Origin of the sequence: Amycolatopsis methanolica 239 (assembly GCF_000739085.1) — a bacterium.
Classification (GTDB): domain Bacteria; phylum Actinomycetota; class Actinomycetes; order Mycobacteriales; family Pseudonocardiaceae; genus Amycolatopsis_E; species Amycolatopsis_E methanolica.
This window is the reverse complement of the sequence record NZ_CP009110.1, coordinates 3,596,919-3,704,319: the sequence shown is the minus strand read 5'-3', so window position 1 is coordinate 3,704,319 and position 107,401 is coordinate 3,596,919. Positions and strand designations below refer to the sequence as shown.

The 107,401-nt window shown below is 72.7% G+C and carries 121 protein-coding genes and 6 pseudogenes (1 of these 127 running past the window's edge); 85 read left to right on the top strand and 42 right to left on the bottom strand.

The window, feature by feature from the left end; all coding sequences use genetic code 11:
• The 3 genes and pseudogenes from AMETH_RS17985 to AMETH_RS36945 form a co-directional block, all read right to left on the bottom strand.
• Nucleotides 1–627, bottom strand: the 5' portion of a protein-coding gene (locus tag AMETH_RS17985) for a DUF1345 domain-containing protein (RefSeq protein WP_017982515.1). The gene continues 54 nt to the left of window position 1, outside the view; the window shows 627 of its 681 coding nt (coding positions 1–627); it begins with the start codon at nucleotides 625–627; the stop codon falls past the left edge of the window.
• A gap of 42 nt (nucleotides 628–669) precedes the next feature.
• Nucleotides 670–2,124: pseudogene (locus AMETH_RS17980) on the bottom strand (DNA polymerase domain-containing protein).
• Between the two features lie 11 nt (nucleotides 2,125–2,135).
• Entirely contained in the window at nucleotides 2,136–2,342 is a 207-nt protein-coding gene (locus AMETH_RS36945) for a hypothetical protein (protein WP_017982512.1), read from the bottom strand.
• 41 nt (nucleotides 2,343–2,383) lie between these two features.
• On the opposite strand from AMETH_RS36945, the gene AMETH_RS17975 reads away from it, so the two are divergent.
• Nucleotides 2,384–2,986 (top strand): LysR substrate-binding domain-containing protein, encoded by a 603-nt coding sequence (locus tag AMETH_RS17975; protein WP_017982511.1) that lies wholly within the window; start codon nucleotides 2,384–2,386, stop codon nucleotides 2,984–2,986.
• A gap of 72 nt (nucleotides 2,987–3,058) precedes the next feature.
• On the opposite strand, the gene AMETH_RS17970 is transcribed toward AMETH_RS17975, so the two are convergent.
• Both AMETH_RS17970 and AMETH_RS17965 read right to left on the bottom strand, forming a co-directional pair.
• Nucleotides 3,059–3,703: a DNA alkylation repair protein gene (locus AMETH_RS17970; protein ID WP_038533187.1), complete on the bottom strand. Its 645-nt coding sequence runs from the start codon at nucleotides 3,701–3,703 to the stop codon at nucleotides 3,059–3,061.
• 24 nt (nucleotides 3,704–3,727) lie between these two features.
• A complete protein-coding gene (locus tag AMETH_RS17965) occupies nucleotides 3,728–4,081 on the bottom strand; it encodes an amidohydrolase family protein (protein ID WP_017982509.1) in 354 nt (117 codons plus the stop codon).
• 305 nt (nucleotides 4,082–4,386) lie between these two features.
• Here AMETH_RS17965 and AMETH_RS40295 point away from each other — a divergent pair, with 305 nt between their 5' ends.
• From AMETH_RS40295 to AMETH_RS17945, 5 genes are all read left to right on the top strand, one after another.
• Nucleotides 4,387–4,986 carry an acyl-CoA dehydrogenase family protein gene (locus AMETH_RS40295; RefSeq protein ID WP_017982508.1) on the top strand — a complete coding sequence of 200 codons (600 nt, stop codon included), beginning with the start codon at nucleotides 4,387–4,389 and terminating at the stop codon, nucleotides 4,984–4,986.
• A 26-nt stretch (nucleotides 4,987–5,012) separates the two neighbouring features.
• Complete coding sequence (locus AMETH_RS17955) at nucleotides 5,013–5,393, top strand: hypothetical protein (RefSeq protein ID WP_017982507.1); 381 nt, start codon at nucleotides 5,013–5,015, stop codon at nucleotides 5,391–5,393.
• A 138-nt stretch (nucleotides 5,394–5,531) separates the two neighbouring features.
• Nucleotides 5,532–5,978: a Rieske 2Fe-2S domain-containing protein gene (locus AMETH_RS40290; protein WP_223843219.1), complete on the top strand. Its 447-nt coding sequence runs from the start codon at nucleotides 5,532–5,534 to the stop codon at nucleotides 5,976–5,978.
• Nucleotides 5,924–6,277, top strand: a complete 354-nt coding sequence (locus tag AMETH_RS40285) for an SRPBCC family protein (RefSeq protein ID WP_223842845.1) — start codon at nucleotides 5,924–5,926, stop codon at nucleotides 6,275–6,277. Before AMETH_RS40290 ends, AMETH_RS40285 begins: the two co-directional genes overlap by 55 nt.
• Nucleotides 6,270–6,971, top strand: a complete 702-nt coding sequence (locus tag AMETH_RS17945) for a flavin reductase family protein (protein ID WP_017982504.1) — start codon at nucleotides 6,270–6,272, stop codon at nucleotides 6,969–6,971. Before AMETH_RS40285 ends, AMETH_RS17945 begins: the two co-directional genes overlap by 8 nt.
• Before the next feature lie 13 nt (nucleotides 6,972–6,984).
• Here the strand turns inward: AMETH_RS17945 and AMETH_RS17940 are convergent, their stop codons facing one another.
• Together AMETH_RS17940 and AMETH_RS17935 are read right to left on the bottom strand one after the other, a co-directional pair.
• The gene (locus tag AMETH_RS17940) at nucleotides 6,985–7,905 is read right to left on the bottom strand and encodes a hypothetical protein (protein WP_017982503.1); all 921 of its coding nucleotides are present in this window, start codon (nucleotides 7,903–7,905) and stop codon (nucleotides 6,985–6,987) included.
• A 68-nt stretch (nucleotides 7,906–7,973) separates the two neighbouring features.
• Nucleotides 7,974–8,771, bottom strand: a complete 798-nt coding sequence (locus tag AMETH_RS17935; protein ID WP_026153137.1) for a hypothetical protein — start codon at nucleotides 8,769–8,771, stop codon at nucleotides 7,974–7,976.
• Nucleotides 8,772–8,850: 79 nt separating this feature from the next.
• Here AMETH_RS17935 and AMETH_RS17930 point away from each other — a divergent pair, with 79 nt between their 5' ends.
• Both AMETH_RS17930 and AMETH_RS17925 read left to right on the top strand, forming a co-directional pair.
• On the top strand, nucleotides 8,851–10,248 hold the full coding sequence (locus AMETH_RS17930) for an ATP-binding protein (RefSeq protein ID WP_017982501.1): 1,398 nt from the start codon (nucleotides 8,851–8,853) through the stop codon (nucleotides 10,246–10,248).
• Nucleotides 10,245–12,203 carry a VWA domain-containing protein gene (locus AMETH_RS17925; protein WP_017982500.1) on the top strand — a complete coding sequence of 653 codons (1,959 nt, stop codon included), beginning with the start codon at nucleotides 10,245–10,247 and terminating at the stop codon, nucleotides 12,201–12,203. The genes AMETH_RS17930 and AMETH_RS17925 overlap by 4 nt, the downstream gene beginning before the upstream one ends.
• A gap of 153 nt (nucleotides 12,204–12,356) precedes the next feature.
• Here AMETH_RS17925 and AMETH_RS17920 read toward each other — a convergent pair whose 3' ends face one another.
• The gene (locus AMETH_RS17920; protein ID WP_017982499.1) at nucleotides 12,357–12,734 is read right to left on the bottom strand and encodes a cupin domain-containing protein; all 378 of its coding nucleotides are present in this window, start codon (nucleotides 12,732–12,734) and stop codon (nucleotides 12,357–12,359) included.
• A 78-nt stretch (nucleotides 12,735–12,812) separates the two neighbouring features.
• On the opposite strand from AMETH_RS17920, the gene AMETH_RS17915 reads away from it, so the two are divergent.
• Together AMETH_RS17915 and AMETH_RS17910 are read left to right on the top strand one after the other, a co-directional pair.
• Entirely contained in the window at nucleotides 12,813–13,403 is a 591-nt protein-coding gene (locus tag AMETH_RS17915) for a helix-turn-helix transcriptional regulator (RefSeq protein ID WP_017982498.1), read from the top strand.
• Nucleotides 13,404–13,827: 424 nt separating this feature from the next.
• The gene (locus AMETH_RS17910) at nucleotides 13,828–14,247 is read left to right on the top strand and encodes a hypothetical protein (protein ID WP_017982497.1); all 420 of its coding nucleotides are present in this window, start codon (nucleotides 13,828–13,830) and stop codon (nucleotides 14,245–14,247) included.
• On the opposite strand, the gene AMETH_RS17905 is transcribed toward AMETH_RS17910, so the two are convergent.
• Entirely contained in the window at nucleotides 14,234–15,553 is a 1,320-nt protein-coding gene (locus AMETH_RS17905; protein WP_017982496.1) for a cytochrome P450, read from the bottom strand. The genes AMETH_RS17910 and AMETH_RS17905 overlap by 14 nt on opposite strands.
• 73 nt (nucleotides 15,554–15,626) lie before the next feature.
• Between AMETH_RS17905 and AMETH_RS17900 the strand changes: the two genes are divergently transcribed.
• Genes AMETH_RS17900 through mshC form a run of 3 tightly spaced genes read left to right on the top strand, consistent with a single transcriptional unit; the run spans nucleotide 15,627 to nucleotide 18,283 of the window.
• Entirely contained in the window at nucleotides 15,627–16,214 is a 588-nt protein-coding gene (locus tag AMETH_RS17900; protein ID WP_017982495.1) for a TetR/AcrR family transcriptional regulator, read from the top strand.
• A gap of 59 nt (nucleotides 16,215–16,273) precedes the next feature.
• On the top strand, nucleotides 16,274–16,987 hold the full coding sequence (locus AMETH_RS17895) for a GH25 family lysozyme (RefSeq protein ID WP_223842844.1): 714 nt from the start codon (nucleotides 16,274–16,276) through the stop codon (nucleotides 16,985–16,987).
• A 57-nt stretch (nucleotides 16,988–17,044) separates the two neighbouring features.
• The gene (gene mshC, locus AMETH_RS17890; RefSeq protein WP_026153135.1) at nucleotides 17,045–18,283 is read left to right on the top strand and encodes a cysteine--1-D-myo-inosityl 2-amino-2-deoxy-alpha-D-glucopyranoside ligase; all 1,239 of its coding nucleotides are present in this window, start codon (nucleotides 17,045–17,047) and stop codon (nucleotides 18,281–18,283) included.
• Between the two features lie 15 nt (nucleotides 18,284–18,298).
• Here mshC and AMETH_RS17885 read toward each other — a convergent pair whose 3' ends face one another.
• The gene (locus tag AMETH_RS17885) at nucleotides 18,299–19,882 is read right to left on the bottom strand and encodes an ABC-F family ATP-binding cassette domain-containing protein (RefSeq protein ID WP_017982492.1); all 1,584 of its coding nucleotides are present in this window, start codon (nucleotides 19,880–19,882) and stop codon (nucleotides 18,299–18,301) included.
• A gap of 170 nt (nucleotides 19,883–20,052) precedes the next feature.
• Between AMETH_RS17885 and AMETH_RS17880 the strand changes: the two genes are divergently transcribed.
• The 3 genes from AMETH_RS17880 (at nucleotide 20,053) to AMETH_RS17870 (ending at nucleotide 22,775) form a co-directional block, all read left to right on the top strand.
• Entirely contained in the window at nucleotides 20,053–20,250 is a 198-nt protein-coding gene (locus tag AMETH_RS17880; RefSeq protein ID WP_017982491.1) for a hypothetical protein, read from the top strand.
• A gap of 513 nt (nucleotides 20,251–20,763) precedes the next feature.
• The gene (locus AMETH_RS17875) at nucleotides 20,764–22,011 is read left to right on the top strand and encodes an MFS transporter (RefSeq protein ID WP_026153134.1); all 1,248 of its coding nucleotides are present in this window, start codon (nucleotides 20,764–20,766) and stop codon (nucleotides 22,009–22,011) included.
• Nucleotides 21,951–22,775, top strand: coding sequence for a metallophosphoesterase family protein (locus AMETH_RS17870; RefSeq protein ID WP_017982489.1), 825 nt, complete (start codon nucleotides 21,951–21,953; stop codon nucleotides 22,773–22,775). The genes AMETH_RS17875 and AMETH_RS17870 overlap by 61 nt, the downstream gene beginning before the upstream one ends.
• Here AMETH_RS17870 and AMETH_RS17865 read toward each other — a convergent pair.
• Both AMETH_RS17865 and AMETH_RS17860 read right to left on the bottom strand, forming a co-directional pair.
• On the bottom strand, nucleotides 22,758–23,885 hold the full coding sequence (locus AMETH_RS17865) for an MFS transporter (RefSeq protein WP_017982488.1): 1,128 nt from the start codon (nucleotides 23,883–23,885) through the stop codon (nucleotides 22,758–22,760). The genes AMETH_RS17870 and AMETH_RS17865 overlap by 18 nt on opposite strands.
• The gene (locus AMETH_RS17860) at nucleotides 23,882–24,721 is read right to left on the bottom strand and encodes a PAC2 family protein (RefSeq protein ID WP_017982487.1); all 840 of its coding nucleotides are present in this window, start codon (nucleotides 24,719–24,721) and stop codon (nucleotides 23,882–23,884) included. The genes AMETH_RS17865 and AMETH_RS17860 overlap by 4 nt, the downstream gene beginning before the upstream one ends.
• A 125-nt stretch (nucleotides 24,722–24,846) precedes the next feature.
• Between AMETH_RS17860 and metH the strand changes: the two genes are divergently transcribed.
• The 5 genes from metH to AMETH_RS17835 all read left to right on the top strand — a co-directional run bounded on the left by metH (nucleotide 24,847) and on the right by AMETH_RS17835 (nucleotide 31,209).
• The gene (gene metH / locus AMETH_RS17855) at nucleotides 24,847–28,389 is read left to right on the top strand and encodes a methionine synthase (RefSeq protein WP_017982486.1); all 3,543 of its coding nucleotides are present in this window, start codon (nucleotides 24,847–24,849) and stop codon (nucleotides 28,387–28,389) included.
• Between the two features lie 16 nt (nucleotides 28,390–28,405).
• A complete protein-coding gene (locus tag AMETH_RS17850; protein ID WP_026153132.1) occupies nucleotides 28,406–29,068 on the top strand; it encodes an HAD family hydrolase in 663 nt (220 codons plus the stop codon).
• 66 nt (nucleotides 29,069–29,134) lie between these two features.
• On the top strand, nucleotides 29,135–29,398 hold the full coding sequence (locus AMETH_RS17845; protein WP_017982484.1) for a phosphoribosyl-ATP diphosphatase: 264 nt from the start codon (nucleotides 29,135–29,137) through the stop codon (nucleotides 29,396–29,398).
• A 30-nt stretch (nucleotides 29,399–29,428) separates the two neighbouring features.
• Nucleotides 29,429–30,274, top strand: a complete 846-nt coding sequence (hisG, locus tag AMETH_RS17840) for an ATP phosphoribosyltransferase (protein WP_017982483.1) — start codon at nucleotides 29,429–29,431, stop codon at nucleotides 30,272–30,274.
• On the top strand, nucleotides 30,271–31,209 hold the full coding sequence (locus AMETH_RS17835) for an AEC family transporter (RefSeq protein WP_017982482.1): 939 nt from the start codon (nucleotides 30,271–30,273) through the stop codon (nucleotides 31,207–31,209). Before hisG ends, AMETH_RS17835 begins: the two co-directional genes overlap by 4 nt.
• Here the strand turns inward: AMETH_RS17835 and AMETH_RS17830 are convergent.
• Complete coding sequence (locus AMETH_RS17830; RefSeq protein ID WP_017982481.1) at nucleotides 31,206–31,640, bottom strand: YybH family protein; 435 nt, start codon at nucleotides 31,638–31,640, stop codon at nucleotides 31,206–31,208. The genes AMETH_RS17835 and AMETH_RS17830 overlap by 4 nt on opposite strands.
• Nucleotides 31,641–31,733: 93 nt before the next feature.
• Here AMETH_RS17830 and AMETH_RS17825 point away from each other — a divergent pair, with 93 nt between their 5' ends.
• Both AMETH_RS17825 and AMETH_RS17820 read left to right on the top strand, forming a co-directional pair.
• Nucleotides 31,734–32,105: a YciI family protein gene (locus AMETH_RS17825; RefSeq protein WP_017982480.1), complete on the top strand. Its 372-nt coding sequence runs from the start codon at nucleotides 31,734–31,736 to the stop codon at nucleotides 32,103–32,105.
• Complete coding sequence (locus tag AMETH_RS17820; RefSeq protein ID WP_017982479.1) at nucleotides 32,102–33,313, top strand: RNA polymerase sigma factor; 1,212 nt, start codon at nucleotides 32,102–32,104, stop codon at nucleotides 33,311–33,313. The genes AMETH_RS17825 and AMETH_RS17820 overlap by 4 nt, the downstream gene beginning before the upstream one ends.
• A gap of 203 nt (nucleotides 33,314–33,516) precedes the next feature.
• Here the strand turns inward: AMETH_RS17820 and AMETH_RS17815 are convergent, their stop codons facing one another.
• The 4 genes from AMETH_RS17815 to AMETH_RS17800 form a co-directional block, all read right to left on the bottom strand.
• Complete coding sequence (locus AMETH_RS17815; protein WP_017982478.1) at nucleotides 33,517–33,996, bottom strand: phosphotransferase family protein; 480 nt, start codon at nucleotides 33,994–33,996, stop codon at nucleotides 33,517–33,519.
• Nucleotides 33,997–34,119: 123 nt separating this feature from the next.
• Entirely contained in the window at nucleotides 34,120–35,049 is a 930-nt protein-coding gene (locus AMETH_RS17810) for a ParA family protein (protein ID WP_017982477.1), read from the bottom strand.
• Between the two features lie 77 nt (nucleotides 35,050–35,126).
• Nucleotides 35,127–35,906: a thioesterase family protein gene (locus AMETH_RS17805; protein WP_017982476.1), complete on the bottom strand. Its 780-nt coding sequence runs from the start codon at nucleotides 35,904–35,906 to the stop codon at nucleotides 35,127–35,129.
• A gap of 1 nt (nucleotide 35,907) precedes the next feature.
• A complete protein-coding gene (locus AMETH_RS17800) occupies nucleotides 35,908–36,774 on the bottom strand; it encodes a RecB family exonuclease (RefSeq protein ID WP_017982475.1) in 867 nt (288 codons plus the stop codon).
• Nucleotides 36,775–36,870: 96 nt separating this feature from the next.
• On the opposite strand from AMETH_RS17800, the gene AMETH_RS17795 reads away from it, so the two are divergent.
• Both AMETH_RS17795 and AMETH_RS17790 read left to right on the top strand, forming a co-directional pair.
• Nucleotides 36,871–38,028, top strand: a complete 1,158-nt coding sequence (locus AMETH_RS17795; RefSeq protein ID WP_085929363.1) for a site-2 protease family protein — start codon at nucleotides 36,871–36,873, stop codon at nucleotides 38,026–38,028.
• Between the two features lie 58 nt (nucleotides 38,029–38,086).
• The gene (locus AMETH_RS17790; RefSeq protein WP_017982473.1) at nucleotides 38,087–38,911 is read left to right on the top strand and encodes a tRNA (adenine-N1)-methyltransferase; all 825 of its coding nucleotides are present in this window, start codon (nucleotides 38,087–38,089) and stop codon (nucleotides 38,909–38,911) included.
• Between the two features lie 9 nt (nucleotides 38,912–38,920).
• On the opposite strand, the gene AMETH_RS17785 is transcribed toward AMETH_RS17790, so the two are convergent.
• Both AMETH_RS17785 and AMETH_RS17780 read right to left on the bottom strand, forming a co-directional pair.
• Nucleotides 38,921–39,703, bottom strand: coding sequence for a flagellar basal body-associated FliL family protein (locus AMETH_RS17785; RefSeq protein WP_017982472.1), 783 nt, complete (start codon nucleotides 39,701–39,703; stop codon nucleotides 38,921–38,923).
• Nucleotides 39,704–39,734: 31 nt separating this feature from the next.
• Nucleotides 39,735–40,526 carry a hypothetical protein gene (locus AMETH_RS17780; RefSeq protein ID WP_017982471.1) on the bottom strand — a complete coding sequence of 264 codons (792 nt, stop codon included), beginning with the start codon at nucleotides 40,524–40,526 and terminating at the stop codon, nucleotides 39,735–39,737.
• A gap of 477 nt (nucleotides 40,527–41,003) precedes the next feature.
• Between AMETH_RS17780 and arc the strand changes: the two genes are divergently transcribed.
• The gene (gene arc / locus AMETH_RS17775; RefSeq protein WP_026153131.1) at nucleotides 41,004–42,812 is read left to right on the top strand and encodes a proteasome ATPase; all 1,809 of its coding nucleotides are present in this window, start codon (nucleotides 41,004–41,006) and stop codon (nucleotides 42,810–42,812) included.
• A gap of 56 nt (nucleotides 42,813–42,868) precedes the next feature.
• Here arc and AMETH_RS17770 read toward each other — a convergent pair whose 3' ends face one another.
• Entirely contained in the window at nucleotides 42,869–43,144 is a 276-nt protein-coding gene (locus AMETH_RS17770) for a hypothetical protein (protein ID WP_017982469.1), read from the bottom strand.
• Nucleotides 43,145–43,225: 81 nt separating this feature from the next.
• On the opposite strand from AMETH_RS17770, the gene AMETH_RS17765 reads away from it, so the two are divergent.
• From AMETH_RS17765 to AMETH_RS17755, 3 genes are all read left to right on the top strand, one after another.
• Nucleotides 43,226–43,567, top strand: coding sequence for a hypothetical protein (locus tag AMETH_RS17765; protein WP_017982468.1), 342 nt, complete (start codon nucleotides 43,226–43,228; stop codon nucleotides 43,565–43,567).
• A gap of 184 nt (nucleotides 43,568–43,751) precedes the next feature.
• Nucleotides 43,752–44,582: an aldo/keto reductase gene (locus AMETH_RS17760; protein ID WP_017982467.1), complete on the top strand. Its 831-nt coding sequence runs from the start codon at nucleotides 43,752–43,754 to the stop codon at nucleotides 44,580–44,582.
• Between the two features lie 66 nt (nucleotides 44,583–44,648).
• Nucleotides 44,649–45,248: a hypothetical protein gene (locus AMETH_RS17755; protein WP_017982466.1), complete on the top strand. Its 600-nt coding sequence runs from the start codon at nucleotides 44,649–44,651 to the stop codon at nucleotides 45,246–45,248.
• An 18-nt stretch (nucleotides 45,249–45,266) separates the two neighbouring features.
• On the opposite strand, the gene AMETH_RS17750 is transcribed toward AMETH_RS17755, so the two are convergent.
• Nucleotides 45,267–45,776 carry an NUDIX hydrolase gene (locus AMETH_RS17750; protein ID WP_026153129.1) on the bottom strand — a complete coding sequence of 170 codons (510 nt, stop codon included), beginning with the start codon at nucleotides 45,774–45,776 and terminating at the stop codon, nucleotides 45,267–45,269.
• A 92-nt stretch (nucleotides 45,777–45,868) separates the two neighbouring features.
• Here AMETH_RS17750 and dop point away from each other — a divergent pair, with 92 nt between their 5' ends.
• From dop to prcA, 4 genes are all read left to right on the top strand, one after another.
• A complete protein-coding gene (dop, locus tag AMETH_RS17745; RefSeq protein WP_017982464.1) occupies nucleotides 45,869–47,371 on the top strand; it encodes a depupylase/deamidase Dop in 1,503 nt (500 codons plus the stop codon).
• A gap of 70 nt (nucleotides 47,372–47,441) precedes the next feature.
• Nucleotides 47,442–47,636 (top strand): ubiquitin-like protein Pup, encoded by a 195-nt coding sequence (locus AMETH_RS17740; protein ID WP_017982463.1) that lies wholly within the window; start codon nucleotides 47,442–47,444, stop codon nucleotides 47,634–47,636.
• Nucleotides 47,637–47,757: 121 nt separating this feature from the next.
• On the top strand, nucleotides 47,758–48,618 hold the full coding sequence (gene prcB, locus AMETH_RS17735) for a proteasome subunit beta (RefSeq protein WP_017982462.1): 861 nt from the start codon (nucleotides 47,758–47,760) through the stop codon (nucleotides 48,616–48,618).
• 57 nt (nucleotides 48,619–48,675) lie between these two features.
• Nucleotides 48,676–49,428 (top strand): proteasome subunit alpha, encoded by a 753-nt coding sequence (gene prcA / locus AMETH_RS17730; RefSeq protein WP_017982461.1) that lies wholly within the window; start codon nucleotides 48,676–48,678, stop codon nucleotides 49,426–49,428.
• 397 nt (nucleotides 49,429–49,825) lie between these two features.
• Here the strand turns inward: prcA and AMETH_RS17725 are convergent, their stop codons facing one another.
• On the bottom strand, nucleotides 49,826–50,626 hold the full coding sequence (locus AMETH_RS17725) for a pentapeptide repeat-containing protein (RefSeq protein ID WP_017982460.1): 801 nt from the start codon (nucleotides 50,624–50,626) through the stop codon (nucleotides 49,826–49,828).
• A 181-nt stretch (nucleotides 50,627–50,807) separates the two neighbouring features.
• Here AMETH_RS17725 and pafA point away from each other — a divergent pair, with 181 nt between their 5' ends.
• Both pafA and AMETH_RS17715 read left to right on the top strand, forming a co-directional pair.
• Entirely contained in the window at nucleotides 50,808–52,166 is a 1,359-nt protein-coding gene (gene pafA / locus AMETH_RS17720) for a Pup--protein ligase (protein ID WP_017982459.1), read from the top strand.
• A complete protein-coding gene (locus tag AMETH_RS17715; protein ID WP_017982458.1) occupies nucleotides 52,163–52,936 on the top strand; it encodes a DUF1684 domain-containing protein in 774 nt (257 codons plus the stop codon). Before pafA ends, AMETH_RS17715 begins: the two co-directional genes overlap by 4 nt.
• Here AMETH_RS17715 and AMETH_RS17710 read toward each other — a convergent pair.
• Complete coding sequence (locus AMETH_RS17710; protein ID WP_017982457.1) at nucleotides 52,933–55,107, bottom strand: MMPL family transporter; 2,175 nt, start codon at nucleotides 55,105–55,107, stop codon at nucleotides 52,933–52,935. The two genes, AMETH_RS17715 and AMETH_RS17710, sit on opposite strands and share 4 nt — an antisense overlap.
• A gap of 81 nt (nucleotides 55,108–55,188) precedes the next feature.
• Between AMETH_RS17710 and AMETH_RS17705 the strand changes: the two genes are divergently transcribed.
• The 14 genes and pseudogenes from AMETH_RS17705 (at nucleotide 55,189) to AMETH_RS42100 (ending at nucleotide 66,770) form a co-directional block, all read left to right on the top strand.
• A complete protein-coding gene (locus AMETH_RS17705; RefSeq protein ID WP_026153128.1) occupies nucleotides 55,189–55,872 on the top strand; it encodes a TetR/AcrR family transcriptional regulator in 684 nt (227 codons plus the stop codon).
• A gap of 144 nt (nucleotides 55,873–56,016) precedes the next feature.
• A complete protein-coding gene (locus AMETH_RS17700) occupies nucleotides 56,017–56,997 on the top strand; it encodes a helix-turn-helix transcriptional regulator (protein ID WP_026153127.1) in 981 nt (326 codons plus the stop codon).
• Complete coding sequence (locus AMETH_RS17695) at nucleotides 56,994–57,974, top strand: helix-turn-helix transcriptional regulator (protein WP_017982454.1); 981 nt, start codon at nucleotides 56,994–56,996, stop codon at nucleotides 57,972–57,974. The genes AMETH_RS17700 and AMETH_RS17695 overlap by 4 nt, the downstream gene beginning before the upstream one ends.
• A gap of 9 nt (nucleotides 57,975–57,983) precedes the next feature.
• Nucleotides 57,984–58,229 (top strand): bacteriophage holin, encoded by a 246-nt coding sequence (locus AMETH_RS17690; RefSeq protein WP_017982453.1) that lies wholly within the window; start codon nucleotides 57,984–57,986, stop codon nucleotides 58,227–58,229.
• Nucleotides 58,229–58,537 (top strand): Sec-independent protein translocase subunit TatA, encoded by a 309-nt coding sequence (gene tatA, locus AMETH_RS17685; RefSeq protein WP_017982452.1) that lies wholly within the window; start codon nucleotides 58,229–58,231, stop codon nucleotides 58,535–58,537. The genes AMETH_RS17690 and tatA overlap by 1 nt, the downstream gene beginning before the upstream one ends.
• Nucleotides 58,538–58,556: 19 nt before the next feature.
• The gene (gene tatC, locus AMETH_RS17680; protein WP_017982451.1) at nucleotides 58,557–59,498 is read left to right on the top strand and encodes a twin-arginine translocase subunit TatC; all 942 of its coding nucleotides are present in this window, start codon (nucleotides 58,557–58,559) and stop codon (nucleotides 59,496–59,498) included.
• Nucleotides 59,499–59,709: 211 nt separating this feature from the next.
• Nucleotides 59,710–60,567 (top strand): diacylglycerol/lipid kinase family protein, encoded by an 858-nt coding sequence (locus tag AMETH_RS17675; RefSeq protein ID WP_017982450.1) that lies wholly within the window; start codon nucleotides 59,710–59,712, stop codon nucleotides 60,565–60,567.
• Between the two features lie 46 nt (nucleotides 60,568–60,613).
• Complete coding sequence (locus AMETH_RS17670) at nucleotides 60,614–63,364, top strand: DEAD/DEAH box helicase (RefSeq protein WP_026153126.1); 2,751 nt, start codon at nucleotides 60,614–60,616, stop codon at nucleotides 63,362–63,364.
• A 64-nt stretch (nucleotides 63,365–63,428) separates the two neighbouring features.
• Entirely contained in the window at nucleotides 63,429–64,061 is a 633-nt protein-coding gene (locus AMETH_RS17665; RefSeq protein ID WP_017982448.1) for a DUF4333 domain-containing protein, read from the top strand.
• Between the two features lie 40 nt (nucleotides 64,062–64,101).
• Entirely contained in the window at nucleotides 64,102–65,301 is a 1,200-nt protein-coding gene (locus AMETH_RS17660) for a GNAT family N-acetyltransferase (RefSeq protein WP_017982447.1), read from the top strand.
• Between the two features lie 70 nt (nucleotides 65,302–65,371).
• A complete protein-coding gene (locus AMETH_RS17655; RefSeq protein WP_017982446.1) occupies nucleotides 65,372–65,674 on the top strand; it encodes a DUF4333 domain-containing protein in 303 nt (100 codons plus the stop codon).
• A pseudogene (locus tag AMETH_RS42110) lies at nucleotides 65,671–65,901 on the top strand (GNAT family N-acetyltransferase); the annotation flags it as partial. The gene AMETH_RS17655 and the pseudogene AMETH_RS42110, both read left to right, overlap by 4 nt.
• Before the next feature lie 227 nt (nucleotides 65,902–66,128).
• Nucleotides 66,129–66,374: pseudogene (locus tag AMETH_RS42105) on the top strand (GNAT family N-acetyltransferase); the annotation flags it as partial.
• Between the two features lie 21 nt (nucleotides 66,375–66,395).
• Nucleotides 66,396–66,770, top strand: a complete 375-nt coding sequence (locus AMETH_RS42100) for a sterol carrier protein domain-containing protein (protein WP_323806989.1) — start codon at nucleotides 66,396–66,398, stop codon at nucleotides 66,768–66,770.
• 4 nt (nucleotides 66,771–66,774) lie between these two features.
• On the opposite strand, the gene AMETH_RS17645 is transcribed toward AMETH_RS42100, so the two are convergent.
• Nucleotides 66,775–67,530 (bottom strand): TetR/AcrR family transcriptional regulator, encoded by a 756-nt coding sequence (locus tag AMETH_RS17645; RefSeq protein WP_017982445.1) that lies wholly within the window; start codon nucleotides 67,528–67,530, stop codon nucleotides 66,775–66,777.
• An 85-nt stretch (nucleotides 67,531–67,615) separates the two neighbouring features.
• Between AMETH_RS17645 and AMETH_RS17640 the strand changes: the two genes are divergently transcribed.
• Nucleotides 67,616–68,563 carry a daunorubicin resistance protein DrrA family ABC transporter ATP-binding protein gene (locus tag AMETH_RS17640; protein WP_017982444.1) on the top strand — a complete coding sequence of 316 codons (948 nt, stop codon included), beginning with the start codon at nucleotides 67,616–67,618 and terminating at the stop codon, nucleotides 68,561–68,563.
• Nucleotides 68,560–69,345, top strand: a complete 786-nt coding sequence (locus AMETH_RS17635) for an ABC transporter permease (protein WP_017982443.1) — start codon at nucleotides 68,560–68,562, stop codon at nucleotides 69,343–69,345. Before AMETH_RS17640 ends, AMETH_RS17635 begins: the two co-directional genes overlap by 4 nt.
• On the opposite strand, the gene AMETH_RS17630 is transcribed toward AMETH_RS17635, so the two are convergent.
• On the bottom strand, nucleotides 69,342–70,133 hold the full coding sequence (locus AMETH_RS17630) for a helix-turn-helix transcriptional regulator (protein WP_017982442.1): 792 nt from the start codon (nucleotides 70,131–70,133) through the stop codon (nucleotides 69,342–69,344). The two genes, AMETH_RS17635 and AMETH_RS17630, sit on opposite strands and share 4 nt — an antisense overlap.
• Nucleotides 70,134–70,219: 86 nt before the next feature.
• On the opposite strand from AMETH_RS17630, the gene AMETH_RS42630 reads away from it, so the two are divergent.
• Nucleotides 70,220–70,519, top strand: a complete 300-nt coding sequence (locus AMETH_RS42630; protein WP_410468208.1) for an SDR family NAD(P)-dependent oxidoreductase — start codon at nucleotides 70,220–70,222, stop codon at nucleotides 70,517–70,519.
• Complete coding sequence (locus AMETH_RS17625) at nucleotides 70,423–70,932, top strand: SDR family NAD(P)-dependent oxidoreductase (RefSeq protein WP_410468233.1); 510 nt, start codon at nucleotides 70,423–70,425, stop codon at nucleotides 70,930–70,932. Before AMETH_RS42630 ends, AMETH_RS17625 begins: the two co-directional genes overlap by 97 nt.
• Before the next feature lie 93 nt (nucleotides 70,933–71,025).
• On the opposite strand, the gene AMETH_RS17620 is transcribed toward AMETH_RS17625, so the two are convergent.
• On the bottom strand, nucleotides 71,026–72,222 hold the full coding sequence (locus tag AMETH_RS17620; protein WP_017982441.1) for an ABC transporter permease: 1,197 nt from the start codon (nucleotides 72,220–72,222) through the stop codon (nucleotides 71,026–71,028).
• Nucleotides 72,219–73,133, bottom strand: a complete 915-nt coding sequence (locus AMETH_RS17615) for an ABC transporter ATP-binding protein (RefSeq protein ID WP_017982440.1) — start codon at nucleotides 73,131–73,133, stop codon at nucleotides 72,219–72,221. Before AMETH_RS17615 ends, AMETH_RS17620 begins: the two co-directional genes overlap by 4 nt.
• Nucleotides 73,134–73,219: 86 nt before the next feature.
• Here AMETH_RS17615 and AMETH_RS17610 point away from each other — a divergent pair, with 86 nt between their 5' ends.
• The 3 genes from AMETH_RS17610 to AMETH_RS17600 are packed head-to-tail and all read left to right on the top strand — an operon-like array spanning nucleotide 73,220 to nucleotide 74,954.
• The gene (locus tag AMETH_RS17610) at nucleotides 73,220–74,113 is read left to right on the top strand and encodes an SPFH domain-containing protein (RefSeq protein WP_017982439.1); all 894 of its coding nucleotides are present in this window, start codon (nucleotides 73,220–73,222) and stop codon (nucleotides 74,111–74,113) included.
• Nucleotides 74,114–74,329, top strand: a complete 216-nt coding sequence (locus AMETH_RS17605; protein ID WP_017982438.1) for a type II toxin-antitoxin system antitoxin — start codon at nucleotides 74,114–74,116, stop codon at nucleotides 74,327–74,329.
• Nucleotides 74,316–74,954, top strand: coding sequence for a GOLPH3/VPS74 family protein (locus tag AMETH_RS17600; protein WP_017982437.1), 639 nt, complete (start codon nucleotides 74,316–74,318; stop codon nucleotides 74,952–74,954). The genes AMETH_RS17605 and AMETH_RS17600 overlap by 14 nt, the downstream gene beginning before the upstream one ends.
• 28 nt (nucleotides 74,955–74,982) lie before the next feature.
• Here AMETH_RS17600 and AMETH_RS17595 read toward each other — a convergent pair whose 3' ends face one another.
• Nucleotides 74,983–75,918: a 5'-3' exonuclease gene (locus tag AMETH_RS17595; protein ID WP_017982436.1), complete on the bottom strand. Its 936-nt coding sequence runs from the start codon at nucleotides 75,916–75,918 to the stop codon at nucleotides 74,983–74,985.
• 53 nt (nucleotides 75,919–75,971) lie between these two features.
• Between AMETH_RS17595 and AMETH_RS17590 the strand changes: the two genes are divergently transcribed.
• The 4 genes from AMETH_RS17590 to AMETH_RS17575 are packed head-to-tail and all read left to right on the top strand — an operon-like array spanning nucleotide 75,972 to nucleotide 78,111.
• Nucleotides 75,972–77,114, top strand: a complete 1,143-nt coding sequence (locus AMETH_RS17590) for a M24 family metallopeptidase (RefSeq protein ID WP_017982435.1) — start codon at nucleotides 75,972–75,974, stop codon at nucleotides 77,112–77,114.
• Nucleotides 77,111–77,563, top strand: coding sequence for an Lrp/AsnC family transcriptional regulator (locus AMETH_RS17585; RefSeq protein ID WP_017982434.1), 453 nt, complete (start codon nucleotides 77,111–77,113; stop codon nucleotides 77,561–77,563). The genes AMETH_RS17590 and AMETH_RS17585 overlap by 4 nt, the downstream gene beginning before the upstream one ends.
• Before the next feature lie 31 nt (nucleotides 77,564–77,594).
• Nucleotides 77,595–77,819, top strand: a complete 225-nt coding sequence (locus tag AMETH_RS17580) for a hypothetical protein (protein ID WP_017982433.1) — start codon at nucleotides 77,595–77,597, stop codon at nucleotides 77,817–77,819.
• A complete protein-coding gene (locus AMETH_RS17575; protein ID WP_017982432.1) occupies nucleotides 77,812–78,111 on the top strand; it encodes a hypothetical protein in 300 nt (99 codons plus the stop codon). Before AMETH_RS17580 ends, AMETH_RS17575 begins: the two co-directional genes overlap by 8 nt.
• 6 nt (nucleotides 78,112–78,117) lie before the next feature.
• Here AMETH_RS17575 and AMETH_RS17570 read toward each other — a convergent pair whose 3' ends face one another.
• On the bottom strand, nucleotides 78,118–79,194 hold the full coding sequence (locus AMETH_RS17570; protein ID WP_026153124.1) for a GDSL-type esterase/lipase family protein: 1,077 nt from the start codon (nucleotides 79,192–79,194) through the stop codon (nucleotides 78,118–78,120).
• 97 nt (nucleotides 79,195–79,291) lie between these two features.
• Here AMETH_RS17570 and AMETH_RS40280 point away from each other — a divergent pair, with 97 nt between their 5' ends.
• The 4 genes from AMETH_RS40280 (at nucleotide 79,292) to AMETH_RS17555 (ending at nucleotide 81,797) form a co-directional block, all read left to right on the top strand.
• The gene (locus AMETH_RS40280; protein WP_223842843.1) at nucleotides 79,292–79,552 is read left to right on the top strand and encodes a hypothetical protein; all 261 of its coding nucleotides are present in this window, start codon (nucleotides 79,292–79,294) and stop codon (nucleotides 79,550–79,552) included.
• Entirely contained in the window at nucleotides 79,549–80,619 is a 1,071-nt protein-coding gene (locus AMETH_RS40275; RefSeq protein WP_051079407.1) for a DMT family protein, read from the top strand. The genes AMETH_RS40280 and AMETH_RS40275 overlap by 4 nt, the downstream gene beginning before the upstream one ends.
• 576 nt (nucleotides 80,620–81,195) lie before the next feature.
• Nucleotides 81,196–81,429 carry a DUF2118 domain-containing protein gene (locus AMETH_RS17560; protein ID WP_017982430.1) on the top strand — a complete coding sequence of 78 codons (234 nt, stop codon included), beginning with the start codon at nucleotides 81,196–81,198 and terminating at the stop codon, nucleotides 81,427–81,429.
• A 35-nt stretch (nucleotides 81,430–81,464) separates the two neighbouring features.
• Entirely contained in the window at nucleotides 81,465–81,797 is a 333-nt protein-coding gene (locus tag AMETH_RS17555; RefSeq protein WP_017982429.1) for a hypothetical protein, read from the top strand.
• Here AMETH_RS17555 and AMETH_RS17550 read toward each other — a convergent pair.
• A complete protein-coding gene (locus tag AMETH_RS17550; RefSeq protein WP_017982428.1) occupies nucleotides 81,772–82,551 on the bottom strand; it encodes an AraC family transcriptional regulator in 780 nt (259 codons plus the stop codon). The two genes, AMETH_RS17555 and AMETH_RS17550, sit on opposite strands and share 26 nt — an antisense overlap.
• Before the next feature lie 64 nt (nucleotides 82,552–82,615).
• Between AMETH_RS17550 and AMETH_RS17545 the strand changes: the two genes are divergently transcribed.
• Complete coding sequence (locus AMETH_RS17545) at nucleotides 82,616–83,380, top strand: sulfite exporter TauE/SafE family protein (protein ID WP_017982427.1); 765 nt, start codon at nucleotides 82,616–82,618, stop codon at nucleotides 83,378–83,380.
• Between the two features lie 4 nt (nucleotides 83,381–83,384).
• On the opposite strand, the gene AMETH_RS17540 is transcribed toward AMETH_RS17545, so the two are convergent.
• Entirely contained in the window at nucleotides 83,385–84,752 is a 1,368-nt protein-coding gene (locus AMETH_RS17540; RefSeq protein WP_017982426.1) for a KamA family radical SAM protein, read from the bottom strand.
• 98 nt (nucleotides 84,753–84,850) lie between these two features.
• Between AMETH_RS17540 and AMETH_RS17535 the strand changes: the two genes are divergently transcribed.
• The 4 genes from AMETH_RS17535 (at nucleotide 84,851) to AMETH_RS17520 (ending at nucleotide 89,932) form a co-directional block, all read left to right on the top strand.
• Nucleotides 84,851–86,461 (top strand): amidohydrolase, encoded by a 1,611-nt coding sequence (locus tag AMETH_RS17535; protein ID WP_017982425.1) that lies wholly within the window; start codon nucleotides 84,851–84,853, stop codon nucleotides 86,459–86,461.
• A gap of 10 nt (nucleotides 86,462–86,471) precedes the next feature.
• Complete coding sequence (gene lnt / locus AMETH_RS17530; RefSeq protein ID WP_038532189.1) at nucleotides 86,472–88,058, top strand: apolipoprotein N-acyltransferase; 1,587 nt, start codon at nucleotides 86,472–86,474, stop codon at nucleotides 88,056–88,058.
• Between the two features lie 28 nt (nucleotides 88,059–88,086).
• Nucleotides 88,087–88,854, top strand: coding sequence for a polyprenol monophosphomannose synthase (locus AMETH_RS17525; RefSeq protein WP_017982423.1), 768 nt, complete (start codon nucleotides 88,087–88,089; stop codon nucleotides 88,852–88,854).
• 313 nt (nucleotides 88,855–89,167) lie between these two features.
• Nucleotides 89,168–89,932 carry a DUF2382 domain-containing protein gene (locus tag AMETH_RS17520; RefSeq protein WP_017982422.1) on the top strand — a complete coding sequence of 255 codons (765 nt, stop codon included), beginning with the start codon at nucleotides 89,168–89,170 and terminating at the stop codon, nucleotides 89,930–89,932.
• Between the two features lie 79 nt (nucleotides 89,933–90,011).
• Here the strand turns inward: AMETH_RS17520 and AMETH_RS17515 are convergent, their stop codons facing one another.
• The gene (locus tag AMETH_RS17515) at nucleotides 90,012–90,359 is read right to left on the bottom strand and encodes an RNA polymerase-binding protein RbpA (RefSeq protein WP_017982421.1); all 348 of its coding nucleotides are present in this window, start codon (nucleotides 90,357–90,359) and stop codon (nucleotides 90,012–90,014) included.
• A 228-nt stretch (nucleotides 90,360–90,587) separates the two neighbouring features.
• Nucleotides 90,588–91,343 (bottom strand): thymidine kinase, encoded by a 756-nt coding sequence (locus AMETH_RS17510; protein ID WP_017982420.1) that lies wholly within the window; start codon nucleotides 91,341–91,343, stop codon nucleotides 90,588–90,590.
• 239 nt (nucleotides 91,344–91,582) lie between these two features.
• Between AMETH_RS17510 and AMETH_RS17505 the strand changes: the two genes are divergently transcribed.
• Nucleotides 91,583–92,254, top strand: coding sequence for a transglycosylase family protein (locus AMETH_RS17505; RefSeq protein WP_017982419.1), 672 nt, complete (start codon nucleotides 91,583–91,585; stop codon nucleotides 92,252–92,254).
• A gap of 77 nt (nucleotides 92,255–92,331) precedes the next feature.
• On the opposite strand, the gene AMETH_RS17500 is transcribed toward AMETH_RS17505, so the two are convergent.
• Entirely contained in the window at nucleotides 92,332–93,135 is an 804-nt protein-coding gene (locus AMETH_RS17500; RefSeq protein ID WP_038532187.1) for a glycerophosphodiester phosphodiesterase family protein, read from the bottom strand.
• Between the two features lie 48 nt (nucleotides 93,136–93,183).
• On the opposite strand from AMETH_RS17500, the gene AMETH_RS17495 reads away from it, so the two are divergent.
• The 8 genes and pseudogenes from AMETH_RS17495 to AMETH_RS40265 all read left to right on the top strand — a co-directional run.
• The gene (locus AMETH_RS17495; protein WP_017982417.1) at nucleotides 93,184–93,564 is read left to right on the top strand and encodes a hypothetical protein; all 381 of its coding nucleotides are present in this window, start codon (nucleotides 93,184–93,186) and stop codon (nucleotides 93,562–93,564) included.
• A 148-nt stretch (nucleotides 93,565–93,712) separates the two neighbouring features.
• On the top strand, nucleotides 93,713–94,111 hold the full coding sequence (locus AMETH_RS17490) for a helix-turn-helix transcriptional regulator (RefSeq protein ID WP_017982416.1): 399 nt from the start codon (nucleotides 93,713–93,715) through the stop codon (nucleotides 94,109–94,111).
• Between the two features lie 10 nt (nucleotides 94,112–94,121).
• Nucleotides 94,122–94,529, top strand: a complete 408-nt coding sequence (locus AMETH_RS17485) for a VOC family protein (protein WP_017982415.1) — start codon at nucleotides 94,122–94,124, stop codon at nucleotides 94,527–94,529.
• 62 nt (nucleotides 94,530–94,591) lie between these two features.
• A complete protein-coding gene (locus AMETH_RS17480; protein WP_017982414.1) occupies nucleotides 94,592–96,979 on the top strand; it encodes an ATP-binding cassette domain-containing protein in 2,388 nt (795 codons plus the stop codon).
• A gap of 503 nt (nucleotides 96,980–97,482) precedes the next feature.
• A complete protein-coding gene (locus AMETH_RS41560) occupies nucleotides 97,483–97,611 on the top strand; it encodes a hypothetical protein (RefSeq protein ID WP_017982413.1) in 129 nt (42 codons plus the stop codon).
• Nucleotides 97,612–97,771: 160 nt separating this feature from the next.
• Complete coding sequence (locus tag AMETH_RS17470) at nucleotides 97,772–98,215, top strand: DUF1622 domain-containing protein (RefSeq protein WP_017982412.1); 444 nt, start codon at nucleotides 97,772–97,774, stop codon at nucleotides 98,213–98,215.
• Nucleotides 98,212–98,367 (top strand): hypothetical protein, encoded by a 156-nt coding sequence (locus tag AMETH_RS38015; protein ID WP_017982411.1) that lies wholly within the window; start codon nucleotides 98,212–98,214, stop codon nucleotides 98,365–98,367. Before AMETH_RS17470 ends, AMETH_RS38015 begins: the two co-directional genes overlap by 4 nt.
• Before the next feature lie 119 nt (nucleotides 98,368–98,486).
• Nucleotides 98,487–98,686: pseudogene (locus tag AMETH_RS40265) on the top strand (histidine kinase dimerization/phospho-acceptor domain-containing protein); the annotation flags it as partial.
• 239 nt (nucleotides 98,687–98,925) lie between these two features.
• Here the strand turns inward: AMETH_RS40265 and AMETH_RS17465 are convergent.
• Nucleotides 98,926–99,315 (bottom strand): VOC family protein, encoded by a 390-nt coding sequence (locus AMETH_RS17465; protein WP_017982410.1) that lies wholly within the window; start codon nucleotides 99,313–99,315, stop codon nucleotides 98,926–98,928.
• 192 nt (nucleotides 99,316–99,507) lie between these two features.
• Here AMETH_RS17465 and AMETH_RS17460 point away from each other — a divergent pair, with 192 nt between their 5' ends.
• Complete coding sequence (locus AMETH_RS17460; protein ID WP_017982409.1) at nucleotides 99,508–99,840, top strand: hypothetical protein; 333 nt, start codon at nucleotides 99,508–99,510, stop codon at nucleotides 99,838–99,840.
• On the opposite strand, the gene AMETH_RS35840 is transcribed toward AMETH_RS17460, so the two are convergent.
• The 3 genes and pseudogenes from AMETH_RS35840 to AMETH_RS42625 form a co-directional block, all read right to left on the bottom strand.
• The gene (locus AMETH_RS35840) at nucleotides 99,837–100,232 is read right to left on the bottom strand and encodes a maleylpyruvate isomerase mycothiol-dependent enzyme family protein (protein WP_017982408.1); all 396 of its coding nucleotides are present in this window, start codon (nucleotides 100,230–100,232) and stop codon (nucleotides 99,837–99,839) included. The genes AMETH_RS17460 and AMETH_RS35840 overlap by 4 nt on opposite strands.
• Nucleotides 100,233–100,251: 19 nt before the next feature.
• A complete protein-coding gene (locus AMETH_RS35835) occupies nucleotides 100,252–100,770 on the bottom strand; it encodes a maleylpyruvate isomerase N-terminal domain-containing protein (RefSeq protein ID WP_223843174.1) in 519 nt (172 codons plus the stop codon).
• A 70-nt stretch (nucleotides 100,771–100,840) separates the two neighbouring features.
• Nucleotides 100,841–101,428: pseudogene (locus AMETH_RS42625) on the bottom strand (AfsR/SARP family transcriptional regulator); the annotation flags it as partial.
• Nucleotides 101,429–101,527: 99 nt separating this feature from the next.
• Here AMETH_RS42625 and AMETH_RS17445 point away from each other — a divergent pair.
• The gene (locus AMETH_RS17445) at nucleotides 101,528–102,208 is read left to right on the top strand and encodes a FadR/GntR family transcriptional regulator (protein WP_017982405.1); all 681 of its coding nucleotides are present in this window, start codon (nucleotides 101,528–101,530) and stop codon (nucleotides 102,206–102,208) included.
• On the opposite strand, the gene AMETH_RS17440 is transcribed toward AMETH_RS17445, so the two are convergent.
• The 3 genes from AMETH_RS17440 to AMETH_RS17430 are packed head-to-tail and all read right to left on the bottom strand — an operon-like array spanning nucleotide 102,194 to nucleotide 104,343.
• Nucleotides 102,194–102,793, bottom strand: a complete 600-nt coding sequence (locus AMETH_RS17440; protein ID WP_017982404.1) for a cysteine hydrolase family protein — start codon at nucleotides 102,791–102,793, stop codon at nucleotides 102,194–102,196. The two genes, AMETH_RS17445 and AMETH_RS17440, sit on opposite strands and share 15 nt — an antisense overlap.
• 43 nt (nucleotides 102,794–102,836) lie before the next feature.
• Nucleotides 102,837–103,586, bottom strand: coding sequence for an AraC family ligand binding domain-containing protein (locus AMETH_RS17435; protein WP_051079406.1), 750 nt, complete (start codon nucleotides 103,584–103,586; stop codon nucleotides 102,837–102,839).
• Entirely contained in the window at nucleotides 103,579–104,343 is a 765-nt protein-coding gene (locus AMETH_RS17430; RefSeq protein ID WP_017982403.1) for a putative protein N(5)-glutamine methyltransferase, read from the bottom strand. Before AMETH_RS17430 ends, AMETH_RS17435 begins: the two co-directional genes overlap by 8 nt.
• A 236-nt stretch (nucleotides 104,344–104,579) precedes the next feature.
• On the opposite strand from AMETH_RS17430, the gene AMETH_RS17425 reads away from it, so the two are divergent.
• Entirely contained in the window at nucleotides 104,580–104,906 is a 327-nt protein-coding gene (locus AMETH_RS17425; protein ID WP_017982402.1) for a MarR family winged helix-turn-helix transcriptional regulator, read from the top strand.
• On the opposite strand, the gene AMETH_RS17420 is transcribed toward AMETH_RS17425, so the two are convergent.
• Nucleotides 104,872–105,228, bottom strand: coding sequence for a YybH family protein (locus AMETH_RS17420; RefSeq protein ID WP_017982401.1), 357 nt, complete (start codon nucleotides 105,226–105,228; stop codon nucleotides 104,872–104,874). The genes AMETH_RS17425 and AMETH_RS17420 overlap by 35 nt on opposite strands.
• A gap of 88 nt (nucleotides 105,229–105,316) precedes the next feature.
• Here AMETH_RS17420 and AMETH_RS17415 point away from each other — a divergent pair, with 88 nt between their 5' ends.
• From AMETH_RS17415 to AMETH_RS40250, 4 genes and pseudogenes are all read left to right on the top strand, one after another.
• A complete protein-coding gene (locus AMETH_RS17415; protein ID WP_017982400.1) occupies nucleotides 105,317–106,192 on the top strand; it encodes a LysR family transcriptional regulator in 876 nt (291 codons plus the stop codon).
• A 42-nt stretch (nucleotides 106,193–106,234) separates the two neighbouring features.
• Complete coding sequence (locus AMETH_RS17410; protein ID WP_017982399.1) at nucleotides 106,235–106,942, top strand: class I SAM-dependent methyltransferase; 708 nt, start codon at nucleotides 106,235–106,237, stop codon at nucleotides 106,940–106,942.
• 11 nt (nucleotides 106,943–106,953) lie between these two features.
• Complete coding sequence (locus AMETH_RS40255) at nucleotides 106,954–107,166, top strand: hypothetical protein (protein WP_026153120.1); 213 nt, start codon at nucleotides 106,954–106,956, stop codon at nucleotides 107,164–107,166.
• Nucleotides 107,166–107,369, top strand: a pseudogene (locus AMETH_RS40250) (dihydrodipicolinate synthase family protein); the annotation flags it as partial. The gene AMETH_RS40255 and the pseudogene AMETH_RS40250, both read left to right, overlap by 1 nt.
• Nucleotides 107,370–107,401 lie beyond the last annotated feature (32 nt).

The window sequence follows — 107,401 nt, the reverse complement described above, 5'->3', positions numbered from 1 at the left end:
GACCACCGACTGCGCCAGCATGGTGAGTTTCGCCCACGGCTTCAGCGGCAGCACGTCGGTCGGGCTGAACGCGGTCGCGTTGGTGAAGGCCAGGTACAGGTAGTCCACATAGGCCGGTTCCCAGTCGCGCGGCGCGAGCCCGGGGCTGGTCATCTGGGGGAACAGCAGGTCCGGGTACTCCTGGGTGCCCGCCGCCCGTGCGGCCGGGCCGCCGCGGTCGAACTCCCAATACCACAGCGAGAACACCACGACGTTGGTGAGGTAGACGCCCGCCCCGGCGGCGAGCAGCGGCCCCGCCTGGTCGCCGATCGAGCCGTTGAGGATGTGGCCGACCAGCAGGACCGCCGAGCCGGCGTTGCCCGCGCTCACCACGAGCAGCAGGGACAACGCCACCTTGCGCGCGTGCCGGTGGTCGCCGGCCGCCCGGCCGGGGCCCAGCGCCACCAGCGTCAGCAACAGCAGCGCCGACAACCCCGGCAGCAACCAGCTCGGCTGGATCACCAGGCGGTCGGGGAGGAGCACCTGGACACCGATCACCGCGGCGATCGTGACCGCGGCGGGCCACCGCTGCGCCCCGGCGGTGGCGCGCCGCCACGCCGGCGGTTCGCCGCTGTCGTGCGAAGTCATGCGCGGATCATCCTCCACCGGCCGGGCGTGGCCGGGGCAGGATCAGCTTTCGAGTTCGGGCAGCTGCTGCGGCAGGCCGATAAGCGGCGCGAGCGGGTCGCCCGCCTCGGCGACCCGGTCGAGGACGGTGCGGACGGTCCAGCGGTCCGCGCGCAGGGCCGGGTCGTCGAGCTCGTCCCAGGTGATGGGGACCGACACCGGCGCGCCGGGCGCCGGACGGGGGCTGAACGGGGCGACCAGAGTCTTGTTGATCGCGTTCTGGGTGTAGTCGAGGCGGGCCAGACCGCCGCGCTCGCTCTTGTGCCACCGTCAGCTGACCAGGTCCGGCAGCACGCGGCCGACGACCCGGGACAGGGTCTCGACCCACTTGCGGGTGTCGGTGAAGGTGTGGCCGGGGGCGACCGGCACCCAGATCTGGATGCCGCGCTGCCCGGTGACCTTGGGCATGCCGCGCAGGTCCAGGTGCTCCAGCGCGGTGCGGTAGAGGCGGGCGAGCTCGACGATGTCGTCGAAGCCGGTGGTGGTGCCCGGGTCGATGTCGATCAGCGCCCAGGTGGGCTGGTGGACGTCGGGCAGCCGCGAGGTCCACGGGTGCAGCTCGACGCCGCCGAAACTGGCCATCCACACCAGGGCGGGCACGCTGTCCAGCACCGCGTAGCACTGGGTCTCGCCGGGGTCGGCTTCGGTGTTGTGCCAGCGGTTGAGCCACTCCGGGGCGTGGCTGGGCACCTCCTTGTGCCAGAAGCCGGGCCGGTCCACGCCGTCGGGGTAGCGGTGCGCGTTGACCGGCCGGCCGGCGAGGTGGGGCAACATGTGCGTGGCGATCTGCGCGCTGTAGCGGATGAGTTCCCGTTTGGTCACCGGCGGTTCGCCGCCCGCGCCGGGGAACCGCACCTTGTCCAGGTTGGTGAGTTTGAGGCGGCGCCCCGCGATCGTCCAGGTGCCGGACCTGCCCAGGTCGTCCAGCGCGGCGAGCTCGTCGTCCGACGGAGGAGTCCACTGTGGAACGAGGGGTACCTCGGCCTCGGCGGCGGGCACGCCGCTTCGCCACATCGCCTCCGGCGCGGCGGCGACCTCGTCGTTGGTGCGGCCGGACTTGACCGACCGGGGCAGCTCCTCGGGGTCCCAGCCGGGCCGGGCGTCCTCGTCGTGCTTGTGGATCAGCAGCCACTGCTCCTTGCCCCGGCGGGCGGTGCGGACGAGGGCGAACCGGCCGGCGAGCTTCTCGCCGCGCAGGTCGAAGTGCAGCTCCCCGTCGTCGATCGCCCGGGCCGGGTCGGCGCCGTCGGCGGGCTCCCAGGTGCCCCGGTCCCACACGATGACGTCGCCGCCGCCGTACTGGCCCTCCGGGATGACGCCCTCGAAGTCGGCGTATTCGAGCGGATGGTCCTCGACGTGCACGGCGAGCTGCCGCACCCCGGGGTCCAGCGTCGGCCCCTTCGGCACCGCCCAGCTGGCGAGCACCGGCACCAGGAACGAGGCGGAGGTCCGCACCATGCGCGCCGCGATCAGGACAGCGGCGCGGCGGAGGTGACCACCGGCTCCGCCGGCCGCAGCAGGCCGGGCCGTGCGGCGGCCAGCCCGCACACCAGCTCGGGCGCGCCCAGCAGGAGCAGCAGCCAGATCGAGGCGTGCCAGCCGCCGGTGGCGGTGTGCAGCAGGCCGAACGCCAGCGGGCCGGTGGCGGCGAGGAGGTAGCCGCCGCACTGGGCCATGCCGGACAGCCGCGCTGCGGCTGGCCGGGTTCCCGGGCGCGGTGAGCGCGCTGCTCGCCCCGGCCGCCGCCGCGCTCGCCGCCCGCCACCCGCGGCTGACCCCGCGGATCAGCGAGGCCGAGGCCGCGGACTGCTTCGACCTGCTGTTCAACGGCGACGCGGACCTGGCGGTGGTGGAGGCCCAACCGGACGAGCCGCCCCGCGACCGGGCCCGGTTCGACCAGCGGCCGCTGCTGGACGACCCGTTCGACCTGCTGGTCCCGGCGAGCCACCGGCTCGCGGCCCGGGAGCGGGTGGAGCTCGCCGAGGCCGCGGACGAGCCGTGGATCGTGCCCGGCGCGCCGTGCACGTGCCGCACCCACGTGCTCTCCGCCTGCGGCGCGGCCGGTTTCACCCCACCGGTCGCCCACGACGCGGTCAACTGGGAGGCGACGATCGCGCTGGTGGCGCACGGCCTGGGCGTCGCGCTGGTGCCCCGGCTGGCCCGGGTCCCGGAGACCGCCCCCGTGGTCCGGCTGGCGTGCGCGGACGAGCCCCGGCGGAAGATCCTGACGGTGACCCGGCCCGGCGGGCGCACCCACCCGGCCGTGGCCGCAGCGCTGGCAGAGCTGGAGCGGTTGGTGCCGGCGCCGATCGCCGGGTGAAGGTGGGGTTTCGGGTGACTCACCGAGTGCGCGCGACACCGGGCGGCTGGTGCCGTCGCTATCGCCTTCTGGTCACCCAGTCGCCTGCCGTCGCACCATTTCGGTGATCCACACCGGTGCGTAGGGGGACGTGCAGTTCGGCGGGGTGGGGTAGTCCTTGAGCACCTCCAGGCGCTCGCCGATGCCGATCGCCCGGTCCCGGTGCTCCGCGTGGGAGATCCCGATCTGCGCCAGGCAGTGGTTCATGGCCCACTGCAGGCGGTCCGGGGCGTCCTTCATCTCCGCCTCGATGACGTCCAGCAGCTTCCCCAGGTCGAGCCCCTCGGTCCGCTTCGCGACGCGGTCGGTCGTCAGCGCCCACCCGGCGCTCGCGACGACCGGGTCCGCGTCGGCGAGCCAGGCCACCCGCAGGTCCTCCGCGTGCGGGCTCTTCTTCACCACGTAGTTCACGAGCCAGTCGTGCACCTTCGGCGCCCGCGCCTCGCGCAGCATCGTGTCCAGCTCGGCGCGCTCGAACGCCTTCGGGCGGCAGATCAGCAGCGCCAGCAGCCGCGCGGCGGTGTCGCCCGTCGCCCACAGCTCGCGCGCCAGGCCGTGCTGCGTCTTCAGCCGCTTGGCGATGGCGCGCAGCTTGCCGAGGTTCACCCCGTGGTCGTCACCGTGCTTCTCGTTGACCGCCCGCGCCTTCGGGTCCTCCAGCGCGGCCAGTTCCGCCATCAGCTCTGCCACCACGACGTCAGCCTACCGGCGCTGGTACACCTGACGGCCGGCGAACCACGTCTGCTCGGCGCGCGTGCCGGCCAGCTGGTCGGCGGGCACGGCGAACGGATCGCGGTCGAGCACCACGAAATCGGCCGACTTGCCCGCCGCCAGCGAACCGGTGACGTCGTCGACGCCCATCGCGCGCGCCGCGCCCAGCGTGTAGGCGTGCAGGGCCTCGTCGAGGGTGAGCGCCTGCGCCGGCCACAGCTGGCCGGGATGCGTGCCTGTCGGGTCGGCTCGTGTCACCAGTCCCTGGATGCCCGGCCACGGGTCCGGCGAGGGCACCACCGGCCAGTCCACCATCGAGCGGATCTCGGTGGTCGACGGTTCCACCGGCTGGGTCGCGAGCTTCGGCTCCGCGCAGATCTACCTGGCCGCGCTGCCGCTGGACACCCGGGCCGAGCTGTATCGCGACGGGCCGGACGTGGCCTTCGCCGGCGCGTTGTTCCCGATGCAGCGCGCCGCCGCCACCGAGCGCGGCTCTGGTCGACGGGCACTGGAAGTTCGCCAGCGGCTGCATCGGCGCCGACCTGATCGGCGTCGGCCCGCCCGGCGACGAGGACTCCGGCGGCAAGCCGCGCACCGCGGTCCTGCGGCCGGGCCAGGTCGAGATCGTCCAGGACTGGGACGTCGTGGGCATGCGGGCCACCGGCTCGTTCGACGTCGTCGTGCGCGGGGTCGAGGTGCCCCGCGAGTGGACCTTCATCCGCGGCGGCGCGCCGACGGTGGACGAGCCGCTGTACCACTCCCCGACGATCGCCTACGCCTCCCAGGTCCTCGCCGTGGTCGGCGCGGGCGTGGCACGGGCGGCGCTGGACCACGCCAAGCAGGCCGGCGGCGGCTACACCGGTGTGACCGGCGCGCCGAAGCTCGCCGACCGGGCCTACTACCGCACCGAGGTCGCCCGCGCCGAGGCGGACCTGAGCTCGGCCCGCGCCTGGTTCTACGACCTGAGCGACCAGGTGTGGCAGCACGTGCTGCGCGGCGACCCCGCCACCGACTCGCACAACGCCCAGCTGCGGCTGGCCCCCGCGCACCTGGCCCGCGTGGCCTCCGGCGTGGTGGACCGGCTCGTCGAGATCTCCGGCACCGCCCCGATCTACACCGAACACCCGCTGCGCGACCTGGCCGGCGACGCGCTGGTGCCCAAGCAGCACGCCTTCCTCGGACCGGCGATCTTCGACTCCGCCGGCGCCGTCCTCATGGGACTGCCGCCCACCAGCCCCGGCTTCCGCTGACCCGACCACCACCGAGGAGGACCGAGATGAGCGCGACGCCCCTGCGCGTGCTGTTCTGCATCGGCATCAACCAGAACTTCTTCGACCTGCCTGCCGACGGCATCCCGCCGGGGCACGTGTGGCAGGCCTTCGTGTCCATGATGGACGGCATCAAGGCATTGCCGGGCGCGGACTTCATCGGCGACATCGACGACGACTCGCACATGGTCGGCCCCTCCGACGGCTGGCCGTGGACGGCCTACCTCCTCGCCGACGTGGACACGGCCGAGACCGTCAAGGCCACCTGCAACCTGTTCCGCACCACCCCGGTCGGCGACGGCGGCGCGAAGCTGTGGCGCTTCGCCAAGGTCGAAGCCCGCATCGGCCGTGCGCTGACGGTGCGCGAAGACCTCGAGCTGCCCGGCTGAGGAGAGGACACCATGACCGAGAACAACTTCGCCGACGCGCCCGCGGACCTCGTGCTCGCCGACCGCGTCGCCGGCCGCCTCTACACCGACCCGGAGATCTTCGAGCACGAGATGACGAGGATCTTCGAGCACACCTGGGTGTGGGTCGCGCACGAGAGCGAGCTGCCCGGGCCGGGCACCTTCAAGTCCACCTACGTCGGCCGCCAGCCGGTGATCGTGTCGCGGGACCGCAAGGGCGCCCTGCACACGCTGCTCAACCGCTGCCGCCACGGCGGCGCGAGCCTGTGCGAAAAGCCGCGGGGCAAGGCCAACGGGTTCACTGGCCGTACCACGCGTGGTCCTACGGCCTGGATGGCACACTGCGCGGTAGCCCGTACCCGGACGGGTACGAGGGCGTGGCGGACAAGAAGGACCTTTGTCGCTGCGCAAGCTGCGCACCGAGTCCTTACGGCGGCATTGCGACCGTGCGCAAACTGGTCCGCGCCATGCACGGCACCGGGTTCAACCTCAACCTGTTCCCGAACGTGTCGATGTCGGCGGCGTTCTTCCGCGTCCTGCGGCCGATCTCGGTCGACGAGGCGCTGATCGAGCACATCGCGATCGGCCCGGACGGGCCGCCCGAGCTGGACGTCGTCAACCGCGAGCGGCTGCGCATCCACGAGCACTTCCAGGGGCCGTTCGGGTTCGGCACGCCAGACGACGCCGAGGGCTGGGGCCGCGTGCAGCGCGGCGCCCAGGCCGCGCCGGACATGCCGATCCTGGTCAACCGCGGGCTCGGCAGGGAGAAGGACGACGAGCACGGCTGGCCGACCGCCCACGTGACCGACGAGACCGGGATGCGCGCCGCGTACCGGATGTGGAAGCAGATGATGAGCGATGACTGACACGATCGCCGTCCCGCTGACCGACGTCCGGGTGGCCAAGCTGCGCGTCGCCTACGGCGCCCGCCACGTCCTGGTGGCGGGCGGCGCCGGCGTCACCCCGCTGCTGAGCCTGGCCTACGAGCTCCACCGCCGCGGCGCGGAGTTCGAGCTGCACGACTTCGCCCGCGCCCGGGAGCAGGCCGCGTTCGCCGGCCTGCTGGAGCGCGAGTTCGGCGACCGCGTGCGCCTGCGGTTCGGCGGTCCCCGGGCCGAGCAGCCGACGACCGTCAAGGAGGTCGCGGCCGAGCTGGCCCCGGACGCGCAGGTGTACACGTGCGGGCCGGAGGGGTTCATGGCGCAGGTCTGCGCGGTCTTCGCGCCCGTCGTCGGCGAGGCGCGCGTGCATGTGGAGCATTTCGTGGCGGCGGAGGTCGACACCAGCTTCGACCGGCCGTTCACCGTCGAGCTGGACACCGGCGAGGTGTTCGAGGTGCCCGCGGACAAGTCGATCCTCGCCGTGCTCGGGGAGAACGGCATCGAGGTCTTCAAGTCCTGCGAGGAGGGCATCTGCGGGTCCTGCGTCTCCGGGGTGCTGGAGGGCGTGCCGGAGCACCGGGACAGCTGCCTGTCGGCCGCGGACAAGGCCGCCGGGGACAAGATGGCGCTGTGCGTCTCCCGCGCCAGGACGGCCCGGTTGAAGATCGAGCTGTACTGAACGCAGGCGCGCGTCAGGAAGCGCTTTCGGCGACGAGGTCGAGCGCGGTCGCGGTGACGCGCAGCAGCGAGGGCCGCAGCTCGGGCGCCTGCTGTCCGGCCGCTCGCACCTCGTGGGCGAGCCGGTCGGCGTCGGGGGTGCCGGACCGGGTGATCCACAGGTCGTCCGGGCAGAGGATCGCCACCGTCAGCTCGTCCCAGCCGTGGATGCCGGACATCCGCTCGTGGAAGTCGGGCAGCATGACCGCGCCCGCCGCGCCGAAGCCATCCGGGCGGTGCATCCGGATCAGCCGCCCGGTCTCGGTGACGGCCTCCTCCAGGACCAGGCCGTCCTGGACCGAGTCCAGCGCGGCGGTGACGATCCCGGTGAAGTCGGCCTCGCCGTCGAGGCGGTTGTTGAGGACGTGCCGCATCCCGACCGTGCCGTGCGGGGTCAGCGCGGTGTAGGCGAACGTGGCGAACAGGTCGCGCCCGGCCACCGGCAGCCACGGCATCGTCTGCCGCACCACGTCGCTGCCGCCGAGGGATCCGCTGCGCAGCACCGGGAGCAGCTCGCCGCCCGTCTGCTTCTCCCTGGCGCGGCGGGCTTCCGCCGCCAGCTCCTCGGCCTCCTCTGCGCGCAGGATCTCGTCGAGCACCTGCTGCGCCTTCGCCAGCGCTGCGTCCCAGCCCGCAGCCTCCGGCCGTTCGAAGATGAACTGCAGCCCGGCGTCGGCGAAGGTCTCGTCGAGGAACCTGCGGTCCGCGGCGGAAGGCTCCCAGTAGGCGGCGATGCGGGTGACCCGCGCGGCCTCGGCGCCATGCTCGGCCACGACGCGCTGCCAGGCGCGCCGGTAGCCGTCCTCGTCCCGCGCGCCGACCGGCTCGGTGAAGAACTCGTCGGCCGAACCGAGCGTGAACGAGATGGGGTTGGTGGTGGGGTCACCGAGATCCACGAAAGATGTCTCCTGCCGCTACGACGATATGTGCGGGTCAAGGGAACACCACGCTGTCAAGCCGCCGATCAGGGCTGCCGGTCAGCCTGTTCGGTGAGTAGCCGGACCGCTTCGTTGATCGCCGCGTGCCGGGCCGTGCGGACCGCCGTGCGCAACGGGCGCAGGGCGTCGGCGCGGCGAACGGCGGCGGACGACGACAGCGCGCCGCCGGGCTCGTCGATCTCCGCGATCGCCAGAATCGCGCCCACCTCGTCGGCGCGTTGCAGCACCCGCAGCGCCCGCCCGGGTGTCCCGGCAGGCCAGTTCAGGCGCGGCCGCGCGCGCAGCTTCGCCGCCAGCTCGGCCCGCACGCCCGGGCGGTCCCGCGCGACGTCCAGCGCCTGCAGGGCGCCCGCGGAATCGCGGATCGCGTCGGTCAGGCCGTGCTCCGCCTCGTTCAGCGCCACGTAGTCCGGGCTCAGCGGCACCGCGACCTTGTGGACCGACCAGCGCACCAGCCCCTCGGCGATCGGGACCGGCACCAGGCCGAACCCCAGTCCGGGCAGCAGCACGGCCTCACCGGCCCGCATCGCGGCCTCGGTGAACGGCCCGCCGCCGCCGAGGCCGCGCGGGTCGCCGGACGCGGGCAGCACCAGGCGGGCCGGGCCGGCGCCGTGCGCGCGCAACGCGGCGAGCAGCTGGACGGGCGTGCCGGGGAAGTCGCCGGCGAGCGGGAGGTCGAGGGTCACCGCGGCTTCGGCGTCCGCGGCCACCACCTCGTGGGCGTCGCCCCACGCCAGGAGCGCGTCGAGGACGTCGTCGGACGCGGCGGCGCCGGACAGCCACGCCGAGGCCCACACGGTGAGGGTCGCACTGGGACAGCACACGGCGATCCAGAATACGGCACCCGGACGCTGGAGTTGCTCCACGTCGACGACACCGCGGGACGTGCGTAGCGTCGTAGTCGTGACACCCGCACCCGAGAACCTCCCGCGCACCGCGGGAGCACTGCGCGCGGCTGGGCACCTGCCGCGCAGCATCAAGACCGAGATCCACGACAACCTCCTCGCCGCGCTGCGCGAGGGCCGGAACCCGTGGCCGGGGATCGTCGGGTTCGACCGGACGGTGCTGCCCCAGTTCGAACGCGCCCTGCTGGCCGGGCACGACGTCGTGCTGCTCGGCGAGCGCGGCCAGGGCAAGACGCGCCTGCTGCGCACCCTGGCCGGCCTGCTCGACGAGTGGACCCCCGTGATCGAGGGCTCCGAGCTGGCCGAGCACCCGCTGGAGCCGATCACCCCGGGCTCGCGCCGCCGCGCCGCCGAACTGGGCGACGACCTGCCGGTGACCTGGCTGCACCGCGATCAGCGCTACACCGAGAAGCTGGCCACACCGGACACCTCGGTCGGCGACCTGATCGGCGACGTCGACCCGGTGAAGGTGGCCGAGGGCCGCAGCCTGGGCGACCCGGAGACCATCCACTTCGGACTGGTGCCGCGCGCGCACCGCGGCATCGTCGCGATCAACGAGCTGCCCGACCTCGCCGAGCGGATCCAGGTCGCGCTGCTCAACGTGATGGAGGAGCGCGACATCCAGATCCGCGGCTACACGCTGCGGCTGCCGCTGGACGTGCTGCTGGTCGCCACCGCCAACCCGGAGGACTACACCAACCGCGGCCGGATCATCACACCGCTCAAGGACCGCTTCGGCGCCGAGATCCGCACCCACTACCCGCTGACCGTGGCCGCCGAGGTGGACGTGGTGCGCCAGGAGGCGAACCTGGTCGCTGAGGTCGGTGAGCCGCTGCTGGAGGTGCTGGCCCGGTTCGTGCGCAACCTGCGCGAATCCACCGTGGTCGACCAGCGCTCGGGTGTGTCGGCCCGGTTCGCGGTCGCGGCGGCGGAGACGGTCGCCGCGGCGGCGCTGCGCCGGGCCGCACTGACCGGCGAGCACCCGGCCGTGGCACGCCCGGTCGACCTGGAGGCCGTGCCCGCCGTGCTGCGCGGCAAGATCGAGTTCGAGCCAGGCGAGGAGGGGCGCGAGACCGAGCACCTGGTGCACCTGCTGCGCCGCGCGGTCGCCGAGACCGCCCGCGAGCGCTTCGGCGGGCTCAACCTGCGCCCGCTGGTGGAGGCGGTGTCCAACGGGCACCTGGTCGCCACCGGCGAGCGCGTGCCGGGCGCGGACCTGCTCGCCGCGCTGCCCGAGCTGCCGGTGCTGCACGAGGTCGCCCAGCGTGCCGGGGTGTCGGCCACCGACGAGCCGGGACGCATCGCGGCGGCCGTCGAGCTGGCACTGGAGTCGCTGTACCTGGCCCGGCAGCTGGCCAAGGACTCCGACGACGCGACCACGGTGTACGGGCCGTGAGCACCGCACCCGAGGGCTGGTCCTACGGGCCGTGGCACGAGGGTCCCGACCCGCTCGCCCCGCCGGTCGACCTGCGCGAGGCGCTCGACGAGATCGGCCGTGAGGTCATGGACGGCGCGTCGCCGCGGTCGGCGCTGGTGGAGCTGCTGCGCCGCGGCACCCGCAACACGCGCGGGCTCGACGAGATGACCCGCCGGGTGTGGCAGCGCCGCGCCGAGATCCAGCGGCGCCACCGCCTCGACGGCACGCTGCAGGAGGTGCGGCGCCTGCTCGACGAGGCGCTGGACGCCGAGAAGCGGGCGCTGTTCCCCGACCCGTCCGACGACGCCCGCTTCGCCGAGGCGCAGCTCGAGGCGCTGCCGCCGGGCACGGCCGCCGCCGTGCGCGAGCTGTCGGAGTACCCGTGGCGGTCCGAGGAGGGCCGGGACAAGTACGAGCAGATCCGCGACCTGCTCGGCCGGGAGATGCTCGACGCGCGGTTCGAGGGCATGAAGCAGGCGCTGCAGAGCACCAGCCAGGAGGACGTGGAGCGCGTCCACCAGATGCTGTCCGACCTCAACGCGCTGCTGGACGCCCACGCCCGCGGCGTGGACGACATCGACGAGCGGTTCGACGAGTTCATGCGCCGCCACGGCGAGTTCTTCCCGGAGAACCCGCGCGACGTGGACGAGCTCATCGACGCGCTGGCCGCGCGGGCGGCGGCCGCGCAGCGGATGCTGAACTCGATGTCGGCCGAGCAGCGGGCGGAGCTGGCCGAGCTGGCGCAGCAGGCGTTCGGCGACCCGCGCATCGGGCAGCAGCTGGCCGGCCTGGACGCGCGGCTGCAGGCGATGCGGCCGGGGGAGGACTGGACGTCCTCGGCGCGGTTCCGCGGCCAGGACCCGCTGGGGCTGGGCGAGGGCGCGCAGGCGATGCAGGACCTCGCGGAGCTGGACGCACTGGCCGAGCAGCTGGCCCAGTCCTACCCGGGCGCGCGGCTGGAGGACATCGACCTGGAGGCGCTGGAACGCCAGCTCGGCCCGGACGCCGGGGTCGACGCGCGGCGGCTGTCCGAGCTGGAGCGGGAGCTGCGGTCGCAGGGCCTGTTCGAGCGCGCGCCGGACGGTTCGCTGCGGCTGACCCCGAAGGCGTTGCGGCGTCTGGGGGAGACCGCGCTGTCGGACATCGTGCACTCGCTGCGCGGCAAGACCGGCGAGCGGCAGACGGAGTCGGCGGGCGCGGCGGGCGAGCCGACCGGGGCGAGCCGGCCATGGCAGTTCGGCGACCGGGAACCGTGGGAGGTGTCCCGCACCGTGCGCAATGCGGTGCTCCGGACGGCCTCGACGGGCGGCGGCGCGGTGCGGCTGGACGTGTCCGACGTGGAGGTGGTGGAGACCGAGCTGCGGTCGCGGGCCGCGGTGGCGCTGCTGGTGGACACGTCGTGGTCGATGGTGTCGGAGGGCCGCTGGCTGCCGATGAAGCGCACCGCGCTGGCGCTGCACCAGCTGATCTCCACGCGCTTCCGCAACGACGCGCTGCAGCTGATCACCTTCGGCCGGTACGCGGCGTCGGTGGAGCTGCCGGAGCTGGTCGGGCTGGAGGGGGTGTGGGAGCAGGGCACCAACGCGCACCATGCGCTGCTCCTGGCCGGGCGTCACCTGCGACGGCACCCGGACGCCCAGCCGGTGGTGCTGATGGTGACCGACGGCGAGCCGACCGCCCACCTGGAACCGGACGGCACCGCGGAGTTCGACTACCCGCCCCAGCCGCGGACCCTGGTCAAGACGTTGTCCGAAGTGGACCGCCTGGCGAAGATGGGTGCTTCGGTGTCGGTGTTCCGCCTTGGCGACGACCCGCGGCTGGCGGCGTTCGTGGACCTGATCGCGCGGCGCTCCGGCGGGCGCGTCGTGGCGCCCGAGGTGGACGGTTTGGGCGCCGCGGTGATCAGCGACTACCTCCGCACACGGCGGCGCTAGCCCGGTTCGCGCCTGTGCCGTCGGCCGGCAGGGCAGGCGGCCCGGGCCGGGTGGCGCGCGCACGACCCGCTTGCCGGCTGCCGCCCGCCCCGCGGGCCGGTGCTCACGCGCGGCTGGCGGCGCTGGTCGCGCCTTGGCGGGACGATCGCCCCTCTAGCGGAGTCCGATCCGCATTCCCGGGCGGCGGCGGTGCACGGTCAGGTACGACAGGCCCTCCGGGCCCGCCTCGATCGCCCGTGCCTGCCCGTGCGCGAGCCACACCAGCGAGCCGGGGCCGACGTCGACGGTGTCGTCGCCGGTGGTCAGCTTCCCGGCGCCGGTCACGACCACCAGCAGCAGGTCGAGGTCGGGCTCGGCGTGGGTGCCGATCCGCTCGCCCGCGGGCAGGTGCACGAGGTTCGCGTCGAGCTGGCGGCCCTCCTCGCGCAGCCGCCACAGGATGCCCGGCGCGCCGTCGCCCGCCGCGGCGATCTCCTGGATGTTCGCCGGGAGGGTCTCGCTCGGGCCGTGCCGGTGTGCCGTGGTGCGCAATCCAACCCCGCCCTGTTAGTACGAAAAATCCTTGGATAAATTCAGGACCAGGATAACCCGCGCGCAGGGGAGGTCACGATGACGCACCACGTGCCGGGACGCCGCGCCGGGGTGCTGCGCGCGATCCGGGAGACGGGGCCGGTGGGAGTGGCCGAGCTGGCCGGGCGGCTCGGGCTGCACCCGAACAGCGTGCGCTTCCACCTGGACCAGCTGGTGGCCGACGGGCTGGTCGAGCGGGTGCCAGGCCACGCGCGCGGCCCGGGACGACCGGCGGCCGAGTACCGGGTGCCGCCGGTGGCGGCGCGGGGCCGGGACCGCCGCTACGAAGTGCTGGCCGAGATCCTGCTGACCGGCGGCACCGGCGACCCGGAAACGGCGGGTGCCGCGTGGGGCCGCCGTCTCACCGCCCGTCCGGAGACGTCCGCGCAGGTGGTGCGCCTGCTCGACGAGCTGGGCTTCGAGCCCGAACAGGCCGCCGACCCGCACCGGATCCGCCTGCGGCACTGCCCGTTCCTGGAGCTGGCGTCCCGCCACCGCGACGCGGTCTGCTCGGTGCACCTCGGCATGCTGAACGGGGCCCTCGCGAACGGCCCCCTGCGCGCGACGCGCCTGCTGCCCTTCGCCGACCCGGACGCGTGCGTGGTCGAGCTGGGAGTGGCCGATGGCTGAGCCGCCGCGCGAGCGACCCGCCTGCGCCGAACCAAACCCCCGCGGCGAGCCGGGGCGGTCGATCGCTGGGTGGGCTCCGCGGGCGAACCGCCTACCCTGCGCCGAACCCCCGCGCGGAGCGGGAGGTGGCCGATGGCTGACGCGGCTGCGCGGGCGAATCGCCTGGCCTGGGCCGAACCCCTGCCCCGAACCGGCCCCAGCGCCGAGTCGAACCCCGCGTCGAGGTGGAGGGGCCGATGCTGGACGGCGCCCCGCGCCCACTCCTCGGCCGGCGCCGAGATGGCCCTTTGCGCTGGGTCGATCCCCGCGCCGAACCGGCCGCTTCGCCGCCCGAACCCCGCGCCGAACCGGAGGCGATCGATGCCTGATCCGGCCCCTCGCGCACGCCCGACCCGAACTCCGACCCTGAACTGGAGGTTTGCCGATGGCTGAGCTCGCCGGTGGTGTCACCTGCCTGTGGCTGGGCATGGTGCTCGGGATCTCGTTCCTCGAGGCGCCGCTGAAGTTCCGCGCGCCCGGCGTGACCGTGCCGCTCGGGCTGGGCATCGGGCGCATCGTCTTCCGCGCGCTCAACCGCGCCGAGGTGGTGCTCGCGGTGCTCGTCGCGGCCGGGGTCACCCTCTCGGACGTCCGGTGGCCGGTGTACCTGGCCGGCGCCGTCGCCGCGGTCGTGCTCGTCGTGCAGCTCGCCGTGGTCCGCCCGCCGCTGAACCGCCGCTCCGACCGTGTCCTCGCCGGCGAAGACGTCCCGCGGTCCCGGGCGCACGTCGTCTACGTCGTGCTCGAGGCCGTCAAGGTGCTCGCCCTCGTCGCGCTGGGCGGCCTGCTCCTCACCGGGGGATGACCGCGATCCGGGCGCCCCGCCCGGGCACCATCGTGATGTGCCGCGGCTTCGAGTGCTCGCCGCGGGCGCGGTCCGGCTCCACCGCGAACCGGGTCAGCACCGCCCGCAGCACGATCGTCGCCTCCAGCAACGAGAACCCGGCGCCCAGGCAGCGCCGCACGCCGCCGCCGAACGGGAACCACGTGCCCGACGCCGGGCCGCCGTCGAGGAACCGCTCCGGCCGGAACGCCGCCGGGTCCTCGTGGTGCGCCGGATCGCCCTGGACCAGCGCGATCGAGGGCATCACCGTGTAGCCGGCGGGAATCCGGTAGCCGCCGATCTCGATGTCGCGCGTGAGCCGCCGCGCCACCTCGGAGATCACCGGGTGCTGCCGCATCGCCTCCTTGGCCACGGCCTCCAGGTACTTCTCGTCCCCGGCGTCGGCGGCCTCGATCGCGCGCCGCTGCCGCGCCGGGTCGCGCGCCAGCTCGTGGAACGACCAGGCCAGCGCGGTCGCGGTGGTCTCGTGCCCGGCCAGCAGCAGGGTGATCAGCTGGTCCCGCAGCTCGGCGTCGGAGAGCCGGTCCTCCTCGGCCGGCACCGTCAGCAGGCGGGACAGCACGTCGCCGCGACCGTCGAGGTCGTCGGCCTTGCGGCGGTCGGCGATCTCGGCGTAGAGCAGCTCGTCCACCCGGTCCTGCGCGAGGCTGTAGCGCCGCCACGGGCCGAACCGGCGCAGTTTCGCGTTGTGCCAGCCGAACAGCTCGAGCACCCCGATGTCGACGATCCGGGTGAGCAGGGCGCGCAGCTCGTCCAGCCGCGGCCCCTCGGCGACGCCGAACACCACGCGCAGGATGATCTCCAGCGTCAGCGCCTGCATGCGATCGTGCGAGCGGAACATCCGGCCCGGCGTCCAGCTCGCGACCTCGGCCTCGGCCAGCTCGGTGATCATCTCCCGGTAGCCGCGCAGCGCCGCGCCGTGGAACGCGGGCATCAGCAGCTTGCGGGCGCGCAGGTGCACGTCCTCGTCGGTGAGCAGCACCGAGTGCGGGCCCATCAGCGGCTTGAGGATGACGTTGCCCTCACCGGCGTGGAACACGTCGGCCGGTCCGCTGAACACCGCCTTGATGTGCTCGACGTCCGCCAGCTGCACCACGTGCCGCTCGGGGTAGAGGTTGAGGCGCACGAGGTCGCCGTAGCGGCGCCGCAGCAGGGGCATCAGCACGTGCCGGAAGTTGCCGAAGAGTACCGTCTGCACGCCCGCCGGGAGCCTCGGGCCCGGCGGCAGCGGCAGCGTGCTCGTCCGGGACCGGGTTTCGACGCTCATCGCGACCTCCTCGACGTGACCGGTGCCTCATTTATACGCACGTGTAACTCGGGTGTCCAGCTAGGGTTCCGGTGTGGGACACCGGGAAGAGCTGCTCGCCGCGGCGCGGCGGCTGCTGGAGGAGAAGGGGTACGCGCACATCACGGCGCGGGATCTGGTCGCGGCGTCGGACACCAACCTGCACTCGATCGGGTACCACTTCGGGTCCAAGGCGGGCCTGCTCAACGCCGCGATCGGCGAGGTGTTCGAGGAGTGGACCGACAAGCTGTCCTCGATCGCGATGGCCGAGCCCGCCGTGCCGCCGATCGAGCGCGGGCGGCGCGCGTGGGCGGCGATGCTGGACAGCCTGCCCGCCAGCCGGGCGTTGCTGCTGTCCTACGTCGAGGCGCTGGCGCAGGCCGAGCGGGCGGAGTCGCTGCGGGAGCAGTTCGCCGAGCAGTACCGCCGCTGCCGCGCGAAGGTCGCCGAGCTGGTCGCGCGGTCACTGGCGGACGGCACGACGGCCGACGACCCGCGCTGCCAGGCGGTGGCCAGCTTCGTGATCGCGATCTGCGACGGGCTGGCCGTGCAGTGGCTGCTCGACCCGGACGGGGCGCCGACGTCGGAGCAGCTCACCGCCGGGCTGGAGGCGATGTGGGCCGCCTCGTTCCCGGGCGCCTGACTCACCCGATGCGGTCACGCCCCGCGCGAGGACCCGGAACTGGATCTACGGTCCGGGACGTGGCAGCGAAAAGGATCTTCCGGTTGGTGGCGGTGGTGACGGCCCTCGTGGCCGGGTTCGCGCCCGCGGTCGCCTCGGCGCAGCCCGCGGCGCAGATCGCCGGGTTCGACATCAGCGCCTCGCAGGGGGTGCCCGACTTCGCTGCCGCCAAGGCCGCGGGCGCGGGTTTCGTGTTCGTCAAGGACACCGCGGGCGTCGGGTACGTGAACCCGAACTTCCTGGCGCAGTTCCGCGGCGCGAAGGCCGCCGGCCTGTACCGGTCGGCTTACCACTACGCCCGCCCGGACAAGACCGGCGGCGCCGAGCAGGCCGCGTACCTGCACACCCACGACGGCAAGTGGTTCGCCGACGGCATGACCCTGCCGCCGACGCTGGACCTGGAGGACACGCCGAACACGCCTGCCTGCTACGCGAAATCGCCCGCGGACATGGTCGCCTGGATCCGCGACTTCAGCACCGAGCTGAAGCGGCGCACCGGGCACACGCCGATCATCTACACGACGAACCGGTGGTGGAAGGCGTGCACGGCGGACAGCACCGCGTTCGCCGCCGACCACGTTCTCTGGCTGGCCCGCTACAACACCACGATGGGCGAGGTGCCCGGCGGCTGGACGGCGAAGTTCTGGCAGTCCGCCGTCGCCGGCCCGCTGCCCGGCAACCAGGACACGTTCTTCGGCACGATCGACGAACTGCGGTCGCTGACCGCTTCGTGACGCGAAACGTTCCCACCGGGCGGGACGGTTCACCGGATCGCCACCTAGGGTTGGGGTATGAAGACTTGGTCCTCGGTACCCCTGCCCTACGTGCCGGGCACGCCACGCGCGCTGCGGTTGTACGACACGGCCACCGGGCAGGTGCGCCCCACCACGCCGGGCAAGACCGCGCGCATGTACGTCTGCGGCATCACCCCGTACGACGCCACGCACCTCGGTCACGCGGCGACCTACCTCGCGTTCGACCTGGTCAACCGGGTGTGGCGGGACAGCGGGCACACGGTGCACTACGTGCAGAACGTGACCGACATCGACGACCCGCTGCTGGAGCGCGCCGAGCGGGACCAGGACGACTGGGTGGTCCTCGGCCTGCGCGAGACCGCCCTGTTCCGCGAGGACATGGAGGCGCTGCGGGTGCTGCCGCCGAAGCAGTTCGTCGGTGCGGTGGAGAGCATCCCGGAGATCGTCGAGGTCATCTCGAAGCTGCTCGCGCACGGCGCGGCCTACCGGGCCGACGACCCGGAGTACCCGGACATCTACTTCGACCGCTCGGCCACCGGCCGCTTCGGCTACGAGTCGAACTACGACGGCGAGACCATGGCGAAGTTCTTCGCCGAGCGCGGCGGCGACCCGGACCGCCCCGGCAAGCGCGACCCGTTGGACGCGCTGCTGTGGCGCGCCGCCCGGCGGGGTGAGCCGTCCTGGGAGTCCGAGCTGGGCCCCGGCCGTCCCGGCTGGCACATCGAGTGCAGCGCGATCGCGGTCAACCGGCTCGGCATGGGCTTCGACGTGCAGGGCGGCGGCTCGGACCTGATCTTCCCGCACCACGAGTACAGCGCCGCGCACGCCGAGGCGCTGTCCGGCGAGCACCCGTTCGCCCGCCACTACGTGCACAGCGGCATGATCGGCCTGGACGGCGAGAAGATGTCCAAGTCGCGCGGCAACCTCGTGTTCGTGTCGCGGCTGCGCGCCGACGGCGTGGACCCGAACGCGATCCGGCTCGCCCTGTTCGCCGGCCACTACCGCAGCGACCGCTCGTGGACCGACGACCTGCTCACCACCGCCCAGCAGCGGCTGGCGCGGTGGCGGGAGGCCGCGACGCTGCCTGCCGGGCCCGAGGCCGACGACACCGTCGCCCGCCTGCGCGACCACCTGGCCGACGACCTCGACACGGTCAACGCGATGCGGGCGATCGACGCGTGGGCCGACGAGGCGCTGCGGCAGGGCGGGCGCGACACCGGCGCGCCCGGCCTGATCCGCGTCGCGGTCGACGCGCTGCTGGGCGTCGAGCTCTGACCGGCGTATAACGACCTATACGGTGCGGCCCTGTTCAAGCCGCAGGGTCGCACCGTCCCACTCCCGGCGCAGCCACCGGTCGTGGCTGGCGAGGACGACGGCGCCGGGCGCCGAGCCGAGCGCGTCGAACAGCTCCTCGGCGAGCGTGAGCGAGATGTGGTTCGTCGGCTCGTCGAGCAGCAGCAGGTCCGGTGGCCGGGCGATCAGGATCGCCAGCGCGAGCCGCCGCCGCTGGCCGACCGACAGCAGTCCGGCCGGCCGGTCGAGGTCCCGTGGCGCGATCAGGCCGAGGTCGGTCAGCGCGGGGGAGTCCGGGCCGGCCGCCTCGGCATAGAGCCGCCGCGGTGTGCGCGCCGGGTCGGGCAGGGTCACGTCCTGCGCGAGCATCCCGGTGCGCAGGCCCTTCCGGCGTTGCACCGCTTGCTGGGCCAGCCCGCCGGCCAGCACGGTGAGCAGCGTCGATTTGCCCGCGCCGTTGCCACCGGTGACCAGGAGCCGCGCCGACGCCGTGACGTCCAGTTCGGACAGTTCCAGCCGTCCCGGCACGTGGATCCCGCGGGCGGCGAGGATCAGCTCGTCCTCGCCGGCCGGTGCGGTGAGCGCGCCCGCGAACCGCAGTGGCGGCGGGGGCTTGCGCACCTGGTTGGCGGTGAGCTCGTCGAGCCGCTGCTGCGCGTTGCGGACCCGCCGGGAGATCTGCTTCTGCACCCGGCCGGTCTTGAAGTCGTACAGCATCTTCGCGTTGTCCCTCGGCGGACGGTCGTGGGCGACGGCACGCGCGGTGACCGCGACCGACTCCTTCAACCGCCTCAGCTCGGCGTGCTCCTCGGCGTGGCGCTGCTCCCATCGGGCGCGTTCGGTGCGCTTGTGCCTCAGGTAGTCCCGGTAGGCGCCGCCGTAGCGGGCCGGCCCGCCGAGCGCGGGATCGAGGTCGACGATCGCCGAGCACACCGCGTCCAGGAAGACCCGGTCGTGCGAGGCGAGCACCACCGTCCCGGACAGCCCGGTGAGGTGGCGTTCGAGGAACTCCATCGCCGGGTCGTCGAGGTGGTTGGTCGGCTCGTCGAGCAGCAGCGTGGCCGGCTGCCGGATGAGCAGTGCCGCCAGCCCGAGCCGGGACCGCTGCCCGCCGGACAGCTCGCCGACCGGCCGGTCGATCCCGCCGACCCCGAGGCCGTCCAGGACGACCGCGGCGCGGCGGTCGGCGTCCCAGATGTCGTGTGCCTGGGCCCATTCCAAGGCCTCGCCGTACTCGGCGAGGACCGCCTCCGACGGATCGGCCGAGACGGCCTGGGCGAGCCGGTCCAGGCGCCGCGCCGCGCGGCGGATGCCGGCCAGCGCGTCGTCGACGACCGCGGAGAGCGGGGTCTGGGCGGGGTAGGGGAGTTCCTGGTGCAGGAAGCCCACGTCGGGTCCGGTGTGGACGGTGCCGCCGTGTGGGATCTCGGCGCCCGCCAGGAGTTTCAGCAGCGTGGACTTGCCCGCTCCGTTCTCGCCGACCAGGCCGACCCGCTGGCCGGGGTCGGCGGCGAACTCGAAGCGGTCGAACAGGACGCGGTGGCCGTAGGAGAAGGACAGCTCGTGAACGCGCAATGACATGGGACATCACCGGCCGGAGTGCGATGGCGGAACCCGCCGGGCCACCTGGCCTCGGACGCGGGTCGGTCGGGATGTCAGTTCTTCATGGTGCTTCGAGGCTAGCGCGGGAGGGCAACTTGTTTTCCGGGCGGGTCGCGGACCCTGGACACGATCGGCTCGTTCGACCGCGAGTGGAGGCGTCGGCGATCAACACCTACGCCCTGCGGGTGACGCCGGCCGAACTGGCGGCCCCGACCGAGGCGATCGACGCGCTGGTGCGGCCCTATGTGGCGACCATCCGGACCGAGGCGCCGGAGGAAGCGTGGCCGGTCCACGCGAGCTGGCGGGCATACCCCCGCGTCGAGGCGAACGGGCAGCCGAGTGAGTAGCGCCGGGCCGTGCGCGCGGCGCGGGCCCCGACCGAGCGCCCGGCGCGGCGCCGGAGGTGGGTACGTACGCGGGCGGTTTGCCGTGCCGCGGCGAACCGCTGGCTCGTCGATAACCGGGGCAGTGGGGTTGAAGCGCCGTGTCGGGGTACTGAAGGCGCCTGGATGGGGTGGCAGTGTGCGGCGGCCGGCCCCGCTGCGGCGAGCGGCTGGCTCGGCGATCAGCGCCGGAGCCAAGCCCGGTCCCGCGGCGCCGGCGGCGCGCAAGTGCGCTGCCAATGCGCCCCGACCATCAGCTGGCGAGCCGCCATGCGCGCGCCCACCGGCGTCTCGCAATCCGTGGGCTGTGTCCGCCTGGCGCGCCCCGACGTCCTGCGGCGTGGTGGCAGCATCCCGGGGCGCGCGAGCGGCGTACCTGGACTGCCCACCACCATTCCGCAACCCGCGCCCACCATCGCGCATCCCGAAAGCAGCCGATCCGCCGACCGCCCCAGGGCGCGCGGGGGAGGAGCCGCCATGCCCAGCCCACTGAGAAACCCCGCCTTCGCGCGTCTCTGGGCCGCCGGCGTGTGCGCCGAGACCGCGGAGTGGATGCTGCAGGTCGCGCTGCCGCTGCACATCTTCGCACTCACCGGCTCGCCCGCGGCGACAGCCGCCACCATGGCCGCCGGCGTGCTGCCCGCCGTCCTGCTCAGCCCGGTCGCCAGGGTGCTCGCCGATCGCCGGAACCGGCGCGCCCTGCTCGCCGCGGTGTGCGCGGGCCAGGCGGTCGTCGCGGTGCCGCTCCTCAGCAGCAGCCTGCCGGTGATCTACCTCGTCATGGCGCTGCAGTCCGGTCTCGCCGCGGTGTTCGAGCCCGCCCGCAGCGCGCTCGTCCCTGTGCTGGTGCCCGGACGGACCACCGCCGCCAACGGGGCGCTCGGCGTCGGCACGTGCGTCGCCCGGCTCGCGGGCAGCGCGCTCGGCGGGGTGCTGCTCGGCCTCGCCGGCCTCGGCGCCGTCGTCGTCGCGTACGCCGCTGCCCTCGTGGCCGCGATCGGCTTCCTCGCAACCCGCTTCGCCGAACCCCGGCCTGTGCACCGGGCCCCGGCGGTCCGGGCCTGGCTCGACGGGCTCGCCGACATCCGCCGCGATCACCGGCTCCGGCTGGTGATCTTCATGACCGCCCTGATGTCCGTGGGGCAGGGGATGTTCGTCGTCCTGTTCGTCCTCTTCGTCAGCGGCCCGCTCGGCCAGGGCGAAGCCGAAACCGGGCTGTTGCGCGGTGTCCAGGCCATCGGCGGGCTGGCCGCGGGCCTCGCCCTCGCCACGATCGCCCGCAACGCCGCCCCCGCGCGGCTGCTCGCCTGGGGCGCCGTCGCGTTCGGTCTCACCGCCGCCGTCATCTGGAACGCCACGGCGCTGACCAGCGCGTTCGGCGTCTACATCGGACTGTTCATCGCCGTCGGGGTCCCAGTCGTCGTGCTCAACGCCGGGCTGCTCTCGGTCGTCCAGACCGTCAGCCCGCCCGGCAGCACCGGCCGCGTGCTCAGCACCGGCTTCGCCGTGCAGGCATTGGCCCAGGTCGCTGGCATGCTCGGCGCGGGCGCGCTCGTCGGCCCGCTCGGCCTGACCCCGCTGCTGAACTTCCAGGCCGCGCTGAACCTCGCGGCCGGCGCGCTCGGGGTCGCCGTGCTGGTGCGGCGGATGACTACGGTGGACCCGTGCCCCACCTCTTCGCCACCAGCGACCTCCACGTCACCCACAACGGCAACGCGCCGCTGATTGACGAAGTCCGCCCGGACTCGCCGGAGGACTGGCTGCTGGTCGCGGGTGACGTCGCCGAGAAGATCGACGCGGTCACCACCACGCTGGCCACCCTCAAGCAGCGCTTCGCCGAGGTGGTGTGGGTCCCGGGCAACCACGAACTGTGGACCGTCCCGCGCGACGGCGACGAACTGCGCGGTGAGGCCCGCTACCGGCACCTGGTCGAGCGCTGCCGCGAGATCGGCGTCCGCACCCCGGAGGACCACTACCTGGTCTGGCCCCATGCGGACCGGCCGCTCGCCATCGCCCCGCTGTTCCTGCTTTACGACTACAGCTGGCGCACCCCGCAGGCCGAAGACGCGTCCCTGGCCGAGGCGCTGGACCAGGCCCGCGAGGCCGGAGTGGTGTGCACCGACGAGTTCTACCTGCACCCCGACCCGTTCCCCACCCGCCAGGACTGGTGCGCCGACCGGCTCAAGTTCAGCGAGCAGCGCCTGGACGCCATCCCGGCCGACCACGGCACGGTCCTGATGTCGCACTGGCCGCTGCACCGCCACCCGACCGCGCCCCTGCGCTGGCCGGAGTTCGCGCTGTGGTGCGGCACCACCCGCACCGAGGACTGGCACCTGCGCTACCGCGCGGAGGTCGCCGTGTTCGGGCACCTGCACATCCCGCGCACCACCTGGGCCGACGGCGTCCGCTTCGAAGAGGTGTCGCTCGGCTACCCGCGCGAATGGCGCAAACGCGCCCGCGGCCCGGTCCCGCTACGCCGCATCCTCTGACCTCGGCCGCAACGCCAGCAGCGGCACCGTCGCGGCCAGCACGCCGGCCGCGACGAGGAAGCTCAGCGCGGGGCTGGTGTGGTAGAGCGCGGTGAAGACGGCGGGGGAGGCGGACATGCCGAGGAACCGCAGCGCGGTGACCACCGAGATCGCGCCGCTGCGCCCGTTGCCCTCCCCGCCGAGCACCGTCGCGTTGATCCCGACCAGCACCAGCTGCCCGCACACCCCGCCGACCGCCCACGCGACCGTCACCATGGGCAGCGACGGCAACAGCCCGATCGAGGCCATCGCCGCCGCCCCCAGCAGCAACCCGGCGGCCACCGCCACCCGCGGCCCGAACCGGTCCGACGCGGCGCCGACCAGCCGTGCGGCGACGAACCCGGCGATCCCGTAGGCCGTCAGCACCAGCCCGCGCACGCCCGGCGGCAGCGCGAACAGGTCGTCGACCCGGAACGCCACCAGGAACGGCAGCCCGGCCAGGCACGCCCAGGCCAGGAACACCACGCCGCCGGCCCACAGCACGACCGGACGCCACGCGTCCCGCAACCGCGAGTCCCGCCCGGCCCCCGGCTCGTCCGGCGGCAGCGGGCTCGCCGCCAGCACCAGCGCGACCACGGCGATCCCGGCGAACGCCCACCGCCAGTCGCCCTCCGCGGCCAGCCCGCCGACCAGCGGCGCGGACGTCTGCCCGAGCGCCTGCATCGCCCCGAACGTGCCGAGCGCCCGGCCGAGCCGCTCCGCCGGGGTGATCGCCGCCAGCTTGGTCAGCAGCAGCGGCGTGGTGAACGCGTTGGCCACGCCCTGCAGCCCGCGGGTGACCTGGAACAGCCAGAACCACGGCGCGAGCGCGGACAGCGCCGCCGCCAGGACGTAGCCGGCGTAGGCGATCCGGATCGTGCGCACCGGGCCCCAGCGTGCGCCGTAGGTTCCCGACACGAGCATGACCAGCGCGAACGGCAGCAGGTAGGCCGTCAGTGACGACGCCGCGGTCCCCGGCGACACGCCGAAGCTCGCCGACAGCTCGGGCAGCATCGACGACACCACCCCGGCCCCGAACGGTCCGAGGAGGCCACCGACGTAGAGCGCGGCGCGGGCGGGCCGCCCGCTCACCGGCCTGCCGGTCCAGGTCCCTCCGCGCCCGGTCGGCGCCGCCGCAGGTAACGCTCGAACTCGGCGGCGATCTTCTCGCCGCTGGACTCCTCCAGGGTGATCGCGGTCTCGGCGTCGCCACGCTCCTCCAGGGACCGGACGTACTCGGCGATCTCCTCGTCCTCCTCGGCCATCTCGCTGACCGTCTGCTGCCACTCCTCGGCCTGCTCGGGCAGCGCGCCCAGCGGCACCTCGACGTCCAGGACGTCCTCGAGCTTGTGCAGCAGCGCCAGCGTCGCCTTCGGCGAGGGCGGATGGGACACGTAGTGCGGCACCGCGGCCCAGATGGAGATCGCCGGGATGCCCGCCTGCACGCACGCGTCCTGCAGGATGCCCACGATGCCCGTCGGACCCTGGTAGCGGCTGCGCTCCAGCCCGAACCGGGCCGCGGCCTCCGGGTCGTAGGCGGTGCCGGTGACCGGGACCGGGCGGGTGTGGGCGGTGTCGGCCAGCAGCGCGCCGAGCGTGACGACGGTGGTCACCCCCAGGTCCTCGATGTGGCCGAGCAGCTCGCGGCAGAAGGCACGCCACCGCATGTTCGGCTCGGGGCCGGTCACCAGCACGATGTCCTGGTCGTAGCCGGGCGGGTGGCAGATCGCCAGTCGCGTGGTCGGCCATTCCACCCTGCGGGTGACACCGTCCACCATCCGGACCGTCGGGCGGCTGACCTGGAAGTCGTAGTAGTCGTCCGGCTCGAGCTCGGCGAGCGGCTTGGCGTCCCAGCTCAGCTGGAGGTGCTCCAGGGCCGTGCTGGCCGCGTCACCTGCGTCGTTCCAGCCTTCGAAGGCCAGGATCATCACCCGGTCCCTGGCCGTGGTGTCCTCCGAGTCCGGGGGCTCGGGCTGTGGGATCGCGTCGGCTGGGTCACTCACCCACCCAGCCTACGACCCGGCGGGCGGTGACAAGACCGTAGCCTGGTGTCATGTCCGGTCGATTCTCGTCACCGCTGCTGGACGCCCTCGCCGCGCGTGTGGTCGTGGCGGACGGGGCGATGGGCACGGCGCTGCAGGCGCACGAGCTGTCCCTGGACGACTTCGCGGGCCTGGAAGGCTGCAACGAGATCCTGAACGTGACCCGCCCGGACGTGGTGCGGGGCATCCACCGCACCTACCTGGAGGCCGGCGCGGACGCGGTCGAGACGAACACCTTCGGCGCGAACCTGGCGAACCTGGGGGAGTACGGGATCGCCGACCGCATCGCCGAGCTGGCCGAGGCGGGCGCGCGGCTGGCACGGGAGACCGCCGACGAGCACGCGACGCCGGACCGCCCGCGGTTCGTGCTGGGCTCGGTCGGCCCCGGCACGAAGCTGCCCACGCTCGGCCACGCGCCGTACGCGCGGCTGCGGGACGCCTACGTCGAGCAGGTCACCGGCCTGCTGCACGGCGGGGTGGACGCGGTGCTGGTGGAGACGTCGCAGGACCTGCTGCAGACCAAGGCGGCGATCCTGGGTGCGCGCCGGGCGATGCGCGCCGTCGGCCGCGAGGTGCCGGTGATCGCTTCGATCACGGTCGAGACGACCGGGACGATGCTGCTGGGCACCGAGGTCGCCGCCGCGCTGGCCGCGCTGGAGCCGCTGGGCATCGACGTGATCGGGCTGAACTGCGCGACCGGCCCGGCGGAGATGAGCGAGCACCTGCGGACGCTGTCGAAGTCGGCGCGGGTCCCGCTGTCGGTGATGCCCAACGCCGGCCTGCCCGAGCTGGGCCCGGACGGCGCGGTGTACCCGCTGTCGCCGGAAGGACTGGCCGAGGCGCTGTCCGGTTTCGTGCGCGAGTTCGGCGTCGGCCTGGTCGGCGGCTGCTGCGGCACCACCGGCGAGCACATCCGGCAGCTGGCCGAGGCGGTGCGGGACGCCGACCGCGCGCCCCGCCGGCCGCGGCACGAGCCCGGCGTGTCCTCGCTGTACCAGGCGGTGCCGTTCGAGCAGGACGCCTCGGTGCTGATGGTGGGGGAGCGCACCAACGCCAACGGCTCCAAGAAGTTCCGCGAGGCCATGCTCGAAGGCCGCTACGAGGACTGCGTGGAGATCGCCCGCGAGCAGACCCGCGACGGCGCGCACCTGCTGGACCTGTGCGTGGACTACGTCGGCCGGGACGGCGCGGCGGACATGGCCGAGCTGGCCGGGCGGCTGGCGACGGCGTCCACGCTGCCGATCATGCTCGACTCCACCGAGCCCGCGGTGCTCCAGGCCGGCCTGGAACGGCTGGGCGGCCGGTGCGTGGTCAACAGCGTCAACTACGAGGACGGCGACGGCCCGGGCTCGCGCTTCCAGAAGATCATGCGGCTGGTGTCCGAGCACGGCGCCGCGGTCGTGGTGATGTGCATCGACGAGGAGGGCCAGGCCCGCACAGCCGAGTGGAAGGTCCGCGTCGCCACCCGCACGATCGAGGACCTGGTCACCAACTGGGGCATGCGCGTCTCCGACATCATCGTCGACTGCCTGACCTTCCCGATCACCACCGGGCAGGAGGAGACCCGCCGCGACGCGCTGGAGACGATCGAGGCGATCCGCGAGCTCAAGCGCCGCTACCCGGAGGTGCAGACGACGCTGGGCATCTCCAACGTCTCCTTCGGGCTCAACGCCGCCGCGCGCCAGGTGCTCAACTCGGTGTTCCTGCACGAGTGCGTCGAAGCCGGGCTGACCACGGCGATCGTGCACGCGTCGAAGATCCTGCCGATGGCGCGGATCCCGGACGAGCAGCGGGAGGTCGCGCTCGACCTGGTCTACGACCGCCGCCGGGAGGGCTACGACCCGCTGCAGAAGCTGATGTCGCTGTTCGAGGGCGTCTCGGCCGCGTCGCGCCGGGCTTCGCGCGCCGAGGAGCTGGCCGCGCTGCCGCTGTTCGAGCGGCTGGAGCGGCGGATCGTCGACGGCGAGCGCACCGGGCTGGAGGCCGACCTCGACGCCGCGCTGGCGGAGAAACCGGCGCTGGACATCGTCAACGACATCCTGCTGTCCGGCATGAAGACCGTGGGCGAGCTGTTCGGGTCCGGCCAGATGCAGCTGCCGTTCGTGCTGCAGTCGGCCGAGGTCATGAAGACCGCGGTGGCCTACCTCGAACCGCACATGGATAAGACGGACTCGTCGGGCAAGGGGAAGATCGTCCTGGCCACGGTCAAGGGCGACGTGCACGACATCGGCAAGAACCTGGTCGACATCATCCTGTCGAACAACGGTTACGACGTGATCAACTTGGGTATCAAGCAGCCCGTCAACGCGATCCTGGACGCGGCCGACGATCACGGCGCGGACGCGATCGGCATGTCCGGGCTGCTGGTGAAGTCCACGGTGATCATGAAGGAGAACCTGGAGGAGATGAACTCCCGCGGCGTCGCCCAGCGCTGGCCCGTCCTGCTCGGCGGCGCGGCATTGACCCGCACCTACGTCGAGAACGACCTCGCCGAGCTCTACCAGGGCGACGTCCGCTACGCGCGGGACGCGTTCGAGGGCCTGCGGCTGATGGACACGATCATGGCGGCCAAGCACGGCCGGGCGCCGGAGATCAGCGCGGAGGAGGCGGCCAAGAGAGCGGAGCGCAAGGCCCGCCGCGAGCGGTCCCTGCGCATCGCCGAAGCCCGCAAGTCCGCCCGAGAGCCGGAGGCCCCCATTCCCGCCCGTTCCGATGTCGCGACCGACGTGCCCGTGCCCGTGCCGCCGTTCTGGGGCACCCGGGTGGTGAAGGGCATCCCGGTCGCCGAGTACGCCGCACTGGTCGACGAGCGCGCGACTTTCCTCGGGCAGTGGGGCCTGCGCGGCGCCCGCGGCGGGCAGGGGCCCAGCTACGAGCAGCTGGTGGAGACCGAAGGGCGCCCGCGGCTGCGGTACTGGCTGGACCGGCTGGCCACCGACGGGGTCCTGCAGCACGCCGCGGTGGTGTACGGCTACTTCCCGGCCGTGGCCGAGGGCAACGACCTGGTGGTGCTGACCGAGGCGCACGCCGACGCGCCGGAGCGGACCCGGTTCACGTTCCCGCGGCAGACCCGCGACCGCTACCTGTGCCTGGCCGACTTCTTCCGGCCTCGCGCCACCGGCGAGGTCGACGTGCTGCCGCTGACCCTGGTCACTATGGGGCAGCCGATCGCCGACTATGCCAACGAGCTGTTCGCGAACGACGCCTACCGCGACTACCTGGAGGTCCACGGCCTCGGCGTGCAGCTCACCGAGGCGCTGGCCGAGTACTGGCACCGCCGCGTGCGGCAGGAGCTGCACTTCACCAGCGGCCGCGCGGTCGCCGACGAGGACCCGCGCTCGGTCGAGGACTTCTTCAAACTGGGCTACCGCGGCGCCCGCTTCTCCCTCGGCTACGGCGCCTGCCCGAACCTGGAGGACCGCGCGACCATCGTGGAGCTGCTCGACGCGGAACGGATCGGGGTGAAGCTGTCCGAGGAGTTCCAGCTGCACCCCGAGCAGTCCACCGACGCGATCGTGGCCCACCACCCCGAGGCCAAGTACTTCAACACCTGAGCAGAGGGAGAACCACTTGACGGACGGCCTTGCTGCCGCGCTCTGGGACATGGACGGCACGCTCGTCGACTCGGAGAAGCTGTGGGACGTCGCGCTGTACGAGTGCGCGGAGTGGCTGGGCGGGACGCTCACCACCGAGCAGCGGCTCACGCTCGTCGGGTCCAACATGGACGCCACGGCGGGATTCCTGCTGGCGGTGACCGGTCACGAGCCGACCGCCGCCGCGGTCGCGCAGACCGGCGCGTGGATCCGCGACCGGACGGCGAACCTGTTCGCCGACGAGCTGCCGTGGCGGCCCGGCGCCCGCGAAGCGCTGACCGCGGTGCGCCGCGCCGGGGTGCCCTCGGCGCTGGTCACCTCCACCGAGCGGTCGCTGACCGAGCTGGCGCTGGACACCATCGGGCGGGAGTTCTTCGACGTCACCGTCTGCGGTGACGAGGTGGACGGGCTCAACAAGCCGCACCCCGAGCCCTACCTGCGCGCGGCGCGGCTCCTCGGCGCGGACCCGGCACGCTGCGTGGCCGTCGAGGACTCCCCGCCGGGCGCCGCGTCGGCCGCCGCCGCGGGGTGCGTCGTGCTGGTCGTGCCCAACGACGTGTCCGTCGAAGCGGGCCCGCGCCGGGTGTTCCGCACCTCGCTGACCGGGGTGGACGCGGACACGCTGCGGGGCCTGGTGTGACGTCGCCGTCAGCAGCGGCGGCCCGGATCGCCCTCGTGGCGGGCCGGATGGAAGGATCTACAGACCGTGAAGACCTTCGACGAGCTGTTCGCCGAGCTCACCGACCGGGCCCGCAACCGACCCGAGGGATCGGGCACCGTGGAGGCGCTGGACGCCGGCGTGCACGCCCAGGGCAAGAAGGTGCTCGAGGAGGCCGGTGAGGTCTGGATCGCCGCCGAGCACGAGTCCGACGATCGGCTGGCCGAGGAGATCTCCCAGCTGCTGTACCGGGTTCAGGTGCTGATGCTCGGACGCGGGCTGACCACCGAGGACGTGTACCGCTACCTGTAGCGGGGCCGAGAACGATTGAGGAGTGAGGGCATGCTGCGGGTTGCGGTGCCGAACAAGGGAGCGCTGGCCGGGCCGGCGTCGGAGATGCTCGGCGAGGCCGGTTACCGCCAGCGGCATGAGCAGCGCGACCTGACCGTGCTCGACCCGAACAACGAGGTCGAGTTCTTCTTCCTGCGCCCCAAGGACATCCCGATCTACGTCGGCTCCGGCGAGCTGGACCTCGGCATCACCGGCCGCGACCTGGCGCTGGACTCCGGCGCCCCGGTCGAGGAGGTGCTGGCGCTGGGCTTCGGCGGCTCCACCTTCCGCTACGCCGCCCCGGCCGGGCAGGACTGGAAGCCGGCCGACCTGCAGGGCAAGCGGCTGGCCACCTCCTACCCGAACCTGGTGCGTGACGACCTCGCCCGGCAGGGCGTGGAGGCGGAGGTGATCCGGCTCGACGGCGCGGTGGAGATCTCGATCCAGCTCGGCGTGGCCGACGCGATCGCCGACGTGGTCGGCTCCGGGCGGACCCTGCGGCAGCACAACCTGGTCGCGTTCGGCGACCCGATCTGCGTGTCCGAGGCGGTGCTGGTGCAGCGCGCCGGCAGCGACGCGCAGAAGGCGAAGTCGCAGCTGACCGCCCGGTTGCAGGGCGTGGTGTTCGCGCAGCAGTACATGATGCTCGACTACGACTGCCCGCGGACGCTGCTGGACAAGGCGGTCGCCATCACCCCGGGCCTCGAGTCGCCGACGGTCGCGCGGCTGGCCGACCCGGACTGGGTCGCGGTGCGGGCGATGGTGCCGCGCAAGAAGGTCAACCAGATCATGGACGAGCTGGCCGAGGTGGGTGCGAAGGCGGTGCTCGCCTCCGACATCCGCTCCTGCCGGCTTTGACCGGCGGTGTCCTGCCGGCGTTCGTGCCGATCTGGGCACTGACCGGACTGGGGTACCTGCTCGGCCGGTTCCGCGTGCTCGGCGACGGCGCCGAAGCGGCGCTGACGAAGTACGTCTTCGTCGTCGCGATGCCCGCGGTGCTGTTCACCACCATGCAGGACACCCCGCTGACCGCCCTGCTGAACCCGGGCGTGCTCGCGTTCCTGATCGGCACCGTCGTGGTGGGGGCGATCGGGTTCGCACTGGGCAAGTGGGTGTTCCGGCGCAAGCTGTCGGAGTGGGCGGTCAGCGGGATGGCCTCCTGCTACGCCAACGCCGGCAACCTGGGCATCCCGGTCCTGTTGCAGCTGTTCGGGGACTCCGCGTTCGTCGTGGTGATGATCCTGCTGCAGACCCTGGTGTTGATGCCGTCGCTGCTGGCGCTGCTGGAGGCCGACGCGCGGGAGCCGGGCCGCTCGCGGTGGCGAAAGCTGCTGATGCTGCCGGTGCGCACCCCGGTGATCGCCGCGTCGCTGGCCGGGGTGCTGTTCCGCGCGGGCGGGCTGCACCTGCCGCACCTGGTGGCGCAGCCGCTGCACCTGCTCGCCTCCGCCGGGGTGGGCACCGCGCTGCTGGTGCTGGGCATGTCGCTCACCTCCGGCGGCGCGCGGGACCCGATGGGGACGCGGCGGGCCGAGATGACGGCGGTGGTCGGGCTGAAGCTGTTCGCCCAGCCCGCGATCACCCTCGGCGTCGGCCTGCTGCTCAGCGTGCCGCACCCGGCGCTGATGATCGCGACGGTGTGCGCGGGACTGCCCACCGCGCAGAACATCTTCATCGCGACCAGCCAGTACGCCCTGGACAGCCGGTTCGTGCGGGACTGCGTGCTCATGTCCACCCTGGTGTCGATGGGGTCGCTGTCCCTGGTGTCCTGGCTGGTCGGCGAGTTCCTCTAGGGCTCCAGATCCAGGGCGGCGGCGAAGGTGCCGTCCATGTGGAACGGTGTGGACTGGTGCTGGTGCGCGATCAGCCAGCGACCGCCGTCGCGGCGCAGGCAGACCGTCGACCGGAACCACAGGGTGAACGGCTCGTCGTGGCCTGCGGGGAGCGCGGACATGCGGTTGAGGCTGTGCGCGAACGCGAGATCGCCGCTGACGGTGGCGCGCAGGTCGCGGACCTCGTAGCCGACCGGGCCGTCGAACCCGGCGAACCAGCCGCGCAGGTTGTCCGGGCCGCGCATCTCGGCCGCGCCGTGGGCCAGCGGCGGGGCGAGGGTGAACGCGACGATCTCCGGCGCGTACCGGGCGACGACCGCGTCCGCGTCGCCGGCCCGGATGGCGGCCGCCTGCTCCTCGATCACCGCGTGGATTTCGTTCGTGCTGGTCATCGTCGTCCTCCGGTTAGGGTGTGTGCTTCCAGCGGTGACGTCGAGACCGCGGGCCCGGTCTCGACATCCCGGGTGAGGAGTCCAGGAGGGCAGATGAAGTTCCTGGTGCTGATCTACCGCAACGCGGCGTCGCAGGCGGTGTGGGAAAGCCTGGCCGACGACGACAAACGGCAGGGGCTCAAGGCGTACGAGGCGCTGGATCGCGACCTGGCGGAGTCGGGGGAGCTGGTGACCTCGGCGTCGCTGGCGCCGCCGGAGACCGGCAAGCGGGTTCTGGTCTCCGACGGGCAGGTCGTGGCGGGGGACGGGCCGTTCGCCGAGGTCAAGGAGCAGCTGGCCGGGTTCTACGTGCTGGACTGCGCGAGCCTGGAGCGGGCCGTGGAGTGGGCGGCGCGGATCCCGGAGGCGGGGCTCGGCCTGGTCGAGGTGCGTCCGACGCAGGACCTGAGCGTCTTCCTGCCGTGACCGAGGTGCTGCGCGAGCTGGCGCCGCAGGTGCTCGCTGCGCTGGTGCGCCGCTACGGCGACTTCGACCTGTGCGAGGACGCCGTGCAGGAGGCGCTGCTCGCGGCCGCGACGCAGTGGCCGGCCCAGGGCATGCCGGACAACCCGAAGGGCTGGCTGATCACGACCGCGTCCCGGCGGCGGATCGAGCTGTGGCGGTCGGAGACCGCGCGCCGCCGCCGTGAGGAGAACGTCGCGCTGATGACGCCACCGGACCCGGCGCCGGTGCCCGCGGTGGACGACACGCTCACCCTGCTCATGCTGTGCTGCCACCCGTCGCTCACCCCGGCGTCGCAGGTGGCGCTGGCGCTGCGGGCGGTCGGCGGGCTCACCACCGCCGAGATCGCGCGGGCCTACCTGGTGCCGGAATCCACGATCGCGCAACGCATCAGCCGCGCGAAGCAGCGGATCAAGGCCGCGGGCGCCCGGTTCCGGCCGCCCGCGCCGGAGGACTACGGGCCGCGCCTGGCCGCCGTGCTCAACGTGTTGTACCTGGTCTTCACGGAGGGGCACACGGCGAGTTCGGGGGAGTCGTTGCAGCGCGTGGACCTGACCGCCGAGGCGATCCGCCTGGCCCGGCAGCTGCACGCCCGGCTGCCGGACGAGGGCGAGGTGGCGGGCCTGCTCGCGCTGATGCTCCTGACCGACGCGCGCCGCGCCGCCCGCACCGGTCCCGGTGGTGCGCTGGTCCCGCTCGCCGAACAGGACCGGTCGCGGTGGGACCGGGCGATGATCGACGAGGGCACGGCGCTGGTGACGCGGGCGCTGACGACCGCGCCGGTCGGCCCGTACCAGATGCAGGCCGCGATCGCCGCCGTGCACGGGCAGGCCGCGCGAGCGGAGGACACCGACTGGCGCGAGATCGCCGGGCTGTACGAGCTGCTCGCGGCGGTGGCGCCCGGTCCGATGGTGACGCTGAACCGGGTCGTGGCGGTGGCCGAAGTGGACGGTCCGGAGGCCGGGCTGCGGGAGCTGGCGGTGGCGGCGGAGGACCCGGCGCTGGCCCGGCACCACCGCGTGGACGCGGTGCGCGCGCACCTGCTGGAGCGGGCCGGCGATCTTCCCGCTGCGGCGGAGGCGTACCACCGCGCCGCGCGGGGTACGTTGAGCGCGCCGGAGCGGCGGTATCTGGAGGTGCGAGCTCGGAGCTGCGCCTCGCGCCGGACCTGACCCGGAGCGCCCTTCCACTGATCAGCTTCTCGCCGAGCCGATCCGTCGATCACTCGTTGACCGCTCGAGATGTGTATAACGACCTATACGCAGCCGCTTTGATGCACGCCTGTTCTGTGGCCGGCCCAGCGTCCCGGATGGCTCTTCCCACCGCTATCGAGGTCATCGAGGCGCTGGCGTTTCATGGTCTAGGACGCCGTTGATCACCAGCGCCGCGGCCTGGAAGAGAGGAGCATGTTGGCGGATCCCGGGGCGTCCTGCAGCAGCTTGGGCTCGGTGATCTCGTCCAGCACCGCCTCGCTCCACGTGGCGGACGCCGGGCCGGCGACCGGGCCGAACGCGGGGCCGCGCACCTCGTGCACGGTCCGTGCCAGCGCACCGAGACCGCGGTAGAAGTTGGTCCACTGTGGACGTGGGTACGATCGGAGCCCCTGTGGCGCCGGGATCCCGGGGAGGAAGGTCTGGAACACGTAGTCCCGCCCGGCGATGTCCCGCGTCCAGTCCGCGAACAACGTCTGGGGCATCAGGCTGGCGATCGGCGCGAAGAACGGCAGGCTCACGTGCTCGTTGCGCATCAGCTCCCGCTCGATGCGGAACTGCCGCCGGGGTTCCGGCGCCACCCGCAGGACAACCGCCTTCCGCGAGGGCAACTCCACCCGGTAGGTCGTGTTGTACAGACCCATTGTCGAGCTCCACCGCGGACACCGGCGGCACCCCGAACGCGCGCTGGGCCATCGCCACGACCTCACTGGCGGAAAGCGGTTGCTGGAACGACCCGGCAGGGCGCCCGATCGACCGCAGCTCCACTAGTCGCGGGGACGTTTGGGCATCAGGTCGTACAGCTTCTTCCGCGCGCCGTTGTCGTTCTCGTTGCGGGTTTGCGCTACCTGGGTGATGAAGTCCTCGAACACGAAGTCGTCCTCGGCGGGGATCGGGGCCGAAGGCTGCTGCCGCGCGAGGTGCCCGTCCAGCACCGCCGCGATTTCGCGGAAGGCGAACGCCTGGGTGGTCTCCGGTGCGAACGTCGTGACCGGCATGCCGCGCGCGGCGGCCTCGTTCATCACCACCCCGAGCGGCACGTGCGCCAGCAGCGGGTACCCAAACTGCTTGAGCTCCTCCAGCGCCGCCACCGCGTACCCCGACATCGGCCGCCGGTACAGGCCCGGCACCACCCCGAAATAGGGGATCGGCGGGCGGTTCAGCGCGGTCTGCACGTAGTACAGCTGGTCGTTGAGCAGCCGCAGCGCCCGGATGCTGGTGCGGTCCGGCTGCACCGGCACCAGGATGCCGTGCGTCGCCGCGAGGGCGTTGTTCGTCAGCACGTCCAGGGCGGGCGGGCAGTCGATGATGACGTGGTCGTAGTTGGCGAACTGCACGACCCGCGCCAGCTGCCAGCCTGGCACCCGGAACTGGTCGAGCCTGCGCACCAGGTCGAACATGCCGGGCGAGGTCGGGATCACGTCGAACGCGCCGCCGGGGCCGATGTTGCTGCGCCGGTGCGGCACGATCAGCTCCTCGACCGGCCCCTTCCACATCTTGGTGAGCGCCTTGGCCAGGCTCGGCGCCTGCGGGGGAACCTCCTCCAGGCCCAGCATCTCCGTGGTCGCGTGACCCTGCGGGTCGAGGTCGATCAGCAGCACCCGACGGCCGCGTTCGGCCAGCGCCGCGGCGGCCCCGACGCTCAGCGCCGTCTTGCCGACGCCGCCCTTCTGGTTGACCACCGAGGTGATCTGCACTCGAGCGCTCCCAGGTCAGTCGGTTCTGGCCGCAGAGTAGTGGATCTCGTGCGGCTCGCGGGGGACGGTCACGCCCGTCAGCGTGTCCGCACCATCAGCGCCTGTGCGCCGTGGCCCACCTGGCCCCGTACGTCGGACAGCGTGCTGGTGGCGGTGCCTACCCCGGACGGGCCGACCAGCGTGCGCGCGTCCAGCGCGATCCACTCGCCGACCGGTGCGCGCCGCAGGTGCACGGTCAGCTCGCTGTTGATGAACCACCACTTCGCCGGGTCCAGGAAGTTCGACGCGCCGTTGCCGGTGTCGGCGACCGCGAACAGCCGCTGCAGCGGCGTCGGCTTCTCCCCGGCCACCAGCTCGACCCGCTGCCTGCCCCACACCCACGCCGGGCCCGGCTCCGCGGGCGACCCCGCGATGACGCGCCACTCCATCGCGCCCAGGTAGCCGCCGCGGCCCCACGTGTCGGGCCAGGACGCCGGACGGCAGTCCTCGGGGGACGGTGGCGCCGGCTCCTCGGTGGCCACGTCCGTGGTGTCGGCCTCGGCGATCCGCCACGCCGAGGCCCGCGCGACTGCCCGCGTGCCGTCGTGCAGCTCAGCGCCGAGCAGCTCGACCGACCGGCCGGGACGCTCCACCCAGGACCGCAGCGACAGCTCGGTCAGCGGCGCCGGGCCGAGGATCTCCACGGTGACCCGCGCCAGCAGCCCCGGCCGCTCGGCGGCCAGGTTCTCCAGCGCGCGGGCGAGCAGCGCCGACGGCGGCCCGAAGTGCTGCGCCTCCGGCGTCCACGGCCCGGCCGTGTGCTCGGTCGGCTGGTAGCGGTCGCCGCCCAGCGGCAGGTAGAAAGCGTTCTCCGTCATCTCAGTCCGCTCGATCCAATGCTGTTTCCACACCCGGGTCCGGCTCCGGCCAGCCCGGGTACTCCGGCGGCGTGCCGCCGAACGACGGGCACAGCGACTGGTGCGCGCACCAGTCGCAGAGCCGGCTGGGGCTCGGCCGGAAGTCGCCGGTCTTGCCCGCTTTGAGGATCGCCTGCCAGATCGCCTCCAGCGTGCGCTCGAACCGGCGCAGCTCGGCCTCGTCCGGGGCGTAGGCGAGCGACTGGCCGTCGGTGAGGTACATGAGCTTCAGCTGGCGCGGCACCACGCCACGCAGCCGCCACAGCACCACGGCGTAAAACTTCATCTGGAACATCGCCTTGGCCTCGCCGATCTCGCGGGGCGCGGCGCCGGTCTTGTAGTCCACCACGCGGATCTCGCCGGTGGGCGCGACGTCCAGCCGGTCGACGTACCCGCGCAGCCGGACACCGGACTCCAGCTCCAGCTCCACGTGCAGCTCGCACGCCTCCGGGTCGAACCGGCGCGGGTCCTCCAGCTGGAAGTAGCTGTCCAGCAGCTTGGTCGCCGACTCCAGCCAGCCCTGCACGTCCTCGCCGTCGAACAACTCGGCCCACTCCGGGTTGTCGGCCGACAGTTCGCTCCAGGTGGGCGCGAGCAGCTCGCGGGCGCGATCCGGTTCGCGGTCGGTCTTCGGCAGCGCGAACAGCCGCTCCAAAACCGAGTGCACGAGCGTGCCGCGCAGCTGCGCCTTCGTCGGCACCTCCGGCAGCCGGTCGACCGCCCGGAAGCGGTAGAGCAGCGGGCACTGTTTGAAGTCGCTGGCCCGCGAGGGGGACAGCGCGGGGCGGCGCACGCCGAGCTGGGGATCCGTGGTCGCCGTCTGAGCCATACCCCGCACCCTAAACGAGGGGTCCGACAAGATCGCGACGCCGCGCGCCACGGCGGGTCACGGCCGTCTGACACCGCACGCTCTACCCTGTCCGGCATGGCCGCGACCGGCGAGCACGGAGGAAACCAGCCGAGGCGGGTGCTGACCACCGCCGACGGCGGCCTGCTGCTGTTCCGGGTCCAGGACGTGCCGGTGCTGCTCGCCCCGTCCTGGTGGGTCGGCTCGCTCGTGGTGGTCGTGCTCTACCAGCCGCTGGTCGACCGGCTCCTGCCCGGAGCGAGCGCGGCCACGTCGTGGGTGCTGGCGGCGGCGTTCGCCGTGCTGCTCGGCCTGTCCGTGCTGGCCCACGAGCTGGGGCACTGCGTGGTGGCGCTGCGGATGGGGATCCCGGTGCGGCGGCTGCGGCTGTTCCTGCTCGGCGGTCTGTCCGAAGTGGCCCGCACTCCGCGACGGCCGGGGCAGGAGGGGCTGATTGCTGCCGCGGGACCGGTCGTCTCCGTGCTGCTCGCGGCGTTCTGCGGTCTGCTGATGTTCGCCGTGCCGCCGGACGGCGCGGTGTGGCTGCTGGTCGCCGAGTGCGCCGTGGCCAACCTCGCGGTCGGCGTGTTCAACCTGCTCCCCGGCCTGCCGCTGGACGGCGGGCGCATGCTGCGCGCCGGGGTGTGGGCGGTCACCGGGCGCCGGGCCAGCGGCACGCGCGCGGCGGTGGTGGGCGGCGGGATCGTCGCGGCCGGGCTGCTGGTGTGGGCGACGGTCGGCATGGTCTCCAGCAGCGAGGACCGCTGGCTGCGGCTGGGTGTCTGCGTGGTCACCGCGTGGTTCGTCGCCGCCGGCGCCGCGTCCGAGCTGGCCGCCGACGCCAACCGCGGCTGGCCGGAGGGGCTCGCGGTCACCGAGCTGACCCGGCCGGTGCTGCAGCTGCCCGCGGAGAGCCCGGTGTCGGACGCGCTCGCGGCCGCGGCGGGCAGGGGAGTGGTGCTGGTGCGCGCGGACGGCGTCGCGGCCGGCCTGCTCGACGAGGGCGCCGCCGAGCGGCTCGCCGAGACCTCGCCGCAGGCCCCGGCGGAGCTCGCCGCGGAGCCGATCCGCGCCGAGACCGTGCTGCTCGCCTCCGAACCGGGGGAGGAGATCGCCGAGCGGGTGCGCGAGACCGCCGCGTGGCAGTTCCTCGTGGTCGACGACGAGGGCCGCCCGGCCGGGGTGCTGCGCCGGGAGGACCTGCGCTCGGCGCTGTCGGCCCGCCGCGTCCGCTGACCGGCGGGTCTGCGAAGATCGAGCGCTGCGATCGCGCGAGTTTCGAGGAGTCAATCAAGTGCAGGTGAGCGGGCCGTTCCGCCCGGGCGACAGGGTGCGTCTGACCGATCCGAAGGGGCGGAACTACACGCTGGTGCTCGCCGAGGGGGAGGAGTACCACACCCACCGCGGCGCGCTGAAGCACGACGACCTGATCGGCAAGCCGGAGGGTTCGGTGATCACGTCCGGCGGCGGCACCGCCTACCTGGCGCTGCGGCCGCGGCTGGCGGACTACGTGCTGTCCATGCCGCGCGGCGCGCAGGTGATCTACCCCAAGGACGCGGCGCAGATCGTGATGTGGGGCGACATCTTCCCGGGCGCGCGGGTGCTGGAGGCGGGCGCCGGGTCCGGCGCGCTGACCTGCTCCCTGCTGCGCGCGGTGGGCCCGGAGGGCAGCGTGCTGTCCTACGAGGTGCGCGAGGACCACGCCGAGCACGCGGTCAAGAACGTGGAGCGGTTCTTCCGCGAGCGGCCGCCGAACTGGACGCTCAAGGTCGACGACCTCAAAAATCACGAGGGCGAGGTCGACCGGGTCATCCTGGACATGCTGGCGCCGTGGGAGGTGCTCGACACCGTCCACCGCAGCCTCGTCCCCGGCGGGGTGCTGGTCGTCTACGTGGCGACGGTGACCCAGCTGTCGCGCGTCACCGAGGCGCTGCGGGAGATGCAGGGCTGGACCGAGCCCGAGTCGTGGGAGACCCTCGTGCGGCCCTGGCACGTGGTGGGCCTGGCCGTGCGCCCGGAACACCGGATGGTCGGGCACACCGCCTTCCTGCTCACCACGCGCAGGCTGGCCGACGGGGTGACCCCGCCGCGGCCGCAGCGCAGGCCGAGCCGCGGCTGAGGTCCTCCGTCAGGTCCGGTCGCCCAGGTAGCACCACACGCCGCCCTCGTTGGCGAGGCCGAGCTCGAAGTCGTTGGTGCCGCCGGGGCCGACCGCGTGCACCGGGACGTAGGCGGTGTCGCCGGAGACGTCCGGGCTGCCGGTCACGGTGACGGTGATGCCGGACGGGATGTCCGGCACCGACTGCGGGCGGCTCGCGCACACCATCGACTGGATGGTCGCCTTGTCCCCGGTGCTGTACGCGGTGGCGATCGCCTGCGCGGTCTCCTCCGGCGTGGACTTCCCGCCCGGCGCGGCGGTGCCCTTCGGCGCTGAGGTCGGCGGCGGCGTGCGCGAGCTGCTGGGCGCCTTCTCGCTGGAGCTCGCCGGCGGGGCGGCGCTCGTGCTGGGGGCGGCGGAGTTGTTGTCGTCGCCACCGTTCAGCAGCAGGATCGCGGCGACCGCGCCGCCGATGACGACCACCGCGGCGATCGCGATGCCGACGATCAGGCCGGTCTTCTTCTTTGGCGGCTCACCGCCCGGCCCGCCCGGGAACTGCTGCGTCGCGTGGGAGTCGGCGTAGGGGTTCTGGCCGGACTGCTGCGTGCCGCCGGGGAACCCGGGCGGCGGCGTCCGCGGGTAGCCGGGCTGCCCGCCCTGCGGGTACCCGGGCTGCTGGGGCCCGCCCTGGGGATGCCCGGGCTGCTGGGGGTAGCCGCCGCCAGGCTGCTGCCCGTAGGGGCGCGGCTGGCCCTGCTGCCCGTAGGGGTCTTGCTGCCCGTAGGGCCCAGGCTGTTGCGGCGGGTAGGTCATGATCGGGTTACCCCTTCTCGGATGGGTGGGCTCAGGACTCGTCGACGCACCAGTTCGACCCCTGTCGTTTCAGCGGCATCTTCGCATTCTGCTGGTCGCCGTTGTAACGCAGCGCGACCGGCACCTTGGCGGTGTCGCCGGTGATCTCGGCCGGGCCGGAGATGGTGGCGTGCAGCTCGGTGGCCGCGTCCCACTGGGACTGCAGCGCGGACACCTTGCTGTCGGTGGCGCCGCCGCAGGTCAGCGCGGCGTACCGGCTGGCGCTGCGGGCGTTCATGGCGTCCACGACCTGCTGGGCGACGCTGTCCGCGCCGCCCGTGGCGCCACCGCCGGCGGCGGTGGACGCGGACGAGCGGGACGACCGGGACGACGGCGCGGTGGCGGTCGAGGAGTTCGCGCGCGCCGTGGGGCTCGCGGCGGACGAGGAGCCCGCGGCGGCCGTGGTGGTGCCGCTGTTCTCGTCGTCGCCGCCGAGGGTGAGCACCAGCGTGACGGCCACCCCGGCGACCACGACCACGGCCGCCGCGATGCCGGCGATCAGCCCGGTCTTCTTCTTCGGCGGCTCACTGCCCTGGCCGCCCCCGGCACCGAAACCCGGAGCTCCGAACTGCTGCGTCGCGCCGGGGAACCCGGGCGCCGGGGTCTGCGGGTGCGGCGGCTGTTGCGGCTGCTGGGGAGCGCCCTGCGGCGGGTAGGGCTGCCGCGGTCCGCCCTGCGGGTGCCCGGGCTGCTGCCCGTACGGGCCCGGCTGTCCGTAGGGGCCTCGCGGGCCCTGCGCCCCGTGGGGGCCGGGCTGGCCCGGGCTGTGCGGCGGGTAGGTCATGGACGGCCGTCTCCTCGTTCACGTCGGGTGTCTGCCTGCCTTCGACGCGCCGAAGCGGCATCCGGTTTCTCCCCGGACGCGAACCGGGGCTGTAACGCGAGCGATCGTAGCGCCGATACCGGACAACTCGATCTTGGACACCGGGCGTGGCGGCCCGCGATCCGGTGCGGCGACGTGAAAACCGCCCGGTTTGAAGAAGGAGGAGAAGGGGAAGACGCCCTGTGAACGTCCTGTAAAGCCTTGGTTGGGTGGTCGTGACATGAGTGAATCGCTCACCGCCCGGATGGCCGCTATTGGTGGCCGGGTGGCTACTGTCCGTAGTGTTTCGAGCGGTTCGCCGACCGCCCGCCGGGACGCCTGTGAAACGGTTCCGTCCGGGTTCGTGATGCGACGCGCCGATCCTGTAATGCGGATAGGGCTTTTCATGTCGGTGATCGCCGGTACCGTGGGTTAAAAGCACTCCGAGGAGGTGCCGACATGCAACACGACCTTCCCGGAGGTCGGCACGAGGACGCCGACCCTTCAGAGATCAGTGGAGCTGGAACGACGCCGGACGAGCAGGCGCGGCAGGTCCGCTTCCTGGAAGAGGAAGTGGCTCTGCTGCGGCGGAAACTAACCGAATCACCCCGTCAGAACCGTGTGCTGGAACAGCGCCTCGCCGAGGCGTCGGAACGAGTCGCCCAGCTCACGGAGCGGAACAACAAGCTCGTGGAGACCCTCCGCGAGGCGCGGGGGCAGCTCCTCGCGCTGCGGGAAGAGGTCGACCGGCTCGCCCAGCCCCCCAGCGGGTACGGCGTGTTCGTCGCGGCGTACGAGGACAACACCGTGGACGTGTTCACGGCGGGCCGCAAGATGCGGGTGTCCGTCTCGCCCGCGGTGGAGGTGGACTCCCTCCAGCGCGGTCAGGCGCTCCGGCTGAACGAGGCCCTGACCGTCGTCGAGGCAGGCGACTTCGAGCTCACCGGCGAGGTCTGCTCGCTGCGCGAGGTCCTGACGCCGGCCACGGAGGGCGGCAGCGCCCGCGCTCTCGTCGTCGGTCACGCCGACGAGGAGCGGGTGGTCTGGCTCTCCGACCCGCTGGCCGCGCAGACGCTCAAGCCGGGCGACTCGCTGCTGGTGGACTCGAAGGCGGGCTACGCCTACGAGCGGGTGCCGAAGGCCGAGGTCGAGGACCTCGTGCTGGAGGAGGTCCCGGACGTCCGATACGAGGACATCGGTGGTCTCGGGCGGCAGATCGAGCAGATCCGCGACGCGGTGGAACTCCCGTTCCTGCACGCCGACCTCTACCGGGAGTACGAGCTGCGGCCGCCCAAGGGCGTCCTGCTCTACGGCCCGCCCGGTTGCGGTAAGACGCTGATCGCGAAGGCGGTCGCCAACTCGCTGGCCAAGAAGGTGGCCGAGGCGCGCGGGGACGGCGATTCGAAGGACGCCAAGTCCTACTTCCTCAACATCAAGGGCCCGGAGCTGCTCAACAAGTTCGTCGGCGAGACCGAGCGGAGCATCCGCCTGATCTTCCAGCGGGCTCGGGAGAAGGCCTCCGACGGCACGCCCGTGATCGTGTTCTTCGACGAGATGGAGTCGATCTTCCGCACCCGCGGCAGCGGTGTCTCGTCGGACGTGGAGACCACGATCGTGCCGCAGCTGCTGGCCGAGATCGACGGTGTCGAGGGTCTGGAGAACGTCATCGTCATCGGCGCCTCCAACCGCGAGGACATGATCGACCCGGCGATCCTGCGGCCGGGCCGGCTGGACGTGAAGATCAAGATCGAGCGGCCGGACGCCGAGGGCGCGAAGGACATCTTCTCCAAGTACCTGACGCCGGGGCTGCCGATCCACGCCGACGACCTCGCCGAGTTCGGCGGGGACGCGCAGGCCACGATCGACGCGATGATCCAGAACACCGTCGAGCGGATGTACGAGGAGACGGACGAGAACCGGTTCCTCGAGGTCACCTACGCCAACGGTGACAAGGAGGTCCTGTACTTCCGCGACTTCAACTCGGGCGCGATGATCCAGAACATCGTGGACCGGGCGAAGAAGGCGGCGATCAAGTCGGTGCTGGAGACCAAGCAGCCCGGTCTGCGGGTGCAGCACCTGCTCGACGCGATCGTCGACGAGTTCGCGGAGAACGAGGACCTGCCCAACACCACCAACCCGGACGACTGGGCCCGGATCTCGGGCAAGAAGGGCGAGCGGATCGTCTACATCCGCACCCTGGTCACCGGGAAGAACCAGGAGTCCGGCCGCGTCATCGACACGGCCACGAACACCGGCCAGTACCTGTAACCGCAGGGGAGCCAGGGGAGGCCGCCGATCCGTCCGGGTCGGCGGCCTCCGCCGTGTCAGGGGCGCGCCGCGCGCCGCCCCGCCCAGCAGGCGAGCAGCAGGCCGCCGGCCACGACCAGCGCGGACCCGATCATCAGGGGCACGTTCGGCCCGGCGCAGGACACCGAGTCCGGTGCGCAGCTGCGGAACGGCCCGCCCTGTCCGCTGGAGTCGTACCGCTGCGCGGAGAGCAGGAACACCAACACCGCGATGCCGTGCACGGGGGAGAGGAGGACCGTCACGGCGACCGCGGCCGCGCCGCCGCGGAGCCGCCGGATGATCTTGTCGGGCACGTGGTCAAGACGCTTCGCGACGGCTCCGGTTGCCCGGCGTGTCGTACCCCGACGGCCGTATAACGACCTATACTGCGCGCCATGACCGAGCCTGCGGCCGAAATCCGCGCCCCGATCACCGAGGCCGACGTCCTGGCCTGGCTCGAGGAGACCGCCCAGGCGGTCCGCGCGCACGCCGTCCCGCCGGAGGAGCTGATCCGGTTGCTGGGGGAGTTGCGGCGCGCGTCGGCGGCCTGCGCCGACGCCTCGGACTGGGTGCTGCTGGCCGCGCGGGAGGAGGGGGCCAGCCTGCGCCAGATCGCGCCGGTCTTCGGCAAGGGCTATGTGCGGGCGCCTGCGGCGCGGCTGGAGAAGCTGCACCGGCAGGCGCTGAACTCCGAGCAGTGGCTGGAGATCCTCCGGCAGCGAGCATCAGGCGTATAACGACCTATACGTGGCGGCTTTTGGCCAAAAACCACCGCTGGCCCGCTCCCCGGGCACCCCACAAAACCCGCACGGAAAGGACACTCCCCTGCGAATCGGACTCGGCCTGGCGGCCCTCGGGCGGCCCGCCTACATCAACCTCGGCCGGAGCAGCGAGCTCCCGGTCCGGCGGGACGTGCGGACGATGCGGGAGGCGACGTTTGCGGTGCTCGACGCGGCGTACGCGGCCGGTGTGCGGTGGATCGACGTCGCCCGCTCCTACGGCCGGGCCGAGGAGTTCCTCGCTGGATGGCTCGCCGAACGCGGCCACGCGGACCTCACCGTCTCCAGCAAGTGGGGCTACACCTACGTCGGCGGCTGGCGCATGGACGCCACGATGCACGAGGTGAAGGAGCACTCGGCGGGCGTGTTCTCCCGCCAGTGGACCGAAAGCCGCTCGCTGCTCGGCAACGCCATCAACCTCTACCAGGTGCACTCGCTCACCGTGGACAGCCCGCTGTTCACCGACGAGGCGCTGCAGCGGGCGCTGGCGGCGCTCAGCGACGACGGCGTGCGCGTCGGGTTCTCCACCTCCGGGCCGCGGCAGTCCGAGGTGATCCGGCGGGCGTTCGAGCTGGAAGTGGCCGGGCGGCCGGTGTTCTCGGCCGTGCAGTCCACCTGGAACCTGCTCGAACCGTCGGCGGGTCCCGCGCTCGCGGAGGCGCACGCGGCGGGGAACCTGGTGCTGGTCAAGGAAACCCTTGCCAACGGCAGGCTGGTGGTCAACCCGCCACCCGCGATCACCCGCCTGGCGCGACGCTACGGAGTCGGCGCGGACGCCGTCGCGATCGCCGCGGTGCTGGCCCAGCCGTGGGCGGACACGGTCCTCATCGGCCCGTCCAGTCCGCAGCAGCTGGCCGCCAATCTCGCTGCCAACGGCGTCGACCTGCCACGGGGCGAACTCGCGGCGCTGCGGCCGCTGGCCGAGCCGCCGGAACGGTACTGGGATCGGCGATCCTCGCTGCAGTGGCAGTGAAGGCTTCGACTAATCTCAGCGCCCACAACGCATACTGAAGGGAACGTCACCGTGCGTCATGGAGGGATGGTGGTCCTGGCCGCGGTCGTGCTGACCGGGCTCACCGGGTGCGCGGATCGCCCGAACGACCTGGAGACCTACTACGACAAGCCGGCGGACGCGACGACGCCGGTGACGACGCCGTCGGCCTCGCCGAGCGTCTCGGTCGGCCAGGCGGCGGAGCTCACCCCGGTGAACCACATCGCCGAGGACGTGGCGGCGGCGGTGCTCACCAAGAGCGACCTGTCGGGCGAGGGCGTGCGGGAGGCGGCGGCCCGCGCTGCCAACGGATCCTGTTTCGACGCCGTGCCCGCCGGGGACCCGCGCGGCTCGACCTGGCTCTACAACAGCGGTTCCTCGCTGACGCAGCAGGTCACCGGCTACCTCGACCGCACCGCGGCCGAGGTGCTGGCGCAGGTCGACTGCGACGGCACGGCCCTGACGGTCACCCGCCCGGCCGGCGCGGAGGCCGCGCGCGCCTGGTGCGACGGCACCACCTGCACGTTGCTGCTGGCCGGCGGGCATGTGCTGTCCGGCCTGCAGGTCACCGCGAGCACGCAGAACAGGGCAGCGGAAGCGGTGAAGGGCCTGGCGTCGGTGGCCGCCGGGAAGCTGCCGCGGAGCTGACGCCGGGCCGGAAAAGGGCTATGTGCGGCGGAACCACTCGCGGATCGCGTGCCTGCCGTCGGGCACGAAAGGGCTTTCCGGGTCGTCTGCCCACGTTCGCAGCTCGTCCAGGGGCATCCACCGGCCGGAGACGATTTCCTCCGGCTGGTGCACGACCGGTCCGTCCCAGCGGGCCTGGTAGGCGAAGTAGTGGCAGCGGAGTGGCGGCTGCTCGAACGTGAACGTAAACAGGGGTCGCAGGGGTACGCCGCGCACGCCCAGTTCCTCGGCCAGCTCCCGTTCCGCGCCCTCGGCGGGGGTTTCGCCCGCGGCGACCACGCCGCCCGCCCAGCAGTCGTACAGCCCGGGGAAGACGTCCTTGTCCGGGGAGCGCCGGTGCACGTACACGCGGGAGCCGTCCCCGGAGCGCACCAGGACCAGCGTCGCGGCGTGCCATAGGCCCTGTTCGCGAATGTCGGCGCGGCGCACCCGGCCCACGACCGCGCCCGCGGCGTCGTAGTGGGCGACCATTTCCTCAGCACTGCTCACCATCCCCGACAGCATGGCAGAACCAGGTGCTTTACCTGGTCGCAACCGGTGGCCCACTCACCGTTGCCGCCCGCGACCCGTAGGCTTGGGACATGCGGCGGATCATGGGAACCGAAGTCGAGTACGGCATCGCCGTGCCGGGCGACGCGACGGCCAACCCGGTACTGACATCGACGCAGGTCGTGCTGGCCTACGCGGCGGCCGCGGACATCCCGCGGGCGCGCCGCGCGCGGTGGGACTACGAGGTGGAGTCGCCGCTGCGCGACGCCCGCGGGTTCGACCTGGCAGGGCCCGGCGGGCCGGGGCACGACCCGGACGTGGAGGACCTCGGCGCGGCCAACGTCATCCTGACCAACGGCGCCCGGCTCTACGTCGACCACGCGCACCCGGAGTACTCGGCGCCCGAGGTGACCAACCCGCGGGACGGGGTCATCTGGGACAAGGCGGGCGAGCGGGTGATGGAGGAGGCCGCGATGCGGGCGGCCACCGTGCCCGGGCAGCCGGTGTTGCAGCTGTACAAGAACAACGTGGACGGCAAGGGGGCCAGCTACGGCACCCACGAGAACTACCTGATGGCCCGGTCGACGCCGTTCACCTCGGTGATCGCGGGGCTGACGCCGTTCTTCGTGTCGCGGCAGGTGGTCACCGGCTCGGGCCGGGTGGGCATCGGTCCGCAGGGCGAGGAGGCCGGCTTCCAGCTGTCGCAGCGTTCGGACTACATCGAGGTCGAGGTCGGCCTGGAGACGACGCTGAAGCGGGGGATCATCAACACCCGCGACGAGCCGCACGCGGACGCGGACAAGTACCGGCGGCTGCACGTCATCATCGGCGACGCGAACATGGCCGAGTACTCGACGTACCTGAAGCTGGGCACGACGGCGCTGGTGCTGGACATGATCGAGGCCGGTCAGCGGTTCGACGACCTGAAGCTGGACGAGCCGGTGCGGGCGGTGCACCAGATCAGCCACGACCCGACGCTGAAGACGAAGGTGGCGGTGGCGGGCGGCCGCAAGTACACCGGCCTTGACCTGCAGTTCGCCTACCACGAGCTGGCGGCGGCGCACCTGGAGCGCACAGGCGGGGACGCGATGTCCAAGGAGGTGCTGCGGGTCTGGGGCGAGATTCTGGACGCGCTGGCGCGGGACCCGGCGGAGTGCGCGGACCGGCTGGACTGGCCCGCGAAGCTGCGGCTGCTGGAGGGTTACCGGCAGCGGGACAACCTGGGGTGGGCCGCGCCGCGGCTGCACCTGGTGGACCTGCAGTACTCGGACGTGCGGCTGCAGAAGGGCCTGTACAACCGCCTGGTGGCGCGTGGCTCGATGAAGCGGCTGGTCACCGAGGAGGAGGTGCAGGCGGCGATCACGAACCCGCCGGAGGACACGCGCGCCTACTTCCGCGGGCGGGCGCTGGAGAAGTACGCGACGTCGATCGCGGCCGCGTCGTGGGACTCGGTGATTTTCGACGTGGGCAAGGAGTCGCTGGTCAGGATCCCGACGCTGGAGCCGTTGCGGGGCACGAAGGCGCACGTCGGGCGGCTGCTGGACGAGTCGGAGACGGCCGAGGAACTGGTCGAGGCGCTGACGGGTTCCGACTGACCGCAGCGGGAAAACCACCGATTGTCGTGGTCTCTGGGTAGGCTAGGGACAAGACTCACCGGGAGGCGAGATGGCTCAGGAGAAGATCGAGAAGCACGGTGGCGGCGGCTCTGACGACGAGGTCGAGGGTGGCGCCCCGGCCGGCCAGGAACGCCGCGAGAAGCTGGGTGAGGACGTCGACACGATCCTGGACGAGATCGACGACGTGCTCGAGGAGAACGCCGAGGACTTCGTACGCGCCTACGTGCAAAAGGGCGGCGAGTAACCGCTCAACCGCGGCCACTAGGGTGGTCGCACCGAGTAGCTTGTAGTGCCGGCTGTCGCGCTTCCGCGGGTGTGGTGCCCGCGGGAGCGCCACACTTCGTCGATGGGAACCACGAGCACGTATGGAACACACCTCGGGCCCCACGGGCTCCGCGCTGCCCGCTGCCTTCTTCTCGAGCACGACGTCGTCGTTCGCCGAGTTCCTCCGCATGCAGGCGCCTGACCTGCTGCCGGGGCGCCGGCAGCTGCCCAATTCCGGCGCGGGTGAGCTGGACGCGCCGCACGGCACCACGATCGTGGCCGTGTCGTTCTCCGGTGGCGTGCTGATCGCCGGTGACCGGCGGGCGACGTCGGGGAACCTGATCGCGTCGCGGGACATGGAGAAGGTGCACGTCACCGACGGTTATTCCGCGGTGGGCATCGCGGGCAGCGCCGGGATCGCACTGGAGCTGGTGCGGCTCTACGCGGTCGAGCTGGCGCACTACGAGAAGATCGAGGGCGTTCCGCTGTCCCTGGACGGCAAGACGAACAAGCTCGCCACCATGGTCAAGGGCAACCTGGACGTGGCGATGGCGGGCCTGGCGGCGCTGCCGTTGTTCGTCGGCTACGACATCGAGGCCGACGACCCGAAGCGCGCCGGGCGGATCGTGTCCTACGACGTGACCGGTGGCCGGTACGAGGAGCGCGCGGGCTACCACGCGATCGGGTCGGGGTCGCTGTTCGCGAAGTCGGCGCTGAAGAAGCTGTACGACCCGGAGGCCGACGAGGAGACCGCGGTGCGCACTGCGGTGGAGTCGCTGTACGACGCGGCCGACGACGACAGCGCGACGGGCGGGCCGGACCTGGTTCGCCGGATCTTCCCGACGCTGGTGACGATCACCGCCGAGCGTGGCGCGGTGCGGCTGCCGGACGAGCAGGCCGCCGCGGTGGCGGAGGCGGTCGTCGCGGGCCGGGCCGAGCAGGCCACCCACGGCCGGACCTGATCCGCGCGGTCGCCGTAGCCGAACTTCCCTCCCTTCGAGCATTCTTGGAGCCTCACCGTGACGATGCCGCTGTACGCCTCTCCTGAGCAGTTGATGCGTGAGCGCTCGGAGCTCGCGCGCAAGGGCATCGCGCGCGGCCGAAGCGTGGTCGTGCTGAAGTACCGCAGCGGGGTTCTGTTCGTGGCGGAGAACCCGTCGACGACGCTGCACAAGATCTCCGAGATCTACGACCGGATCGGGTTCGCGGCGGTCGGCCGGTACAGCGAGTACGAGAACCTGCGGGTGGCCGGGATCCGGCACGCGGACCTGAAGGGTTACCAGTACGACCGCCGGGACGTGACGGCGCGTGCGCTGGCGAACGCCTACGCGGCGACGCTGGGCAGCATCTTCACCGAGCAGCTCAAGCCGTACGAGGTGGAGCTGTGCGTGGCGGAGGTGGGGTCGGTTCCGGAGGAGGACCAGCTGTTCCGGCTGACCTACGACGGTTCGATCTTCGACGAGCCGCGGTACGTCGTGACCGGTGGCCAGACGGAGCCGGTGGCGAACAAGCTGAAGGAGATCTACGAGGACGGCCTGGAGCTGCGGGACGCGCTGAAGGTCGCGCTTGACGCGCTGCGCGCGGTCAGCAACAACGGGGACAGCGCGCCGTTGAAGCTGGAGGTCGCGGTGCTGGACCGGGAGCGGCCAGGGCGCAAGTTCCGGCGGATCCAGGGCGCCGCGCTGGACGCGTTGCTGCCGGAGCAGCCGGCCGAGTCCGCCGGGGACGCGGAGGAGAAGCCTGCGGACGGTGAGACGCCGCCGGCGAGCTGAGCTCGGGTGCGGGGCCCTCGGACTTCGGTCCGGGGGCCTTTCGCATTTCCGGGTGGTGTGCGGGGCGATGGCGGCTGCCGCGCAGTGTCGCCCGGGGCCGGCCCGGGAGCGCGTGGGCGTCGTGAATGCGGCCCGCGGCCGGGGGCGGACGACACTGATCATCGCGGCCGCGCGGGCTCGGCTTCCCCGGTGCGGTGGGCGGGTTGGGCCTGGCTTGCCCGGCGCCACCGCGATGCGGCGTGGCGCGTGGGGGCGGCTCCGGCGCGCCGCGCGGTGTTGCCGGGGGCCGCGTGACCATCGTCAGTGGCGGCACGCAGCCTCGGAATGGACCACACTGATCATCGCGGGCGGGCGGCGCAGGTCCGCGCCCTTCGGCGCCCGTGCGCGATGGAGCTCGTCAGGGGCGCCAGTGGGCGGGCCGGTCGAGCCCCTCCGGGAGGCGGGTCGTGCCGTCGCCCTGGGCCGCGTTCACCTGGGCCTGCGTGAGGAAGAGGCTGCCGGTCAGGTCGGCGCCCGCGAGGTTGGCCCCGCGGAAGTCCGCGCCGATGAGGTCGGCCTGGCGCAGGTTGGCGCGGCGGAGGTTCGCGCCGATGAGGTAGGCGCCGCGCAGGTTGGCGGCCCGCAGGTCGGCGCCACGCAGGTTCGCGCCGATCAGGTCGGCTCCGCGGCGGTTCTTGCCGCGCTTGCCGCGGACCAGTTCGCTGGCCCGCAGCAGCAGGGCGCTCACCTGTTCGCGGTGGCCGGCGACGTCGAGCCGGACGAGGTCGGCGGGATCGCTTCCGGCCATGCGGTCGGTCTTCTCGAGGGCGGCGCGCAGGTCGTCGTGGACGGGGCGGGCCGCGGGCAGGGCCAGGGCCTGGGTGAGGTGGAAGAGCAGTTCGTGCAGTTGCCGCATCACCGGGAAGGCGGCGAACATGGCCTCGCGGGTTTCCGGTGCCCGGCGCCAGTCGCGGCCGCCGAAGGTCTCCTGGGAGATGCGCTGCCCGGCGCCGAAGCAGTCGAAGACGGTGCAGCCGGTGAAGCCCTCGTCGCGCAGGCGGGCGTGGATGCCGCAGCGGAAGTCGCCGAGCAGGTTGCGGCACGGGGTGCCCGCGTCCTTGTCCACGGCGAAGTCGGCGGAGGCGGCGAAGGGCAGCGCCACGCAGCACAGGCCGAAGCAGTTCGCGCAGTCGGCTCGCAGCGCCGCGTTGCCGGTCACGGTTTCGGATCACCCCTGTCGCAGTCCGGAACGACTCTATCGGGTGGCCCGGGCCACAACGTGGGAAACCCCTGGTGACAGCGGTGTCCCGGGTGATCCGGTGCGTGGTGCGACGCTCGCTCGGCGTGTCGCCGCCCGAACGGCGCACCGCGCCGGGGCCAAAAGCGCCTAGCATTGAGAGATGCAGCGGCGGATTTTTGGCATCGAGACCGAGTTCGGCGTCACCTGCACGTTCCACGGGCAGCGCCGGCTCTCGCCCGATGAGGTGGCGCGTTACCTGTTCCGGCGGGTCGTGTCGTGGGGGCGCTCGTCCAACGTCTTCCTGTCAAACGGCTCCCGGCTCTACCTGGACGTGGGATCGCACCCCGAGTACGCGACGGCCGAGTGCGACGACCTGGTGCAGCTCGTCACGCACGACAAGGCCGGTGAGCGGATCCTCGAGGACCTGCTGGTCGACGCGGAGCGGCGGCTGGCCGACGAGGGCATCGGCGGGGACATCTTCCTGTTCAAGAACAACACCGACTCGGCGGGCAACTCCTACGGCTGTCACGAGAACTACCTGGTGACGCGCGCGGGTGAGTTCTCGCGGATCGCCGACGTGCTGCTGCCGTTCCTGGTGACCCGTCAGCTGATCTGCGGCGCGGGCAAGGTTCTGCAGACGCCGCGGGGCGCGGTGTACTGCCTGTCGCAGCGGGCCGAGCACATCTGGGAGGGCGTCTCCAGCGCCACGACCCGGTCGCGGCCGATCATCAACACGCGGGACGAGCCGCACGCCGACGCCGAGCGGTACCGGCGGCTGCACGTCATCGTGGGTGACTCGAACATGGCGGAGCCGACCACGCTGCTGAAGATCGGCACGGCGAACCTGGTGCTCGAGATGATCGAGCAGGGTGTGCAGTTCCGGGACTTCACACTGGACAACCCGATCCGGGCGATCCGGGAGATCAGCCACGACCTGACGGGGCGGCGCCCGGTGCGGCTGGCAGGCGGGCGGGAGGCCTCGGCGCTGGACATCCAGCGCGAGTACTACGGGCGCGCGGTGCAGCACGTGCAGGCCAACGATTCGGGCCCGACGGCGCAGCGGGTGGTGGAGCTGTGGGGCCGCGCGCTGGACGCGGTGGAGCAGCAGGACTTCAGCAAGATCGACACCGAGATCGACTGGGCGATCAAGCACCGGCTGGTGGAGCGGTACCGGGCGAAGCACAACCTGGACCTGTCCAGCCCGCGGGTGGCGCAGCTGGACCTGGCCTACCACGACATCCGGCGCGGGCGGGGCCTGTTCGACCTGTTGCAGCGCAAGGGTCTGGTGCGGCGGATCACCGACGACGGGGAGATCGAGGTGGCCAAGGACACGCCGCCGCAGACCACGCGGGCGAAGCTGCGGGGCGATTTCATCGCCGCCGCGCAGGCCGCCGGTCGGGACTTCACGGTCGACTGGGTGCACCTCAAGCTCAACGACCAGGCGCAGCGGACCGTGTTGTGCAAGGACCCGTTCCGCGCCGTGGACGAGCGCGTCGACCGGCTGATCAGCTCGCTGTGAGCGGGTTCGAGCAGGCGTGGCGGTCCTGGCACGCCGAGCGGGAGCGTGCGCTCGCGGAGCCGCACGGGTGGCTGAGCATCACAGCGCGGCACTGGCTGACGCCCGAGCCGCAGCGGTTCGACGGCATCCCGGGCACGTGGCGCGAGGATGGTGACGCCGCGGTCGTGGTGGTGGATCCGGACGAGGAGTTCGGGGTGTCCGGCACGACGCGGTTCGAGCTGGTCAACAGCGGGCCGGGTGAGATGGTCAAGGCCGGTGACCGGGTCGTCGAGGTGGCGCGGCGCAGCGGGTACCTGCTGCGGTTGCGGGACCTGGCGGCGCCGGTGCGGGCGGCGTTCCGCGGGGTGCCGGCGTACGAGCCGGATCCGGCGTGGGTGCTGCCCGGCCGGTTCGAGCCGTACGACGAGCCGCGGCCGGTGACCGTCGGGGCGGTCGTGGAAGGACTGTCGCATGTGTACTTCTCACCTGGCGTGCTGCGGTTCGCCTACCGCGGCGAGGAGTTCGCACTGACCGCGTTCAACGGCAAGGGCGGCGCGGCGTTCTCGGTGCTGTTCACGGACGCGACGTCCGGTGTGACGACGTACGCCGCGAACCGCAGCCTGGCGGTCGCCGGGCCGGACGCGGACGGGCGGGTGGAACTGGACTTCAACCGGGCCGTGAACCTGCCGTGCGCGTTCATCGACCTCGCGACGTGCCCGCTGCCCCCACCGGAGAACCGGTTGCCGTTCCCGGTGGAGGCGGGCGAGCAGATCCCGTGGGAGCGCCGTTAACGCGCCGCGGCGGGTTGTTTCGCCGACTCGCTGACGCCGATCCGCTCGTGCAGGCGGCGTAGCGGTTCCGGTGCCCACCAGGCGTAGCGGCCGAGCAGCCGCATGCCCGCGGGCAGCAGGACGCCACGCACGAGGGTCGCGTCGATGAGGATCGCCAGGCCGGTGCCGATCCCGAACATCTGGATGAAGCTCACGCCGCTGGTGCCGAAGGCGAACACGCTGACCGCGAGCAGCAGCGCGGCGGCCGAGACGATGCGCCCGGTGCGGGACAGTCCGTGCACGACCGCTTCGCGCGGGCCGAGCCCGTGGTCGTGGGCTTCCTTGATGCGGCTGACGACGAACACCTCGTAGTCCATGGACAGCCCGAACGCGATGCAGAACAACAGCATCAGCATGCTGGTGTCCAGCGGCAGCGGGGTGAAGCCGAGGAACCCGGCGGCGAAGCCCTGCTGGAAGACCAGCACCATCATGCCCATCGTGGCGGACAGGCTGAGCAGGTTGAACAACAGCGCCCGCAGCGGCTGCAGCACGCTGCCGGTGAACAAGAACAGCAGGATGAACGTGGTGACGGCGATCAGGCCGGCCGCGACGGGGAGCCTGCTGCCGATCGCGTCCTTGCTGTCCACCAGCGCGGCCGCGTCGCCGCCGACCGCGACGTCCAGCCCGGGCGGCGCGGGCAGTGCGCGGACCTCGGCGACGACGGTTTCGGCTTCGGCGGAGCGGGAGTCGGCGGCGGTGACGACGGACAGCTTCTGCGCGGTGGGCGTCCCGAGCGCCGGGTTCGCGGGGCCGTCGGCCCGTCCCTGGCTGAAGCCGCCCGCGCTGGAGGACACGTGGGCGGCGCCGTCCAGTTCGGACAGCCGGCCGGCGTAGCCGGCGATCGTGGCCGCGTCGGGTGTGCCGAGCGCGACGACCTCGATGGCGCGGCTGTCGTTGGCCGGGTAGTGCGCGCGCAGCTCGTCGCCGACGACGCGGCTGGACGCGGTGTCCGGCAGGACTCGTTCGTCCGGGGTGCCGAACTGGACGCCGAGCAGGGGAGTGGCGGCCGCGACGAGCACGACGAGCACCGGGACGACGGCCAGCGCGGGCCGTTTCATCGCGAAGGCGGCGACCCGGCCCCAGAACGCGGATACCGTGCTCGGGGTGCGGCCGCGGGCCCAGGGCAGGCGGGCGGCGTTCACCCGCGGCCCGAGGACGGTCAGCAGCGCGGGCAGCACGACCACCGCGGCGAGCATGGCGATCACGATGACGCCGATGCCGGCGTAGGCGTAGGAGCGCAGGAAGTACTGGGGGAACAGCAGCAGCGCGGCGAGTGCGACGGCGACGGTGGCGGCGCTGAAGCTGATCGTGCGCCCGGCGCTGGCGACGGTGCGGATCACGGCGGTGTGGGTGTCGGCGCCGGTGGCGAGTTCCTCCCGGAACCGGCTGACCATGAGCAGGGCGTAGTCGATGCCGAGGCCGAGCCCGAGCGCGGTGGTCAGGTTGATCGCGAACACCGACACGTCGGTCAGCGAGCCGAACACCGACAGTTCGGCGAACGTGCCCAGCACCGCGATACCGCCGACGACCAGGGGCAGCAGGGCGGCGATGACGCCGCCGAAGACGAGGAACAGCAGAACGAGGATGATCGGCACCGCGATCATCTCGGCGACCAGCAGGTCGCGGCTGACCTGGTCGTTGATGTCGAGGCCGACGACCGCGCCGCCGCCCGCGGTGACCGTGACCAGGCCGTCCTCGCCCTGGTAGCGGTCCACGATGGCCTTGACCGCGTCGGCGGAGGTGTCGGCGGGCTGGGTGACGATCAGCGCGGAGCGACTGTCGTCGGCGCGCAGCGGCGGGGCGCCGGTCGCCCAGTAGGAGGTGACCGATTCCAGGGCCGGATCCGCGGCGAGGCGTTCGGTCAGGGCGGCGCCCGCGGCGCGAGTGGCGGGGTCGTCGACGGTGCCGTCGCGCGCCTGGACGAGGAACAGCAGGTTGTCCTCGCCGCCGAAGTGCTGTTCGGCGAGGGCTGTGGCGCGGCTGGAGTCGGAGCCGGGGTCGTCGAACCCCTGCGACTGGAGCTTGCCGAACGCGGTCATGCCGAGGACAGCGGCGCCGGCGAGGAGGACGCCGGCGACGACGAGGACGAGCCGTGCGTGGTCGGCGGCGAACCGGCCGAGCCGAGCGAACATGGGATCCCCTCGAATGTTGACGGGCGCAAACTTGGCACCCGTCAACTTGCCACCGATGTGCACGGGTGTCAACATCGGGCTGTGAGCTCCTCAGCGCCCGTTCGAACCGGCTACCACCACGGCGACCTCCGCAATGCCCTCATCCACGCCGCCGCCGAACTCGCCCAGGCCGGCGGTCCATCTTCGGTGACCATCCGGGCAGCCGCGCGGGCCGTCGGCGTCACCCCGACCGCCGCCTACCGGCACTTCGCCGGGCACGAGGAGCTGCTGGAGGCGGTCAAGACGCGGGCGATGGAACTGCTGACCGCGGCGATGAACGAAGCGCTGGACCGGCTGGACCCGGCCGACGACCCGGCCGAACGCGGACTGAGCCGCCTGGCCGCGATCGGGCACGGGTACTTCACGTTCGCGCTCGCCGAGCCCGGGTTGTTCCGCACCGCGTTCGCCGGCGGGATCTCGCCGATGCCGCCGCTGTCCGACGTCGAGGAGTCCAACCCGTTCCGCAAGCTGGTCGACGCCATCGACGACCTGGCCGCCGCCGGATACCTGCCCCCGCGGCGCCGCCCGATGGCCGAGTTCGCCGCGTGGGCGTCCGTGCACGGCCTGGCGATGCTGCACCTGGACGGCCCGCTGTCGGCCACCTCGCGCGAGGCCCGCGAACTCGCGCTGGAGCGCACGATCGAGATCATCGCCGAGGGCCTCGGCGGGGTGGCGCTCCCGGACCACCTGAGAAAGACATTGAGCCGCGTCGCCCGTGGCGGTTGAGCCCGAGCAGGCCTGCCCCGGCCAAGTGCTCGGCGACTGAAAAACCGCGTCTCGTCGCGGTGTGGGTGGGTACCTCGTGAAGATCCTGGGCGCGCCGGGGTGGACCTCGGCGACTCGATCACCAGTGCGAGCTACTGTGGTCGGGTGTCCACCGCCCGCGCCGAGCGCCTGGTCAATCTGGTGCTCGCTCTGCTGTCGACCCGGCAGTACCTCACCGCTGACCGGATCCGCGGGATCGTGCCCGGATACGCCGACGCCGCGAGCGACGAGGCCTTCTCCCGCATGTTCGAACGGGACAAGACCGAGCTGCGTGAACTGGGGATCCCGCTGGAGACCGGCCGCAACTCGGCCTTCGACCCGGCCGACGGCTACCGCATCGCCCGCCGCGACTACGAGCTCGGCGAGATCGAGCTGGCCCCGGACGAGGCCGCGGCCGTCGGGCTCGCCGTCCGGCTCTGGGACTCGCCCGAGATGACCGGGCAGGCCCAGGGCGCGCTGGTCAAGCTGCGTGCCGCCGGGGTCGACGTCGACCACACCGAGCCGCCGGTCGTGGAGTCCCGCGTCCGCGCCGAGCCCGCCTTCACGCCGCTGGTCGCCGCCGTGCAGGCCCGCCAGGCAGTCCAGTTCTCCTACCGCCGCTCCGGCTCGGCGGAACGCCTCACCCGCACCCTCGAACCGTGGGGTGTGGTGTCCTGGCGCGCCCGCTGGTACGTCGTGGGCCACGACCGGGACCGCGGCGCGCCGCGGTGCTTCCGGCTCTCGCGCATCGTCGGCGACGTGCGCGCCGTGGGCCGTCCGGGGGAGGTGCAGCGCCCGGACGACGTCAACCTGCTGGAACTGATCGCGGGCACCGGCGACCCCGATCCCTCGCCCGTCACCACCGCCAGGCTGTGGATCGCCGACCAGCGCGCCGCCGGTGTGCGCCGCCGGGCCCGCCTCACCGGGCGGCTCACCGTCGACGGCGTCGAGGGCGACCTCGCCGAGATCGACCTGTACTTCCCGGAGAGCGCCGCGGACTGGATCGCCGGGCACGGGCCGGACGTGCTGGTGCTCGAACCGGACGTGCTGGCCAAGGCGGTGCGCGGCCGCCTGGAGTCCGTGCTCCACCACGAGGTGCGCCGATGAGCGGCTCCACCGACCGGATGCCCCGGCTCCTCGCGCTCGTGCCCTACCTGCTCGCCCGCCCGGGCATCCGCATCGAGGACGCGGCGCGCGACTTCGGCGTCACCGCCCGCCAGCTGCGCCGCGACCTGGAGCTGCTGTGGATGTGCGGGCTGCCCGGCTACGGCCCGGGCGACCTGATCGACCTGTCCTTCGAGGGCGACACTGTGACGGTCACCTTCGACGCGGGCATGAACCGGCCGCTGCGCCTGACCGGCGGGGAGGCCACCGCGCTGCTGGTCGCGCTCCGCGCGGTCGCCGAGACCCCCGGCGTGGTCGACACCGACGCGGTGCACCGCGCCATCGCCAAGATCGAAGCCGCCGCCGGGCAGGCCCAGCCCTCCGGGGTCGTGGTCGGGCTCGCCGTGCGGGAAGGTGCGAAGACCGCCGCCACCCGCCGCGTCGTGCAGAACGCGCTGCGCGCCGGGCGGGCGCTGCGGATCCGCTACTACACCGCCTCCCGCGACCAGATCACCGAGCGCACCGTCGACCCGATGCGGCTGCTGATCGTGCAGGCCGTCGGATACCTGGAGGCCTGGTGCCGCCGCGCCGAGGGCGTCCGGCTGTTCCGGCTGGACCGCATCGACGAGGTCGAGGTCCTGGAGGAGCGTGCCGCGCCGCCCCCGACCGCGCGGCCCACCGACATCTCCGACGGCGTGTTCCGCGCCCGTCCCGGCCAGCCGGAGGCGCAGCTGGTGCTGGAGCCGGACGCGCGCTGGGTCGCCGAGTACTACCCGTGCGAGGAGCTGGCCGAGCTCGACGGCGGGCGGCTGCGGGTGCGGATGCGCTATGGCGACGAGTCGTGGATGGTGCGGCTGGTGCTCGGACTGGGCGGCGACGCGCGCGTGGAAAGCCCGCCCGAGCTGGCCGAAGCCGTCCGTAGCCGGGCCGCCGCCGCGCTGGAAAGGGCACGTCACCTCCCGGCCACCTTGGGCCAGTAGGGTGACGCCGTGTCGTACCTGCCGAGCATTCTGCTCGCCGCCGCGGGCCTCCTGGCTCTGATTCTTGTCCTGATCCGGACATTCGGGGTCTTGCGCCGCTTCCGCAAGGCATCGAGCATGGTTACGGCGAGTGTCACCGACCGCACCGGGCTGTTGAAGGCCCGGACTGCCGGCCTGCGCGTCGCGCTCGAGCAACGGCGGCGTCCCGCCCCTGAGCAAGTAGAGTTGGTCACTAGCAAGGAAGGAGGCCACTGATGCTGAACGGGTTGCAGCCGTGGCACTTGATCATCCTGGTGCTCGTCGTGGTCCTGCTGTTCGGCGCGAAGCGCCTGCCGGATGCCGCGCGGTCCATCGGCAAGTCCATGAAGATCTTCAAGGCCGAGACCAAGGACCTCCGTGAGGACGGCAAGGCCGAGGAGCCCGAGAAGAAGCAGATCGCGTCCTCCGAGACGACGCCTTCCGCGGCCGACGACCAGGTCGCGCAGCTGCAGAAGCAGCTCGACGAGCTGAAGCGGCAGCAGGCGGCGGCCAAGGCCGACCAGGCTCACAAGCACGCCAGCTGAGGCGAGGACGGAGCCTGTCGTGGCGGACTCCGCCCCCAAGAGCCGGAGGGACCGGCGGCGCAAGCGCAGCCGCCGGCTCAACCCCGACGGCACGATGACGCTCATCGAGCACATCTACGAGTTCCGGCGCCGGCTGGGCTGGGCCCTGCTCGCCGTGCTCGCCGGCGGGATCTTCGGCTTCATCTGGTTCAACACCAGGATGGGTCCGGTCCCGTCGCTCGGGTCGATCATCAACGACCCGTACTGCGCCATCCCGGCCGACCGGCGGCTCGGCAGCACCGAGGGCTGCTACCTGCTGCAGACGGTGCCGTTCGAGGCGTTCATGATCCAGCTGAAGGTCGGTCTCGCCGGGGGCGCGGTGCTGACCTCCCCGCTGTGGCTGTACCAGCTGTGGGCGTTCATCGCCCCCGGCCTGTACACCAAGGAGCGCAAGTACGCGCTCACCTTCGTCGGCTGCGCGAGCGTGCTGTTCGCCGGTGGCGCCGTCCTGGCCTACCTGCTCATCCCGCACGCCCTGCAGCTGCTGATGGGCTTCGGCAGTGACTTCTTCATCACCGGCCTCACCGGCGACAAGTACATCTCGTTCGTGCTGTCGCTGCTGATCATCTTCGGGGTCAGCTTCGAGCTGCCGCTGCTGCTGGTGATGCTGAACTTCGTGGGCGTGCTCAAGTACGCCCAGCTGAAGAAGTGGCGCCGGGGGATCATCTTCCTGGTGTTCGTCTTCGCCGCGTTCGCCACGCCCGGGTCGGACCCGTTCTCGATGATCGCCCTGGCCGGCGCGCTGACCGTGCTCGCCGAGCTCGCTATCCAGATCGCGCGGGTGCACGACAAGCGCAAGTACCGCGGCAGCGAGAGCGAGGAGTGGGCGGGCCTGTCCGACGACGAGGCCGCGCCGTTCGACTACACCCCCAGCAGCATCGACGAAACCCCGGCCAAGCCCAAGACCGAGGACGTTACCTAGCCGAATCGAACTGAAATGGCTTGCGTGGCGGTGCCAGTGGCGGAACTTCAGACGACTTCTCGCTGTGGGATCGCCTCCTCATGAATGCCGATTCACCACGTCGGCGCTGTCCTCGCGAGAGGCCGCCTGAGAACCCGCGGCGGTGCGAGTCGTGTGCGTCGTGCAAGCGTCGCCGCTCGGGCAAGCCGGTCTAGGCAGGCCGATCCGACCTATGGGTATCCGTGCGGCCCTGGCCGTCCACCCCGACACCGGCCGCGGTGCGGCGGCCAGGATCGCCGGCACCGTGGCTGCTCGTCTGCGTGCCGGGGTTGACCGGCTGGAGCTGCTCGGCACGGCCGCCCCGGACAGCCTCCCGGGCGGGCTCGACGCGCTGGTCGTCCTCGGCGGCGACGGCGCCGTGCACCACGCCGTCCAGTACTGCGCCGCCACCGGCACCCCGCTCGGGATCATCCCCGCCGGCACCGGCAACGACCTCGCCCGCGGGCTCGGCATCCCCCTCGACCCGCTCCAGGCCGCCGACGCCGTCGTGACCGCCCTGCACGAACGCCGCCACCGCGCCGTCGACCTCGGCCACCTCGACGGCGCCTGGTTCGCCACCGTTCTGTGCACCGGCTTCGACGCCGCCGTCAACGCCCGCGCCGCCCGCCTGCGCTGGCCGGGCGGGCCGCGCCGCTACGACGTCGCCGTGCTCGCCGAACTCGCCGCGTTCCGGGCCCGCACGGTCACCCTCACCACCGACGGTGCACTCCATCACCTCGACGCCACCCTCGTCGCCGTCGGCAACACCCCCTACTACGGCGCCGGCATGCGGATCTGCCCGCACGCCGACCCCGCCGACGGGTTCTTCGACATCACGGTCGTCGGCCACGCCACCCGCGCCGACCTGCTGCGGATCATGCCCGGCCTGCGCCACGGCCGGCACCTACGCCACCCCGCGGTGCGCACCCTGCGCGCCCGCGAGGTGCGGATCGAGGCCACCGGCTGGCCCCTCTGCGCCGACGGCGAGATGCTTCCTGGCGGCGTGGTCACCGCCCGCTGCGCCCGCGGCGCGCTCACCGTCCTGGGCTGACACCCACCGCATGCGTCCCGCACACCGCATGTGACACCCTGGCAAGGTGGCCCCTCGCCCTTCCGTGTCGCCGGCCGAGGCCTACCAGGCCTCCAAGCGCCGCGCCCAGTACCCCCAGCTGACCCGCTTCGCCGACGAGGCGGAGTTCGGCTTCGACGACTTCCAGATCCGCGGCTGCCGCGCGCTGGAGGACGGCCACGGCGTGCTCGTGTGCGCGCCGACCGGTGCGGGCAAGACGGTGGTCGGCGAGTTCGCCGTGCACCTCGCGCTCGCCGAGGGCCGCAAGTGCTTCTACACCACGCCCATCAAGGCGCTGTCCAACCAGAAGTACGGCGACCTCGTCCAGCGGTACGGCGCCGACACCGTCGGCCTGCTCACCGGGGACACCGCGATCAACGGCAACGCCCAGATCGTCGTGATGACCACCGAGGTCCTGCGCAACATGCTGTACGCGGGCTCCTCGGCCATCAACGACCTCGGCTACGTCGTGATGGACGAGATCCACTACCTCGCCGACCGGTTCCGCGGCGCGGTGTGGGAAGAGGTCATCTTGCACCTGCCCGAGTACGTGCGGGTCGTGGGCCTGTCCGCCACCGTCAGCAACGCCGAGGAGTTCGGCGAATGGCTGGTCACCGTGCGCGGCGACACCACGGTCGTGGTCGACGAGCACCGGCCCGTGCCCCTGTGGCAGCACATGATGGTCGGCAACCGGCTGCTCGACCTGTTCGCCGACGACGGCTCCGACGGCGAGCTGCGCATGAACCCGGGCCTGCTGCGGCGCGTGGAAGAGGTCGGCCGCATGCACGCCCCCGCGGCGCTGCGGCGGGGCCGGGGCGGGCGCACCTACTCGCGCGGCCCCCGGTTCCGGCCGCCGTCCCGGGTGGACATGATCACCCGTCTGGACGCCGCCGGGCTGCTGCCGGCGATCGTGTTCATCTTCTCCCGCGCCGGCTGCGACGCCGCCGTGAGCCAGGTGACCCGCTCCGGGCTGCGCCTGAACACCCCCGAGGAAGCCGCCGAGGTGCGCCGCATCGTCGATGCGCGCACCAAGGACCTGCCCGAGGGCGACCTGGGCGTGCTCGGCTACTGGGATTGGCGGGAGGCGCTGGAGAACGGCATCGCCGGGCACCACGCCGGGCTGCTGCCCGCGTTCAAGGAAACCGTCGAGGAACTGTTCGTGCGCGGCCTGGTCAAGGTCGTGTTCGCCACCGAAACCCTCGCGCTGGGCATCAACATGCCCGCCCGCACCGTGGTGCTCGAACGGCTCGTCAAGTACAACGGCGAGGCCCACGTCGACCTCACCCCGGGCGAGTACACGCAGCTCACCGGCCGCGCCGGGCGCCGCGGCATCGACGTCGAGGGCCACGCCGTGGTGGTGTGGCAGCCCGGGGTCGACCCGAAGGCCGTCGCCGGGCTGGCCTCGACCCGCACCTACCCGCTGCGGTCGTCGTTCCGGCCCGGCTACAACATGGCGATCAACCTGGTCGCCCAGCTCGGCCACGAACAGGCCCGCGAGCTGCTGGAACAGTCCTTCGCCCAGTTCCAGGCCGACCGCTCCGTCGTCGGATTGTCCCGCCGCATCGAGAAGAACCGCGAGGCGCTCAAGGGCTACGCCGAGGCCGTCAGCGGCGACTTCGACGCGATGCTCGACTACGTGCAGCTGCGCAAGAAGATCTCCGACCGGGAGAAGGCGCTGGCGCGGCAGAACACCGCCGCCCGCCGCGCCGACACCGCGGTGTCGCTGGAGAAGCTGCGCAAGGGCGATGTCATCGCCGTCCCCGCGGGGCGGCGCGCCGGGCTCGCCGTGGTGATCGACCCCGGTCTGGACCCCGTGCGCGAGCCGCGCCCGGTCGTGGTGACCGAGGACCGGTGGTCCGGACCGCTGTCGCTGTCGGACTTCTCCTCGCCGGTGGAGCCGCTGGGCCGGATCAAGCTGCCCAAGCACGTCGAACTGCGCTCGCCCAAGACTCGCCGCGACATCGCCTCGCACCTGCGCGACTCCGGGATTTCCCTGCCCGGCCGCCAGAAACGGCGGTCGGGGGCCAATGAGGACGGTGAGCTGGCCGCGCTGCGCCGCGCCCTGCGCGCCCACCCCTGCCACGGGCTCGCCGAACGCGAGGCCAACATCCGCTGGGTCGAGCGCTACCACCGGCTCGCCGGGGAAACCGAGCAGCTGGAACGGCGCGTCGCCGCCACCACCCACTCGCTGGCGCGGGCGTTCGACCGGATCAGGGCGCTGCTGGCCGAACGCGGCTACCTCGCCGAGGGCGAAGACCGCGTCACCGAGCACGGCGCCCGCCTGGCCCGCCTCTACAGCGAATCCGACCTGCTGGCCGCCGAGTGCATCCGCCACGGCGTCTGGGAAGGCCTGACCCCGCCCGAGCTGGCCGCCGTGGTTTCCACGCTCGTGTTCGAGGCCCGCCGCGACTCGCCGGGCGAGCCGCGGCTGCCCGCGGGCGGCGTGCCCAAAGCGTGGCAGGAGACCGCGAAGATCTGGACCGACCTCGCCGAGGACGAGCGCCGCCACCGCCTGGACCGCACCCGCGAACCCGACGCCGGGTTCGCCTGGCCGGTGTACCGGTGGGCCCGCGGCGAATCCCTCGAAAAGGTGCTCACCGCCGCCGACGCCAACGGGCAGGAACTGTCCGCGGGCGACTTCGTGCGCTGGTCCCGGCAGGTCGTCGACCTGCTCGACCAGATCAAGACGGTCCTCGGCAAGGCCGACCCGGTCGGCGACGCCGCCGCGCAGGCCGTCAAGGCGCTGCGGCGCGGGGTGGTCGCGGCGGGTGCCGAGTAGCGCGGCCCACCCTGCGTTGTGGTTGGATCGCGCTGAGCGAGGACGATCAGGGGAGGCAGGCAGCATGAGCACGCCCTACGGCGGCACCGACCCGCAGCAGCAGTGGAGCCAGCCCGGGTACGGGCAGCAACCCGGCCAGCCGCAGCAGTACGCCCAGCAACCCCAGTACGGGCAGGCGCCGGGCTACGGCCAGCCGCAGCCGGGACAGTTCCAGCCCGCACAACCCCAGCCCGCACAACCCCAGCCCGCACAACCCCAGTACGGGCAGCAGCACCCGGGCCAGGCCGCGCCCCAATACGCCGGGCAGCACCCGCCCCAGCGGTACCCGGGGCAGCAGCACGGCGCGCCGGGTGGCTACGGTCAGCAGCAGCCGGCGAAGAAGGGCGGCAAGGGCCTGCTGATCGGGCTGGGCGCGGCGGTCGTGGTGGTGGCCGCGTTCTGCGTCACCGCGTTCTTCGCACCCGGGTTCCTCAAGACCACCGTGCTGAGCCAGAGCGCGGTGCAGGACGGCGTCAAGCAGGTCCTGGTCGGCAACTATCAGCTCACCGAGGTCGGCGACGTGCAGTGCCCCGCCGACCAGGAGGTCAAGTCCGGGGCCACGTTCGACTGCTCCGCCGTCGTCAACGGCCAGGGCAAGACCGTCACGGTGACGATCAAGGACGACGCAGCCAACTACGAGGTCGCCTACCCCCGGTAATTGGCTGGCGTGCGGCCGCACCGTCGGGAACGATCGCGTCGTGAGTGACTACACCGTGCGCACGCTGCGGCCCGACGAGCACCGCGCCGCCGTCGACCTGTTCCGGTCCACCCTCCACGTCGCCGCCACCACCGACGAGACGTGGAAGATCGTCGAACGCGCGCAGCAACCCGGCCGGACGCTGGGCGCCTTCGACACGGAGCTGATCGGTACCGCCCGCTCGTTCGACGCCGAGATCACCCTGCCCGGCGGCGCCCGCGCCGGGGCAGCGGGGGTCACCGGCGTCGGTGTCCGTCCCGACCGGACCCGCCGCGGTGTCCTCACCGAGCTCATGCGCGCCCAGCTCACCGACATCGCCTCCCGCGGCCTGCCCTTCGCCGTGCTGCGCGCCAGTGAAGGCGTCATCTACAACCGGTTCGGCTACGGCGTCACCACGCGCAGCCGCGGCTACGAGATCGACCGGCGCCGCGCCGTGCTCCGCCCGGACGTCCCGGCCGGTGGTCAGGTCGAGCTGTGGCCGCTGGACACCGCGCTGGAGCGGCTGCCCGGACTGTACGCGGCGCTGCCGCACACCCGCCCCGGCATGATGACCCGCCCGCCGTACTGGTGGCCGGGCTGGGAACGGCACGCCCGCGAGGCCACCAGCCCGGTCCTGACCGCCGTGCACCACGGCGAGGACGGCCCCGACGGTTACGTCGTCTACCGCGTCGAACGCAAGCACTGGAACGACCCGGCGGTGCTGGAGGTCATCAGCCTGCACACCGGCACCGACGAGGCGTTCAACGGGTTGTGGCGCTACTTGCTCGGCGTCGACCTCGTCGACACCCTGCGCGCCGGCGAACGCCCGGTGGACGAGCCGGTTGAGCTGTTGTTCACCGACATCCGCGCTGTGACGGACACCGGCGGCGGGGACGAGCTGTGGCTGCGGCTGGTCGACGTGCCCGCCGCGCTCGCCGCCCGCGCCTACGAGGGCGAGCCGGTGGTGCTGGACGTCGTCGACCCCGTGCTGGACGCCAACTCCCGGCGCTACCACGTGTCCCCGGACGGCGCCCGCCGCACCGAGGCCGCCGCCGACCTGCGGCTCGGGGTGGACGCGCTGGCCATGATCTACCTCGGCGCGTGGCGGCCCTCGCAGCTGGCCGCGGCCGGGCGGATCCAGCCGGCGAATCCGGCGGCGCTGGAGCGGGCCGACCGGCTCTTCGCCACGCCCGTTCCCGCGTGGTGTGGTACACACTTCTGAGAAGCTCGTTCCGGGGGTGATTGGTGCGGACCACGGTGGTGCTCGCCTGCGCCGCGCTCCTGCTGTCCGGATGCGACAGCGCCCCGGCCGGCCCCGCACCGTCCACACCGCCACCGGTCACAAGGCGCACTCGAGCCTCACCCCGGTGCGGCGGGTGTTCGACGCCGCGCAGGTGCAGGACGGTGTCCGGCGCGTGCTCACCGAGTCCTACCTGATCGGCGGCGTCGGCGAGGTGTCCTGCCCGGCCGGTGAGGACGTCGTCGCCGGGCGCATCTTCGAGTGCAGAGTGGACATCGCGGGCGAGAAGGCGAAGGTGACGATCACGGTGCGGGACGCGGCGGGCGGCTACGAGGTCTCCCAACCGGAACCATGACCGACTTCGACATCCGGCCGCTGGCGGCGGGGGAGGAGCGGGCGGCGTTCGAGCTGCTCGGCCGGACCCTGCACGTCACCGTCACCGACGAGCTGTGGACGCGCCGCGCGGCGTCGTTCCCGGCCGAGCGGCGATTCGGCGCGTTCGCGGGCGGGGACCACACCCGCCGCGGCATCCTCACCGCGCTGACGGCCGCCCAGCTCGCCGACTGCGCCCGCCGCGGCGACGTGGTGGCCGTCCTGCACGCCAGCGAGGCCACCATCTACGGGCGCTTCGGCTACGGCATGGCCAGCCGGAGCCAGAACCTGCGCGTCACGCGGGCGGCCTTCCGCGCCGACGCCCCGCCCGGCGGGACGGTGCGGCTGCTCGGCATGGCCGAGGCGCAGGAGCGGGTTCCCCGGTTGTACGCGGAGATGGGCCTGCATCGGGCGGGGGTGATCGAGCGGCCCGAGGTGTGGTGGTCCTACGCGCGGGACCGGCTGATCGGCGAGCACCAGTCGCCGTCCACACCGGACCGCACGGCGACGATGGCTTCGTGCTCTACCGCACCGAGGACCCGCGCACCTTCGAGCAGCCGAACCTCGGCGCCGCCCTCACGGTCCGCGACCTGCACGCGACGAGCGTCGCGGCGCTGGCCGGGCTGTGGCGGTTCCTGGCGCGGGTCGACCTGGTCTCCGAAGTCCGCGCCCCCGGGCGGCCGCTGGACGACCCGCTCCCCGCGATGCTCACCGACCCGCGGGCGTGCGCGGTGACCGGCGTGCACGACCAGCTGTGGCTGCGGCTGCTCGACGTGCCGGCCGCGCTCGCCGCCCGCGCGTGGGGGCCGGGCGGGTCCGTGGTGGTCGAGGTGACCGACCCGCAGCTGCCCGCCAACACCGGCCGCTACCGCTTCATTCCCGGCGGCGCCGAACCCACCACCGCGGCCGCGGACCTGCGGACCGGCCCGGAGACGCTGGCGATGCTCTACCTCGGCGACCGCCTGCCCAGCGCACTCGCCGCCGCGGGCCGGCTCGAGGTGGTGGAGCCGGCCGCGGTGCCGCACGCGGACAGCCTGTTCGCCACCAGGGTGCCGCCGTGGTGCGGCACCCCGTTCTGACGCCTCAGCTCCCGGAGGCGATGAGCGCCTCGACGCCGTCCAGGATGCGGGCCAGCCCGAACTCGAACGCCTGCGGGTCGGACGGCGCCTGGTAGGCCTCGCCGGCGGCGGAGCCCACCCGGGCGGCCACCGGGAAGCGCTCGGGGTCGAAGATCTTCTCCAGCAGCGGGGCGTAGGACTCCCACCACTGGACGTCGCTCTGGCCGCTGCGTCGCGCCGCCTGCTCGGCCTCGACCACGCCGCGCATGGCGGCGTGCACGAAGCCCAGCACCAGCGTGAGCACCTGGTCCATCTCGATGTCGGTGAGCCCGGTGCCCTCCAGCGCGCGCAGTTCGTAGTCGTACTTGGCGATCACGTTCGGGCCCATCGGCGGGCGGCTCGTGGCGACCTGCAGCAGCCACGGGTGCCGCCGGTACACCGCGGCGTTCTCGCGCGCGATCTGCTCCAGCCTGCCCCGCCAGCCGCCGGGCACGTGGGCTGGGCGGGCGGTCTCGCCAACGACCGCGTCGACCATCAGGTCCAGCAGTTCCGCCTTGCCGGGCACGTAGGTGTAGAGCGACATGGTGCCGGCGCCCAGTTCCTCGGCGACCTTCCGCATCGACAGCGCGGCCAGGCCGGCGGTGTCGGCGAGCTTGATCGCGACGCGGGTGATCTCCTCGACGGTGAACCGGGCCTTCGGCCCCTTCGACGGCGGCTCCTGCAGCCCCCAGAGGAGCTCGAGGCTGCGTTTCGGATCGCCACTCGCGCTGAATTCGGTCATCTCGGAGCCTATTCTGCCGGTAACGAACTCCGTACGGTGTACGATAGTTGATCCGTGCGGCATACGGAGTAGCAGGAGGGCGTGTTTGTCCAGCGAAAACGCCGTGGTGGCGCAGGGGCTGCGCAAGCGCTACGGCGACAAGACCGTGCTCGCCGACCTGAACCTGACCGTGCCCGCCGGGACCGTGTTCGGCCTGCTCGGCCCCAACGGCGCGGGCAAGACCACCTGCGTGCGCATCCTGGCCACGCTGCTGCGGCCCGACGCCGGGACGGTCCTGGTCGCCGGGTTCGACGCACGCCGCCAGGCCGCGCAGGTCCGCTACCGGATCGGGCTGGTCGGGCAGCACGCCGCGGTGGACGAGGTGCTGTCCGGGCGGCAGAACCTGGAGATGTTCGGCAGGCTCTACCACCTCGGCGCGCGCCGGGCGCGGCAGCGGGCCGACGAGCTGCTGGCCCGGATGGGGCTGGGCGACGCGGGGGACAAGCCGGTGAAGCAGTACTCCGGCGGCATGCGGCGGCGGCTCGACCTCGCCGCCGGGCTGCTGCGCTCGCCCGAGGTGCTGTTCCTCGACGAGCCCACCACCGGCCTGGACCCGCGCGGCCGTAGCGAGGTGTGGTCCGCGGTGCGGGAACTCGTCGCCGACGGCGCCACCGTGCTGCTCACCACCCAGTACCTGGACGAGGCTGACCACCTCGCCGGGCGGATCGCCGTGCTCGACCACGACGGGATTGTCGACGAGGGCAGCCCGGCGCAGCTGAAGTCCCGCATCGGCGGCGACCGGGTCGAGGTGGTCCTGCGGGACGCCGCCGACCTGCCCGCCGCCGCGGCGCTGGCGAGCCGGGTCACCGGGGCGGCAGCAGACCTGACCGACGGCGGGCTGAGCGTGCCGGTGTCCGACCGGGCGCGCGACCTCACCGGCCTCGCCGCGGCCTACGACGAGGCCGGCATCGGCATCGCCGACCTCACCCTGCGCCGCCCCACGCTCGACGAGGTGTTCCTGAAGCTGACCGCACGCGACGAGGTGCCGGCATGACCACCCTGCGCTGGACGATCGCCGACGGCTGGACCATGACCCGCCGGGAGCTGGCGCACTGGGCGCGACAGCCCGCGGCGGTGATCGTCTCGCTGCTGTTCCCGGTCCTGATGCTGGTGATGTTCGGGTACCTGTTCGGCGGCGCGATGGCCGCACCCGGCGACTACCGGCAGTTCCTGCTGCCGGGGATGTTCGTGCTGGGCATGGCGTTCGGCATCGAGGCCACCTTCACCGGCATCGCCACCGACGTCGCGCGCGGCTCGACCGACCGGTTCCGCTCGCTGCCGATGGCGGCGGCCGCGCCGGTCACCGGCCGCGCGGTGGCCGACCTGCTCAACTCGGTGGCCGGGCTGGTCGTGCTCGCCGCGTGCGGGCTCGCCACCGGGTGGCGCTGGCACAACGGGCTCGGCGCGGCGGTGGCCGCGTTCGGGCTGCTGGTGCTGCTGCGGTTCGCGCTCCTGTGGCTCGGCCTCTACCTCGGGCTCGTCGCGAAGGGCCCGGAAAGCGTGGTGGCGCTGCAGATGCTGGTGTGGCCGCTGGGTTTCCTGTCCAACGTGTTCGTCTCACCCGGCACGATGCCCGGCTGGCTCGGCGCGATCGCCGACGCGAACCCGCTGTCGGCGACCGCCGCCGCGACCCGCGAGCTGTTCGGCAACCCGGGCTGGGACAGCGGCGGCTGGTTCGCCGAGCACGCGCTGCTGCTGGCGGTGGTGTGGCCGGTGGCGATGATCGCGGTGTTCCTGCCGCTGTCGGTGCGCCGCTACCGGCGGCTGAGCCGCTAGGGCAGGTCCTCGCCGGCCCGGGCGCCGAGGACCTTGAGCAGCGCGAGCGCCTCGGCGTCTGGGGATCCCGGCGGCGCGCTGTAGAGCACGAGGTGCTGGTCGCGGTCGGTGAGCGCCGGCGAATCGCAGTCGACGGTGAGCTCCCCGACCACCGAGTGGCGGAAGGTCTTCGTGAGCGCCGGCACGGCCCGCACGTCGTGCCGCTCCCACAGCCGCTCCCACAGCCGCGCGCACTCCGGGCTGCCGTCACACAGGTCGCCGACCAGCCCGCTCACCGCGGGATCGGCCGGGTAGCGGGCGAGCTCGTCCGCCGGGCGGAGGAACGCGCGGCGCGCGAGGTTGCGCTCGACGGGTGCGAGCGCGCCGAAGTCCTCCATCAGCGCGGCCGCGAGGTCGTTCCAGGCCAGTACCTCGAACGCGGCGGAGGTCACGATCGCCGCGGTGTCCGGCACCCGGCCGATCAACGCGCAGATGCTCGGCCGCACGTCGCGCCGGTGCAGGCCGCCGCGGGTGGCCGCGGTGCCCGCGAGGACGTGCAGGTGGGCGGACTCGGCGTCGGTGAGCCGCAGCGCCTCCGCGATCCCGGCGAGGACCTCACCGGAGGGTCGCGGCGCGCGGCCCTGCTCCAGCCGGACGTAGTACTCGGTCGAGATGTGCGCCAGCACCGCCACCTCCTCCCGGCGCAGCCCCGGTGTCCGGCGCCGCGGTCCGGAGGGGAGACCGACGTCCTCCGGCCGGAGCCGCTCGCGGCGGCTGCGGAGGAACGCGCCCAGTTCCTTCTTGTCCACACCCCGAGTGTGCCCGCCACCCGGCCGCGGATCCTGGTACTGCTTGTGCCCGCATCCGGTGTCGCAGGCCGACCGACACTGCGCTCATGACGACCGACATCGCACCCATCGGCCTGCTCACCGGCAAGGTCGTGTTCATCACCGGCGCCGGCCGCGGCATCGGCGAGGCCGCGGCCAGGCTGTTCGCCCGCGAAGGCGCCGCCGTCGTGCTCGCCGCCCGCGACGCCGTGCCACTCGACCGCGCCGGCATCCGCGCCGCGATCGCCCGGCCGGGCAGCTACACGGACGACTGGACGGCGCCTGCCACAACGGCGCCGCCATCCAGCGCAGGCCCGGCCCGCTCGACACCACCAGCGACGAGGACATCGACGAGCAGGTCGCGGTGAACTTCCGCGCGCACTGGACCGCCATGACCCCGCAGGCCGAGCTCATGCGCGGCAACGGCGGCGGGGCGATCGTCAACACCTCCAGCATCGGCAGCCGCCGCGCCAACCCCGCCCTGCCCGCTTACGGCGCCATGAAACGCGCCCTCAACAGCATCACCGAGACCGCGGCCGTGACCTGGGCCAGCGACGGCATCCCGGTCAACGGCATCACCCCCGCCGGCACGGTCACGCAGATGATGCAGACGTGGGAGGAGGCCAGTCCCGGCATCATCGAACGGGCCACCGCGTCCATCCCGCTCGGACGGATGGCCGAGCCGCGCGAGGTCGCCGAAGTCGCCGCGTGGCTGCTCAGCGACCGGGCTTCGATGGTGACCGGCGCGATCGTGCCGGTGCACGGCGGCGCCGGCGCCTGAGGCGTGGAATGCCGGCCCCGCCCCCCAGGCGGGGCCGGCTCACCTCCGACCCTAGAACCCGCCGGCCCGCCGGTCTTCTTCGTTCTTGCGCTCCTACGCCGCGCGCAGCGCCTCGCGGAAACCGACCTTCGCACCGGTGCGCAGGACGGCGTTGCGGTAGATCCGCGCCGACAGCCACACCAGCACCGGGATCAGCGCCACGACCAGGGCGACCGACAGGATCGCCTCCCACGGCGCCACCCCGCCCATCGCCAGGCGCATCGGCATCAGGGTCGGCGCGAACACCGGGATCACCGACAGCAGTGCCACCAGCCCGCTGCCCGGGTCGCTCGGCAGCACCGAAATCCCCACCACGTACCCGGCGATGACGAAGAACAGCGCCGGCGTGACCGCGCCGCCCACGTCCTCCTGCCGCGACACCAGCGCGCCCAGCCCGGCGAACACGATCGAGTACATCAGAAACCCCAGCAGGTACCACACGATCAGCCACACCACGGTGCCCGCCGCGGCCGACACCGAGATCGTCAGCACGTCGGTGGCCAGCCCGGCGACGATCCCGACCACCCCGATCAGGACCATCTGGATCAGCCCGACCGCGCCGATGCCCAGCACCTTCCCGGCCATCAGCTGCCACGGCCGCACCGTCGCCAGCAGCAGTTCGACGACGCGGCTGGTCTTCTCCTCGACCACGCCCTGCGCCACCGACTGCCCGTTGAGCAGCAGTGACATGTAGATCAGGATGCCGGCGACGATGCCGAGCACCAGTTGCTGGCTGTTGTAGGGGTAGGGCTGCTCCATCGGCGACACCTCGACCCCGGCGCCGGACACCGCCGCGTTGACCTGCGCCGGATCGCCGCCGAGCGCGGTGATCTGCTGGTTGAGCGCGAGCTGCCCGGCCAGCACGTTCAGCGCGGTGCGCAGGTTCTCGTCGAGGTCCTTCTTCACCACGACCTGGACCCGCGAGCCGTCGCCGACCAGCAGGGCGTCCAGGTCGCCGTCGCTCACCTGGGCGCGCCCCGCGGCTTCGTCGGGCAGCGTGCGCAGCTCGACGGTCTCGCCGACCGCCTGCCCGGCGGCCTGCAGCGGCGCGGCCAGCGCCGAGGTTGGCCCGGTGACGCCGACCGTGGCGTCCGCGCCGCTGCCGCCGCCGATCAGCTTCATCACCACCGCGAACCCGACGATCACCACCAGCAGCGCCAGCGTGCTCAGCCGGTAGGCCTTGGACCGCAACCGGATGCCGATCTCGCGTGACGCGACGAGCGAAACGCCCGCCCAGCCGTCCCGGTTCACGCCGCCACCTCCTCGGTCGTGACGACGTGCCGGAACAGCTCGGTCAGCGACTGCCGCCGCCGCGCGAACTCGTGCACCGGCCCGCTCGCCAGCGCCGCGCGCAGCACCGCCTGGTCGTCGGCGCCGTCGGCCAGTTCCAGTTCGGTGCGGCCATCCTCCTGCCGGATCACCGACACCCCGGGCAGCCCGTCCGCCCAGCCGGGCGCCGCGGCCGGAGCCTCCACCAGCAGCCGCACCGTCGAGCCGGCCTGCAGTTCGCCGACCGTGCCGCAGGCGACCATCCGCCCGTCCCGCACGATGCCGATCCGGTCGCACAACCGCTCGACCAGGTCCAGCTGGTGGCTGGAGAACACCACCGGCACACCCTCGGCGGCCTTCTCGCGCAACACCTGGCTCATCACGTCGACCGCGACCGGGTCCAGCCCGGAGAACGGCTCGTCGAGCACCAAGATCGCCGGGTCGTGCACCAGCGCGGCGGCCAGCTGCACCCGCTGCTGGTTGCCCAGGCTCAGCTTCTGCACCTCGTCGTCGAGGCGGGCGGCGACCCCGAGCCGCTCGGTCCAGGTCGCCACCGACCGGCGCGCCTCCGCGGCCGGCATGCCGTGCAGCCGCGCCAGGTAGACCAGCTGCTCACCGACCTTCATCTTCGGGTAGAGCCCGCGTTCCTCGGGCATGTAGCCGATGTGCCGCCGGGTCTCCAGCGTCACCGGCGCGCCGTCCCAGCGCACCTGCCCGTCGTCGGCCGCCAGGACCCCCAGCACGATCCGCATCGTCGTGGTCTTGCCTGCGCCGTTGCTGCCCACGAACCCGAACAGCTCACCGGCGCGCACGTCGAACGTCATGTCCGACAACGCGAGCCGCTCGCCGTACCGCTTCGTCAGGCCGTCGATCTCCAGTTGCCTGTCCGCCACCGTGTCCCCCTTCCGCGTAGCGCTGAAAAAGTGATATCACTATGCTACATTGAAGCCATCGAGGCAAGGAACTGAGGGGAGCGGTCATGGGAACCGTCGTGGACATGCCGGCGCCGCAGACGCGGGAACGCCTGGTGCGCGCGGTCAACGGGTTCGTGATGCTGGGCGTCGCGGTGGTGCTGGTGGCGGGCGGGGTCGTGCTGCTGGCCACCGGTGACGGCTCGGCGGGGATGCTCGCCGGGGGCGTGGTCGCCGCGCTCGCCGGGATCGTGCTCCTCGGCGGGCTGACCCCGGTCGCGCCGGGCGAGGCGCGGGTGGTGCAGCTGCTCGGCCGCTACGTGGGGACGCTGCGCACCGCCGGGTTGCAGTGGGTCAACCCGTTCACCCAGCGGCGAAAGGTCTCCACGCGAATCCGCAACCACGAGACCGGGGTGGCGAAGGTCAACGAGGCCGACGGCAACCCGATCGAGATCGCGGCGGTCGTGGTGTGGCAAGTCGCCGACACCGCGCAGGCCGTGTTCGAGGTCGACGACTTCGTCGAGTTCGTCGCCATCCAGAGCGAAACCGCGGTCCGGCACATCGCCAACGCCTACCCCTACGACAACGCCGACACCGCCCGCTTGTCGTTGCGGGACAACGCCGACGAGATCACCGAGAAGCTGTCCGCGGAGATCGCCACGCGCGTCGCCTCGGCCGGCGTGAAGATCATCGAATCCCGCATCACCCACCTGGCCTACGCCCCGGAGATCGCGCAGGCGATGCTGCGGCGCCAGCAGGCCGGGGCCGTGGTGGCCGCGCGCCAGCGCATCGTGGAAGGCGCGGTCGGCATGGTGGAGATGGCGCTGGACCGGCTCGCCCGGCACGAGGTCGTCGAGCTCGACGAGGAGCGCAAGGCCACGATGGTGAGCAACCTGCTGGTGGTGCTCGTCGGTGACCGCGACGCGCAGCCGGTCGTCAACACCGGGACGCTGTACCAGTAGATGCCGGCCGAGCGGAAGAAGATCCTGCTGCGGCTCGACCCGGCCGTGCACGACGCGGTGGCGCGCTGGGCAGGTGAAGAGCTGCGCAGCACCAACGCGCAGATCGAGTTCCTGCTGCGCAAGGCCCTCGCGGACGCCGGGCGGCTGCCCCGCGAGGTGGGCCGCATGCGCCCGCGGGGACGCCCCAAGAAGGGGGACGAGGATGAACACGCCTGACTCACTGGCCGCGCGGCTCTTCCTGCTGGCCTACGACACGGACAAGAAACGCCTCACGTCGCGGTCCGAACTGGGCTACGCCCTGCGGGCCGCGGCGCTGGCCGACCTGGTGCTCGGCGGTTTCCTCGTCGACGATGGCGGCAAGGCGGCGCCGGCCGCGCCCGCGCCCGGGCTGGACCCGGTGCTCGACCTGGTCCTGCTGGAGATCGGCGACAGCGCGCCCCGGTCGTGGCGGCGGTGGGTGTCCCGCCGCGCCAGCCGGATCGTGCCGCTGGTGCGTGAGCACCTGGCCGCCGAGCAGGTGATCAAGGTCGACTCACGGCGGGTGCTCGGCCTGTTCCCGGTGCACCAGGTGACGCTGCGCCGGCCGCACGAAACCAAGCGGCTGGCCGAAGAGGTGCGCCGCACCGTGCGCGGCGGGCAGCCGGCGTACCGGGTGGACCCGCGCCTGGGCGCGCTGTGCGCCCTGGCCGGCACCGCCGAACTGCGCACGGTCTTCACCCGCGCCGAACGGCGCCAGTACAAGGGGCGGCTGGCCGAGCTGGGCCGCCCGGTGGAGCCGGTGGTGAAAGCGCTGCGGAAGACGATCCAGTCCCAGCGCTCAGCCGCCGCCTCCGGCGGCTGAGCCGTGGCGGCCCGGGTGCCGTGCCGGGTCAGCGGGCGTTCGCGGTGAGCGCCTTGACCAGCCGGGTCGCCGAGCTGCCGAGGTTCCACCGCTCGGCCAGCTCCAGCACCCGGTCCGGGTCCGCGGGCGAGGCGGGCACCGCGTCCGAACCGGACAGCGACACCGGCGCGTCGGCGGCGACCTTGACCACTGTGGGCGCCGCCCGCAGGTAGTCCTCGGCCTCGGCGAGCCGCTGCCGCGTCTTCTGCGGCACGTCCTTGCTGCCCGCGGTGGCCGCGGCGATCAGCCCGTCGAGCGACCCGAACTGAGTGATCAGCTTCGCCGCGGTCTTCTCGCCGATCCCGGCCACCCCCGGCAGCCCGTCGGACGGGTCACCGCGCAGCACGGCCATGTCCGCATACGCCTGCCCGGCGCCGTCCACCGGCACGCCGTAGCGCTCGGCGATCTCGGGCGGCCCCAGCACCTCGGCCTTGGCCCAGCCCTTGCCCACGTAGACCACCGACGCCGGGGTCGGCTCGGTGCGCACCAGCTGGAACAGGTCACGGTCGCCGGTGATCACCTCCACCGGGTCGGTCTTCTCCCGCGCGGTCAGGGCGCCGATCACGTCGTCGGCCTCGTACCCGTCGGCCTCGGCGGTGGCGAACCCGAACGCCTGCAGCACCTCCAGGATGATCGGCACCTGCGGGGTGAGCGTGTCCGGCACCTCCTCGGCGTTCGCGGCGGCGTCGGCCACCCGGTGCGCCTTGTAGCTGGGCAGCAGGTCGGTGCGGAACCTCGGGCGCCAGTCCGCGTCCAGGCACGCGACGAGCCGCGTCGGGCGCCGGTCGGTGACGATCCGGGCCAGCGTGTCGGTGAACCCACGCACCGCGTTGACCGGCGTCCCGTCCGGCGCGGTCATCGACTCGGGCAGCGCGTGGAACGAGCGGAAGTACAGGCTCGCGGAATCCAGCAGGGCAAGTGTCACGGACCACAGCCTGCCAGACGCGGTCCCGGCCGGGGCCAGATACGCTGCGTGGCATGTCGTCCCGCTCACCCGAGATCCCAGCACCCGCCCCGGAAACCCTGCGCGCCCGTCTGGAGCGGGCCCGCGCGGCCACCGCCGACGCCGGCGCCGACGCCCTGCTCATCGCCCCGGGCTCGGACCTGCGGTACCTGCTCGGCGAGGCCGGTGGCTCCTTCGAGCGGCTGACGACCCTCGTGGTACCCGCCGAGGGCACCCCGGCGCTGGTCGTGCCGAAGCTGGAGGCCCCCGGCTACGCGGCGGTGCCCACCGGCGAGCTGGGCGTCGAGGTGGTCACCTGGGTCGACGGCGAGGACCCCTACCGCATGGTCGCCGACCGGCTCGGCAAGCCCGGCCGCGTCGCGGTCAGCGACGGGCTGATCGCGCTGCACGTGCTCGCGTTCCGCGCCGCGCTCGGCTCCGCCGAGCAGACGCTGGCCGGCCCCGTGATCCGCGAGCTGCGGATGCGCAAGGACGCCGCCGAGATCGACGCGCTGCGCCGCGCGGGCGCGGCGATCGACCGGGTGCACGCCCGCATCGCCGAGTGGCTGCGCCCCGGCCGCACCGAGGCCGAGGTGGGCGCCGACATCGCCGCCGCGATCGTCGAGGAGGGCCACCTGCACGCCGACTTCGTGATCGTCGGCTCCGGCCCCAACGGCGCCAGCCCGCACCACGACGTGTCCGGCCGGGTCATCGAGCGCGGCGACGTGGTGGTGGTCGACATCGGCGGCCCGATCCCCGAGGGCTACAACTCCGACTCCACCCGCACGTACGCGGTGGGCGAGCCGCGCGACGCCGACGTGGCCGAGACCTACGCTGTGCTGCAGCGCGCGCAGCAGGCGGCGGTAGAGGCGGTGCGGCCGGGCGTCACCGCCCAGTCCGTCGACGCCGCGGCCCGCGAGATCATCGCCGACGCCGGGTACGGGGAGTTCTTCATCCACCGCACCGGGCACGGCATCGGGCTCGACGTGCACGAGGAGCCCTACATCGTGGCCGGCAACGACCTGGCCCTGGAGCCGGGCATGGCGTTCAGCGTCGAGCCGGGCATCTACCAGCCGGGGCGCTGGGGCGCCCGCGTCGAGGACATCGTCGTGGTCACCGCCGACGGGGTCGAAGCACTCAACCAGCGCCCGCACGAGCTCGTCGTGCTCGACTCGTGAGCGGGCCGCTGGAGCCGCTGGACCAGGCGATCGCGCGGGAGCTGGCCGGCGACGGCCGCTGCTCCTTCACCGATCTGGCCGAGCGGGTGGGGCTGTCGGTGTCGGCGGTGCACCAGCGCGTGCGGCGGCTGGAGCAGCGCGGCGTGATCCAGGGGTACGTGGCGCGGCTGGACAGCGAGCAGATCGGGCTGCCGCTGACCGCGCTGATCTCGCTGACCCCCAACGACCCGGCCGCGCCGGACGACTACCCGCAGCGCATCGAGCACATCCGGGAGATCGAGTCGTGTTACTCGGTCGCCGGCGACGAGTCCTACATCCTGCTGGTGCGCGTGGCGTCGCCGCGGGACCTGGAGGACCTGCTGCGCCGGATCCGGGAGGCGGCGAAGGTGTCGACCCGGACGACCGTGGTGCTGTCCACGCCGTTCGAGGGCCGTCCGCCGACGGTGTGACAAACGCCGGGCGAAGGGTATGGTGAAAGGTATGGCAACTCGTAAGGTCACGCTCTCGCTCGACACGGCGGCGATCGAGTACGCCGAGCGCGCGGCGAAGGCGCACGGGATCTCGCTGTCGGCGTGGCTGTCGCGCGCCGCCCGGCGCGAGGCCGTCCGCACCGGCTACCGCGCCCCGGCCCGGCACGACGCGGAGGCGCTGGCCGCGGCCGACGAGGCGGAACTGGCCGCCGCGGACAAGGACCTGGGTGCGTAAAGGGGAGATCTGGGCGTACAAGCCGCCCACCCAGCCGTCCCGGGAACGCACGGTGCTGCTGCTGTCCTCCGACGGCGTCAACGAGTCGGAACGCCCCTGGCTCATCGGCACCGAACTGCTGGAGGAGGACCCGCAGGACATCCTCGGCGTCGCGCTGGACAGCCGGTTCTGGATCTCCACGCTGCTCCTGACCCGCCTCTACCGCGGGTGGCTCGTGGAACGGATCGCCGAGATCGACCAGCAGACGCAGGAGCAGGTCGACATCGCGCTGCGCGCGGCGCTCGACCTCTGAGCGGCGCTACCCGGCGGTGACCGCGGCCGCCGGGTGAAGGTTACCGTCCTGGCCCTTCAGGCACGCGGCCGCCGGGCCGGACGTCGCCAGGAACTCGGTAAGGCAGCGGCCGAACTGGGCGTGCCCGTTCGCGTTGGGGTGGAACGATTCCTGAATGGCATGGCCCGCGCGGTCGGCGTCGGCCAGGTCGTTGAGCTGCAGCGTCAGCCGGCTGAACCACTCCGTCGACGGGTCGGCCCCGCCGCTGCACGCCTCGTGCCCCAGCCCGGCGCGGGACAGGTCCAGGAACCGCGCCCCGGCCTGCGCCGCCGCCGAGGCCAGCCCGCGGGACAGCACCGGCACACCCTCGTTGACCACCCACAGCAGGTCCTCGGTGCGAAACGGGCAGCCGTTGAGGTTCTGCAGGTTCGCCGGGATCCCCGGCCCGATCGGCGCCGCATAGGACTGGAGCACCAGCTGGTAGTCCTCAGGCTCGTACCCGGCGCGGGCGAGCACCGTCTTGATGTCGCCGAGCGCGCTCACCACCTTCGGCACCATCGCGTCGACCCGCTGCTGCCAGGTCGGCGCGATCGTGGTGCGGCAGGGCGCGTTGCCGGAGACGAACCACGCCTGGAAGCACTGCGAGATCAGCTGCGAGAAATGCGGGTCGTCGTTGGCGCCCACCGCGACCACGACGGCCGCGACCCGGTGGGTCTTCACCAGCTCCGCCAGCTGCCCGGCCTGGGACGGCTCGGTCCACTGCCTGGTGTCGCCCAGCCCGACCTGCGCGGCTGGCGCGCCGGAGCAGGCGAGGTTCACCTTCTCCACGATGCCCGGCACGTCGGTCTTCTCCACCGTCGCGTTGGGGGAGCGGTGGCACCAGTCCCCGTTGGCGCCGTTGGTGTCGACGGTGTAACTGCCCGCGCCCTCACCGGAGAGCGTGCTGTCGCCCATGGACACGATCGTCAGCGGACCGGTGCCCGGCGGGCCGGGGCGCTCGATGGGCCCGGGTGGCGTGCTCGGTCCCGTGAACACGAAGATCCCCACCAGCACCAGGACGAAGAGCATAACGCCCCAGCCGATCCACCACCGAAACCGTCGCACCGGTGGCAGTTTAGAGAAGCCCGGCCGAAGCCCTTGTGAACCCAGTCCCCGGTGATCGTCCCGCCGCTACCGTGGAAGTGAACACCGAGGGGGCGCGGTGCCGACGGGACCGAGCGCTTGGGCGGTGGCCGTGCCCGCCGCGGTCGCCGGTGCCGCCCTGACGGGCCTGGCCAGTGCCGCGCAGGCGCACGCCACCCAACAGGTCGAGACCGCCCGCACACTCGACCCGGCGCTGCTGTCCCGCCTCGCGCGCCGTCCATTGTGGCTGGCCGGGATGCCCGCGACGGTCGCCGGCCTGGTGCTGCAACTGGTCGCGCTGGCGTTCGCGCCGCTGCTGGTGGTACAGCCCTGCTGGTGACATCGCTGCTCTTCGGCGGGTTCTTCGCCGACCGGCTGGCCCACCGCCGCCCGGACGCCGTGCTCGGCGCCGGCTCCCTGATGTGCGTGGCCGGGCTGGCCGCGGTGCTGCTGCTGGCGCACCCCGGCGAGGAGGGCACGATGTTCGTCCGCGGCCCGGCGCCGGTGGTGCTGGCGCTGACCCTGGCCGCGCTGACCGTGCTGGGGCTCGCGGTGTCGGTGCTGGCACCCGGCGCGCTGCGGGTCCTCGGGCTCGCCGTCGCCGCCGGCGTGCTCTACGGCGTCACCGCCGGGCTGATGAAGGTCGTGGCCGGGCAGGCGCGGGACACCCTTGCCGCGCCGTTCACCCACCCGGTGCTGTACGTGGTGTGCGTGACCGGGTCACTGGGGTTCCTGCTCAGCCAGAACACTTTCCGGCGCGGCGAGTTCCTCACCCCGGCGCTCGCCGTGATCACCGCGCTGGACCCGCTCGCCGGCGCCGGCCTGGGCGGTCTCGTCGTGATCGCCGGCATCGTCGTGCTGTCCGCCAGGGCGGCGCGCCTGACTCCACGGGAGGTCCGGGCTGCCGCCGGATGCGTTCGTGGCCCTGGTGTCCTGCGGTTCGCTCGGGTTCGGCCAGGTCTCCTCCGCCGCCCGCGAACTGCTGGCCGCGGGCCCCTCGGTGGTGCCCGTGGTGGTGTGCGGCCGCAACGAGCGCCTGGCGCGGTCACTGCGGCGGCTCGCCGACCCGCGGCTGCGCGTACTCGGCTGGACCGGCGAAATGGCCGCCTGGATCGTCGCCTCGGACGTGGTGGTCACCAACGCGGGCGGCGCCACCGGGAAGCGCTGGCCTGCGGCCGTCCCGTGCTGATGCACCGGCCGATCGCCGCGCACGGCCGAGCCAACGCCCGTCTCATGGCCGAAGCCGGGCTCGCTGTCGTGTGCGAGGCCGATGGCGAACTCGCGGCGGCGGCGCGGCGGATGCTCGACACCCCGGAACTGGGGAAGTCGATGGCCGAGTGCGCGGCCCGGCACCTGGAGTCCGCCGGCGACCTCGGCTCCGCGTTACGCGCGCTCGCGGCGGTGTGACCCCAGGAAGTGGTCCAGCACCATCGACGCAGCGATGCCGAACATCCACACGTCCTTGGCGATCGCGACGCCCTGCTCGGTGGGCTGGTCGAGCCGTCCTGCCGCAGGCCCGGGGTGCGGGCGTACAGGCCGAGCAGCCGGCCGAGAACGCGGTGAGACCGGCGCCTGCCACCAGCGGCGGCACCGCGGGGACCAGCAGCATCGCGCCCAGCGCGATCTCACCGGCCGACAGCGCGCCCGGACGAACTTCTCTGGCGGTATGCGCCGGACCGGCGGGTAGGTGCCCGCGGCGAACCCGTGCAGTTGCGCGGGCGTCGTCTCGTCGGCCTTCCGCTTGGCCACGCCCGAGTTCAGGATGTAGGCCCCCGGTCACCAGCCGGACCGGGATGTGCCACGCCTCGATCCAGACCCAGCGTGCCCGGCGTCTCGTGCGCATCGCTCACCTCCGTTGGTGATTGCTGTTCAAACCCAACCTACGCGCTTGCCAGAACCAGGCGGGCCGTCACATCCTGGATGTTTCCGGGCAGCGCGGAGGTGCGAACGGCCGGTGCTGCCCACACCGGAGGTGGTCGCGACGTGACCGAAGTGCTGTTCCCGATGCTGTCGGCGAAGGACCCGGACGCCGAGGGTGTGGTGGCGACCTGGTTCGTGCAGGACGGCGAACGCGTCGCCGAGGGTGACCTGCTCGCCGAGGTCGCCGTGGACAAGGTCGACGTCGAGATCTCCTCGCCGGCCGCCGGGGTCGTGCGGCTGCTGGCCAAGGAGGGCGACGCCCTCGTGCAGGGCGTGCTGATCGCCCGCGTGGAGTGAACGGGTTTCCGGTGCCACCGGATCGGGAAGACCGGATGATGCGGTGCAGGTTCTGCGACACCCCGCCCGCGGCCGGTGAGCGCCGCGTCCCCGGGCCGGCCGGCCCGATCTGCGCGCGCTGCGTGGAAACCGGGCTCAGTCTCGTCCGCGACGGACAGCCGCGCACCAGCCGCGGCGGCACCGACCTGGAACGCCTGCGGGCCGGGGGAGAGCCGTGCGAGTTCTGCGACCGCAGCGACCGGCGCACCTTCCTCGGCTTCACGCGCAGCCTCCCGCGCATGCGGTGCGCCCAGACCGGCGCCGTGATCTGCGACGACTGCCTCGACCGCAGCGGCAACCTGCTCAACCAGGCGCTGCGCCACGTGTGAGGAACCCGCTGGGCGCGGACCCGGTCTCGCGGCGGAACATCACGGTGAACGCGGCCGGCGTGTCGTACCCGAGCGCCGCGGCCACCGCCGTGACGGTGGCGCCAGCGGCGAGCAGCCGGATCGCGTGCAAGGCGCAGGCGCGCTGGCGCCACCGCTGGTAGGTCAACCCGGTCTCGGCGCGGAAGAGCCGGTTGAGGGTGCGCTCGGACAGGTGCAGGCGGGCCGCCCACCCGGACAGCGGCGCGTGCACGTCCGGGCGCCGCTGGAACTCCAGGCACAGCGCGCGCAGCCGCGGGTTGCGTGGCAGCGGCAGGTCGAACGGCAGCGGGGCGAGGGCCTGGAGCTCGTGCCGGATCAGCTCCATCACCGCGGCGTCGCGCCCGTGCCGCGGGTACTCCGGTTCGGCATCGACGGCGGCGCGCAGCAGTTCACGCAGCAGCGGCGAGACCGCGACGACCCGACAGCGGGCGGGGAACCACGGCACCGCCGCGGGTTCGAGGTAGAGGCTGCGGGTGCTGACGCCGCGCATCAGGACCTGGTGGCGGGTCCGCGGCGGGATGAGGACCGCGCGGTCGGCGGGCACGGTCCAGGTGCCGTCGGCGGTTTCCACCTCCATCAGCCCGGTCGCGCCGTGCAGGAACTGGGCGCGCCGGTGCTCGTGGAACTCCAGCAGATGGTCCGGCGGGTAGTCGGTGCCGATCGCCAGCACGTCGCGGTCAAGGCTGTCGACGTCGGCGAGGGGAACGTTGCGCACGTGTCGGATTCTCGATGATCGGTGGCGGTTCGTCGAATGCCCGCCACCGCGGCCGGGCTCTAGCGTGCCGGACGTGGTGTCCTTCTCCGTCCTGCTCGCGTTCGGCTGCCTCACTGGCGTGACCACCGTGTTGTTCGGCTTCGGCGGCGGGTTCCTCACGGTGCCCGTGGTGTTCGCCGTGACCGGGCAGATGCACGTCGCGGTCGCGACCTCGGCGGCGGTGATGGTCGTCAACTCGCTCGCCGCCACGCTCGCCCAGGCAAGGGCGGGCCGCCTGCGCCGGGACCGGGTGTGGCCGCTGGCCGGGTTCATCGCGGTCGGCGCCGCGGTCGGCGCGCTGACCACGACCCGCCTGCCGGAACCGATACTGCGCGCCGCGTTCGTAACCTACCTGCTGATCACGATCGCGGACTGCCTGCTGCGCAACGGATTCCTCGACCGCGGCGCCGGTCCCGGCGGGCTGGGCCCGGTCGCCCGCACGGCGGGCGGGGCCGGGATCGGCGTGGTCGCGAGCGCGCTCGGCGTCGGCGGAAGCGTGCTGACCGTGCCCCTGCTGCGGCGCAGCGGCCTGCCGATGACCGAGGCGACCGCGATCGCGAACCCGCTCAGCGCCCCGGTGGCCGTTGTGGCCACGGTGGTCTACGCCGTGTCGGCGGACGGCCCCACCGGGTACGTCGACGTCGCCGCCACCGGCCTGCTGCTGGCCGGTTCGCTACCCGCGATCGCGATCACCCGGCGCGTGACCGGCCGGATCCCGGACCGTGTGCACGCCATCGCCTACGTGGCGCTGCTGGTGGCCGTGACGATCACGGTGATCGTCACGGGCTGACCGCTCAGCCTCGCGCCGTCCACCAGGCGCGGCCCTGTTCGGGCAGCGTGGAGATCGGGTCGTAGAACGGGTAGCGGCGGCGCAGCGCCTCGGGGTCGTCGTGTTCGATTCCCGTGCGGTAGTTCTTCGTCCAGTAGGAGATGCCGCGCTCGCGGTCGTACTCGGCGACCTGGTGCACCCAGCGCTTCCCGACGTAGGGCACGTCGCACACGATGCGGGGCGTCGCGTAGCCCGGGAGGTAGCCCATGATCGCGTGCTGCAGCTCCTGCGCCTCCCACACCGCCAGCCGCCAGTGCTCGGCGTTGGGGATCATGTCGCACTGGTAGAAGTAGTACGGCAGGATGTTCGCCTCGCCCTGCAACGCGAAGCACAGGTCCAGCAGCGCCGCCGGGGTCGCGTTCACCCCGCGCATCAGCACCCCCTGGTTGCGCACGTCCCGCACCCCGACCTCCAGCGCGGTCCGCGCCGCCTCGGCGACCAGCGGCGTCACCGACTGGACGTGGTTGACGTGCGTGTGGATCGCCAGGTTCACCCCGCGCCGCCGCGCCGTGCCCGCCACCCGCTCCAGCCCCTCGACGATCTTGGGCTGCAGCCAGTGCTGCGGCAGTCCGGCCAGCGCTTTGGTCGCCAGCCGGATGTCGCGCACCGTCTCGATGTCCAGCAGCCGCATCAGGAACGACTCCAGCTGGTGCCACGGCACGTTCGCCACGTCCCCGCCGGAGACCACCACGTCTCGCACGCCCGGTGTGCGGCGCAGGTAATCGATCATCGCGTCCTGGCGGTCCACCGGTTTGAGGTCCAGCTTGTGCTTGACCACCTGCTCGGTCGAGTTGCCCACCAGGTCCATCCGGGTGCAGTGGCCGCAGTACTGGGGGCAGGTGGACAGTAGCTCGGCCAGCACCTTGGTGGGGTAGCGGTGGGTCAGGCCCTCCACCACCCACATCTCGGCCTCGTGCAGCGAGTCGCGCGCCGAGTGCGGGTGGCTGGGCCAGTCCGGGTCGCGGTCGCTGCGCACCGGCAGCATGTAGCGGCGGATGGGGTCGGCGTAGAACGCCTCGGTCGAGTCCACCGTCATCGTGTTGAGCATCTGCGGCGGCACCAGCATCGACATCGTCGCCAGCTCGCGCTGGTCGGCGGCCAGGTCGTCGTAGAACCGCGCCGCGACCAGGTCCCCGAGCACCGCGCGCAGCTGCTTGATGTTGCGCACGCAGTGCACGCGCTGCCACTGGGCGTCCCGCCACTGCGCCTCGGTCACCTCCCGCCACCCGGGGAACCGGCGCCAGTCCGGTTCGGCCAGCTCGGTGCGGCGGTAGGCGTAGGGCTGGTCGGCGACATCGGTGTCGGCGGGGGAGACTTCCTGGATCGCAGTCATCTCTGCTCCTCGTCGGCGCTGTGGCGTCAAAACTTCCGGTGAAAGTGACAATACGACGTAAAAGCTTTCGTCGCGACCCATCGTGCACACTCGACACCGTGACCGACGACAGCACCACGCTCCTGCTGGGCGGGCGGATCCATTCGCCCAGCAACCCCGACGCCACCGCGATGGCCGTCAAGGACGGCACCATCGTCTGGATCGGCCAGGACGGCCCCGGCCGCGCCCTGCACCCGGACGCCCGCGTCGAAGACCTCGACGGCGCGTTCGTCGCCCCCGGCTTCGTCGACGCCCACGTGCACGCCACCGCCACTGGCCTCCACCTGGCCGGAGTCGACCTCGGCGGGATCACCGACGCGGCCGGCCTGCTCGCCGCGATCCGCGCCGCCGCCCGCCCCGGCGAGGTCCTCGTCGCCCACGGCTGGGACGAGACCACCTGGACCGCGGACCGGCTGCCCAGCCGCGCCGAGATCGACGAAGCCGCCGCCGGGGTCCCCGTCTACCTCAGCCGCGTCGACGTCCACTCCGCCCTGGTGTCCACCGCGCTGGTCGAACTCGCCCCCGCCGCCCGCGACGCCGCCGGCTGGTCCGCGGACGGGCCGCTGACCCGCGACGCGCACCACCACGTCCGCGCCGCCGTGCGCGCCGCGCTCACCCGCGAGCAACGCCGCCGCGCCCAGGAGGCCTTCCTCCGCCTGGCCGCCGCCCGCGGCATCGTCAGCGTCCACGAATGCGCCGGGCCGGACATCTCCGGCGAGGACGACCTCGCCGACCTCCTCGCCCTCGCCGCCGAACCCGGCCACCCCGAGGTGATCGGCTACTGGGGTGAGCTCGACGCCGTCGACACCGCCCGCCGCCTCGGCGCACGCGGCCTGGCCGGCGACCTGTTCGCCGACGGCGCGCTGGGCTCTCACACCGCCGCCCTGCACGTGCCCTACCTCGACGAACCCGGCTCCACCGGCGCCCGCTACCTCGACGCCGACACCATCGCCGGGCACCTGATCGCCTGCACCGAAGCCGGACTTCAGGCCGGGTTCCACGTCATCGGCGACGCCGCCGTGGCCGAGGTCGTGCGCGGCTTCCAGCTCGCCGAGAAGACCGTCGGGCAGCGCACCCTGGCCGGTGGCCGCCACCGCCTGGAACACCTCGAGATGATCGACGCCGAGCAGGCCAGGGCGCTGGCGGGCTGGGGCGTCACCGGCTCCATGCAGCCCCAGTTCGACGCCCTGTGGGGCGGGCCGGCGGGCATGTATGCCCAACGGCTGGGCCCCGAGCGCGCCGCGGCCATGAACCCGTTCGCGATGCTCGCCGCCGAGGGGGTCCTGCTCGCGTTCGGCTCCGACTGCCCGGTCACCCCGCTGCAGCCCTGGGACAGCGTCCGCGCGGCCGTCCACCACCGCACGCCCGGCTCCGGCCTGTCCGCGCGCGCCGCCTTCACCGCCCACACCCGGGGCGGCCACCGCGCGGCGGGCGTCAACGACGGCCTCACCGGCAGCCTGGTGCCCGGCGCGCCCGCGCACTACGCCGTCTGGGACGCCGCCGACCTCGTCGTCGCCGCGCCGGACTCCCGGGTCCAGCGCTGGTCCACCGACCCGCGCTCGCGTGTCCCCGCGCTGCCGCCGCTCGACCCGGACGCGCCGCTGCCCACCTGCCTGCGCACGGTCCGGGGCGGTGAGGTGCTCTACGACGCGTTCACCTCCGCGGCCTAGAGTTCATCGCGTGGCAGCACCAGTGGCCGAGTCCGCCGAGCCGTCGGCACCCACCCGGAAGAAACGGCAGTGGCGGCCTTGGCTGCTGCGCCTCGCGGTCGCCGCGGCGTCCGGGTTCGTGTTCTACCTCGCCTTCGCGCCCCGTGACCTGTGGTGGCTCGCGCCGCTGGGCTTCGCCGGTCTCGGCCTGGCGCTGCGCGGGCGGCGGTTCCGGGGCGGCCTCGGCTACGGCTTCGCGTTCGGCCTCGGTCTGTACCTGCCGCTGCTGTTCTGGCTGCAGGACTTCCTCGGCCGCGGCTTCGGCCCCGCCCCGTGGGTCGCGTTGTCCGCCGCGCTTGCCGCCTACCTCGGGCTCGCCGCCGCCCTCTGCACCGTGGTCGCCCGCCTGCCCGGCGCTCCGGTGTGGATGGCGGCGGTGATCATCGCCAGCGAGACCCCGCGCAGCTGGTGGCCCTTCGGCGGGTTCCCGTGGGGCCGGGTCGCGTTCAGCCAGCCCGAGGGCGCGTTCACCCCGCTCGCCTCGATCGGTGGCGCGCCGCTGACCGGGTTCGCCGTCGTGCTCGCCGGATTCGGGCTGGCCGCGCTGCTCCCGCAGGCGGCCCGCCGCGACTGGCGCGCGCTCCGCCTGCCCGTGATCGCCACCCTCGTCCCGGTTGTCGCCGGGCTCGCGCTGTGGCCCACGATCGGCACCGGCACCCAGGCCGGCAGCCGCACCGTCGCCACGGTGCAGGGCAACGCGCCAGACGTAGGCCTCGACCTGATCAACGAGTCGGCCACCCTGCGCGCCAACCACCTCGCCCAGAGCGAGGTCCTGGGCGCGGCGATCCGCTCCGGCTCCGTGCCCACGCCGGACCTCATCGTGTGGCCGGAGACCGCCACCGACCTCACCACCACCGACCCCGTGCTCGACCAGATGGTGCGCGACCTCGGCATCCCCACCCTGATCGGCGCCCGCTACCGCGAGCCGGGGCAGCGCACCCGCAACACCGAGTTCGTGTGGGACCCCGCCACCGGCCGCGGCGAGCACTACACCAAACAGGAACTGGTGCCCTTCGCCGAGTTCGTCCCGGCCCGCTCGATCGCCCGCTGGTTCACGCCCTTCGTCGACGACACCGGCGACATGCAGGCCGGATCCACCCCGGCGGTGCTCGACATCGCCGGCACCCGGGTCGCCGTGCCCATCTGCTACGAGATCGCCTACGACTACGTCTCCCGCGGCGCAGTGAACGACGGCGCCCAGCTGATCGTGCTGCCCACCAACAACGCCTGGTACGGGCACAGCGAAATGACCTACCAGCAGCTGGCGATGGCGCGGCTGCGGGCCGTCGAGCACGGCCGCGCGGTCGTCGTGTCGGCTACCAGCGGGGTCAGCGCCCTCGTCGAACCGGACGGCACCGTCACCCAGTCGACCAGCCAGTTCACCGCCGCGTCCCTGGTCGGGGATGTGCCGCTGCGCACACAGGCTACGCTGTCGGATCGACTCGGGGCGTCCACGGAGTACGGGCTGGTCGGAGCGGCACTCGCCGCCATCCTGGCCGGGCTCGTCCTGCGTGTCCGCGCCCGGGCGACGAGCACGACGGCGACCAGGGCGGAGTGAGGTTCTCCGCCGGGGGAGGAACAAGGGGATGGCGCACGCGCCACGGGCGGCCCGGCCGATCGATCCGGTCCTGGTGGTGATCCCGACCTACAACGAGCGGGACAACCTACCACTCATCCTGGGCCGGCTGCACCGGGCGCTGCCCGAGGTGCACGCCCTGGTGGTCGATGACAGCAGCCCGGACGGCACCGGGGAACTCGCGGACAAGATCGCCGCCGGCGACGACCGCGTCCACGTGCTGCACCGCACCGAGAAGGCCGGGCTCGGCGCCGCCTACGTAGCCGGGTTCCGGTGGGGCCTGGAACGCGACTACCGCACGATCGTCGAGATGGACGCCGACGGCTCCCACGCGCCGGAGGACCTGCCCCGGATGCTGGACGCCCTCGGCGACACCGACCTGGTGCTCGGCTCCCGCTACGTGCCCGGCGGCAGCCTGGTGAACTGGCCCAGGCACCGGGAACTGCTCTCCCGCGCGGCCAACCTGTACTCGCGGCTCGCGCTCGGCGTGCGGATCAAGGACGTGACAGCCGGGTTCCGCGCCTACCGGCGTGAGGTGCTGGAGAAGCTACCCCTGGACGAGATCGCCTCGCGCGGCTACTGCTTCCAGATCGACCTCGCCTGGCGCACCGTGCGCACCGGCTTCGACGTGGTCGAGGTGCCGATCACCTTCACCGAGCGGGAGATCGGCCAGTCGAAGATGAGCAGCGCCATCATCCGCGAGGCCCTGCTGCGCGTGGGCCTGTGGGGCGCCCGCTACCGGGCCGAGCAGGTGCGGGCCCTGCTGCGCCACCGCTGAACCCCGCGGCCCGGATTCGCGCCAGAACCGCGCACTACTGTGCGTGGGCCGTCGCCCGGCCGGCAACGGGCCGACGGGCGGCGGCAGGGGCGTTTTCTACCGTCGGTCGTCGCTCGCGACCTGCCGTGTGCGCCATTTTGGTGACATTCCGGCTGGTCCGATAACCGATCACTGCCGAGGGTAACTGGAGGTCGAGCCGTCGAGCCCGTTGCGGCGACATCGATGGACCCGACTGAGCAGAACGCCGTTCTCGTCGGCGTCGGGTCCCCTCATCCGCCGGCCATCTGCCGGCGCCTTCAGTGAAGGAACCACCATGACCGAATTCGGCACGCGCTATTTCGCGGACTGGACCGGGCACACCCTCTACCACACCAGCGGGGAGAAGATCGGCCACGTCGAGGAACTGTGGACCGACGACCGGCAGGGCCACCCCACCTGGCTCACGGTGCGCACCGGCCTGTTCGGCACCCACGACTCCCTGGTGCCCGTCCAGGGGGTGCGCCCGCGCGACGACGGCGACCTGGAGACGACCTACCCCAAGGACCTGATCAAGGACGCGCCGCGGGTGACGCCCGACCCGACGGCCCAGGGCCGCCACATCGACGAGAGCGAGGAGCAGCGGCTCTACCGCCACTACCAGGTGCCGCAGCAGGCCGAGCACGCACGGGAGACGACCGGCCGGGACATCTCCGGACCCACCACCGACGACGCGATGACACGGTCGGAGGAGCGGCTGCGGGTCGGCACCGAGCAGCGCGAACGCGGCCGCGCCCGGCTGCGCAAGTACGTGGTCACCGAGACCGAGCAGGTCCAGGTCCCGGTGACCCGGGAGGAAGTGCGCGTCGAGCGGGAGCCGATCACCGACGCCAACCGGGGCCAGGCCATGGACGGGCCCGCCATCTCCGAGGAGGAGCACGAGGTCGTCCTGCGCGAAGAGCGGCCGGTGGTGGCCACCGAAGCCGTGCCGGTCGAACGCGTGCGGCTGGCCAAGGAAGAGGTGCAGGACACCGAGACCGTGGCCGGCGAAGTCCGCAAGGAGCACATCGAAGCCGACACCGACCGCGACCGCCGCGCCTGAGCGGCGGCCCCGGAACAGGCGAAGGCCCCCGTGGCGGGAGGACACGGGGGCCTTCGGTGTGGTGGGAGAGGCAGAAGCGCTACGCCGACTTGGACGTACGCCGTCCCTTCAGCTCAGCGAGACGCTCGTTCAGCAGTTCCTCGAGCTCGGGAATGCTCCGCCGCTCGAGCAGCATGTCCCAGTGGGTGCGCGGCGGCTTGACCTTCTTCTGCTCGGGCTGCGCGCCATCGACGATCTCGGACTCGCTGCCGTGCAGGCGGCACTCCCACACCGAGGGGATCTCGGCGTCGTCGGAGAAGGGCACCTCGAACTCGTGGTTCTTCGGACACGCGTATCGCACCGTACGGCGCGGGGCCAGATCGTGATTGCGGTCGGTCTCGTAGCTGACCGCTCCCAGCCGGCTTCCACGGAGAACACGGTCGGCCATGATGACGTCCTTTCAGTCGGCTCCGGGTCTAGAGCCAGGGTGATGCTCACCCTACGCAACGGCTACTGGCAACTGGGAATTCCCACAGCACCATGTCGTTACTCACGATGAGCTGAATCACCCCTCGGCAACAGCTTCCTCTGTTGAGAGTCGATTCGGTGCACGACGTGACGCGGAAGTGGGGGTCTTCCCGGCATATTCCCCCGTGCGGGGGAGCGGCTGATCCGTTCAGGTCAGCCGCAGCTGACCGTGTTGCGGCGATGCGGGCCCCAGGTCCCCGAGGCGGAAGTGGCGGCGACATAGTACTTGATAACGCAAGGTAGCCAATTCCATCTCCCAGTGTGGTGAACTTGGGTTTTCAACTACCCCCGGAGCGGTGTCGGCGACCACCACGGTGTCACCCTCCCGGAGGACCTCGCCGTCAGCCACTCGTGCGTTGAACCGCCCCGGCGCGCCGCACCAGCACAGCACCTCCACCTGCACCGGCTGCAGGTCGTCGGCCAGTTCGAACAGCCGCTGGGCGCCGGGGAAGAGGCGGCTGCGGAAGTCGGTGGCGATCCCGAAGCAGTACACGTCCAGGGACACCTCGTCCGCCAGTTCGGCCAGCTGCTCGACCTGTGCCGCGGACAGGAACTGCGCTTCGTCCACGATCAGGTAGTCCAGCGGGCGCCCGGCGACCCACTCGCGGCGGACCAGCTGCCGCAGGTCGGTGTCGGCGCCCACCTCGGTCGCCTCGCGGGTGATCCCGATCCGGCTGCTGATCCGCGGCTCACCCGACCGGTCGTGCCGCACCAGCAGCATCCCGCGCCTGCCCTGCCGGGCGTGGTTGTGGTTGATCTGCAGCGCGAGCGTGGACTTGCCGCAGTCCATCGGGCCGTAGCAGAACCGCAGCCTGCCCCGCGCCGGCGTGCCCGACCCGTTGCGCGAGGGCAGCGGGGACAGGGCGTCGGTCGGGTCCGGATCGGTGTCGCCAAGGGTGGTCACGACCGACGACCCTATCCAGCCCCGCGGCGGGCTCCCTTGATCGGGTGAAAACAGCGGAGCCGCCGCGTCCGGCTGCCGATGACAGGGGAGCGGGGAGCAAGGGGAGGGTTTTTGTCCGGTTTCCGGGGTGTTCGCAGGCCTGTGCGCGTGTCACTGACCCCCTGCAACCCGTCGGTGGTGGTGCAGCTGGGGCTGGTGTGACAGTTGAGGTTCGTGGTGTGCGAACTTACGGTGACCGCATGAGAAAACCCCGCTGGAGACCCTCGGCCCGCGCAGGAGCCCGTCTCGCGCTCGCCGCGCTGCTGGCCCTGGGGGCCCAGCTGGTCGCCGTCCCGTCCGCGACGGCCGACCCCAGCGCGGCCACCTGGCTCAAGCTGCGCATGTGCGAGTCCAGCAACCGCTACACCGTCAACACCGGCAACGGCTACTACGGCGCCTACCAGTTCGACCTGCCCACCTGGCGCAGCGTCGGCGGCCAGGGCCGCCCGGACCTCGCCACCCCCGCCGAGCAGGACTACCGCGCCCTCTACCTCTACCGCATGCGCGGCTGGCAGCCCTGGGAGTGCGCCGGCATGCTCGGGCTGCGCAACGACAAGGACGCCCGCAGCAAGCGCGTCCCCACCTACGCCGAGAGCGCCTACATCGGTGGCGGCCCCGTCCCGGCCCCGGTCGCCGGCGTCAAGCCCGCCTGGCCCGGTGTCGTCTACGCCTACGGCGACTGTGCCGAAGCCCTCAAGACCTTCCAGCTGCGGATGAACGCCTTCGGCTACGGCTTCACCGGCACCGGCTGCTACTACGACAAGACCCGCGACGCGGTGCTGGACCTGCAGCGCGCCAACGGCATCAACGACTCCGGCCGCCTCGGCCCGAAGACGTGGAACGCGGCATGGGAGGGCAAAGCACCCCGTTAGGTGGCCGCGCGGCAGAGGTTGCCGACGCGGGTGGCTGATCGGCGCCGTGGAGCCGGGGCGGTAGCGAGGTGGGACAGCTAGTCGGCGGGCGGCCAGGCGCCGCGCTCGGTGAGCACCTCGCGCAGCACATCCGGCCGGTCGGTGACGATGCCCTGCACCCCGAGGCCGAGCAGCCGCTCCATGTGCGCCCGCTCGTTGATCGTCCACGCGTGCACCTCGACACCGGCCCGCTCGGCGCTGCGCACGAACGCGCGGTCGAACACCGTCATCGCGCCCTGCCGCGATGGAACCTGCGCCATCTCGCCCCGGCACAGGAAGCCCAGCCGCGCCCACGGCAGCCACCCGCTGGCCCACAGCACGGCCGCCGACCGTGGGCCCATCGAGGTGATCAGCTTCGGCCCGGCCAGTTTGCGGATCGCGGCCAGCCGGTTGTCGGAAAACGCCGCCGCCGCGACCCGGTCGATCGCGCCCATCCGCTCGACCGTCTTCACGAACGGCACGATCGCCCGGTCGCTCTTGACGTCGATGTTGAACCGTGTCTGCGGCAGCTCCTCCAGCACGTCCTCCAGCCGCGACACCGGCGCCCGGCCGCCGATCTTGGCGCGGGAGACCGCGGACCAGGTCTGCTTCGCGATCGGTCCGTGGGCGTCGGTGGTCCGGTCCAGCAGCGCGTCGTGGTGCACCACGACCACGCCGTCGGCCGTGGCGTGCACGTCGGTCTCGACGTAGGCGTAGCCCTCGGCGACCGCGCGCTGGAAGGCGGGCAGCGAGTTCTCCAGCCCGTCGAGCTCGTCCAGGTGCCACCCGCGGTGGGCGAACGCACGGGGGAGGGTGCCGCTCAGGTACGGGTGGTTGATCTGCACCCGACCAGTGTGGGGCATCGGCGTGGCCGAGGCATGAGTTCCGCGTGGCCGGTTAGGGTCTGCTGCGTGAGCGGACAGGTGGACCAGATCGAAGCGTCACATGACGTTTCCGCGCGCCGGCGGCGGCCCGGCGCCGTCCTGCACTGCGGCTGGTGCGGCCGGCCGATCGAGCAGGGGAGCACCGGCCGTCGCCGCCGGTATTGTGGCCAGTCCTGCCGCCAGCGCGCCTACGAACGCCGGGTCGCCGTCCAGCGCAGCGGCCTGCCCGAGGACGCCGTGGTGCTGTCCGACACCGAGCTGACCGCGCTGCAGGACCGCCTGTTCCAGCTGCGCTGCGCCGCCGAAGATGTCGTCACGGCCGTCGACGACGGCGCCGACCCCGGCGAGTTGCGCCGCATGGCCCTCGAGCTCGCCGAAACGGCCCGCGACCTCGAACGGCTGCGCTGAACCCACCCGCCACGACGGGCTGCGGCGGCCGGTGACCGGCGGAACCCGCGCGCGATGCGCCGAGCCGGCCGCGCGAGGCCGCCCGTTATGGCACGATTCGGCAGTGACCAGGAGTTCCACCCAGGCTCAGCGCCTCCGCGACCTCGCGATGCTGCGCCGGGTCAAGGACCGGATCGACCGCGAGTACGCGCAGCCGCTCGACGTCGAGGCGCTCGCCCGCGGGGTGAACGTCTCCGCCGGGCACCTCAGCCGCGAGTTCAAGCGCGCCTACGGCGAATCGCCCTACTCCTACCTCATGACCCGGCGCATCGAACGCGCGATGGCGCTGCTGCGCCGCGGCGACATGAGCGTCACCGAGGTCTGTTTCGCCGTCGGCAGCTCGTCCCTGGGCACCTTCAGCACCCGCTTCACCGAGCTGGTCGGCATGTCGCCCAGCGCCTACCGCGCCGAGGCCGCGGAGGCGACCGTGGGCATGCCGCCGTGCGTCGCGAAACAGGTCACCAGACCGATCAGGAATCGAGAAGCGCCGCCCGCGGGCCGCAAATAACCTGACGGCCATGGACATCAGCATTCACGCCACCTACCTCCCGCACAACGACCGGGACGCCGCCATCGCCTTCTACCGCGACGTCCTCGGCTTCGAGGTCCGCAACGACGTCGGCTACAACGGCATGCACTGGATCACCGTCGGCCCGCCCGGGCAGGACGTCTCCATCGTGCTGTACCCGCCGGAGGCCACCCCCGGCATCACCGACAGCGAGCGCGCGGCCATCACCGAGATGATGGCCAAGGGCACCTTCGCCAGCATCAACCTGGCCACCAAGGACCTCGACGGCGTCTTCGAGCGCCTGCAGGCCCGCGACGCCGAGGTCGTCCAGGAACCGGTCGACCAGCCCTACGGCGTGCGCGACTGCGCCTTCCGCGACCCGGCGGGCAACATGGTCCGCCTCCAGCAGCTCGCCTGACACCCCCACCGTGGTGGCGGCCGCCCGGCCGCCACCACCCACCGCCCACCACGGGAGACCCGATGACCAAGGCCACCAGGAAGAACACGCAGGGGCCTGCCATCCACGCCGCCGACAGCCACGACCGCATCCGGGTCCACGGCGCGCGGGAGAACAACCTCAAGGACGTCAGCGTCGAGCTGCCCAAGCGGAGGCTGACCGTGTTCACCGGCGTGTCCGGCTCGGGCAAGAGTTCCCTGGTGTTCGGCACGATCGCCGCGGAGTCGCAGCGGCTCATCAACGAGACCTACAGCGCCTTCGTTCAGGGCTTCATGCCGACGCTGTCCAGACCCGAGGTCGACGTCCTCGACGGCCTCACCACCGCGATCATCGTCGACCAGGAGCGGATGGGCGCCAACCCGCGCTCCACCGTGGGCACCGCCACCGACGCCAACGCGATGCTGCGCATCCTGTTCAGCCGCCTCGGCAAGCCGCACATCGGCTCACCGCAGGCGTTCTCCTTCAACGTCGCCTCCATCAGCGGCGCGGGCGCGGTCACCGTGGAACGCGCCGGCCGCACGGTCAAGGAACGCCGCAGCTTCAACATCACCGGCGGCATGTGCCTGCGCTGCGAGGGCATGGGCCGGGTCTCCGACATCGACCTCAGCCAGCTCTACGACGAGAACAAGTCCCTCAACGAGGGCGCGGTCACCATCCCCGGCTACAGCATGGACGGCTGGTACGGCCGCATCTTCCGCGGCTGCGGGTTCTTCGACCCGGACAAGCCGATCAAGAAGTTCACCAAGAAGCAGCTCGACGACCTGCTCTACAAGGAACCGACCAAGATCAAGGTCGACGGCATCAACCTGACCTACTCGGGCCTGGTCCCGACCATCCAGAAGTCGATGCTGTCCAAGGACAAGGAGGCGATGCAGCCGCACATCCGCGCCTTCGTGGAACGTGCGGTCACCTTCGCCACCTGCCCCGAGTGCGACGGCACCCGCCTGTCCGCCGAGGCCAGGTCGTCGAAGATCGCGGGCAAGAACATCGCCGACGTCTGCGCCATGCAGATCAGCGACCTCGCCGAGTGGGTCAAGGGCCTCGACGAGCCGTCGGTGGCGCCGCTGCTGGAATCCCTGCGCCACACCCTGGACTCCTTCGTCGAGATCGGGCTCGGCTACCTCAGCCTCGACCGGCCCGCGGGCACGCTCTCCGGCGGCGAAGCGCAGCGCACCAAGATGATCCGCCACCTCGGCTCCTCGCTCACCGACGTCACCTACGTGTTCGACGAGCCGACGATCGGGCTGCACCCGCACGACATCGAGCGCATGAACAACCTGCTGCTGCAGCTGCGCGACAAGGGCAACACCGTGCTCGTCGTCGAGCACAAGCCCGAGGCCATCGCCATCGCCGACCACGTCGTCGACCTCGGCCCACGCGCCGGCACCGACGGCGGGGAAGTGGTGTACGAGGGCACCGTCGAGGGGCTGCGGGCCAGCGGCACGCTCACCGGGCGGCACCTGGACGACCGGGCGACGCTCAAGCCCTCGGTGCGCGAGCCGTCCGGGAAGCTGGAGGTCCGCGGCGCGAACACCCACAACCTGCGTGACGTCGACGTGGACATCCCGCTCGGCGTGCTGGTCGTCGTCACCGGCGTCGCCGGCTCGGGCAAGAGCTCGCTCATCCACGGGTCGGTGTCCGGCCGCGACGGCGTCGTCACGGTCGACCAGGGCGCCATCAAGGGCTCGCGGCGCAGCAACCCCGCCACCTACACCGGGCTGCTCGAACCCATCCGCAAGGCCTTCGCCAAGGTCAACGGCGTCAAGCCCGCCCTGTTCAGCGCGAACTCCGAGGGCGCCTGCCCGACCTGCAACGGCGCCGGCGTGATCTACACCGACCTCGCGATGATGGCCGGCGTGGCCACCACCTGCGAGGAGTGCGAGGGCAAGCGGTTCCAGGCCGAGGTGCTGGAGTACAAGCTCGGCGGGCGCGACATCAGCGAGGTGCTCGCGATGCCGGTGGCCGAGGCGCTCGAGTTCTTCAGCGTCGGCGAGGCGAAGGTGCCCGCCGCCCACAAGATCCTCACCCACCTGGCCGACGTCGGCCTCGGGTACCTGACGCTGGGGCAGCCGCTGACCACGCTGTCCGGCGGCGAACGTCAGCGGCTCAAGCTGGCCACGCACATGGGGGACAAGGGCGGCGTGCTGGTCCTCGACGAGCCGACCACCGGCCTGCACCTGGCCGACGTCGAGCAGCTGCTGGCCCTCCTGGACCGGCTGGTCGACGCGGGCAAGTCGGTCATCGTGATCGAGCACCACCAGGCGGTGATGGCGCACGCGGACTGGATCATCGACCTGGGACCCGGCGCCGGACACGACGGCGGGCAGATCGTGTTCGAAGGTACCCCTGCCGAGCTGGTCGCCAAGAAGTCCACCCTCACCGGCGAGCACCTCGCCGAGTACGTGGCCTGATCGCGACCACCCGGGCATCCGGCCGCGCGCCGGATGCCCGGGTGGTCGCAAGAGCCCGGCCAGCTCCCGCCGCTGCGCCCGGGGCAGCTCGGGGAGAGCACGTGCGGGCACACGTGGTCGGCCCCGGCGTCGTGGTGCTGCCGCACCCGCTCGCCGACGCTGATCGACGTCGCCCCACGCCAGGACGCTGTCGATCAGCCGGTCACTGCCGCCGTCGGCGACGTCGTCCTCGCCGAACCCCTGCTGCAGCAGGCTCGCCCGGTAGGCGCCGCGGCCGATGAACGGCGCCAGGAACTCCCGGCCCGCCGCGCGCACCGGCCGCCTGCAGATGACGGCACTGGCGAACCACATCGGCTGGGAACGCACCCGCACCTCGCACCACGCCCGTCGGATGGAGGGCCGCGGGCTGCTCCGGCTGCGACAGTCCACCGTGGACCGCCGCGCGATCGAGGTGAGCCTGAGCGACGAGGGGCGCGCGCTGCTCGCGGACGCCGCCCGGCCACGTGAAGCTGGTGAAGGACCTGTTCTTCGCCGGCCTGTCCGAGGACCTGCTGCCGTCGCTGACCGAGGCGATGGAGGGCGTCTACGAGACCCTCCTGGCCCGCGGAACGCTGCCGCCACCCCCGGCGTAGCCCGGCACACGGACGTCGTTCGTCCGGCGCCGCGAGGTCGTGGTGTTCACCCGGCCAGGGGGAGGAGTTGTCGTCACGGGTCCCGGATCGTGGGAGTAGACGGCGAGTGAGGGGGAGACATGACCGGCGAGCGCAGCGCCCCACCCCGGAGTCCGCGCCGATGACGTTCTCCGGGGTGATGGAGCACGTCGCACAGGGTTTCGAGGCGGCGGGGGCATTCGCGCTGGTCGTCGGCCTGCTGTGGTCGCTGGTCGTCGCGGCTCGGCTGTGGCGGAAGGAGGGCAACCGCAGGGGGTACCGCGCGCTGCGGGAGACGTTCGGCGGGGTGCTGTTGCTGGGGCTGGAGATCCTCGTCGCGGCGGATCTGATCCGGACGGTGGCGGTCACGCCGACCCTGGAGAGCGTCGCCGTCCTCGGGCTGATCGTGCTGATCCGCACCTTCCTTAGTTTCTCCTTGCAGGTCGAAATCGACGGGGTCCCGCCCTGGCGGCGCGCCCTCGCCAGTGGGGCCACCACGATCGCCCGCGCCGCGCAGGCCAACCGGACCACACCGGCTGTGAGCCGTGGCGCGGCCGTCACGGCATCGACGCAGGAGGAGTCATGATCAGGGCCGTCGGCGAGATCCTGGCCTTCGCGGCCGACCGGGCGTTCAGCCCACTTCCCGTCGGCACCATCGTGCTCGTGATGGTCTCCCGCCGGGCCCGGCGCCTGCAGGTCACAGCGCTCGGGTTGTGGGTCCTCCTGGTAGCCGCGTGAGGCCTCAGTCCCTTCCCCGGCGCAGCCTCCCCGTCATGCGCCGATAATGCACATTATGTCAAGTAGTCGCGCAGTGGTCCCGCGCAGTGGTCCGCTGAACCCACCTACCAGGCACCGCCGAGCGGATGCTGGCCTGGCTCGAGGCGCACGTCGCCGAGCAGCGGCGGTTCGCCCCGCCAACGCCTCGCACGAGCTGCGCACCCCGCTCGCGATCACGCAGACGCTGCTCGAGCTGGCCCGCAACGATCCGGACCGCCCGGACAGCGAACTCGACGAACGTCTCCGCGTCGTCAACACCAGGGCGATCGAGCTCACCGAAGGACGCACCGGTTGCCGCGCGCCAGTTCGGCGTTGGCCGCGCAGACGGCCGCCTCGACGGGGGTCACCGGCATCCCGAGGCGCCGTTCCCGCGGCGTCTCAAACCCAATTCGCTGGAAGCCATGCGGCGAGTCGAGACGACGCGGTGTTGCCGGTGCGTACGCGGTTTTCGATAGGCGGACGATATCCGGCGGTGAGCGGGCCCGCGGCCGTGTCACCGCCGGCTTCGTGACCTTGTGGTCAGCTCTGCGGCAGGTTCTCCCACAGGCCCACGACGTTGCCCTCGCTGTCGGCGAAGTACGCGTAGAACCCCATGCCAGGGATCTCGGTGCGCCCGACCACCTTGGATCCGCCGAGCTGCTCGATCTTCTGCAGAGCCTCGTCGATGCTCGCCACGTCGATGGTGATCACCGGGCTCTTGGGTGCGGACTCCGCGCGCGCGAACATGCCGCCGTTGATGAAACCGGGCTCGCTCGGCATGCCCTGCTCGGAGGTGGGGCCGGTGGCCAGGCTCGTGTAGTTCATCTCGGGCATCTCGGTGACGTTCCAGCCGAACGCCTCGCGGTAGAAGCCGCGGGCTCGCTCGCCGTCGTCGAAGGGGATCTCGAAGTGGACGATCCTGCCGCTCATCGAAGCCTCCTGCCTTGGCTCGAACCGGGCCATCGACGCTAGGCCCGGCAGCCCGGCGGCGGACAGAGGATTTGGTCCCACGCGTCACCTGGTCAGGTCGTTCTGCCGGCACGGACGGGTGTTCGCAGGCGCTGTCGATCTTCCGACCGCCGAGCATGGGTACCGGAGCGACGGACGCGAAAGGACCGTGCGATGGCGATGAAGCTGCAGAGCCGCTGGCGGCGTCTGCTCGACCAGCACCCGGTCTGGCAGGACGAGGACGACCTGGACAACCTCGCCTTCGACCCGCCGCGCGAGTCCCTCAAGGACCACAGCGAGTGCCCGATCGCCCCCACGTGCGACGGCTGCGGCGCGACCGCGGGCCTGCGGGTCGCGACGTCGATGTTCAGCCGCCCCGGCGGGTACGACGTGGCGTGCGCGACGGTGTGCGAGCAGTGCGTGGGACGGCCGTTCCTGTTCCTGCTGACCGAGCGGCAACTGCGCTGCGCCTTCGACGCGCACAGCACGCACCTCCCCCGCGCCTAACCGACCGGCATCTGACCCACCGGCAGCGGATACGGCGAGATCACCGGCAGGTACGGCTCCGCGTCCCACCCGAGCGCGCGGATCCGGGCCTCGCTGCGGCGGCCGCTGATCACCGCGAACAGCTCGGCCCGCGGCGCGGTCAAGGTCGCGGCCGGCTCGCCCTCCCCCAGCACCCACTCCTCGTCGCCGTCGGTGAGGCGCAGCGCCGGCACGCCCCGCCGCACGAGGCGGGTGTGCAGCCAGTTCCGGAAGACCGCGAACCCGAGCCGGGTGACCGGCGCCGCCGGGTCGCTCGCCGCGCCGAGGGCCTCGCGCAGGTCTTCCAGGTGCACGCCGTGGTCGTCGAACTCGCGCAGCTGCGCCGCGGGGTCGAGGTGGGCGCGTCGGGCCACCTGGTCCGCTGTCCAGCGGTCACGAGCCGCGGCCAGCTCGGGGTCGGTCCAGGCGTCGGCGGCTTCCGGGAAGTACGTGCCCCCGCACGGTTTCCTCCGCGACACCAGTGAGATGCGCCAGCAGGTCCCGCACGGTCCACTCCGGACACGCGGGCACTGGCGCGGCCAGGGCGCCGGGCCGGTCCTCGACCAGCGAGCGCGCCCGGCGGAGCCCGTCCTCGTAGGCCCACGCGGTAGTCCACCGCGCGATCCGGGCCGGGGTGTGCACCGCGGAGGGCCGGACCCGCTTGGTGAAGGTGTCCAGGAAACCCTGCGCCGCCACGGGATCGGCGGCGAGTCCGGCGTAGTGCGCGTTCGCGCCGGGCGAGGAGAACCGGGCCAGACGGAAGGACCACTCGTAGTGCTCGGCGGCCCGCTCGTCGCGCCAAGCGCCGTACCCGGACAGGCCGGACCCGTCGTCCAGGGAGGCCTGGTGTACGGCGTCGCCGAGCAGCGCCCAGCCGGGGCCCGCGGCCTGGCGGTAATGGCCGCACATCATCGTTTCCGGCACCACGAAGGCGTTCGCGGAACGGGTGTACGTCGACCAGGCGTTCCAGTTCGGGCACGGCCTCGGCGTGCCGGCCCAGGGCGAGGTCGGCTTCGATCCGGCTTTCGGTGGCGACCAGGCGGAGTTCGTCCAGGCGGGCGGTCTCGGCCTCGGCGACCAGCGGCGCGTGGAGGTCCTCGAGCACCCGGCCGCGCCACAGGTAGAGTGCCTGCCGCAGCAGCGTGGCGGCCCGGGACGCGTCGCCGAGGCCGAGTGCTTCCCGCCCGAGCCCGACGAGTTGTTCGAAGCGCGCCGCGTCGAGCTGGGCTGGGTCGGCGAGCAGGCTGTAGCCGGAGCGGCGGGTGGCCAGCGCGCCGGACGCCCCGGCCTCGGCGAGGCGGCGCCGCAGGTGGGAGACGTGGGTGCGGAGGGTGACTTCGGCTCCGGCGGGTGGCGCCGCGCCCCACAGCGCCTCGGCGAGACGGCCTGGCGGGACGAACTGGTTGAGGTGGAGCAGCAGGACGGCCAGCAGCTCCCGCCGTTTCGGCCCGCCGAGCGCGATGGACTCCCCACCGGCGGCGACGTCGAGCGGGCCGAGGATCCCGAACCGCAGGGCCGCCGGTGAGGAGGTGTCACCGGCGGTGGCCGCCGCGCTGGTTCGGGGCGTCATCAGAGCAAACTACGTCGCGGGACGGTGCTCCGGGAGGGGTGCGGCGGACGGTGGCTCCACGGCTGAGTCCTCAGACGTCTGCGGTGCTACCGTGCGCGCATGACGGAGCTGCGCCGTGGACCGGTCGTGCCCCAGGTGGCGAGCCTGCTGCGGCAGCGGATTCACCGCGGCGACTGGCGCCCCGGCGACCGGCTGCCCAACGAGGTCCAGCTCGCCGCCGAGTTCGGGGTCGGGCGGTCCTCGGTGCGGGAGGCGGTCCGCCTGCTCGCGCAGGACGGGCTCCTGGACGTGCGCCACGGCTCCGGCACCTTCGTCGCCGCCGGGACGGCCGGCACCAGCGACGTGCGCCGGCTGGTGCGGCGCGCGCGGGTGCTGGAGGTGTACGAGGTCCGCCGCGCGCTGGAGGTCGAGGCGGCGCGGCTCGCGGCGCAGCGGGTCCGGCCCGAGGACATCGAGCGCCTGCGCGCGGACCTGCGGAAACGACAGGACGAGCGCGGCGGCGACCCGGCGGTGTTCGTCGACGCCGACCTCGCCTTCCACCGCGCCGTCGTGGAGCTGTCCGGCAACGCGCTCCTGCTGAGCCTGTTCACCGCCGCCGAGCCGGTGCTGCGGCAGATCCTCACCGACCTGGTCCGCCACGAGACGCAGCTGCCGGACTCCTCCGCCGCCCACGCCGACCTCCTGGACGCCCTCGAACGCGGCGACCCCGACGCGGCCGTCGCGGCCACGGTCGCCAACCTCGACCCCGTCCTCCGCGGCCTCGGCTCAGCTCTCGCCTAACCCGGCCAGCACGTCCGCGGCGGGCAGGCACGCGATGCCCATTCCGGCCAGCTCACGGTCGGCCGCCGCGGCCCAGCCGGAGATCGCGTCGCGCACCGCGACCGTGCGGAAGTCCCGCTCTGTCGCGTCGACGAGCGTCGAGCGCGGGCAGTTCGGGTAGTTGCAGCCGGCCACCACGACGGTCGTCACACCCGTGGCACGCAGGTGCTCGCGCAGCCGCGTGCCGTAGAAGGCGCTCCACCGCGGCTTGTACATCGCGTGCTCCCCGGGCCCGAACTCCTGGAACTGACCCGCCAGCAGCGCCTCGTGGTCCAGCTGCCCGCCGAGGTCGTCCGCGAGCTGCGAACCCGCCGACCCCGGCACCGCACCCCGGGCCGGGACGCGCGCCGGGGTCGGCGTTGCTGCCGTCGGCAGGTAGAGCCGCACGACGTGCACGACCGGCCGCCCCGCCGCGCGGAACGCCGCGGTCAGCCGCCGCACGGCCGGGAGCACCGCGCGGGTGCCGGGGACGTCCAGGAAATCGCGTTGCAGGTCGATGGTCAGCAAGGCGCTGCGGGAGAACTCCGGTCGCGTGTGCTCGTCCATGCCGCGCGACGCTACGAGGCCGCGCCGCCGTCCGGCTTGTACGTCATTGCGCGCGAAACTGCCCGGTGTGGCCCCGAAAACCCGGCGGAAGTGCCGGTGCAGGTGCGACTGGTCGTGGAACCCGCTGTCCGCGTCCGCCCGCGCGACCGGGTGCGGCGAGCAACTGCTGCGCGTGCCGCAGGCGCAACTGCAGCAGGTAGCCGTGCGGGGTCACGCCCGTGGCCCGCCGGAACGCACGCAGCAGCCGGAAACGCGGCATCCCCGCCAGCGCCGCGAGCTCGTCGAGACTGGGCGTGTGCTGGAGGTCGTCCGCCAGCGCCCGCCGCACCCGCCGTACCGCCGCGGGTTCCGCCGGCTCTGCCACCGCGGCGCCGGAATACCGCGTCAGCACCGTTGAAAGCGTTTCCTCGAGGGTGTGCAGCGGCGCCGCGGCGCGGTGCAGGCGGACCAGCCGACGTGCGAGGGCGGGGTCGTGCGGGGTGACCGCGGTGAATCGCGGCCGGTGCCCGGCCAGTTCCGCCAGCAGCTCGGGCGGCACGTAGGAGACGCGGTAGTCCCAGCCTTCGGCGATGGCGGGGTGGCCGGCGTGGATGGCTTCGGCGTCGATGAGCAGCAGGCTGCCCGCGGGCGCGTGCTCGGTGCCGCCGCGGTAGCGCACCGCCTCGACTCCGCGTTCCACGGCCGCGATCGCGTACTCGCTGTGAGCGTGCGGAACGAAGTGGTGGCTGTGGAAGGACGCGGTGACGAGCCGGATGCCCGCCGGTCCGTAGCGGTGTTCGACCCGGTCAGCCACGGCGGGCCACGAGCGCGGTCGCGTCCAGCTCTTCCGAGGTCACGGTTCGCGCGGTCAGCCCGGCGCCGGTGGCCGCCTGCACGAGCGCGGGGGCCTGCCGTTCGCTGGTCTCGATCAGCAGGTGACCGCAGGGGGCGAGCCAGTCCGGCGCGCCGGCGACGACACGGCGCGCGATGTCCAGCCCGTCCGCGCCGCCGTCGAGGGCGAGCTGCGGTTCGTGCAGACGGGCTTCCGGCGGCATCAGCACGACCGCGTCGGTGGGCACGTACGGGACGTTGACCACCAGCAGGTCCACGCGCCCGCGCAGCTCGGCGGGCAACGCCTCGTACAGGTCGCCTTCGTGGACCTCGCCCGGCACGTTGCGGCGCGCGCACCGCACCGCCGCCGGGTCGAGGTCGGCGGCGTGCAGCTCGGCGAGATCGAGCTCCGCGGCCAGCGCGGCGCCCAGCGCGCCGGAACCGCAGCACAGGTCCACCACCACCGGCCGCGGCGGGGCCAGCCGCACCGCCTCCTCGACGAGCAGTTCGGTGCGGCGCCGGGGCACGAACACGCCCGGCTCGACGTGGATGCGCAGGCCGCGGAACCCGGCCCAGCCGAGGACCTGCTCGAGCGGTTCGCCGGCGACCCGGCGGGCGGTCAGGGCGTCCAGCTCGGGCCCGGAGGCGGCCTCCAGCAGCAGCCGGGCCTCATCCTCGGCGAACACACAGCCGGCCGCCCGCAGACGGGTCACGAGAACGGTTTCGACATCGACGGACACGACAAGCGCCTTTCCGGGGAACGGGCGCCCGCGACTCACTCGTCGCCGGAGGGGAGCACCCGGGTTGCTGGCACGGAAACGGGTCTCACCTCCTCGGTCGGTCGTGTGATCACCGTACCGCGCCGCCTCAGCGGTGGTGAACTCGTTGATCGGCGTGGTGACCCCGGCGGTGGCGGCGGGTCCAGCAGCTGTTTCGCCAGGCCGGCGACGAGCGCCTGCGTGCGGCCGGACTGTCGATGGCCCAGTACGCGGTGTTGCGCCAGCTGGCCGACCACCCGGAGGTCTCCTCCGCCGAGCTCGCGCGGCTGTGCTTCGTCACCCGGCAGTGGCTCGGCGAGGTGCTCGCCGAGCTGCGCCGCGCCGGGCTGGTCACCGTGGGCGAAGGCGCCTCCGGCCGGGTGCGTCCCGTGCGCCTGAGCGACACCAGGCGCGCCCGGCCGGCCGACGTCGAGGACCGGATGCTCGCCGGACTCGGCGACGGCGACCGGCGGCGGCTGGCCGAGCTGCTCGCCCGCTGCGCGGACAACCTCACTCCGGGCGGCGGGTCTCCGGCCGGTCGATGATCCGCAGCCAGGTGTCGTCCGGCTGCCGCCGCGCGACCTGCACCCGCCCCCCGGTGTTGTCGGCAGGCCGGGTCGAGCACAGCGCCAGGTCGCCGTAGTAGACCGTCGGCATCGGCTCCTCGACCTGGAACTCGCCGCCCTGCTCCACCAGCCGCTCCAGCACCTCGCGGATCGCGTCGCGGCCGACCGTCTGCGACCCGGGCGGGAACGCCAGCACCGCGTTTTCCGCGTACAGCTCGGACAGCGCTTTCGCGTCCCGGGAGTTGGCCCGCTCCGCGAACATCACGGCGAGGTCTTCTGGTGTCCTGGCCTTGTCGATCACTTGTCGCTCCTTTCTTCTGACACCAGCCTGTCCCCACCTCGGTCAGAAGTCCAAGAGCTGGTAGGTCTCGCGACTAGATTCAACGCTTATGGAACTGCGGCAGCTCGAGTACTTCGTGACGGTCGCCGAGGAGGGCAACTTCACCCGCGCCGCCAAACGCGTGCACGTCGCCCAGCCCGGCGTGTCGGCGCAGGTCAGGCGGCTGGAGCGGGAGCTGGGGCACGAGCTGCTGGACCGGTCCGGGCGTACGGTCCGGCTCACCGAGGTCGGCGCCGCGGTCCTCCCCTACGCCCGCGCGGCCCTGGCTGCCGTCGCCGGGGCGCGGCTGGTCGCCGACGAGTTCCGCGGCCTCGTCCGGGGCAGGGTCGCGTTCGGCATGGTCACCTCGCACAACTTCGACGTGCCCGGCCTGCTCGCGAGCTTCCACGAAGACCACCCGGGCGTGGAGATCACGCTCGTCGAAGCCCGCTCCGTCGAGCTGGCCGCCGGCATCCGCGACGGCCGCCTCGACGCGGCGATCATCAGCCTCGCCACCGACGAACGCCCACCCGGCCTGGACGTCCTCGTCCTCACCGACCAGGCCATCACCGCCGCCGTCGGCCTCGACGACCAGTGGGCCGGGCGTGCCGAGGTCCCGCTCGCGGACCTGCGGGAGCGGCCGCTCATCAGCCTGCCCGCGGGCACCGGGCTGCGCGCACGCCTCGACGAAGCCTGCGCCGCGCGCGGCATCACCGCGCGGATCGGGTTCGAGGCCGGTCACCCCATGGTGCTGGCCGACCTCGCCGCCCGCGGGCTGGGCGTGGCGATCCTGCCGGACTCGGTCGCCACCGCGCGCCCCGACCTGCACCCGATCCCGATCACCGACCCGCCGATGCGGGGGTGCCTGGCCCTCGCGTGGCGTGCGGCCGGCCCGGCGAGCCCTGCGGCACGGGTGTTCCTCAACCGCGCCCGCGCGGCGCTGTGAAATCGGGAAAATGGGTTCGCCCCGCTGGCTAGGGTGAGGACTATGCCCGCTGAACAGCCCGCCTGGCGGCCCTCCGACACCGAGTTGTTCACCACCTACGGCGACGCGTTCGTCCCGCGCCGGCGCGAGCAGATCACGACCGTCTGCGACCTCCTCGACGGCATCCCCGACCCGCACGTGCTCGACCTGTGCTGCGGCGAGGGTCTGCTGTCCGAGGAGTACCTGCGCCGCGGCCCCGCCTGCCGCGTCACGCTGCTCGACGGCTCGCCGGAGATGCTGGACAAGGCCGCCGCCCGGCTCGCGCCCTTCCCCGGGCGGTGGCAGCGGGTTCAGGCGGACATCCACGACTGCGGCTGGCGGCGCGGCCCGGTCGGCGGCGTGATGACCTCGCTCGCGGCGCACCACCTCGACGGCCCCGGCAAGCACGCGTTGTACCGCGACCTGCACGACATGCTCGTGCCCGGCGGGGTGCTCGTCATGGCCGACCTGGTCGAACCCGTCGGCGCCCGCGCCCGCGAGGTGGCCGCCGCGCACTGGGACCGGGCCGTGCGCGAGGCGGGCGGCGACGAAGCGGCGCAGGCGTTCGAAGGCGCGGAGTGGAACTACTTCCGCCTGCCCGGCCCGGACCCGGTCGACACGCCATCCTCGGTCGCCGAGCACCTGACCTGGCTCGCCGACGCCGGGTTCGCCGACGTGGACCTGGTCTGGCTGCACGCCGGGCACGCGATCTTCACCGCAACCCGCCTCTGAAAGGACGACGCATGTTCACCGGCCTGTCCGCCTTCCCGCTCACCCCGGTCACCGGATCCGGCATCGACACCACCGCCTGCGCCCGGCTCGTCTCGCGCCTCGCCGCGGCCGGGGTCGACTCGATCGGCGCGCTGGGCTCCACCGGTTCCTACGCGTACCTGACCCGCGAACAAGCGCCGAAGCGGCCAAGATCGCCGTCGACGCGGCGGCGGGCACCCCGGTGATGGTCGGCATCGGCGCCACGGCCACCAGTCAGGTCCTCGCGCTGGCCGAGAACGCCCAGAACGCGGGCGCGGCTGCGGTGCTGCTCGCCCCGGTCAGCTACCAGCCCCTCACCGACGACGAGGTGTTCGGGCTCTACGAGGACGTGACCCGCGAACTGTCGGTGCCGCTGTGCGTCTACGACAACCCGCGCACCACGCACTTCCAGTTCAGCGACGAACTGCACAGCCGAATCGC

Bases quoted from the DNA above. Each gene is read 5' to 3' on its own strand.
- AMETH_RS36945 (WP_017982512.1), bottom strand. From the start codon at position 2,342: ATGGCCCAGTGCGGCGGCTACCTCCTCGCCGCCACCGGCCCGCTGGCG.
- AMETH_RS17970 (WP_038533187.1), bottom strand. From the start codon at position 3,703: ATGGCGGAACTGGCCGCGCTGGAGGACCCGAAGGCGCGGGCGGTCAAC.
- AMETH_RS40295 (WP_017982508.1), top strand. From the start codon at position 4,387: ATGCGGGCCACCGGCTCGTTCGACGTCGTCGTGCGCGGGGTCGAGGTG.
- AMETH_RS17955 (WP_017982507.1), top strand. From the start codon at position 5,013: ATGAGCGCGACGCCCCTGCGCGTGCTGTTCTGCATCGGCATCAACCAG.
- AMETH_RS40285 (WP_223842845.1), top strand. From the start codon at position 5,924: ATGTCGGCGGCGTTCTTCCGCGTCCTGCGGCCGATCTCGGTCGACGAG.
- AMETH_RS17945 (WP_017982504.1), top strand. From the start codon at position 6,270: ATGACTGACACGATCGCCGTCCCGCTGACCGACGTCCGGGTGGCCAAG.
- AMETH_RS17915 (WP_017982498.1), top strand. From the start codon at position 12,813: ATGACGCACCACGTGCCGGGACGCCGCGCCGGGGTGCTGCGCGCGATC.
- AMETH_RS17910 (WP_017982497.1), top strand. From the start codon at position 13,828: ATGGCTGAGCTCGCCGGTGGTGTCACCTGCCTGTGGCTGGGCATGGTG.
- AMETH_RS17905 (WP_017982496.1), bottom strand. From the start codon at position 15,553: ATGAGCGTCGAAACCCGGTCCCGGACGAGCACGCTGCCGCTGCCGCCG.
- mshC (WP_026153135.1), top strand. From the start codon at position 17,045: ATGAAGACTTGGTCCTCGGTACCCCTGCCCTACGTGCCGGGCACGCCA.
- AMETH_RS17885 (WP_017982492.1), bottom strand. From the start codon at position 19,882: ATGTCATTGCGCGTTCACGAGCTGTCCTTCTCCTACGGCCACCGCGTC.
- AMETH_RS17875 (WP_026153134.1), top strand. From the start codon at position 20,764: ATGCCCAGCCCACTGAGAAACCCCGCCTTCGCGCGTCTCTGGGCCGCC.
- AMETH_RS17860 (WP_017982487.1), bottom strand. From the start codon at position 24,721: ATGATCCTGGCCTTCGAAGGCTGGAACGACGCAGGTGACGCGGCCAGC.
- metH (WP_017982486.1), top strand. From the start codon at position 24,847: ATGTCCGGTCGATTCTCGTCACCGCTGCTGGACGCCCTCGCCGCGCGT.
- hisG (WP_017982483.1), top strand. From the start codon at position 29,429: ATGCTGCGGGTTGCGGTGCCGAACAAGGGAGCGCTGGCCGGGCCGGCG.
- AMETH_RS17830 (WP_017982481.1), bottom strand. From the start codon at position 31,640: ATGACCAGCACGAACGAAATCCACGCGGTGATCGAGGAGCAGGCGGCC.
- AMETH_RS17825 (WP_017982480.1), top strand. From the start codon at position 31,734: ATGAAGTTCCTGGTGCTGATCTACCGCAACGCGGCGTCGCAGGCGGTG.
- AMETH_RS17815 (WP_017982478.1), bottom strand. From the start codon at position 33,996: ATGGGTCTGTACAACACGACCTACCGGGTGGAGTTGCCCTCGCGGAAG.
- AMETH_RS17805 (WP_017982476.1), bottom strand. From the start codon at position 35,906: ATGACGGAGAACGCTTTCTACCTGCCGCTGGGCGGCGACCGCTACCAG.
- AMETH_RS17800 (WP_017982475.1), bottom strand. From the start codon at position 36,774: ATGGCTCAGACGGCGACCACGGATCCCCAGCTCGGCGTGCGCCGCCCC.
- AMETH_RS17795 (WP_085929363.1), top strand. From the start codon at position 36,871: ATGGCCGCGACCGGCGAGCACGGAGGAAACCAGCCGAGGCGGGTGCTG.
- AMETH_RS17785 (WP_017982472.1), bottom strand. From the start codon at position 39,703: ATGACCTACCCGCCGCAACAGCCTGGGCCCTACGGGCAGCAAGACCCC.
- AMETH_RS17780 (WP_017982471.1), bottom strand. From the start codon at position 40,526: ATGACCTACCCGCCGCACAGCCCGGGCCAGCCCGGCCCCCACGGGGCG.
- arc (WP_026153131.1), top strand. From the start codon at position 41,004: ATGCAACACGACCTTCCCGGAGGTCGGCACGAGGACGCCGACCCTTCA.
- AMETH_RS17765 (WP_017982468.1), top strand. From the start codon at position 43,226: ATGACCGAGCCTGCGGCCGAAATCCGCGCCCCGATCACCGAGGCCGAC.
- AMETH_RS17760 (WP_017982467.1), top strand. From the start codon at position 43,752: ATGCGGGAGGCGACGTTTGCGGTGCTCGACGCGGCGTACGCGGCCGGT.
- AMETH_RS17755 (WP_017982466.1), top strand. From the start codon at position 44,649: ATGGTGGTCCTGGCCGCGGTCGTGCTGACCGGGCTCACCGGGTGCGCG.
- dop (WP_017982464.1), top strand. From the start codon at position 45,869: ATGCGGCGGATCATGGGAACCGAAGTCGAGTACGGCATCGCCGTGCCG.
- AMETH_RS17740 (WP_017982463.1), top strand. From the start codon at position 47,442: ATGGCTCAGGAGAAGATCGAGAAGCACGGTGGCGGCGGCTCTGACGAC.
- prcB (WP_017982462.1), top strand. From the start codon at position 47,758: ATGGAACACACCTCGGGCCCCACGGGCTCCGCGCTGCCCGCTGCCTTC.
- pafA (WP_017982459.1), top strand. From the start codon at position 50,808: ATGCAGCGGCGGATTTTTGGCATCGAGACCGAGTTCGGCGTCACCTGC.
- AMETH_RS17710 (WP_017982457.1), bottom strand. From the start codon at position 55,107: ATGTTCGCTCGGCTCGGCCGGTTCGCCGCCGACCACGCACGGCTCGTC.
- AMETH_RS17695 (WP_017982454.1), top strand. From the start codon at position 56,994: ATGAGCGGCTCCACCGACCGGATGCCCCGGCTCCTCGCGCTCGTGCCC.
- tatA (WP_017982452.1), top strand. From the start codon at position 58,229: ATGCTGAACGGGTTGCAGCCGTGGCACTTGATCATCCTGGTGCTCGTC.
- AMETH_RS17675 (WP_017982450.1), top strand. From the start codon at position 59,710: ATGGGTATCCGTGCGGCCCTGGCCGTCCACCCCGACACCGGCCGCGGT.
- AMETH_RS17665 (WP_017982448.1), top strand. From the start codon at position 63,429: ATGAGCACGCCCTACGGCGGCACCGACCCGCAGCAGCAGTGGAGCCAG.
- AMETH_RS17655 (WP_017982446.1), top strand. From the start codon at position 65,372: ATGCGACAGCGCCCCGGCCGGCCCCGCACCGTCCACACCGCCACCGGT.
- AMETH_RS42100 (WP_323806989.1), top strand. From the start codon at position 66,396: ATGCTCACCGACCCGCGGGCGTGCGCGGTGACCGGCGTGCACGACCAG.
- AMETH_RS17645 (WP_017982445.1), bottom strand. From the start codon at position 67,530: ATGACCGAATTCAGCGCGAGTGGCGATCCGAAACGCAGCCTCGAGCTC.
- AMETH_RS17635 (WP_017982443.1), top strand. From the start codon at position 68,560: ATGACCACCCTGCGCTGGACGATCGCCGACGGCTGGACCATGACCCGC.
- AMETH_RS42630 (WP_410468208.1), top strand. From the start codon at position 70,220: ATGACGACCGACATCGCACCCATCGGCCTGCTCACCGGCAAGGTCGTG.
- AMETH_RS17610 (WP_017982439.1), top strand. From the start codon at position 73,220: ATGGGAACCGTCGTGGACATGCCGGCGCCGCAGACGCGGGAACGCCTG.
- AMETH_RS17605 (WP_017982438.1), top strand. From the start codon at position 74,114: ATGCCGGCCGAGCGGAAGAAGATCCTGCTGCGGCTCGACCCGGCCGTG.
- AMETH_RS17600 (WP_017982437.1), top strand. From the start codon at position 74,316: ATGAACACGCCTGACTCACTGGCCGCGCGGCTCTTCCTGCTGGCCTAC.
- AMETH_RS17590 (WP_017982435.1), top strand. From the start codon at position 75,972: ATGTCGTCCCGCTCACCCGAGATCCCAGCACCCGCCCCGGAAACCCTG.
- AMETH_RS17580 (WP_017982433.1), top strand. From the start codon at position 77,595: ATGGCAACTCGTAAGGTCACGCTCTCGCTCGACACGGCGGCGATCGAG.
- AMETH_RS17555 (WP_017982429.1), top strand. From the start codon at position 81,465: ATGATGCGGTGCAGGTTCTGCGACACCCCGCCCGCGGCCGGTGAGCGC.
- AMETH_RS17540 (WP_017982426.1), bottom strand. From the start codon at position 84,752: ATGACTGCGATCCAGGAAGTCTCCCCCGCCGACACCGATGTCGCCGAC.
- AMETH_RS17525 (WP_017982423.1), top strand. From the start codon at position 88,087: ATGGCGCACGCGCCACGGGCGGCCCGGCCGATCGATCCGGTCCTGGTG.
- AMETH_RS17520 (WP_017982422.1), top strand. From the start codon at position 89,168: ATGACCGAATTCGGCACGCGCTATTTCGCGGACTGGACCGGGCACACC.
- AMETH_RS17515 (WP_017982421.1), bottom strand. From the start codon at position 90,359: ATGGCCGACCGTGTTCTCCGTGGAAGCCGGCTGGGAGCGGTCAGCTAC.
- AMETH_RS17505 (WP_017982419.1), top strand. From the start codon at position 91,583: ATGAGAAAACCCCGCTGGAGACCCTCGGCCCGCGCAGGAGCCCGTCTC.
- AMETH_RS17500 (WP_038532187.1), bottom strand. From the start codon at position 93,135: ATGCCCCACACTGGTCGGGTGCAGATCAACCACCCGTACCTGAGCGGC.
- AMETH_RS17490 (WP_017982416.1), top strand. From the start codon at position 93,713: ATGCTGCGCCGGGTCAAGGACCGGATCGACCGCGAGTACGCGCAGCCG.
- AMETH_RS17485 (WP_017982415.1), top strand. From the start codon at position 94,122: ATGGACATCAGCATTCACGCCACCTACCTCCCGCACAACGACCGGGAC.
- AMETH_RS17480 (WP_017982414.1), top strand. From the start codon at position 94,592: ATGACCAAGGCCACCAGGAAGAACACGCAGGGGCCTGCCATCCACGCC.
- AMETH_RS17470 (WP_017982412.1), top strand. From the start codon at position 97,772: ATGACGTTCTCCGGGGTGATGGAGCACGTCGCACAGGGTTTCGAGGCG.
- AMETH_RS38015 (WP_017982411.1), top strand. From the start codon at position 98,212: ATGATCAGGGCCGTCGGCGAGATCCTGGCCTTCGCGGCCGACCGGGCG.
- AMETH_RS17465 (WP_017982410.1), bottom strand. From the start codon at position 99,315: ATGAGCGGCAGGATCGTCCACTTCGAGATCCCCTTCGACGACGGCGAG.
- AMETH_RS17460 (WP_017982409.1), top strand. From the start codon at position 99,508: ATGGCGATGAAGCTGCAGAGCCGCTGGCGGCGTCTGCTCGACCAGCAC.
- AMETH_RS35835 (WP_223843174.1), bottom strand. From the start codon at position 100,770: ATGATGTGCGGCCATTACCGCCAGGCCGCGGGCCCCGGCTGGGCGCTG.
- AMETH_RS17445 (WP_017982405.1), top strand. From the start codon at position 101,528: ATGACGGAGCTGCGCCGTGGACCGGTCGTGCCCCAGGTGGCGAGCCTG.
- AMETH_RS17440 (WP_017982404.1), bottom strand. From the start codon at position 102,793: ATGGACGAGCACACGCGACCGGAGTTCTCCCGCAGCGCCTTGCTGACC.
- AMETH_RS17425 (WP_017982402.1), top strand. From the start codon at position 104,580: ATGGCCCAGTACGCGGTGTTGCGCCAGCTGGCCGACCACCCGGAGGTC.
- AMETH_RS17415 (WP_017982400.1), top strand. From the start codon at position 105,317: ATGGAACTGCGGCAGCTCGAGTACTTCGTGACGGTCGCCGAGGAGGGC.
- AMETH_RS17410 (WP_017982399.1), top strand. From the start codon at position 106,235: ATGCCCGCTGAACAGCCCGCCTGGCGGCCCTCCGACACCGAGTTGTTC.
- AMETH_RS40255 (WP_026153120.1), top strand. From the start codon at position 106,954: ATGTTCACCGGCCTGTCCGCCTTCCCGCTCACCCCGGTCACCGGATCC.